This window comes from Enterobacter cloacae complex sp. SHL009 (assembly GCF_049237205.1).
In the GTDB taxonomy this organism is placed as follows: domain Bacteria; phylum Pseudomonadota; class Gammaproteobacteria; order Enterobacterales; family Enterobacteriaceae; genus Enterobacter; species Enterobacter cloacae_M.
In genome coordinates this window covers 114354-229696 of the sequence record NZ_JBMKIW010000004.1, presented here as the reverse complement: position 1 = coordinate 229696, position 115343 = coordinate 114354, and the positions used below count along the sequence as shown (strand labels likewise).

Genomic DNA, 115343 nt, shown 5'->3' with positions numbered 1-115343 from the left:
ACTGAACGGCAGAGAGTTTTCCCTGACCCGTAGTCGAAATGAGTCCATATACCGAAGGGTCGACCTGTTTCCTGCTTTTACGCCCTTTCGCGCCGTAAAGATAGAAACCGCGTTCATTTTTTCTGCCTTTGCGATCGTCCTTCAAAATCGCAGAAACAATGTTTGCAGGTGGGCTAAAACGATCGCCATATGCGGCTTCAAGCACTGGTATAATTTTAGTGCCGGTGTCTATTCCCACCTCATCCAAAAGTTGGATTGGGCCAACGGGGAAACCAAACTTTACCAGCGCCTCGTCGACGTGCTCAATCTTCTCCCCTTCCGTCAGTAACCGCATTGCTTCATTAATGTAGGGAGCCAGAATGCGGTTGACGTAGAAGCCAGCTTTGTCCGCTACCACAATCGGGGTTTTGCCCTGTTTTTTCGCCAGCTTCACCACGGTGGCAACAGTTTGCGGACTGGTAATCGCGTGCGGAATAACTTCCACCAGCGGCATTTTTTCGACCGGGCTAAAGAAGTGCAGCCCAATCACCTGCTCAGGACGCGCGGCTTTCGCCGCGATATCGCCAATCGGCAATGACGACGTATTGGAGGCAAAAATGGTGTGCGGGGCGCAATGTTGCTCAACGTCTGCCACCATCTGCTGCTTAAGCGCCAGATCTTCAAACACGGCTTCAATCACCAGATCGCGGTGCGCAAAACCGCTGTAATCCGTTGTACCGGAGATCATCGCCAGGGTTTTATCACGCTCGCTCGCCTTGATATGGCGGCGCTTGACCTTTTGATCAAGGTTCTGCCAGCTGTACTGCAGCGCGTGGTTGATCCCCTTAGGATTAATGTCTTTGATGCGTACAGGCAATTTGCCTTTGCTGGCGGTAACAAAAGAGATTCCGCCACCCATGAGCCCCCCACCCAGTACGCCAATGGCACGCAGCGGCGCAGGCTGCGCCTCGCTGCCCGGATCTTTTTTCACGTCCGTGCTGGCGAAGAAGATGCTGCGCAGCGCCTGTGACTGCGGCGTCATCGCCAGTTCGCCAAAGGCTTTGGCCTCCGCTGCATAGCCGCTGCTGCTGCCCTGCGACAGCCCGGTTTCGATCACTTCCAGGATCCGCTTTGCCGCCGGGTAATTGCCTTTGGTTTTTTGTTCGGTCTTTTTGCCCACCATGTTGAACAGGAGCGTTCTTCCCAGCGGGCCGGCCAGCACGCGCTCGCGTACCGGCAGAGGACGTTTTGCCTGACGCCCTTTCAGCGCAAGCTCAACGGCGGCCTCCAGCAAAATGGACTGCGGCACGACGTCATCGACCAGACCGGCTTTCAGCGCCTGACGGGCACGCAGCTGTTTACCGGTTAAGATCATCTCCAGCGCCGTGCTAACGCCCACCAGACGCGGCAACCGTTGCGTTCCGCCGGAGCCAGGCAGCAGGCCCAGCTGCACTTCCGGCAGGCCCAGAATCGTTTTCGCATCGTCGGTGCAAATCCGGCTGTGACAGGCCAGCGCCAGCTCAAGCCCACCGCCCAGACAAGCGCCGTGGATTGCGGCAATGACCGGGATCGGCAGGCCGCCGATCTCCGCCATCACCTGCTGGCCCTGACGCGCCAGCTCTTCGGCTTCCAGAGCGCTTTGCGCCCGGGCGATCATGTTGATATCCGCGCCGGCGATAAAGTTATCCGGCTTGGCAGAGATAAAGACCAGACCACGAATCGCTTTGTTGTCGCGGATCTGCTTTAGCATCGCGCGCACCTGAACACCAAATTCGGCCTTCAGGGTATTCATCTTTTCATCAGGCACATCAATAGTGATAACGGCCACGTTATCGAGGCGAACCGTCAGATTAAATGCAGATGGCATATCCATTATTCAGCCTCCAGAACCATTGCTGCGCCAAGGCCACCCGCCGCACAGGCGGTAACGAGGCCAAACCCTCCGCCGCGGCGACGGAGTTCATGTAATGTTTGCGTGATCATCCTCGCCCCTGTGGCGGCAAACGGATGACCGTAGGCGATAGAGCCGCCCAGCACGTTGAATTTACTCTGATCCACTTCGCCCGTGGCATGGGCGCGGCCCAGCACATCGCGCGCGAAACGCTCGCTTGCCAACAGCTGTACGTTTGCCAGGGTTTGCGCGGCAAACGCTTCGTGCATATCAATCAGGGTTAAATCGGCCAGCGTCAGCCCCGCGCGCTCCAGCGCCAGCGGCGTGGACCACGCCGGACCTAACAGCATGTCCTGCCAGACATCAATGGCGGTGAAGGCATAGCTGCGTAAGTAGCCCAGGGGAGTGATGCCCAGCTCCTTCGCGCGGGATTCGGTCATCAGGATCACGGCGGCGGCGCCATCCGTCAGCGGCGTACTGTTCGCCGCCGTCACCGTGCCGTGCTTGCGGTCAAACGCCGGGCGCAGTTTGGCGTAATCCGCCAGCGTTGAGGTGCCGCGAATATTGTTGTCCTCCGCGAGCGGTTCACGGTAAGGGGGGATATAGGCGGTCATGACCTCGTCGGTCAGCTTGCCTTCCGACCAGGCTTTTGCCGCAAGCTGGTGCGAGCGATGCGCCAGGGCATCCTGCTGCTCGCGGGTAATGCCGTACGTTTTTGCCATCTGCTCGGCGGTATCGCCCATGCGCAGGCCGGTGGAGTATTCCGCTACGGCAGGCGGCACGGGCATGAGGTCGCGCAGGCGTAAACGCGAGAAGAGCTTGAGTTTCTGACCCGTCGTGCGGGCTTTATTGACATCCACCAGGATGCGCGCCAGCTTTTTACTCACGCCAATCGGCAGCACCGAAGAGGAATCCGCTCCACCCGCGATCCCGGCGCGAATCGTACCCGCCATCAGGCTTTCAGCGACGTTAGCCACGGCCTGGAAGCTGGTCGCGCAGGCGCGACTGACGCTGTAGGCATCGGTATGGACGTTCATCCCGGTACCCAGGACGATTTCACGCGCAATGTTGGGAGCTTCAGGCATCTGCACGACCTGGCCGAAGACCAGCTGTTCGATAACCTCCGGCGGAATTTCGCTGCGAGCCAGCATCTCCCCCACTACCATTTTGCCCAGGTCAACGGCCGGTATGCCATGAAACGCCGTTGCCTGACGCGCAAACGGCGTGCGCAATCCACTGACTATGGCAATGCGATCGCCCTGACGGGTAATAAGCGGTAATGCCTGACTCATAACACTCCCCTGTAAAAAATTTTCGCCAACATAAAGTGGTCTGACCTGATAATAGTCTTAACCATTTTTTTACATTCAGCCAATCGGGGAAACGAAAAAGTGCGAGCTAAAACACAGAGAAGAAAAAGAAAATGCCGGCGTGATAAAAGCAAAACGGTAACCCTGAGGTTACCGTTTTTGATGTTTGAGCCCTCTCCCGTGGCAGAGTGTTAGGGAGAGGGATCCGACCGCAGAAATTAACGCAGGCCCAGCTGGAAAATCAGCGTTTCCGCTTCGCAGGCGAAAACAAAGTCAATATCCAGCTTCACGCCGCCTTCCACTTCGGTAAAGGTTGACTTGATTTCACACGGATCGGATTCAACGTCACGCGCACGCTTGCTCAGCGCGGTCAGGGTCTCTTCCGCTTCAGCGTGGGTAGCGAACACGCGGCTGTAAGACGCGGTGCAATCGGAGTTGTCCATGATGGTCCCAACATCCATACAGCAGCAAACCGGGGTTTCATCAGCACTGCATTTACTCATAGCTCAATTTCCTCTGTATTCGCGCAGAGCGCGAGATAAACACGATGCTGATATTTTACGCCCCGGCGCGGGCTCTCTCCAGCCGTTAATGGCGCAAAACCGGTTAAGTGACCAATATCACACTAAAAAATGATCTAAAACAAAAACCACCCTTTTGGGTGAGTCGCGATGGTCACAATTTTGCCAACCAGATCTCGTTTCACGAAACATGTTTGAAAATATTAATAAACAAACTTGCAACATTCAGGCTGGTCGGACCTATACTCTGGCCACTGGTCTGATTTGTCTGTCATACCTCAGACCCTACACTTCGCGCTCCTGTTACGGTATGTAACAATTATTGAATAAAAATAACTCAATGAGGTTATGGTCATGAGCCAGAAAACCCTGTTCAACAAGACTGCGCTGGCAGTCGCAGTGGCACTCGTCTCCACTTCCGCCTGGTCAGCGGGCTTTCAGTTAAACGAATTTTCTTCCTCTGGCCTTGGCCGCGCGTATTCAGGGGAAGGCGCCATTGCTGATGATGCGGGTAACGCGAGTCGTAACCCCGCGTTGATCATGATGTTCGATCGTCCGACCTTCTCTGCCGGAGCAATTTTTGTCGATCCAGGTGTTGATATCTCGGGCCGTTCTCCGACAGGTGCCGATCTGAAATCGGATAACATTGCCCCAACGGCATGGGTTCCAAACATGCACTTTGTGGCGCCGATTAACGACCAGTTCGGCTGGGGCGCATCCGTGACCTCTAACTACGGTTTAGCAACCGAGTTCAATAACGACTATGCAGCTGGGGCGTTTGGCGGTAAAACCGACCTCGAAACCCTGAACCTGAACCTGAGCGGTGCTTACCGTCTGGATAATCACTGGAGTTTCGGCGTTGGCTTTGACGCTGTGTATGCTAAAGCGAAGATCGAACGTTACGCGGGCGATCTGGGCAAAGTCGTCGCTGGCTCAGGCGCACTTCTACCAGCCCTGGCACAGCGTGTGGCTGGTATCCCAGCAGATACTCAGATCGCTTATCTGAAGGGCGATGAGTGGGGCTTTGGCTGGAACGCCGGTATCCTTTATGAACTCGATAAAAACAACCGTTACGGCTTAACCTACCGTTCCGAAGTAAAAATCGACTTTGATGGAGATTACAAAAGCAGCCTCCCTTCTGCTTATAACCAGATCCTCGGCAACTTCGGTCTTCCGATGGGAACCAATGGACAAACCACTGGCGGCTCTCTGAGCCTGCACTTACCAGAAATGTGGGAATTGTCAGGTTATAACAAAGTGGCGCCACAGTGGGCAGTTCACTATAGCCTGACCTACACCAGCTGGAGCCAGTTCCAGGAGCTGAAGGCGACCAATAGCAACGGCGACACGCTCTTCTATAAAGATGAGAGCTTCCGTGATGCTTACCGCATCGCGCTGGGGACAACCTACTATATGGATGACAACTGGACATTCCGCACCGGTATTGCCTTCGATGATAGTCCGGTACCAGCAGACAAACGCTCTATCTCGATTCCCGATCAGGACCGCTTCTGGCTGAGCGCTGGTGCGACCTATGCATTCAACAAGGATGCTTCTATTGATGCGGGCATATCTTATATGCACGGTCAAAAAGTTAACTTCAAGGAAGGTCCGTATGAGTTCTCTTCCGAAGGTAAAGCCTGGCTGTACGGCATGAACTTCAACTACGCGTTCTAATCGCGCTGGAATCAAAAAAGGTGAGCATTGCTCACCTTTTTTATTTACTCCGAATCGATATCTTTTAGTTCGTTTTCGATCGCTTTCGCGTTTGGATTCTCTTCCGGCTTCAGCTTGCCGCCGTTGGCAATAAAGTCATGATTCTGGAAGTACGCTTCGCGCACCATAATGTACGGATCAGAAGACTGGCGCAGCAGACCATCAGAGTCGAGCAGTTGCGCGCGAGTTTCAATCCCTTCCACCGTCCATTTACCCACCGACAGCGGCCAGGTCAGCCACGACAGGACCGGATACAGCGTATCCACCATATCGCCGCCATCATCACGGAGGGTGAAACTACCGTAGAACGGTAAATGCACGTACGGACCATACCCGACGCCATAGTGTCCCATCGTACTGCCGAAACGGTGCGGCTGTTCACGCTGCAGCTTCTGGTTAGCCATACCTGCAACATCAATAAAGCCACCCATCCCCAGAATGGAGTTCAGGAAGAAGCGAGTAAAGTGGACCATCCCCTGATACGGGTCGCCCTGCAGGAAGTAGTTCACCATGACCGCAGGCTCTTCGAGGTTGCTGGTAAAGTTACTTAACCCGTTACGCGCGGGTTGTGGAACATAATCGCGCCATGCTACTGCCACCGGACGAACCACATACGGGTCCAGTACGTTGTAGTTGAAGCTATACATTGAGCGGTTAAATCCTTCGAGAGGATCGGAGCGTCCCGTTTGCTCCCCGGAGCTGGCGCAGCCCACAAGCATCGTCGCGCCAAGCGCAAGCGCCGACAGCCGAAGTTTCATAAATATCTCCCTGTTCAGTATGGCTATCGTTGATTGCCATCCGTAACGGAGCCGTTGACGCTCCGTCTGTAAACGTGCAAGTGATTGTAACAGCACGTTTACCGATGTCTATGAGCACAATTACGGGCAGTAACCACCGTGACTCTGATCTCAGCATAGCCTGGCTTTTGGAATTCGTTTCGCTGGCAATTTTATAATGTCTTTGAAAGAGATGTATCACCTTTGTTGTCATTGCAGCCAAATTAAGAGCATCCCCACAGGCATCCCGACAAAAGCCGCTACGCTTAACAGAAAGATCAACCTCCGGGAGCAGATATGAAAGATGTAGGCGAAGAAAAAATTGGCGAGAGCACTGAGGAGCTTGAAATTGAAAGCGAGGAGAAGGCGCGCGGCGAGAAGATAGAAATTGATGAAGATCGCCTCCCCTCCCGCGCAATGGCCATCCACGAGCATATACGCCAGGATGGTGAAAAAGAGATGGAGCGCGACGCGATGGCCCTCTTCTGGTCAGCCATCGCTGCCGGGCTATCAATGGGCGCATCTCTGCTTGCGAAAGGGATATTTCATGTGCAGCTGGAAGGCGTGCCCGGTGGTTTTTTACTGGAAAACCTCGGCTATACCTTCGGCTTTATTATTGTCATCATGGCCCGCCAGCAGCTGTTTACCGAAAACACGGTGACCGCCGTTCTGCCGGTGATGCAAAACCCCACACTCGGTAATTTCGGCTTATTGATGCGGCTCTGGAGCGTGGTCCTGCTGGGTAATATTATCGGCACGGGCATCGCGGCATGGGCGTTTGAATATATGCCGATCTTTGATGAACCCACCAGGGATGCGTTTGTGAAAATCGGCATGGACGTAATGAAAAACACGCCGGTCGAGATGTTCTCAAACGCCATCATCTCTGGCTGGATTATCGCCACGATGGTCTGGATGTTTCCTTCAGCGGGAAGCGCCAAAATTGTGGTGATCATATTGATGACCTGGCTGATTGCGCTGGCGGACACCACGCATATTGTGGTCGGTACCGTTGAAATCCTCTATCTGGTCTTTAACGGTACGCTTCACTGGAGCGATTTCTTCTGGCCGTTTGCCCTTCCGACGCTGGCGGGAAACATTTGCGGCGGAACGTTTATCTTCGCGCTGTTAAGCCATGCCCAAATTCGTAACGACATGTCGAACAAACGCAAAGCTGAGCTTAAGGCACGGGAAAATGATGATAAATCGACAAAAAAATCGACCTGAATGGTGACTCTTTGAGCAGTCAGGCGGCGATGCGCTTAACGCAAAGTGTAAATAAGGCTATACTCGTGCCGCCTCGTCCCCTTAGTTAAATGGATATAACGAGCCCCTCCTAAGGGCTAGTTGCAGGTTCGATTCCTGCAGGGGACACTTTACCCCCCGCTTTTTCCAGTACATTCATTTGTCCACCGCCAGAATTCATTGAGCAGAAGAATCCTGTTTTATTTGAGCGTAACGCGTTGCCAGCTGCTTAAGACGCAACTCCAGTTGAGTCTTTTCAGCTTCAGGAAGCGCATCTCCTGCTGGGTGCTGCGACAGGCGCCTGAGTTGTTCTTCAGCCGGTATCGTATGGTTGAATGACTGTATAGTCGAAAAAACTACGGATTTAAGCTCGCTTACCGTGATGTATTTTCCTTTTTGCTCGTCCAGGCTACTCAGCCGATGACTCAGTTGCTGAAGCGTCATCATTCCCTGATACCAGCTGTTCATTGCGTCGACAGGTAACGCTGCCGCGTTAAATTTTTGCTGCCAATGCATTGTGAGCGGTTTCGCCTCCTCCGGCCATAATGTCTGGAGCTGCTTTAACAGCTGAAGGCTGTAGGAAATATTCCAGTCAGGAGGCAGTTTATCCAGGCGGGCAAGCTGCTGCTGCGTGTCTGTGATAAACGTGGACGGTAAAGTACCTCGCAGTGTTAACGCGTTTTGCTGCACAGGCGTGAGCACTTCGGGTAACGGAGCCAGAGAGGCAAAAGCCTGAGTCGCCAGGGGGTCGGGTCTGGACAAAGAAACCCATCCCCACGCCACAGCGATACAAACCACCAGCGTGGAACACATCCCGGCAAAAAAGGGCTTCCACTGTCTGACAGACACGGGGGCTGTCGTGCGATCCTCCCCATTCGGCTGATTTTCCTGATGCACAACATATACCCATTTCACCTCTTCGATCGGTTCGGCTTTCTCCAGAGGCGATTCGCTATCGGGCTTCATGTTCACATTCAAATCGGACGTCTCATTACTGCTTTCCAGCCGTTCAGCATTTGAACGTATCAACGTTCGTAACGTATCGAGCTGGCTAAGGTGTTTAAGCTCAAGGCGCTGGAGCACCGCGCTCAGGCTGGTAAGTAACGCTTCAGCACGATAAAGCTCACTAAGATGGCTGCTGTTGAATGGAAGCATACGCATGCGCTGCTGCAGGCGCTGGCTCAGGCCGCTAAGGATTTCCATACGAGCGTGTTGTGTCTTCGGCCATAAAGTTTCCCACTGGCGGCTAATCAGGGCCTCCAGAATCGCCAGCCCTTCATTCAGGCCAGCTAATCCAGACTGGTGAGTACGGGCAAGGGTGTACCAGGCTGCTGTCTGCAACTCCACACCGTTCTGTTCAAACATTGAGAGACAGAGTCTTTGGACATATTGCCAGTTCACATCAGGGCGAGCAGGATGTGTAAGCTTACTGAGTTCATCGCGGAGGGCGGCATAATCTGGCAGCGTACGCGGGTCGCCGCCGGTTTTTAACGTTATATGTTTGGTCATTCTGCAGGGCCTGCATATCCGTGTCGGTTAATATCGTCAGTTGATGTGTAAAGCAATTTTGCGTGTAGAAACGCTATGACTAATAAAGGAATGAATGTTATTGCTAGGGCAGCAGCGCTAAAATCAGACCGAAAAAAACACCTTCATCAAATAGTTGTCCTGACTGAGGTGATGTATCAGGGGGAGTAAAGATCCAGTCATATACACTCCCCACCCGCATGAACAGGCGTCCTTGAGAAATCGCGCTGTACCCGGAAAAAAAAGTCACCTCGACACAGCCTGCAACTCCCTGTCCATACAGGAATATCGGCATAAACTTAACCGCCCGGTTACCATAACGCAGGACGATACCGGAAATATCAAAAGCCCCGCCCTCCACCAGCAGGTCCGGAACATATACCGCCAGTGCCTCTGCATTCAGTCCGGTATCTGTCAGCCACGCGTCTATTTGATCCTGAAGCTGAGCCATTCGCATGCGAAACGCTGCAATATCGGCCTGACTCTTGCTAACTGCGGGAACAGGTGAAGGTTGTCGCGCCTGCAGCTTCTTCAGGAACTGTGATTTTACTGACATGGTGTTATCTGACCTTATATACGGGGTGTTGTGTCGAGATACTGCTGTTGCCTGAGATGCCGCAACAGGACCCGTCCTTCGGGCATAAACTCAGTCCCGTAGCGCACCAGGCCAATCCCTTTAAGTTCAGCGTCAATGGCATAGCGCAGCTCGCCGGGAATGTTCTGATCCAGCAGAACAACGTCTATTTTTTTCAGGCGTGGCTCATATTTGAGCAGAACGGCAGACAATGTGCCCATAAGCTCATGAGCCGTTCCGGGCATCCCCTGCAGGATTTTTGTCATATCGGGCAGCCCGTAATCAGGCAGATGCGCCAGCGTGCCGGCGCGACAGTTGAGAACGCGCTGCATGTTGTCCAGAACCGAAAGGATGACCTGGTTTTCTTCACTGACCTGATGCAGATCGAACCCACCGGTAAAATTGCCAAATAGCGTCTCGTACAGCGAGGAACGGGGCGTCTCATTCATCTTTCAGTGCCTGCATGGTCAGCTGGTTGTTCCCCGCCTCAATGACGCGTGCCTTATCCGGATCAAGGTCATCCCGACTCATTACTACACGCCAGGTATTGTTCTCCTGGTCCGGTGACATAAACATCCCGGCCACCGCCACGTACTGCGCATTTTCCTCCATTGGCATATCGACCGTGACCGCCCCGCCCGGCTGCAGGAGGATATCTTTCTCCACCAGCAGGTCTGCTTTGATGACCTGACTGTCCTCTTTAAACAGTGACGGATAGTCAGTACTGTCGAACGTTTTGCGATCCTTAAGCTGGTAGATGCGCACCACCGTCGACAGTGCCACGCCGCCAGCATTGCTGTTAACGGCCTCACGGGCTCGAATATCCAGATGCAGGGCCTTTATCTGCTTATAAAAAATCGATTTGGTCACAGCAACGGTGCCATCTGTTACTTTTTGACTCAGCCCACAGCCAGCCAGCATCAAGGTGATACCAGCGGCCAGCGCAGCCAGAGGAAATTTACCAGCGGTAATCGCCATCTTCATCGGTCTCCCTGCGGTGAATATTTTCCTGTACCCGCTCATAGCGGCCAAGATTGATGGTTATGGTTTTGGAGTGCGTGACGGTGTTCGCTGCATTCAGCGGCCGCATCACTGCGGTGCGGCCCAGTTGCACTGCGCCAGCGTTGGGTTTACTGCTCATTGTCGCGTCCGGCAGCAGGCTACGGTCGACACACAGCTGCAGGCGTACATCGAGGCGGGAGCCAAGATAGACATGCAGCAGCGTCATCAGGTCCGTGTGGAGCTCCCCGCCCGGTAACCAGCTCAGCACTTCAGTTGAGTCAGTGGTTGTCAGGCGCATCAGTACCTGGCTGTTTACGTCGGTGGCATAGTTACCCATCACCGGACGGTTTGTCAGGGTGACTGGCTGGCTGACGCTCATGATCAAAGGTTTCTTCAGAGGCACGCGGCGTTTGTCATGGTGCCAGATTTTCGCCTGCGTGTTGGGTGCCAGCAGGCGCACCAGCGAGGCCATGCCTTCTGCGGTACGCCCAGGCAGTAACATGACCGGCAGCAGTGCCAGAAAGCGCGAAGCCGGGGTCGCGATACTGTCCGTGCAGCCGTTAATCCCGAGCCCGGCCAGTCCCAGCAGGTACTGCGAGGTTTTGTCCTTCCCACCCTCTTCAAAGGTCGCCGGGTACGAGTATTTACGCCATATGCGATAGTACTGAGCAATCAACCGGTGGTTGAAAATATCGAGGAAATCCGCGGTGGCCTCATACCCTTCCCGCCGCTGGGTAATGTCATCGATATAGTGCGTCGGCAGAGGGGACTCCACGCCGTAGAGCCCCATAAAGGTGATGCGTACCGTCGGCGGCAGATGCGAATGCTCAGACGGCTCAATCCCTTTGACTTCAGATGCCGGAAAGCCCATTCCTGGGTGTGGCCGAAAACGTACCGGCTCATGGCGTACCTGCCAGGTACTGCCCGTAACCGGTTTGTCCGGCTGGCTCTGCTCCAGCAGCTGGCAGAAGCGGTAAAAGTTGATATATGGCAGCCGGTCCCCCAGTTGCGCTATCAGCCGGGAAGACGCGGACTGTGATTCTCTTTCCACCGGATGAATTTTCCTTCTGGCTGAACAATGAGGGTGAGCTGATTGAACTGGTTCATATCGGCATACAACGCAAAGAATCGGTTGAGCATTTCACCGAACAGGTGAATGTCACCCTCACCGGTGAAACCGTTGCTGTCGAGGGTTACTTCGATATCCAGCCCCCGCAGCAGGTAGCCCTGCTCAAAACGCTGCAGGCGGTGGTGCTCCACATGCTGAATCGCCTCCAGACGGCGGGTGTTCAGTTCATCTTCCTGCCAGTTATAGAGTGCCAGCGTGCCGCGCAGCACTTCGGCGGTGCTCATCATGTTCAGGAAACCGGATCCCAGGTGGCTCAGAACCCGCCAGTGAAAACGGTCTTCGGAAGGCGGATAGACTGGCAGCGTCGGTTTGCAGAGATTGCGTACTGAAAGTTGTGTACTGACCACCTGCTCACAGCGGTCAAGCAGCGTACTCTGTAGTGCACGGCGCGGCAGCTGGCCGTTGGTGCCGGTGATTTGCAGCGATACGGCTTCACGCTCAAACAGGCGGTCCTCTTCCCACTGGTGCCCCCCAAGGATAAGCCAGGTGTCATGCAACCCGGTCACGCTGCGCTTCACGCGGGTGTGGTAGTAACGAGGGGGGGCATGACGGCGCATCATCCCGCCCTTGTGCCTGAAGCTGCTGAACGGCACGTACTCTGCGTCACTGGTCCGGTTTGAGCCTGTCACCGAATCCACCGAATAAATCTCGGTGTGTCCGTCCTGCAGCCGTTTGGGGCGCAGCAGGTACTCACTCTCAAGCCCGGTAATGGTGAGCGGGTCAGCCTCCAGTGTGAACAGGTTAATCACCGGCACACAGTGCAGACGAACCGCGTCATTGGTGACCGGTAGGTCTGATGGCCACAGCGTACTGAACACGACTTCGATGTCGAAGTACTCTGCTCCCGCAGGCGGCGTAATCCCGTCCAGACCGTTGAGGTGGACAAACATAAACTTGTCGCGGAAAGTAAAATACTCCAGTAACAGCTGGTAGCCGCTGAAGGCAGTATCCCCCTTCGGCCACAGCCCGTCTTCCTCCGCAAATCCTCCCGGCGAAAAGTACCCGTCCAGGCGAATACGGTCAGTCTGCCCGGGCAGACGCATATACAAGGCGGCTTGCCGCCTGGTCAGCATCAGGTGTAGCTGGCTACTGGCTGGCGCATCTGCGCCGAGATAGAGGCTCAGGTGGCTGAGGTCCGCATGGGACCAGTCCGCCTGTGTGCTACAGGCAAAACGCATCCGCAGCAGCGAACGCCCGTCAGGCTCAGTGGTCATTGTTACCCCTGAGATATTTAGCGGATTGAGCATCACATCGCGGGTGGTGCGGTAGCGGCAGACCGTGTTCTTCGGCCCTACCGGGCGGGTGTATACTTCCAGACCCGCGGGCATGACTTCTGCCATCTTCACGGCCTGAAGCACAGGCGTGAACGCAACCACCGAGAGTGACGGAATGGTACGCAGGTAGTGAGGCCAGAGCATACTGACCAGACCTTCGGTAAGTTCCGGCAGATCGTCGTCAATCTTCTCCCGCAGCTGCCCCATCGAGAAAGCAAAGCCTTCAAAAAGGCGTTCGACATACGGATCGGGTGTGCCGGCCTTATCAAGGTCGAGCATTGCTGCGCGATCGGGATGGGTTTGAGCGAACTCTTTCGCGGCTTCACGCAGGTACCGCATTTCTGCGTCGTAATAACGCAGGGTCAAATCTTCCATTTATTTCTGTTCCTGTGGATTTAACCGCAAAGCACGGCGGCACGGGCGGGATCGACGGCGATCAGTCCGGCAAGTAACTGGTCCATTACCGGTGTAAGGCGGGCCTTTTCAGCCTCGCTGCGACCGGCTTTCAGGCGCAGGAGTTTCAGATGGCGGGCCTGCACCTCAAACATCAGCTCAGGCTCCCAGTCACTGAGGGTCACTTCTCTTGCACGTTCACCCAGTTCTGCAAACAGGTGTACCGCCAGGTCATTTTTACCGTACTGCTCAGCAATGCGCCCCATCAGCAGACGCAACAGCCACTTCTGACGATCGGTGGTCATGCCCGGCCGGGTCTGCAACCACCCCAGAGCGGCATCCGGGCCTTCACTGTCGGCCAGCGCCACGGCTTCCGGCTCCAGCGCCAGAATGTCGTCGTTACCGGCGGTGGCCGGGGCTGATGGCGTATCGTTGTCCCACCCGCCAGTGGTATCAAGCACGCTCTGCTGGATCCAGTTCAGCGTCACTTCATCCGCAAAGGGGGTACCGTCACTGAACGCAAGCGTCTCCAGCCCGGCCAGACGGGTCAGCAGCCCTTTCAGATCGGCAGCAATAATGTCAGCCAGGGTGTCCTGACCTGATTTCGTCAACGCCTGGTGGATGTACCACTGCAAATCCAGCCACAGGTGATTGGCTCCGCGGGAAAAGGTGCTGTCGGCCGTTTCCAGCATTTCAGCCCAGTTCTGCTGCAGGTAGAGGCGTTTGAGTAACGCGCGCTGATCCGCCCTTGGCGGCTCAATGCGTGTGCGCCCCTGCGCATCCGGGGCAGGAATGGCCCGCAAGGTATCGTGGCGCAGGCTTTTCATCAGATGGTGTGCTGACAGCCAGCCGTCCGGTTGTTCGCGCAGATATTCGGTGAGGGTGCGGGCCTGAGCCAGTAAATCCTGACCGGAGGTGATCCGCCCGATCGCCGGGACATCGCTTTGACTGACAACCAAAGGGGTTTCGCTGGTACTGGCGTTCTGCGGTACCACCGCATCCACGCCGCCCGCTTTCTGCAAACGGCTTTCAAGAGCACCATACAGCGTATTGAGTTCAGGACGGGTTTCATCCGGATCGTTTTCGGTAAGCCCGGCTATCAGCAGCAGCGCTCCGGTGGTACGCATCGCCTCTTCTCTGACCACTTCCGGGTACAGGGAAAGTGAGTCGGTCATGCGCGATCCTGCCAGCCATTCCAGTGCGGCCTTACGGCTGCGGTCACGCTGCGGGTGCAGCTGTGTTCCAAATCGCTCCAGCAGACCAGCCAGCAGTTCTAATCCCTCGGCCAGCCCCTGTTCACCTTCGCGGTGCAACTTCGCCCAGCAGTACCAGGTTGCCACACGGATATCTTTCGCTACGGTGGTTAAAATCTTTTCTGCATGCTGGCAAATAAGCTCGGTGTTGGCACCAGAGAGCTTATTAATTTCCTCGCGAATCTGCTGGAAATCGTCGTCATAGCCAGGGTCTTCGCCAGCGGGTGACGCCCCAGACAGCGGCTGCAGCCAGCTGTCCCACTGCGCCACACGCTCACGGGTGGCGGCAAGCAGTGGCCCCTGATCGGTCTGGCAGGCATTAAGTAAGGCATAGAGCGTGCTCATCAATATACGTCCTCTGTAGCATTTCCTGCACTGATAACCTGGTCTGATAGTGTTGCACCGGAGGTACTGAAGATGGTTTCCGGTAGACGGAAATTGCGCAGCTTCAGCAGTGCCAGCGGCCCCTCTCCGGCTTCGGTACGAAGGGTATAATTGAGTGTGCGACCATCCTGTGCTTTCCAGCTCAGGCTGTAGCTGCTGCCGACGCCCGGGTAAGCACTGACGACAGCTTTATCGAGCAGGCGGATCCAGCCCCATGCACCAGGGATATCAGCGTACTGGCGGGTGCCCGCCTGCGTGCTTATCCAGCTCAGGTTCGCACCGGGTGCTTCCGTATCCGCAGGCCACCTGAACCGTTTCCATGCCGGCATCTGGTTCACATAGGTCAGCTTCTGGCTGTCGATAATCATGTCGGTCTGCATAACCCCATCGGCGGTGCCCGGGCGCAATTCGAAGTTCATGCCGGCGTTGCCTTCGGTGAATGCCACATCCGAGATATGACTCAGGGTGTTGATGGCGTTAAGGAACTCCGGGTTAAAGGCAAGGCCCTGCGAGTTGATGCTGTCCGGTACCCAGTGGTTGCCCTCTTTGTGCAGCACGCCTTTAAGGCGGGTCTGCAGGAACCGGGCGATACGCCCGGAATCAGCATTAAGGTATTTGGCCAGCAGCGGCAGAGAAACATCGCTGCTGGCGTTATTGAACGGATAGCGTCCACCAAAGGCACTGTTCCACTCAGCCACCACCGCCTGCTGCCACTGGGCATTGAGGCTCTCGGCCGCCGGGGTCAGCACCTGCTGCCAGGCCTGCTCCATCGGATTCACAAACACCGTACGCCCAAAGCCGCTCCACTCCTGCCCCAGACCGGCGGCAATGAGACTTCCGTAGTCGCGGGTTTCGGTCAGGTCCACGGCTTTACCCTGGAATACAGTCTGGGCAATGGTCTGGGTCATCGCCTGAGGGTCTGCGGCATTAGTCACCTGCTGCAGGCGCAGACGAACTTGCGTCACGCGAGTCAGGTATGACTGCAGGCTCAGCGCCTGCGCACCGGTATTGCTTTTATCCATCAGTGCCAGTACCGGACCAAAGGTTGCATCCAGCGGACCGTGAACGCCGACATTCTGGTCAATGGCATCTTTGTTATCACCACCGAGCAGATTTTTGGCTGATTTAACCAGAGAATCCGAAATCGCCTCGCCGGTTTGCCCGGTGCGCCCCTGCACATTCAGGGTGTTCATTAGCGCCACCAGAGGTGACTGACGCACATCGGCCATCAGGGTCAGTTGGTCAATAGAGTCAGATAGCGTGGCGGCCTGGTTCCAGCGCAGACTGTTGAGAAACGCCAGCCATGCCCCGCCAAAGTCTGCAAAGTAACGCTCCGTCAGGCGTTTTTTCAGCGCTTCCGGCGAGGTCTCGTCCTGTTTATTCACCTGACGCTTGCTGTCGGTCAACACCCAGTCAAGCTCGTCCCGGCGTGCCTTCACCACCTTTTCTATAGCAGGTTGCACGGCCTGCTCCCAGGCCTGGCGGGTGAACATGCCGGGCACGACTTCCGTGGTGCTGAACAGACGGGATGCATCGGTATCCCCGGTCATGTCCTCCAGACGCATATCCACATACAGATGTGCCACCTGGGAGAGCATCTTCTGGTACAGGGTCGATTCACTGTTACGTACGCCCATCAGACGAACCAACAGGGAACGCGCCTGGCTGACCATGCTTTCATCAGCACGGAGCTTCCACTCTGGATGCGCAACCAGCTGTGCGCCATAGAACGACAGCAGTGACGGCGCCACACCCTGCCAGACACCGTCTTTCACACCATCACGTTTTGGCCAGTCGTGCAGCAGCACCGAGCTGAACCAGGCCGCATCCATATGTTCCGGACGGGTAAGCATCAGGTAGAGTTTGAGCTGGTCATAGGTAGCTTTAGCCATCTGCTCACGCAGCGGGCTGCCCGGCGGCAGCGCGTTAAACGCACTGATCTGCTTCTGCAGGTGGTCTGCGGCCGCATCCCGCAATAATGGCAGTGCACTGTCGCGGTAACGTGGCCAAAGTGCGGTCAGCAGGGCATTATTCTGACTCAGCCCGGCCTGCTCATACCATGGCACGCCGTGCTCAGCACGGTACTGCAGGCGGGCCAGCGTTTTCTGCAGTTCAGACAGCGCGTGCAGGCGCTGCTCCAGCGGCTGATTCTGTCGGGCAGCAAGTGCGGCCTGGGTATTCGCACCGGCAATCTGGCTGCGGTTGGTGACATACGCGATGCCCATCCACACAGCCCAGCCCACCATCGCCAGGGCGACAACAGAGGTCATCGCTTTACGCCACGGGATGCCCGGCTTGCGCGGACGCAGAGCCGCCGGGAGCGCCCGGACCGAGTCCGGCAGTACATCCCAGCGCTTATCCATGCCCCAGTGGTGCGGCACGGCACGTTCGGCACCGGCAGAGGGCTGACTGAACACCACACCGGCCAGCGGCAGCGGGCGGTAGGGATTGAGCATCACCGACAGCGGTGCGGTCACGCTTTCCGGCTCACGAATTAGCTGGTCAGCAAGCGTCAGCAGGAAGCTGTGTTTCACGTCATCACAGGTCTGTTGCAAACCCTGTGAGGTCAGCGCTGGCGTCAGGGCAGTCAGTTGCTCAGCCAGGCCTTCCGCAGTACATCTGTCAGGCAGCAGACACCCCGCCGCCTGTACAACCCGACCTTCCGGCTTACCGACCCGCAGATGCAGGGACCAGACGTACAGGGGAAGTTTCCAGCCGAGCGTATCCATACGGGCGCTGATGGCATGCGACAGGGAGTCCATGGTGCTGTCAGACGGCACCGGCAGCGGCGGCTTCAGTCCGGGTGCGGATAGCTGGTCAAAGGCTGATGTGACCCACACCAGCCCGTCCGCCGGACGACGGCGCAGTTTGCGCAGTGCGCTCAGCCAAGCACTGTCCGCTGGGGTGTTGAGGTCACCGCCCCACAGTAACAGCGTACCGCGGCCTTCCTGCCAGAGCTGAGTCGTGAGCCCCGAAGTCAGTTGCTCCACCTCTTCGGCAGTGCCGGTTACCAGCAGAATACGTGTTTTACGCCCCCAGCGACGACCGTAGAGGTTACGCATGGCTTCACGGATGGTGTCGACGGTGACGTAACGCGGCTCGGTCTGTTCAACGCGGCCTTCATCGGCTGGCAGAACATTCCTTCGCTTAGACTGGAAACGATGCCAGCCCTGTTTAATGGCGAGCGTAATGGTTTTGCCGTGGCGGAACAGCATCAATAAAATCAGGGCTCCGGCAATGACCAGCCCTTTAAGTAACGGGGTATGCAGCCCCATCTGATCACCATAGTGCCAGATGCCCCAGGCAATCCCGCCCGCTAAAAGCGCGGAGAACCCCAGTTTTCCCCATCCTCCGCGCCATGCTGAATCACCCGTTGTCATCGTTTCTGTTCCCTGTTTGCACGGTATTAATAAATTTCTGCTCACCATCTGTAGAGAGCATCAGACAGTCGGCTTTTTGTATATTCACGATATCGCTGGCTACTGCAGCCATTATCCATGGAGAAAAGGGGCCGCTAAGCCCGGCATATTTCTCCAGCCAGTGGAGCTGTTCAGGTTTCCAGTAACCGTCATAATCTTGTGCCGCTGCAAGTAAATCAGAAAATGCATCACCCCACTCCACGCTGTCGCCGACAATACTGGCGGTGGCACAAGCCTGAGTCTGGGTCGAGAAAAATGTATCCAATGACTTTTCTGAAATCGCCATGTCAAGTGCCATTGGACGCAAAAGACGGGCGTTAAAGGAGAGGTTGTATTTTGTGGCGACATCATCGGAGGTCAGCAATAGGGCTGCCAGCACATCACTGTACGTATCCCGCCCCTGTGTCTGGTGAATCAGGATCAAATCCACATCCAGCGTCGGTGACTTAATTCGCTCATCCAGTGAAAGGAAGGACCTTGACGTAAGAATCGTCAACGCTGGAACAGGGAGATCCAGAATGACTGTCTGCCAGGCCTGCGCAAATGCATCCTGCAATACCAGTATGTCATCGTGAGAATCTGTCAGTAGCGTGACAGCTGGTACTAAATCTAAAGGCAACTTTGCCAGTACAGGACTTAACCCGGTCAACAGAACTGAAAAATGTGTCTCATGATCTTGCAGATAAATTCGTTGGGTCAGAGATGTGCTCTGCTCCAGCGTTGGCGGGGCTGCAATAAAATTTTGCGGTGTCAGATTTGCAGGGAGCATTACACCGCTGTGTAACACTGCGATATTGCGTCCAGACCACGCCATCCACTGTTGTTGCGCATACTCTGCCTCGTTGGTTTCAAATTCGTGTCTGTCAAAAGCATTGTTATAGATCCAGCCACGCAGACACAAAAAGAAAAACCAGACAACTGCAGGGCCTGAGGTGACAGCCCAAAGATTAAATGTTTGAAGTGGCCCGGCCAGTTTATTGGCATGCAGGACAAACAGCAGTACACAACCGACCAGCGCGAAAGCCCCCAACATCATCCACAGGATGAATGAAGGTTCTTCAGGCTTAGTCGATATTGTTGATTTCTGACGCTCCCAGCTCATTACTTATCCTATTACACAATCCGGTGCACTGGAGATCACCTGACAACCGCACTCACAGTGGCAACCATCCACAACCACGGCTTTACCGTCAGAGGTCCATTCAGGCGATCCTTCAATAATTGCATTAATGCCATGCCCCACTATTGGGCAACTGACCTTATCACCCACGAGGGCAACATTTTTTCCATTTACTACCATTGTTGATGAGGCAGAAATGACCTGGCCACCATGAGTGGTTTTATCACTAATCAATACAAAACCTTTAGACATACGAATCTCCCTTTTTCATTTCCTGATATTCATTTCTTTATGCAGGTAAAACATTATTTCTCTATATTAATTTCTTTTAACTTATCGCACGCATTAGAATCACCTGCAGAACAGCTTTTTTTGGAATAGTGGGATGACCTTACTTCTATTTACAGCAATTCCTTTACCATCAAAATACATCGTACCTGAATGATACATGGCTGAAGGCTCGCCTTGATTAACTGCAAGTTCGAGAAAATTTTTGGCTTTATCATAATCCACAGCAACGCCCTTACCATTAAGGTATGCGTAACCTAAATACATCTGAGCTTTAGCGCAGTTGTTTTTCGGAGCCTTCTCATACCATAATTGGCCTTTTCGTAACTCTGAGAAGTTTCTTCACCAAAACGTTAGCAAAACCCACAAGTAATAAAACCGCAGTTATTCTGGTGACTGTTTTCATGATTTCCCTCACTGCATATTTCAGGCAACGCGCCCCCAACCGAGGTTTAAATGATTCGCGGATATTTAGCGCACTACCGTCTTTTAAAGATGATCTTTCACCATGACCCATAAGGATATTTTTTGTTTTTTATAAACCCTAAGATATCTTCATCATAACCATAACTAAAATCGCTTTTTGTTACCCCTTTACACATATCAAGGTCTTTACCTGAAACAGTCGTTATTTGTGTATCATTCAGTGAGATGTCCGAATGGCCATATTGCCTCAACCAGACCCGTACTTTTCCTTCCGGCGCCAATCCTATTAACATCGTTTGTCGATATGCATTCTTCCCAGGCTCTAATACATCAGGATAAGGAGTGATCATTTTATCACATGTATTCTGAGAGAAAAATAAAGTTGATTGATATGTTTTTCTATCAATAATCGAGTCCCAGCAAAAAATCATTATCTTAGGCAATCTATCGGATTTGTTAAACTGCGTACTCCCCGCGGAGTTCCTATCACTCCATTTTCCGACACTGATTCCACGCGGCTGATCGATAGTCCGATATGTCGATGCATATCCATCAACATCTAACAACTTCAACAGTGTAACCTGTGCTGGCAAAGCTTTTGGGATAGTAAAGGCAAAGTATCATTTGTCCCAAGGGATTTTAAGACTATTGGGTTGTTCACTAGCACAGGCACTAACAGAGCCCAAAAGAAATAAGATCGAGATAATTCTGGCATTTGATTTCATGGTTTACTTCTCTGCATATTCTAAGCAACTTAAACTGAGCAAAGGTTCATATGAATAAAGAGTATTGAACACAACTCCGTCTTTGAAATGCGATTATTCACCATGAACCATAAGGATATTTTTTACCCTTGATGAACTCTTTGGTTGTATTACTATACCCATAGGAAAAATCACTTCCCGTTACCCCTTTACACATATCAAGGTCTTTACCGGAAACTGTCGTTATTTTTGTATCATTTAATGGGATATCCGAATGGCCATATTGTCTCAACCAGACCCGTACTTTTCCTTCCGGCGCTAATCCTATTAACATCGTTTGCCGATATGCATTTTTTCCAGGTTCTAAGACATCAGGATAAGGGGTTGTCATCTTATTCCAAGTATCCTGAGTAAAGAATAAAGTGGACTGATAAACCTTTTTATCAATGATTGAGTCCCAACAAAATATCATTATCTGTGGCAATCTGTCGGCTTTATTAAACTGGGTGTTCCCCGCAGAGTTACGTTCACTCCATTTATCTACACTGATCCCTTGTGGCTGATCGATAGTCCGATATGTCGATGCATAACCATCAACATCCAACAGTTTTAACAATGTAACCTGTGCTGGTAGAGCTTTTGGTGTGGTAAAGGCAAAGTACCATTTGTCCCAAGGGGTTTTAAGACTATGGGGTTGTTCACTGGCACAGGCGTTAGCAAAACCCACAAGTAATAAAACCGAAGTTATTCTGGTTATAGTTTCCATGATTTCCCTCACTGCATATTTCAGACAACGCGCCCCCAACCGAGGCTTGAATGATTCGCGGATATTTAGCGCACTACCATCTTTTAAAGATGTTGGTTCACCATGAGCCATAAGGGTATTCTTTACCATTTATAAATTTCTTAATACCCTCGCTATATTCATAGCCATTAGGAAAGTTCGTTTCACCTTTGCACATGTCAAGGTCTTTACCTGAAACAGTCGTTATTTTTGTATCATTTAATGGGATGTCCGAATGACCATATTGTCTCAACCAGACCCGTACTATCCCTTCCGGGGCCAACCCTATCAGCATCGTCTGCCGGTATGCATCTTTCCCAGGTTCTAAAACATCAGGATAAGGGTTAATCATTTTAGCCCATGCATCATGCGTAAAAAATAAAGTTGACTGATATATTTTTTTGTCAATAATTGAATCCCAGCAGAATATCATTATTTGCGGAAGCCTTTCGGCTTTATTAAACTGTGTATTCCCTGCAGAGTTACGTTCACTCCATTTACCTACACTGATCCCTTGTGGCTGATCGATAGTCCGATATGTCGATGCATAACCATCGACATCCAACAGTTTTAACAATGTAACCTGTGCTGGTAAAGCTTTTGGCGTAGTAAAAGCGAAATACCACTTGTCCCAGGGCGATTTGAGGCTGTTAGATTTCTCACTAGCACAGGCACTAACAGAGCCCAAAAGAAATAAAATCGAAATAATTCTGGCGATTGATTTCATGATTTCCCTCCCTGCATATTCCAGACAGCTCGAAGCCAACCCGGATTTGGACGATTGATATAAAAAAACAAATCGGATGATTTCACTGCCCCGTAGATGGTTTTCACTTTATTCCCGTCCAGCCAGACATCTTTTACAACCACAGGGTTCCAGTGAGCGGAGCAGTGAATATATTTGCCAATTAACTGTAATTCTGGTGAGATAAAAGGCGTCGGCACACCACCATTTCTCACAGCCTTACCCTGGTCAATTGCTTTTTGACACAAAGCTTCAAGCTCAGGCGGTAAAGAGAAATTCTCATCCTTGGGGAGGATCTCATTAAATAAGCCTCCAGCCTCCTGAGCCGCATCCAACATCACCCGTAAACTAACTTTACTCCAGTCATTAGTCACTACCCTCTCAATAGTGACTGCCGCACCTACACGTTTTTGTGTGATGCCACCACGTTTTTTATCCTCGTTAACAAGATAGTCGTACCAGGTTTCTGTCTTTACTTCACCACTCGGAATGATCGCACTTAACGCTGGCAGGCTCTTTAAGTCAGGTATTTCAGCCGCTGAACGCCGGTAGATATCAGTCACTTCAGAAGGAATACTTTCACTGACAGTTTCGTTTTGGGGCTGAGTCAGAAAAAGATATTCCTTTTCCTTCGGATTATAGCCACCGCCGATATCGGAATGTGCTCCCGGCAGAGCCAGTTCCGGCCACGATTCCTTGATGCTGTTCAGGCTAAAGTTGTAGCGACACTCATGCATTGCCGTAATCTGAAAGACTTTCTGCGCAATATCTGGAGGCAGGGCCAGCTCAACGCCGGGGTTCACACCACTATGAACATCAAATAGATTACTTACTGTACCTACCGCGCACACGGTATCAAATAACCCCAGAAAGCGGGTTTCACCTGCAGGTTTCCCATGCTGATTTCGACCACCAAGCCCTTTCGTTATGGCCTGCTTTATGGCTTTATCGTTGTTTCTTACACGGTTAACAAAGTGGCGAGCTGCTGCCGCTCCGCGACTAAATCCAAAAACATCGAACTGAATTTTTTCGATTGCAAAATTTATCCCTTGGTTAAGAGCCAGAAATTGTGAAATCTGTTCAGCAATTAGACCAACGCCTTCATCAGATTTATCAACCACACCATAAAACCAACCGCCCGTCCCCATACTTATCGTGCTATCACTATTCCCCTTATCGGTACCGATCCCCTGTACATAGATAGCGCGTTGATAATCTAATTGCCCTTCAATTACTTCATCATTGGTAGCATAAAGTGTATTGAGCCAGTGAATATTTGAATAATAACCAATATAACTCACTGCATTATCAATTTTTTTTCCCAGTTTTTTAGCACAGGCTTCAGCGTCTTCAGGCTTCATTCCAACGTCAAGATGAGAGCAGGACTCCAGGATGCGATTCTGGGTATTAAACGCATTATTCCCTGTACCATCAAAAAACATCCCGATCGTGATGGTTATCCCCGGGACGGGTTTTCGTTTGCAGACAACTGTTTTCTCGGAAATATTAACATCAGTGAAATGCTCGCAATCACTGGCTTCCCACGCATGGTAATCACTCATACTTATTCACTCCCTGTTGTTGAATTGCCGGTTCCAAGGATCTCAACTTTTAATTTGCCGGGCATTGTGGTATAAATCGGCAGTGTTTTGCCATTATCATCTGAAATGCCATGAAACACCTGCCCGTCAGCTGTCGTCACTTTATATTCAGTCTGAGGGATGATTTTCCCTTCTTCGTCAGTCAGAGAGTAAACACCACCATAACCTTTCGGAAATTCAGGGGCTGGCATGTTCAGCGAAGCTGCTCCCATTTTCTGAGCATTGGCACATTTCAGAAGAATATTTCCAGGACAACCCAACTCAATATTCCCGCCACTTAACTTGATATAGGCCCCACCACAGTTAACGACCAGTTCCGTTGCTGCTGTAATTTCAATTTTGCCTTCGGCACTCGTTACCGTAATATCTTTCTTGGCGAAAGCGTCCAGTGCGTCATCCTGTGCCTGAATTTCGACTTTCCCCTTCGCAGCAAACAGCTTCATACCCGCCTGACGGGCCAGCATACTGATAGCTTCACCTGCCGCAACCGTGAAACGCTTCATAGCGCTGATGTCTGCATTATTTTGCGCGACGATCCCCACGCTGGCACTTCCCGAGGAAATGCGTACACCTTCCGGGCTGCTGATGCTAACGCCTTGCGGTGCATTCAATACCATCCCCGGCTGTGCCAGTTCCGTCAGTGCATCCGTCAGCATTTTCTGGCTCTGGATATCCGCCGGATACGCCTGAGCACTTTCTGCCGCATCGGAAAGGCTTCTGGCGATACTTAACGCATTTTCAAGCTGTGCCACAGCCTCTTTCATGGAAAGCATTTTGTCACTGGCGAATGGTTGTTTGTCCGCACTAATGAATACACCGGCTCCGCCACGAACGGCCACCCATTTATCGGTGCGTAACTCCGCACCTTCGCCACGAAGCTTCCTGGAAGCGTCTACATTGTGACCTAAATTGAGTTGGGTTTTGCCGCCATACTCCGTACTGAGCTTGACGTGCTCTTCGCCGCGCTTGTCCTCCATCCGAAGCTTGTTCAGGCCAGCTGTGCGGACAACATTGCGCGTACTGTTGGCCTCAGTGACATGGTCAACGTGGCGGGAGTCGTGGAGGGCATGAGCAATGTATGGACGGTCGGGGTCACCTTCATGGAACGCAATGGCAACCTCAGTTCCCTGTATCAGCGGGAAGTGAAAGCCATACTTGTCGCCGCCGTAGGGTTTAGCAAAACGCACCGGCATACTTTCCTGGCCCTGACGCTTATCATCGCGGTCAGCATCAAACTTCACCCGGTACATGCCGGATGCATCCTGCCAGGCGTAGATGTCGTTATCTTTGGCGCTGGTCACGCGCGCCATCAGGGTGCCGCTGACCACCGGGCGCTTTTTAGCGGCAGGTCGCCAGCATCGGTTCTCGTAATATGGCATCCCCTCCCACATCACTATCAGGGCATCTTTACGACTGGCTATATAGCCCGTGCGGGTAATGATAATACCGTTGTCCGTTTCTGACGGCAGTGTCGGCGGTACCACACGTTCACTGATGGTCAGCACCTGGGCCGGAGAAAGCAGGGCATAATTACTACAGCCGCTGATAGTCGTCTGCCCGGACAGGAAACGCTCATGCTCCAGGCGTGCCCAGAAGTTGCCGGTTTCTGCTGCGGGGGTGATTTTGTCGCCGCGTTCAAGATGACGTGGCAGGTAGTGATACACATCACCGTAGGTCAGACCTTCACCATCACCCCTCGTCATGTCTGCCGGTACAGAAGTCAGGATATTATGGGCTTCACGGTGGTTGTAATCACTGGCGGTGACAGAGCGCTCGACTACGTTTTGTCGGACGTGAACCCCCCATACCGAGTCCGCTGCATTATCACTCATGCCCGATGGACTGCTCAGTGGCAGCGACTTACCGAACGTCCATGCACTCTGCTTGTCTGCAAAATGCACCACCTCAGTCTGGGTGTCGGGTTGCAGGGTAAAGAAGTAGAAAATCCCCACTTCAGCCAGCAGACGCTCAATGAACGCGAGATCGTTTTCCTTGTACTGGTTAATCTGTTCACGCTTCGGATAGTCAGCTTTGAGGGTGAACTCATACTCCCAACCTTTCAGGCCATGCTCCTGCAATACTTCAGTGACGACTTCCGGTACCGACTTATTGACGAAAAAACGGTGGGTACGGAATTGCTTGCGCAGCAAAGACAGGAACGGCTCAATAATAATCTGGTACGTCGCCTGGTCACGTGAGCCACTGATACGCTTAAAATGCGTCACCACACCATGCACCACTTTCTGCCCGGTCAACCCCATCAGAGGCCCGGTTCCCATTGTCAGCGTGGCAGGTTTGGTCAACAGTTGCGCCGAACTGATATTCTGATCGCTGCTGGTAAAGATAACTTCGTAGTAGTAGAGCTCACTCATGAACTCCTTACCGTTAAACTCTTCCACGTCCAGTGAAGCTGTGCAGGACGGAATATCCAGGCGGTAGCGGTTCAGCCCGCCTTCAGTTAGCGCAGACAGGGTATTCTTCAGCGTATCTGTCAGACTCATGATATTGACTCCATGGGATAACCTGCAGTCCATGACTTTCTTGCCGACGGGCAAGTAACAGGTTTAATCAGGGGTACTCAGCGAGTACGAAAAAGAGTGATTGCAGCTCCTGCCCCAAGGGCGCAGGCAAGGGTTTTAACCAGCAATACGGTCATTTCAAAATTGTTCATGCCGTATTCACCGTCACCGCTGATGGAAATAAAGCGCTTAATAAATGTGTAAAAATACGTATCCGGAAGAAACAGAATTCCCACAATCATTAAAGTTAAAAAGATAAAAACCTTCATGACGTTATTCCGGGATACTATTCAGAAATTTCAATTGAACCATAAGGCCTTGATATTTCGCGATCGGTCAAAGGAAAGTTATATACCTGGGTTTTATTAACACCTATTCCGACAACAAAATTCCGGGGTTCATCTTTGTTACTTTCTGAATAAAGCACGAATTCAACAATATATTTATTACCATCCATGAAACAGTGGTAAGACGGAGGAATGCATAATGCACCATCAACAATCTTAAGTCCTGGCGAGGAGTTGAATTTTTTCTCTTTAGGCAGCGTTCCCCGAAGATTGATCCCCATGTCTGCAGGCTGATAATCTCGCGCATCATTAATACTCATGCAGACGTCATTACCCTGCCTGCTCACCTGCGCAGTTTCATCCAGGCTCATTCTGTCGCCAGGCCCCGGGCACCCTGTCAGGACTACCGAAGACATGCCTAATGAAACGATAAAGATAATTTTTCGAAAATGGCTCACGCTTACCATGGAAAACCTCTCAGAGAATTTTTATACCCTTCGCGTATTACTGCCTCAGACGTGTCACCATCAAGCGTAATATCGGGATATTTTTTATTTTCAAGGTGCCACCAGATTTCATAGCCAAATGTCTGTAAAACAAAATTATCGGCAATAATCTGTGCCTGCTGCTCCATCGGATAGTCACTCACCAGGCGGCCATCAAGCGTATAGCGATAGCTGACAAGCCAGCTCACAAGCCCTCTTCCAATAACATTCATTCCTTTTTCACGCTGCCAGACATGACTCATTTCGTGAATAAACATATGTTGAAGCGAATACGTCGACTGTGAAAAATCATCCCGGTACTGATTAATGAAATATATTTCACCATTTGGCGTCATTGCCGTATTGGCATCCTGTGCATTAAACGGCAGATAACTGCCATGATGAATTTTCACCTTCTCGTAATCGATCCGGTTGCCGAATACCGTTCTGGCTAAGGCGATTTCCCCGGCAGTCAGTTTTCTGACGGAATCATCGTCCTGCTTCTTGTCGTCCTTCTTTTTCTTCTTCCCGGCATCATGAATGGTCATTCCCTGCCTCCGGATTAGCGTTCAGCCGCGTCTGAAAATTCAAGCCCAATCCCTTCCTCATCGCTCCAGCCGAGCGTCAGGGAGTGTGGTTTCTGTTTCGCAGCCATGTGGGTCAGCAGCTGCTGACTCAGCACCGGCAGAATCTGCTGATTGAGAAGGCTGTCAACGTTACGCGCACCAGTATCCGGCAGCAGGCAGGCAGAAGTGAGAGCGTCATACAGGCTCTCATCTATCTGCGTGGTCAGGCCGTAGTGGCGGCTCAGGCGTTTGCTCATTTGTTCAAGCTTCATTTCCACGATGGTGCGCATCGCCGCTTCGGCTAATGGACGGTAAATCACAGTCTGGAAACGGGCCAGCAGCGCGGGCTGGAAGTGGTCGCGCAGTATCGGGCGTAGCAGCTCGTGCAGGTCGGCTTCGCTGGCCTCCGGCTGTTCGTCCAGCAACCGCATCAGGTGATCGCTGCCGAGGTTGGAGGTCATCAGGATGACGGCGTTGCGGAAGTCGATTTCACGCCCTTCGCCGTCGCGCATAAAGCCGCGGTCAAAGACCTGATAAAACAGATTCATGACGTCGCGGTGGGCTTTTTCCACCTCATCCAGCAGCACCACGCTGTACGGACGCTTGCGTACCGCTTCGGTGAGAATGCCACCCTGACCGTAACCCACGTAACCCGGAGGCGAGCCTTTCAGCTGCGACACCGTGTGCGGCTCCTGGTATTCGGACAGGTTGATGGTGATGAGGGATTTCTCACCGCCGTACAGCACGTCCGCCAGCGCCAGTGCAGTTTCGGTCTTACCGACGCCACTCGGGCCAACCAGCAGGAACACGCCCTGTGGGCCGTTCTCTGATGTCAGTCCGGTCTTCGCGGCACGCAGGCGCTGAGCGATGGCAACGAGTGCCACATCCTGCCCGACCACGCGTTTGCCGATTTCATTTTCCAGCGTCAGCAGTTCGGTCTGTTCGTCTTTCATCAGGGAAGAGAGCGGTACGCCGGTCCAGTCGGCAATCACGTTGGCAACCGTGCGGGTGTCGACATCCACCTGAACCAGCACGTCGCCCTGCTGTGCCTGTTCGAGCTGCTGCTGCAGGTCGGAAATCTCAGCCTGCTGGCTGATATCCTGGCGGCTGGCCATCAGTTGCTGTGCAATCTCTTTTTCAGCGCTGAAACGGCTTTCCTGCTGCTGCAGGGTAGCTTCCAGTGTATTGCGCTGCTGTTCAATGACGCTCAGACGATCGCCGTGTCCGGTGCAACCCGCAGCAATGTCTTCCAGCAGCGCCTGCTCTTCAAGTTCCAGTGCGGTCAGCTGTGCTTTCAGACGCACAATTTGTTCAGGCACGGTATCGAGGCTCATGCGCACGCGGGCAGCGGCGGTGTCGAGCAAATCAACCGCTTTGTCCGGCAGCTGGCGTCCTGTTAAATAACGGCGAGAAAGCGTGACAGCGGCACGGACCGCATCGTCGGTGATATGCACGTTGTGGTGTTCGGCGTATCGGGATTTCAGGCCGCGCAGCATCAGGCAGGCGGTGTCGTCGTCCGGCTCATCCACCTTCACCATCTGAAAGCGGCGCTCCAGAGCGGCATCGCGCTCGAAGTACTGTTTGTACTCGCTCCAGGTGGTTGCAGCGATAGTGCGCAGTTCGCCGCGGGCCAGTGCCGGTTTCAGCAGGTTGGCCGCATCCGCGCCCCCCGCCTGGTTGCCCGCGCCGATGATGGTGTGCGCTTCGTCGATAAACAGCAAAATCGGGATCGGTGACTGCTGTACCGCGTCGATGACGTTTTTCAGACGCTGTTCAAATTCGCCTTTCACACCGGCGCCCGCCTGCAGCAGACCAAGGTCGAGGGTGCGCAGGATGACCGGTTTGAGAGATTCGGGGACGTTGCCTTCGGCAATACGCAGTGCCAGGCCTTCGACCAGGGCCGTTTTACCGACACCCGGCTCACCGACCAGGATCGGGTTGTTCTTGCGACGACGGGAGAGAATGTCCACCATCTGGCGAATTTCCGTGTCGCGACCAAACACCGGGTCGATTTTGCCCTCTCTGGCTTTGGCGGTGACATCGAGGGTAAATTTATCCAGCGCGTTCTGCAGCGCAGGGCTCAGCTCCCCCTCTTCCATTTCCATACCAGCCGGGCGCCCGACAAACTCCACCTCACCACCGTGGCTCTGGGCCAGATCTGCTTCCTGCTGCACGTCCGGGCGTTCGTCGGACTGTGCGTCCAGCAGCGGACGCAGGCACTCCAGCTGGTTCTGACCAAGCGTCAGCAGCGGCCACAGACCATTGCAGCGCACCAGGTTCTGTTTTTCCACCAGGGCCATCAACAGGTGCTGGCTCCGGATGTGTTCTTCACCGTTTAGCGAGGCAATCAGCCAGGCTTCCTGCATCAGGATCTGAATGGCGTCAGACAGCTGTGGGCGGTGGCGTACCGAGCGCGGCTGTTTATCCAGCCAGCCCAGCAAATCCTGCCAGATAGCATCCATGTCCCATTCGTAGCGGCGCGCCAGCACCGTCAGGTCACCTTCCCCCTGCTCCAGCAGTTTCAGCAGCCAGTGCTCCGGCAGAATTTCCGCATGGGCGCGTGTCTGACACAGAGAGGCCGCCCCTTCCATCGCGCGGGCGCAGTAAGGGTTCAGACGTCGAAGAAGGATTGCCGGGTTTTCCATGTTTGCTTGCTCACTGTTGAGGACCGTTCAGGCACGCTACCGCCCCTGGCCTTTACCGAGGCCCATAAGGTCTGATTTCCGAAATGTGATGTTTTTTGGTCAACGCCCGTACAGGCAGACGTTCAGCAAAACAAAAAAAGCGGACAGAGAAACTCTGCCCGCTCGTGACTTACGCGGTGGCGCGTTCGTTCCAGGAATCGGAATGAATGATGTTGCCGTCTTTGTAGGTCCAGGTGATTTTTTCGTAACGCAGTTCGATCTGCTCAAGGTGGTTGTGCTTCTCGAAAGAAGGATCCTTGATGTCGTGCATCACCGGATTCACTTTCACCACTTTCACGTTTTCCAGTTTGGTGTTGAAGTACTCCACTTCCTGGCCCGCGTCGTTGATTTTGTACCACTTGAATTCCGCAGACTTGAGGGTCTGACCGGTGGTCACCGCCTTGTACAGGTACGGGCTGGACGAGTCGATTTCCTTGGTGAACAGGAACGGGGTGTGGATACGTGTACCGGTCAGCTTGCCGGTGTTGTTGTCGGTCGGGATGTACAGGTTATGCTCCTGCGCAACAACCTCAATGCTGCCTTCACGATCCTGAACGTCAACAGAACCCTTGATGTCCGCGCCGCCGTCGTCTTTCAGCCAAAGATAAACAGGAATTGCCATGAGAGTTACTCTCCATTTGATTGTGATACGTCATCATCCTGCGATGACGTCTGGGTGTGGCCCGGTATCTGACAGGCACTGGCCTGCGGTACCAGACTGATTTCGACACGGCGGTTAAGCGCACGCCCTTCCGGGGTGTCGTTGGTTGCGACAGGGCGGCTTTCGCCATAGCCCTGCACCGCAAAACAGCTTTCCGGCACGTCGCCGGTGTCACGCATCCAGTTGCGCACCGCTTCGGCACGTTTCAGGGACAGCGTCTGGTTCAGTTGCGGAGTACCGGTGTTATCGGTATGGCCGGACACGACAATCAGCCAGCCGGGCTTAGCTTTGATGCCAACCAGTGAATTCACCAGCATTTTGGTGGAACCCGCTTTCAGCACGAACTTGCCGGAATCGAACAGTGACATACTGTCGAGGCGAAGGGTTTTAGGACCCTGAATGATTTTCTTAATGACCGGCGGAGGCGGTGGTGGAGGCGCCCAGTCACTGACGGCGGCTTCAACGAGCGGAATCAGGCGCAGCCCCTGATACAACCCAAGGCGATAGCGCAGTGGCTCCCCGCGGCGCTGCCAGTCGTCCAGCAATGCGCCATCTGCTCTCAGTCGCTGTTGCGCACGCAGTTTCGGTGCCACAGGCTTTCCCGGCAGCTGGTGATACAACGCAAGGTGATCGCCCACATTACGGATGAGACGCTGGTTGTTCATCCAGGATGCCAGCATGGCAAGTGCCAGGAAAATCCCGCCCAGAAACCCGGCGTAACGCCAGAACACCATTCTGCGGCTAACGCCCCGTCGGCGCGGCAGCGCTGGCAGCAGCAGTTCAGGCAACAGTAGTGGTTCGTTGGTCACAACGGTATCTGGTGGCAGCGCCGTCACGGTAGTGATGTGCTGCTGCCAGAGATTGCCCTCGATACCGCTCACCGGAACTATGCACATACCCTGTACGCAGGGCTTCATCACAGGCAACTCTCCCCGCCGTACCGACAACAGGTCATTCAACGCGCTGTTCTGCCAGGCAAGCAGACTGTCCAGCCACAGGCCCTGACTCAGACGAGAAAGACGCCCTTCTGCCCCAGTATCTCGGGTCCATTCCGTCAGTGACATACTGCCCTGACCGGGCTGATACACATGAATACCGCCCCGCTGACTTACCGTGGTAAACCAGACAGGCTCTTCCTCTGCGCAGGCCACAGGGGGCGATACCCAGGTCACGGTCCACAGCGGTGGCAAAGTGCCAAATGCCGCGCGGCACTGGACGACAGCCCGCTGCCAGCCCCGCAGAGACTCGGTAAAATCATCACGGGAGGTGTGCTGTTCAGGCACCACCGCCAGCATTACGGAGATTTGCGACACCAGGGCTGGACGCATCAAACTCATGTGCTGCGCAAAGAGGGGAAGCTGTTCCGCATCTTTCACCCGCAGATACCAGCCCTGCCGGGTTTCCCGGTGATGGAAGCCGGACGCAAACAGCGGAGCGTTGTCGCCACAGGCGAGGATCACCGCCCCCTGAAAATCTTCCGGCGGCAGGTTTTCATCCACAATTTCACGAACAGCGGTTGCCCGCGCCTGAGAAGCTTGGCGTTGACGCCAGAGCATCAGCCCGGACACCACAACAACCAGCAGACTGAGTACTACACGGCTTCCCGTCGACAGTGCCCAGAATCCCAGAATGAGCCACAGCGCCAGTACGGCACCCAGGGCAGTTAACAGACTTCGGTACGCATCCCGCATCTCTTACCCCGGCCTGACGATCTGGCTTACCAGTTCGGTAAGCGAAGACGAAAGGAAGAACCAGAGCGCTGCCAGGGCGACAACAGCCACAGCCCAGGTCAGCCAGTACCAGCGACAACCGCTGCGCAGACGTGATACTCGGGCAACAATGGGGGCATCCTGGGCCAGCGAAAAAGCGGGCACCCGTTCTGCGAGAGCGCGAACAATATCTTCCCGACGCTCATCATCCTGAGCGCGATACTGGCCCACGAATCCCAGCTGCAGGGTCCGGTACATACAGGTCAGGACGGCGGCGTCAGGGGCAGTTTCTTTCAGCAGGCTTCGGATCCTTTCCCACAGTTCCTCACCGGCATTAAGGGTGCCAAAGAAGTGTGCCTGCAGCGGGTCACGGCGCCAGGTCAGGTAGCCATCATCGGTGGTTCCCCGATTCATCACGCTCTCATCGAGCAGTGCACACAGGGTATACACCATATGGTCACGGCTGATGTCGCTGTAACCTGCCTCCGTGAGTGCAGCTTTCACCTCCTGCACCAGACGGCAGGCCCTCCGGTATAGCCCTTCCCCATCACGGACTTCCTGACCGCCCCGTAGCTGGCTGGCCATCAGCCAGCCCGGGTAGAAGATACGTTCTAACTGGGTGAGATCGGATTTATTCATGTGCGCAGCACCGCAAAGAGTTCAAGTTTCACATCTCCCAATGAGCGCGGGGCGTAGAAGGTGCAGCTTCCCGCTTCCAGCATCGCCCGGGCCGCATCGGTACTCAGATCCAGAGAGAAGTACTGGTTCTCAAGGCGTAACGGGATAGCCGCCGGAACATGGGTCAGAGGTTTGATAACCATCCCGCTGAGAGCCACATTCACCACATCCGAAACATCATCAAAGCTGCCCGCCTTACACAACTGCGGGAATTTCGTCTGAAGTTCATGGTTCGGCATGGAGGCACGTACGGAAAGGTAAAAATCAGCCCCTTCACGCAGGCGAGCATCGTGCAGGGCGCCTTTCCAGATCTGGTCCTGATGCTCCAGGTAGATACTCACCACCCGCGACGGCAGACTCGCTTCCAGCAGTTTATCGAGCAGTGTCAGCAGCGGTGGGAATACCCGTTCCGGTGCATCATGCTGATAAGCAGGAATGTCCCCGGCGTCGTGCTCAAGCGAGAAGGTCAACAGGCTGCCAGCCAGACGTGTCAGTTCGCGGTACAGCAACTCCGGGTGCCGATCCGGTGTCTGCAGCAGTTCCGTCAGCACCGGCTCGGCGCTGTTCAGAGCATTGAGTAGCCAGAACAGGGAGACATCCGCGACTGCAAAGTCGGCCATCCTCTCATTGCTTTCACGGCGCATGGCCATGAGGCGACGGCGGCGGGCCTGTAAACGGATCAGCAGGTCACCCAGTTCGGTGGTCAGAAGCGGGCTTGCAGAAAGGGAAAGCATCGTCGGAATGAATGCAGGGTCCCGGCTCCATTGCCCTTGAGCATTACGCACCAGACGGGCCACCGGACAGGTCAGGTATGCCGTATTTTCCTGGCTGGACAAACGCAGGGTAAACGCATGACGCAGAATGGCCAACTCCCCGCTTTCATACCCGGCCAGTTCCTGCACTACCACACGCTCCGCTTTCCAGCGACGCGGACGCTCACTGTCCTGGCCGTTATCGAGGTTGCCACCACTGGCACTCAGCAGCGGTAGTGCGACAACCACATCAACAGATTCACTGCCGGCTGCAACAGACAAGTCACAGACCGGAGGAAGCGTATCTGCCAGGTCGGTATCCACAAGAGTTCCATCCTGAAAGCGTACCACCAGACGGATGGCATTCAGGCGAGAGAGCGCCAGCGCAGCGTCATCAAATTCAGCCACAACCACGCCCCAGGGATGTGAAATACCCATCCGGGCGACCATGTCGGCAACGTGCTCATTCCAGCGAACCTGCTGCTGGAACTGTTGCGGGGCCAGAGCGGCCCCATCCTCCCAAAGCGGGCGGTAAATTTTCATCCCTGATTTCCTCTCGCCTTACGATTTGGCTTTCGGCATTTGGGAAACCAGCGACAGATTGACGTCCATGCCTTCCACCTGGAAGTGCGGCACGGCGTAAAGCTTCACGCGGAAGAAGCCCGGATTGTCTTCGATGTCTTCCACTACCACTTTCGCGTCGCGCAGCGGGTGAGAAGCCTGCAACTCGTCGCCCGGATCGGTCATTTCGGTAACCAGACTGCGGACCCACGTGTTCAGCTCCAGTTCAAGCAGTCGGCGGTCCTTCGTGGTACCGATGTTCTCGCGCTGAATCAGCTTCAGGTAGTGGGCGATACGCGACAGCAGGAAGATGTACGGAAGACGGGCGTTGATGCGGCTGTTCGCCGTCGCATCAGCGGTGTCATACAGCGCCGGTTTCTGAGTGGAGTTGGCTGAGAAGAAACACGCGTAGTCGCGGTTTTTGTAGTAGGACAAAGGAATGAAGCCCAGATTCGCGAATTCGAATTCGCGGGTTTCGGGAATCATCACTTCGCTCGGGATTTTTACCTGATTGCCGGTACCGAGATCGTACAGATGAATAGGCAGGTCCTGAACCGCACCACCAGCCTGCGGGCCGCGGATTTGTACACACCAGCCATTATTGATAAAGCTGCGTACCATGTTTGACGCGAAGGCAAATGATGCATTAGTCCACAGGTATTTGTCGTGATCCGGACCTTTGACTTCTTCGACATAGTTGAAGCTGCGAACCGGAACGGTGTCCGGGCCATACGGTAAACGTCCCAATACGCGCGGCATGACCAGGCCGATGTAGCGGGCGTCGTCAGTATCGCGGAACGATTTCCACTTGATGTACTCTGCGCGGTCAAAATAGTTACCAATATCTTTAATCGCCGCGACGTCTTCCATTGACTCCTTAAGGAAGAATTTCGGGCCTGCAGAGCCGATAAACGGCATATGTGCAGCAGCGGATACTTTGGAGATGTTGCGAAGCAGAGCGACATCCTGCGCTGAAGCATCAAACTCGTAAGCGGAAATCAGTGCCGCAATCGGCTCGCCGCCTGGAGTATCATATTCATCAATGTAGGTGTGTTTATACAGACCACTCTGGATGATTTCCGGGCTGTCTTCAAAGTCCTGGCGCAGATCTTCTTTGGACATACTCAGAAGCTCAATTTTCACGTTCTGGCGAAAATCTGTTTTATCAACCAGCGATTTCACCCCACGCCACAGGCTTTCGACCGCCTGAAACTCATCGTGGTGCATAACCGCGTCCAGCTGGCGGCTGATCTGGTAATCGAGCTCCGCGATGTGATGATCGATCAGGCTTTTATCCAGTTTTTCGACCTTCGTGCCTGCTTTGGTCAGACATTCCAGAAAGACCTGCATACCTGCAGTCAGACGCTCATCAGCGGTCGCATCTGACATCGCCTGCGCATCTTGCCAGAGGTCTAACGCGCTCAACTCGGAGACAGGACTCAGATTGATTTTCTCAAACAGGGAGGCGTAAACCCCACCCGCAGCAGGACGTTCCAGCACCACGCTTTCACTCCCGGCAGTATTATTTTGTACAGACATGAGCATTCCTTGATAAATCCGTTAAAACAGCGTGATGGTTACGATTTTCTTGATGCCAGCGCGGATAGTTCATTTCGCAACTCAGCGCTAAGCGACGGGTCCAGAACGATTTTTTCCAGCTCCTTTCGGAAGGTCTGGTTATCCAACAAGTTAGCCTTCAGGTCGCGCAGCAAGTTGCGCATCGCCAGCATTGCTTTCAGCTGCGGTATCTGAGCAGCCACCTGCTCTGGCGTGAAATCTTTCATGCTCTGAAAAGTCAGCTGAATAGAGTCCTCACCACCATCCTCGGACAGCGTATTTTTAACGGTTAGATTAAGTTTTGGGGAATATTCAGAAAGAACGCTGTCGAAATTATTTTTCGTGATGTTAACCTTCTCACGCTCAGATATTTGAGCAGACTCCTGACCATTACTGAAATCACCCACAACCAGTAATTTCAACGGTAATTCCATTTTCTTACTTGCCGCGCCCGTATGCAGGTCAAGCTTCAGGTTTATACGTGCCTTAGGCACCTCATTTTGAAAACTGTCAGCCATTTCATCATCCCTCTGTGTTTTTGCTACGCCAACTTCACGGTATCGTTCTTGATGCGCAATATTAGAATAATGATCGACGTAAAATCAAATATACAGATCATTTACCCTCAATAAGAAATTTCTTAAGAATTTTCCACTAAGAAATTATTGCGAATTATCCTTTAGTCTTAGTAAAAGACACTGCCTTCTTCATGCAAAGCGAATATTTGTATCGTAAAAAGGATCACAAGCAGAGAGATGCTAATAAAACCATTTTGTTTTGATTTACATCACGGCATGATATCAAAAAAAGATGAATGAACAGCGACAGGTTATTGCGAGCAGATAAAAGACAGAGGTTAATGAATAAATACAAGCGACGAATTGATTTATGGCATGAATAATAGATAAGAATTTTCACAAAGAAAATTCTTATCTATTATTCGAAGGGAAAATAAAACGTATATTAAGGTCCGAAAATAAACACTGCTGCTCTTTTTTCGGCTCACTCCTGCTTACGCAAAGGCTTCAGTTCTCCCCTCAGGCATGAAAATCGCTCTCACTTCTTGAGCTTATACAGTGGAAAATCAAACACCTCCAGAATCGCCGCTTTTTTAATCAAAAACGAGTAATAGCACATATCGTATAACGGTGCTACATTACGCCGCCCACCCAAATCAGCAGTGGCCAGGCAACGCCGTAAAGTTCGGTAAAGCCTGCAACCATCACCTTGAAGAACGGTCTTATCGGCACGTCGTATCGCAAACTCTGCGCTACCTTTACAGGCTTCACATAGGTTCTACTATTTTGTCTCAATCCAAATTTCAACGTGCGTTTTTACACCCACGTTACTGGTTTACATGGTTTGGTCTTGGCGTGCTCTGGCTGCTGGTTCAACTTCCATACCCTGTCCTGCGCTTGCTGGGGTCAAAACTGGGCAGCGCTTCCCGCGTTTTTCTGAAACGTCGCGAATCGATCGCGCGTAAAAATATTGAGCTTTGTTTTCCGCAGTACAATGCCGAAGAGCGCGAGAAACTCATCGCGGAAAACTTCAAGTCTATCGGCATGGCGCTGCTTGAAACCGGAATGGCCTGGTTCTGGCCGGATGAGCGTGTCCGCAAATGGTTTGACGTGGAAGGACTGGATAACCTTAAACGCGCGCAGATGCAAAAACGCGGCGTGATGGTCGTCGGCGTTCACTTTATGTCGCTGGAGCTGGGCGGCCGGGTGATGGGGCTTTGTCAGCCAATGATGGCGACCTACAGACCGCACAACAGTGCGTTGATGGAGTGGGTGCAGACGCGAGGCCGCATGCGTTCCAATAAGGCGATGATCAGCCGTAATAACCTGCGCGGCATGGTCGGTGCCCTGAAGAAAGGTGAGGCCGTCTGGTTTGCGCCCGATCAGGATTATGGACGTAAAGGCAGCAGCTTTGCGCCTTTCTTTGCGGTGAAAGACGTTGCGACGACTAACGGCACCTTTGTCATTTCGCGTCTGTCTGGTGCCTCCATGCTGACCGTGACGATGGTGAGAAAAGCAGATAAGTCAGGCTATCGTCTGCACATCTCTCCTGAAATGGCTAACTATCCGGAAAACGAGTGCGAAGCCGCAGCGTTTATCAATAAAGTCATCGAAACTGAAATCATGCGCGCGCCAGAGCAGTATCTGTGGATGCACCGTCGTTTCAAAACCCGCCCTCTTGGCGAAACCTCGCTCTATATTTAGCCCTTCATGAAGGTTAGTTTCGCTAAGAAACTAACCTTTTCAATCACCTGTCCTTCCGCTGAGTAAGCGTCTTTTCAATGCATCGCCCAAAGTGAATTTATTGCGAAGCGAAATCAAACTGTCGCCGTTCCACGACACTCGTAAGTAACGGAAATTATTTAAAAAAATCCCTCTTGTCACCCCTCATTTTTAAGCGTACATTAGCGCCGTCTGGCAACAGGAAAGCACAGAATTCTGAGCTGGAGTTGACGGCGTAACGGGAAAATTCTCATTTCCGTTTTGACCGGATTTCAGTTCTCTATAATCAGGTGGACTCTGTTTTTAAATGCGTACCACAAGATACGCGGAGCGATGAAACGTGAAATATTTCTTTATGGGCATTTCGGTGATTGTTTTAGTCTGGGCCGGAACCTTTGCCCTGATGATCTAGTGAAGAACATGTTGTCAAAAAAACAGGAGCCATCGGCTCCTGTTTTTTATGTCATGACGACGCGGGGTGTTCAGCGACGCTCCTTGAGGTGAGAAGACCGTCGGCCCGGAACATGCTCTTAATGCCCCTCACCGCCTGACGAATACGGTCGCTGTTTTCAATCAGGGCAAAACGCACATGGGTGTCGCCATAATCACCAAAGCCAATGCCCGGTGACACACACACCTTCGCATCCTGCAGCAGCTTTTTAGCAAACTCCAGCGATCCCATCGCCGCATAGGGCTCCGGAATTTTCGCCCAGACGTACATGGACGCTTTCGGCATTTCCACCATCCAGCCCGCTTCATGCAACCCTTTTACCAGCACGTCTCGGCGGCGCTTATACTGGGCGGCAATCTCGTGAACGCACTGCTGGTCGCCTTCCAGGGCAGCGATAGCCGCGACCTGCAGCGGCGTGAAGGTACCGTAGTCGTGATAACTCTTAATGCGCGCCAGGGCACTCACCAGCGTTTTGTTACCCACCATAAAGCCAATACGCCAGCCCGCCATGTTGTAGCTTTTTGACAGGGTGAAGAACTCTACCGCCACATCACGCGCGCCCGGGACCTGCATAATCGACGGGGCTTTCCAGCCGTCATAGACGATGTCCGCATAGGCTAAATCGTGAACCACCAGCACGTCATAACGCTTGGCCAGGGCGACCACTTTCTCGAAGAAATCGAGTTCAACGCATTGGGCCGTTGGATTCGACGGGAAACCGAGGATCATCATCTTAGGTTTCGGATAGCTTTCACGAATCGCACGTTCCAGTTCGTTAAAGAAATCGACACCTTCCACCAGCGGCACAGAACGGACCTGCGCACCGGCAATCACCGCGCCGTAGATATGGATCGGGTAGCTTGGATTCGGCACCAGAACCGTATCGCCATGATCCAGCGTGGCCAGCATCAGGTGCGCCAGCCCCTCTTTCGAGCCGATGGTGACAATCGCTTCACTTTCAGGATCGATATCAACCTGATAGCGATCCTGATACCAGCGCGAGATCGCGCGACGTAACCTGGGAATGCCGCGAGAGGTTGAGTAGCCGTGCGTATCCGGGCGCTGGGCTACCGTGCAGAGCTTTTCAACGATATGCGGTGGCGTTGGGCCGTCAGGGTTACCCATGCTGAAATCGATAATATCTTCGCCGCGCCGACGCGCAGCCATTTTCAGTTCAGCAGTGATATTGAAAACATAAGGGGGGAGACGATCGATACGCGTAAAACGGCGTTCAGGACTGAATTCAGCCATAGATTCCTCAGATTAACGTTAGCGCCCGGACCGTCCGAGCGACGCTGCCACCGATGTGGCATGTTTAGAAAATAACCTGAAAAAAATCATGCTGTCGAGAGGGAAATGAAAAAAAAGCGCTCGACTAAAAACCGGAACCCGGCTGCGCCTAAAAGCGGAAGCCCCTGTTTCGGTATCGGCTGTCTGATAGCTGTTATTTAACAGGATGATATCAAACCAGTTACCTGATGATGCGCCGTTCAGAAAAAAACAGAACGCCTCGGTCATCGCCATATAATCCCCTTTGTAAATTATGGTTTTTCCTCATTTGATAAACCTGACGGATAGCTGGTCAATACGCGCCAGGTTTTTTATCATGGTTCTTTACCGTTTTCCCAGGTCTACTCGTGCACGAAATATTCACTATGCTGCTGGCGGTTTTTGATCGTGCGGCATTAATGCTGATTTGCCTGTTCTTCCTGATTCGCATTCGCCTGTTTCGCGAGCTGTTGCACAAATCGGCCCACTCGCCAAAAGAGCTGCTGGCCGTTACCGCCATCTTTTCGCTGTTCGCCCTGTTCAGCACCTGGTCAGGCGTGCCGGTAGAGGGTTCGCTGGTAAACGTGCGCATTATCGCCGTCATGTCCGGCGGAATTTTGTTTGGTCCGTGGGTCGGCGTCATCACCGGCCTGATTGCCGGGACGCACCGCTACCTGATTGATATCGGTGGCGTAACGGCGGTGCCGTGCTTTATCACCAGCATTATCGCCGGGGTGCTTTCCGGCTGGATCAGCCGCAAAATACCGAAAAAACAGCGCTGGCGCGCCGGGATCGTCGCAGGCATGGTGTGCGAAACGCTGACCATGATCCTGGTCGTCGTCTGGGCTCCCACCACCGCGCTGGGGCTGGATATCGTTTCGAAAATCGGTATTCCGATGATCCTGGGCAGCGTGTGCATCGGTTTTATCGTGCTGCTGGTGCAAAGCGTTGAAGGGGAAAAAGAGGCCAGTGCCGCCCGTCAGGCCAAGCTGGCGCTGGATATCGCCAACAAAACGCTGCCGCTCTTCCGCCACGTTAACGCGGAATCGTTGCGTCAGGTCTGCGAAATTATCCGCCACGACATCCACGCTGACGCCGTCGCCATCACCAATATTGATCACGTGCTGGCCTACGTTGGCGTCGGTGAGCACAACTATCGCGACAACGATGACACCATAAGCCCGACCACCAGACAGGCGATTAACTACGGTAAAATCATTATTAAAAACAATGATGAAGCCCACCGAACGCCGGAAATTCACTCGATGCTGGTCATCCCGCTGTGGGAGAAAGGCGTCGTGACGGGCACGCTGAAAATTTATTACTGCCACGCGCATCAGATCACCTCAACGCTGCAGGAGATGGCCATCGGCCTGTCGCAGATTATCTCCACCCAGCTTGAGGTTTCGCGGGCGGAACAGCTGCGCGAGATGGCAAATAAGGCAGAACTGCGCGCGCTGCAGAGTAAAATCAATCCCCATTTCCTGTTTAACGCGCTGAACGCTATCTCCTCGTCCATTCGCCTAAATCCGGACACCGCGCGCCAGCTGATTTTTAACCTGTCGCGCTATCTGCGCTACAACATCGAACTGAAAGATGACGAGCAGATCGACATCAAAAAAGAGCTTTATCAGATCAAGGACTACATCGCGATCGAGCAGGCCCGCTTTGGCGACAAGCTCACGGTCATTTACGATATTGATGAAGAGGTCAACTGCGTGATCCCAAGCCTGCTTATCCAGCCGCTGGTCGAAAACGCAATTGTTCACGGTATTCAGCCCTGTAAAGGCAAAGGCGTCGTCGCCATCAGCGTTACCGAAAGCGGCAACCGGGTGCGGATTGCCGTGCGCGATACCGGCCACGGGATTGATCCAAAAGTCATCGAGCGCGTGGAGTCTAACGAGATGCCGGGGAATAAAATCGGCCTGCTGAACGTACATCACCGGGTTAAGCTGCTTTACGGCGATGGACTGCATATTCAGCGTCTTGAGCCGGGCACCGAAATTGCTTTTTACGTCCCGAATGAGCGCTCGCGCGCGCATACGACGACATCACTATTGCCCCAGGTGGAGTAACCCATGAAAGTTATCATCGTAGAAGATGAATTCCTGGCTCAGCAGGAGCTCACCTGGCTTTTCAAAACCCACAGCCAGATGGAGATTGTGGGTACGTTTGATGATGGTCTGGACGTGCTGAAATTTTTGCAGCATAACCGGGTAGACGCCATTTTCCTGGATATCAATATCCCGTCGCTGGATGGCGTATTGCTGGCGCAAAACATCAATCAGTTTGCCCATAAGCCATTTATCGTTTTCGTTACCGCCTGGAAAGAGCACGCCGTAGAGGCCTTCGAGCTGGAGGCTTTTGACTATATTCTTAAGCCTTATCAGGAGTCGCGGATTGTCAGCATGCTGCAAAAGCTGGAGGCCGCCTGGCAGCAGCAAACCGCCCCCGCCAGCCCGACGGTACGCGAAAACGACACCATAAATCTGGTCAAAGACGAGCGCATCATCGTGACCCCGGTCAACGATATCTACTACGCCGAAGCGCACGAAAAGATGACGTTTGTCTATACCCGGCGGGAATCGTACGTGATGGCGATGAACATTACCGAATTCTGCAGCAAGCTCCCGGCTGCCCACTTTTTCCGCTGCCACCGGTCGTTTTGCGTAAATTTAAATAAGATCCGCGAGATCGAACCGTGGTTTAACAACACCTACATTTTACGTCTGAAAGATCTGGATTTTCAGGTGCCGGTAAGCCGCAGCAAGGTGAAAGAGTTCCGCCAGCTCATGCATCTGTAAAGAAAAAGCCCTCTCCTGCGGGAGAGGGCTTTGCGTCAAAGGATTTGACCGAGAACCTGACGCAGGTGAGCACCCGAGCCCAGCAGGCCTGGGTTATCATGCACGATCAGATAAACCGGAATGTCCTGCACGTAGCTTCTGAAGCGCCCTTTATCTTCAAACCCGCCGCGGAAGCCCGAGGCTTTAAAGAAGTCGAGGAAGCGCGGTACGATCCCGCCCGCGATATAGACCCCACCGAAGGTGCCCAGAGTCAGTGCCAGGTTGCCGCCGAAACGTCCCATGATCACGCAAAACAGCGACAGGGCACGACGACAGTCAATGCAGCTGTCCGCCAGCGCGCGTTCGGTGACGTCTTTCGGCTGCAGGTTTTCCGGCAGACGTCCGTCTGATTTCACAATCGCGCGGTACAGATTCACCAGCCCCGGACCTGAAAGAACGCGCTCGGCGGAGACGTGGCCGATCTCAGCACGTAACTCTTCGAGGATAATGCCCTCTTCTTCGCTGTTAGGCGCAAAGTCAACGTGGCCGCCTTCACCCGGCAGGCTTACCCAGCGCTGAGCAACATGCACAAGATGCGACACGCCGAGGCCGGTACCGGCTCCGTAAACCGCAATCGGCTTACCCTCGACCGGTTCAGCGCCGCCAAACTGGATCAGATGCTCTGGCTTCAGCATCGGGATCGCCATAGACACCGCGGTGAAGTCATTAATGATTTCAAGATGTGAAAAACCGAGGTTTTTTTTCATCTCGACGATGGAGAATGCCCAGGTATGGTTGGTCATTGCGACCCAGTCGCCGGTTATCGGGCAGGCTATCGCGATGCAGCCGTCTTCAACGCTCACCTGATGCTCGTCCAGGTAGACGCGGACAACGGCTTCAAGGCTTGGATAATCCAGCCCGGAATAGGTTTTCGCCCGGGAAATCTCACCGCTACTAACATCGCACAATGCGAGGCGCGCGTTGGTGCCGCCCACATCACCTACCAAAGCATACTTTGTCATTCTTCTACTGCTCCGCTAAAGTCAGAATAAATCTTTGGGACACTGTAAATTCAAGGCGTGATAACAACAACGGCCATAAGGTGAATGCCCATGGATTATCGATCTTCGTCACAGAATAACTTTACCGTTTCAGCACCTTTTGCACTATTGCCATAAAGCTTAATGTGCAAAGTAACGTAATGCCGTTTTGTACAAGGAAATCATCATGCTCCACCCGCGAGCCAGAACCATGCTGTTGCTGGCAATTCCGGCGCTAATTATTGGCGTGGCCTCAAGTCTGGTGCTCATTGTCGTGATGAAAGTCGCGTCGGTGCTGCAAGCCATGTTATGGACGGCGCTTCCGACAAAACTGGGGGTCAGCGCTGATTCTCCAGCCTGGATCGTTGTGATGCTGACGTTGACCGGTTTTGCGGTAGGCCTGGTGATCCGTTTCAGTCCTGGCCATGCCGGCCCCGATCCGGCGCAGGAACCGCTGATTGGCGCCCCGGTACCCCCTTCGGCACTGCCCGGGCTGCTCATTGCGTTGATTATCGGTCTGGCCGGCGGCGTCAGCCTGGGGCCTGAGCATCCAATTATGGCGGTAAATATTGGCCTGGCGGTTTTCCTCGGTTCACGCATTTTGCCCCGCGTCGGCGCGCTGGACTGGACCATCCTCGCCTCCGCAGGCACCATCGGGGCGCTTTTCGGCACGCCCGTGGCGGCGGCACTGATCTTTTCGCAGACGCTCAGCAGCAACAACGACGTCCCGCTGTGGGATAAGCTGTTTGCCCCGCTGATGGCCGCAGCCGCCGGGGCGCTCACGACCAGCCTGTTTTTCCATCCCCACTTCTCACTCTCCCTCCCCCACTACGGCCAAATGCAGATAGCGGATATTTTCAGCGGCGCCATCGTCGTCGCCATCGCCATTGCGCTGGGAATGGTGGCGGTATGGTGTCTTCCTCGCCTGCACAGGCTGATGCATAAGCTCAAACACCCGGTGTTGATTCTGGGGGCCGGCGGTTTAATTCTCGGTATTTTAGGGGTAATCGGCGGGCCGGTGACGCTGTTTAAAGGTCTGGACGAGATGCAGCAGCTGGCCTTCAGCCAGGTGTTTAGCGTCTCCGACTATCTGCTATTTGCCGTGATTAAGCTGGCCGCGCTGGTGGTGGCTGCAGCCTGCGGTTTCCGCGGTGGACGCATTTTCCCGGTGGTCTTTGTCGGCGTCGCGCTGGGGCTGATGCTGCACGAGCATGTCGATGCGGTCCCGGCGGCGATTACCGTCTCCTGCTCTATTCTGGGACTGGTTCTGGTGGTCACGCGCGACGCCTGGCTCAGCCTGTTTATGGCTGCGGTGGTGGTACCGGATTCAACGCTTTTCCCCCTGCTTTGTATCGTGATGTTGCCCGCCTGGCTCCTGCTGGCGGGCAAACCGATGATGATGGCCTGGCGAAACGACAAATAATCAGGCGCTATTGCGCGCTTCCAGCGCTTTGGTGATCGCCCCCAACAGCGGCGGGATATCCGCTTTCGGCAGCATCACCTCAATCAACGAGAGCCGCTCGTGGTGCGCCACTTTTTCAAGGACGTCCGCCAGCTGCTCCGCTTCACTGACCCGCCAGCACTGGGCCTGAGGATCAAGGCTCAGGGCCTGCGGGATTTGCGTCCAGTTCCATAGCGCAATATCGTTATATCGCTGTTCCGGCCCGTGGATCGCTCTTTCCACCGTGTACCCTTCGTTGTTAAGGACCAGAATGATGGGGTGTTGTTTATCCCGCAGCATCGAGCCAAGCTCCTGTATGGTGAGCTGCGCCGCGCCATCCCCCGTCAGCACAATCACGCGCCGGTTTGGGCAGGCGGTTTGCGCGCCAAACGCTGCGGCCAGGGTGTAGCCGATCGATCCCCACAGCGGCTGGACGATAAAATTCACATCAGCCGGAAGACGAAGGTCGATCGCGCCGAAGGCCGAGGTGCCCTGATCCGCAAGGATGATGTCTCCCGGGCGGATAAACGTCTGCAACGTTTTCCAGAAATTGTCCTGCGTCAGCGAGCCATCCGGCTGCGGATAGGCCATAGCGCTTTGAGACGACGGTGCCGGCGCATCGTGCACGTGCTGTTTACACAGCTCCACCAGCGTTTCGATTGCCTGAAGCATGGGGATGCCGGTAAACCAGACGTCACCAACGCGTGATGCATGAGGCTGAACTTCAATTGTTTGTGACGGGGTTAGCTGATGCGTGAAGCCGGCGGTCAGGGTATCGGTAAATCGCGTCCCGATGCACAGCACCGTGTCTGCCCCTTCAATCGCCTCTTTTACCGCCCCGGCGCTTGCCGAACCGCTATACGTGCCGTAAAACCCGGCGTGACGCTCGTCAAATATCCCTTTACCCATCAGCATAGTGGCGTGTGCCATCGGCACGTCCTTGACCCATTTCTGTAGGGCATGCTTCAGGCCATGGCGCAGGACAAGGAAATCGGCCAGCAGCGCCGTACGCTTGCTCATGGCCAGCCTGTTCTCAGCGGCATCCCGAAACGCTTTCAGGCAGGCGCTATCGGCATGCGCGTGCCTGAGAGTGAGAGCGTTTACAGGAGGCGTGGCGGCTTTTTTTGCCACATCCGCAGGCAGCATCAGATAGCCGGGACGACGCTCCCGGAGCATGGTAGTCAATACCCGGTCAATCTCGTAACAGGCGTTTTGTTCGGTCAGAATCGCCTGTGCAACGGTGATCGGTTCGCTCATATGGTAAAAATGACGAAACTCACCGTCGCCCAGCGTATGGTGCAGCAACTCTCCTCTTTGCTGTGACGCCGTACCCGGCGCGCCCACAATATGCAGCACCGGAACGTGCTCGGCGTAGCTGCCCGCAATGCCGTTCATGGCGCTTAACTCTCCTACACCAAATGTCGTCAGCAACGCGGCAAAACCCTTACATCGGGCGTATCCGTCCGTGGCATAAGAGGCGTTTAACTCGTTGGCACAGCCCACCCAACAGATATCCGGGCTGTCTATCACATGGTCGAGAAACTGCAGGTTATAGTCGCCCGGCACGCCAAACAGATGATCGGCTCCACAATCTGTAAGACGGTCCAGCAGGTAATCGGCGACGCAGTATGGGGTACGCATGAACAGGTATCCTTCTAATGTTGACCTCACCTTGAGTATTAAATAAGCGTGATGACTGTCCAGAATTGGCGATAAGAAGAGCATGGAAAGAATGCTTTACAAAAAAGGCTGCGCTATGCTGCTTTTTTTCGCGTTAATGTAAACGCATACACTGATTTTTTCTTCAGCGCCAGAGGTCATGAGAATGGGTTATCAGCCGGACAAAAATCGTTATCGGACAATGGAATATCGCCGCTGCGGGCAAAGCGGACTCAGGTTGCCCGCCATCTCGCTTGGGCTGTGGCATAACTTTGGCGACACCACGCTTATCGAAAACAGCCGTCAACTTTTACAGCGCGCGTTCGATCTGGGCATTACGCATTTCGACCTTGCCAACAACTATGGCCCGCCGCCGGGATCGGCCGAACGTAATTTCGGCCGTATTTTGCAGGAGGATTTCCTGCCCTGGCGAGACGAGCTGATCGTCTCTACGAAAGCAGGTTATACCATGTGGGATGGCCCTTACGGCGACTGGGGGTCACGCAAATATCTGCTGGCAAGCCTGGATCAGAGCCTGAAGCGCATGGGGCTGGAGTATGTGGATATCTTCTATCATCACCGTCCTGACCCACAAACGCCGCTGCTGGAAACCATGAAAGCGCTTGAACATGCGGTGCGCCAGGGAAAAGCCCTGTATGTCGGGTTATCCAACTACCCTGCAGAACTGGCCCGCAAGGCGATTGATATCCTTGACGATCTCGGTACGCCCTGCCTGATCCACCAGCCGAAATACTCTCTTTTTGAACGTGCGCCGGAAGAGGAACTGCTGAACGTGTTGCAGGAAAAAGGGGTCGGCTGCATTCCCTTCTCGCCGCTGGCCGGTGGACAATTGACAAACCGCTATCTGAACGGCATTCCGGCAGACTCACGCGCGGCAAGCGGCAGTCAGTTCCTGAACCCTGACCAGATCACCGAAGAGAAGCTGGAGAAGGTAAGAAAGCTGAACGCCATGGCGGAAGAGCGCGGTCAGAAGTTGTCCCAGATGGCTCTGGCCTGGGTATTACGCCATGAGAACGTGACGTCAGTGCTGATTGGAGCAAGTAAAACGGCTCAGGTTGATGACGCCGTGGGGATGCTGGAAAACCGCCATTTCTCTGCTGAAGAACTGGTCCGTATTGATACAATCCTGAACAGCTCAAAATAAAATCACTTTTAGCAAAAAGTGCTCTCATTCAGCAATTCGGAGTTGAGGCGATGAAACGAGGCTTTACCAACTCGTAATATTGCGTTAACAGGCCCCACAAGGGCCCCGATCGTGAAGGAGAAAGAGTATGTTCAGGTCACTGATTCTTGCAGCGGTATTACTGGCTTCAGCCCCGCTGATCGCCAATGCGGGCGAAATCACCCTGTTGCCATCAGTAAAATTACAAATTGGCGATCGTGACGACTACGGCAGATACTGGGACGGTGGCTACTGGCGCGACCGTGACTACTGGAACCGTCACTATGAGTGGCGCGGAGACCGCTGGTGGAAACATGATAACGGCAGACACCGCGGCTGGTATAAAGACAACGCGTATGAGCGCGGCTACCGCGAAGGCTGGAACGATCGTGACGACCGTCGCGGCGGCTGGGATCGCGGCGGGAAAGGACGCGGCCACGGTCATGGCCACGGTCACCATTAATGCAAAAAGGAGCCTCCCGGCTCCTTTTTCTTTTAGAGACCCAACGCGGTGCCAACCAGCAGCCACAGGTTCAGCGCCACTACCACCACCACGATGGCCCACCCGGTCCGTTTCACCAGGGTCGAGTTGACCAGTTCGCCCATCAGGTTTTTGTTGCTGGTAAAGATCAGCAGCGGCACCAGCGCCAGCGCGATACCAAAACTCAGCAGCACCTGGCTCATGACCAGAATTCGCGTAGGATCGAGCCCCATCAGGATCACGATAAATGACGGTAGCATGGTGACGGAGCGACGAACCCACAGCGGAATATGGAAGCGGACAAACCCCTGCATCACCACCTGGCCTGCCAGCGTGCCCACCACCGTAGAAGAGAGACCGGCAGCCACCAGGCTGAGACCAAATATCGTGGCGGCAGCATGGCTCAGTAAGGGCTCCAGCGTGAGATAAGCCTGGTCGAGATCGGCAATACCGGTGTGGCCGTTAAAGTGGAAAGCGGCGGCAGCGGTAGCCATCATCGCCAGATTGACAAACCCCGCGATGGTCATGGCAATCGCCACGTCCCATTTGGTGGCGGAGTAACGCTCTTTGCGCGTCCCACCGTGGAGATGCTGAGTCAGCGAGGAGTGCAGGTAAATCACATGCGGCATGATAGTCGCCCCCAATACCCCGGCAGCCAGGAACACCGCTTCCGAGGTTGGCAGGCTTGGGATTGCCATACCTTTACCGAGCTGCACCAGATTCGGCTGTGAGAAAATCAGCTCCACGATATAGGCCGCCGCGACAAACAGCAGCAGACCGCCGATAACCTTCTCCAGCGGCTTTTGACCTCGACGCTGCAGCATCAGGATCAGGAAAGTGGCAATCCCGGTCAGTACCGCCCCCTGCAACAGCGACACGCCCAGAATCAGTTTAAACCCGATCGCTGCGCCAATAAATTCAGCGAGGTCAGTGGCCATGGCTATGATTTCCGCCTGAACCCAATAGAGCCAGACGGCCGGACGCGGATAATGGTCGCGAATTTGCTCTGCCAGGTTTTTACCTGTGGCAATCCCCAGCTTTGCGGAGAGCATCTGAATCAGCATCGCCATCAGGTTTGCCCAGACGACCACCCACAGCAGCTTATAGCCGAAGCTGGCCCCGGCCTGAATATTGGTCGCAAAGTTACCTGGATCGATATAGCCAATGGCAGCGATGAACGCAGGTCCCATTAATGCGAACCGCAACTTGCGCGCGGCTCTGCCACTGCTACCCTCTACGCGACTGTTTGTCATTTCTGCCTCTGAAATATAGCCTTTGCTATGTTTAATCCTATCAAAATGAGAATGATTATCAAGATCATTTATGCTGTTTGCAGTGATTTCTCTGATAGCTTTGAACGATAGACGGGCGGGTAAGTGGGGCGATCTAACAGAAACTGAAATCGCGCGCGCTTTTGTGAAGACTAGCACACAAACTTAACTTTTCACTCATTTACCTAACATAACAAAAATGTATTGTGGATCACTATTTTTGAGACTCGTCACAGGATGTAACTATAGTGTGTCCTCGATCTCGTTTTCTTTTCGCTTGTTACATAGAATGTGCACGAAAATTAAACCTGCCTCATATTTGGAGCAAATATGGACCGCGTCCTTCATTTTGTCCTGGCACTTGTTGTCGTTACTGCACTTGCATTGCTGGTCAGCACAGACCGCAAAAAAATTCGTATCCGTTATGTTGTCCAGCTGCTGGTCATTGAAGTTTTACTTGCGTGGTTCTTCCTGAACTCCAACGTAGGCCTCGGCTTCGTGAAAGGCTTCTCCGAAATGTTTGAAAAACTGCTCGGATTCGCTAATGAAGGGACCAACTTTGTCTTCGGTAAAATGAACGACGAAGGCCTGGCGTTCTTCTTCCTGAAGGTTCTCTGCCCTATCGTCTTCATCTCCGCGCTGATCGGTATTCTGCAGCACATCCGCGTTCTGCCGTTCGTTATTCGTGGAATTGGTTTCCTGTTGTCCAAAGTGAACGGCATGGGCAAGCTGGAATCCTTCAACGCCGTCAGTTCCCTGATCCTCGGTCAGTCTGAGAACTTCATCGCGTATAAAGATATTCTCGGCAAAATGTCCCGCAACCGCATGTACACCATGGCGGCAACCGCAATGTCTACCGTTTCCATGTCTATCGTGGGCGCGTATATGACCATGCTGGAGCCAAAGTATGTTGTTGCGGCGCTGGTTCTGAACATGTTCAGCACCTTTATCGTTCTGTCGCTGATCAACCCGTACCGCGTTGATGCCAGCGAAGAGAACATCCAGATGTCTAACCTGCACGAAGGCCAGAGCTTCTTCGAAATGCTGGGTGAGTACATTCTGGCGGGCTTCAAAGTGGCGATTATCGTTGCCGCCATGCTGATCGGCTTCATTGCGCTGATTTCTGCGCTGAACGCCCTGTTCGCAGCGGTGCTGGGTATCTCCTTCCAGGGTATTCTGGGCTACATCTTCTACCCGGTTGCATGGGTGATGGGTGTGCCAGCTCACGAAGCGCTGCAGGTGGGCAGTATCATGGCAACCAAACTGGTTTCTAACGAATTCGTTGCGATGATGGATCTGCAGAAAATTGCCAGCACGCTTTCTCCGCGCGCGGAAGGCATTCTGTCCGTGTTCCTGGTCTCCTTCGCGAACTTCTCGTCCATCGGGATTATCGCGGGCGCGATTAAAGGTCTGAACGAAGAACAGGGCAACGTGGTTTCTCGCTTTGGCCTGAAGCTGGTTTACGGATCTACGCTGGTGAGCGTCCTGTCTGCTTCTATCGCGGCACTGGTGCTCTAACCTTTAGCGTTAAACAAAAACCGGGAGCCTGGCTCCCGGTTTTTTTATGCCCGCCATTCTTCCAGCGGCTTGGGTTTGCCTATCAGGTAGCCCTGCAGATAATCCACGCCGAAACGAAGCAGCATCTCCCGCTGCGCCGGTGTTTCGACGTATTCCGCTACGACGCACAGCGATTTCGTCTTCGCCAGATTACACATCGATTGCACGATCATCGCATCCATATCATCGTTACAAATGTCTTTAACAAAGCAGCCGTCAATTTTAATGATGTCCGCCTGCAGGCGCCTGAGGCGCTCGTAGTTGGCGTAGCCGGTACCAAAATCATCAATGGCAATCCGGAAACCGTAATCCCGCAGCTGCTGAATATTGTGGATGCTGCAGCCTGAATTTGAGAAGGCCTGCTCTTCGGTAATCTCAATCACGACGGACTGAGGCGCAACGCCGTAGCGTTCAAAGAGCGCGCAAATCTCGGTCGCCACCTCTTTTTGCATCAGCGTGAGCGGCATCAGATTAACGGAGAAACGGGCGCCAGCCTGCGTTGAAGGGTGATCGCGCAGCCACAGCAGTAATTTCTCCATGACGCACATATCAAACCGGTGGCTGAGGTTGAACTGGGCAATCAACGGAATAAAGCGGTCAGGAGTGAAGATCTCTCCCTCGCTCTCCATACGCGCCAGAATTTCGTAGTAGCCGCTCCCGTCCGCCTTCTGGATCGGTTGCGCGTACAAATGGAACTGGCCCGCCTCCAGGGCATGCTTAATCCGCGCAAGCATCAGGACTCGCTCTGTCGTTTGCCCTGATGCCGCCTCGAGGCTATTCGTGAGCGCAAGCACGTTGTTTGTTGTTCCGCAGGATTGCTCGGCCAGCCAGCTCAGTTGCCCCAGCGTGTGGTGCAACTTTTCGCCGTTTTCCACCATTCCCCAGGACGCGCCAAATTCAATATCCAGCCCGGTGTTGTTCCAGAAAATCTTACGGCTGTTCAGCCGATCAACCATATGCTGTAAGCGCTCAGCGGTTCCCGGGCCCAGTAATACCAGCACAAGCTCGCTTCCGGGGAGCTGGAAGAGCGTCTCATCTTTTTGCAGGAGAGGCTGCAGCGACGTGGCGATCGTGCGTTTGCAGTGGACCCGCATCAGGATCCCATAGTGGCGACTCAAAAATTCCAGGTTATCCATACGCAGAATGCTCACTTTTGCATCCGGGTGAATCTCAAGATAATCCTCCAGCGCACGAATATTGGGCAATCCGGTCAGCGGATCGGTGAGCGCCCTCCCCTGCCAGCCCCGCTTAAGCCACTCGCTGCGCTGGTAAATACGCGACATATAGAGCAGGCAGATCGCGAACGAGATAAGCACGGACAGAATAAAAGAGAGCGAATGGCCCGATTCCACCCCGTTAAGGAAGTTGTAGTTGTAGGTCAACAGCAGGAGCGCAGATACAGCCCAGAGCAGAGAAATCAACGCATAGGTCAGTCGGCTTATCGCTAAGGTAAAAAGAATAAAAATCAGCGGCATCAAATAGCCCGCAATGACGGGAGATTCAAAAGGACCACATAAAATGATGAGAATGAAACTTAAAAGCAACAGCCAGGCAAAAATATATAATGAATTCTTGTGAAAAAACACGGGCTTCACGCTTCGTCGCCAGAAACTTATTGCATAACGAGGATTAATTATCATTCTTAACGGGTAATAGAACATCATGGTAAAAATCAATGCCGCACATATCAGGCTTTGTATATCCACAACGTTATAAATTACCGTTCCTTCACCGAAAAAGGTCGAAATTGTCACCGGAAAATCAAACAAATAGCCTGCCAAATACATTGACAGCTTAATCCCTATTGGCACCATAAAACCGAGCCAGAATATCCGTAATCCGATGTGCTTGTTAGGGATGCAGTAACGCCAACGCTTACCCAGCATGATACGCAGAAGGCCGCACGCCGCGAACAACGCAAAGGTCTGACAGAACAGTAATACTAAATATTGTAGCGGTGCTAAATTTATATAGAATAAATTAGTGACAGTAAAACCTAACAAAATGGGAAGAATAGCCCTGCGCCCAAATAGCAGGATTACCGCCAGCATCACGCTTAAAGGTAACCATGCTAAATAAACGTCGTGACCATTAACAATTGCGCGGGGAGAAAGATAACGGGAGACAGGCACCGCAATCAGGCATAAAGCCAGAGCAATCATAAATATCTTTACATTATTGTAAGCTTTTCTATTCATTAACCGGGGCGTTATTTTCCGAGAGAATTATTGACCGGATGGATAATAGGTTTATTAATTGCGCGAATCAAGTTCAAGTCTATTTTTAGACTGGTTAATTGATGCCGATTGAGGTGAGGTATGGGAATACCTTCTTTTTGATAACAAAATGCGGGAGAGTGTGTTACAAACACATAAAAAAAACCCTCGTCTTTTGACGAGGGTTTACAATTTTGGTGGAGCTAAGCGGGATCGAACCGCTGACCTCTTGCATGCCATGCAAGCGCTCTCCCAGCTGAGCTATAGCCCCACATGTTACTTTACTGACCGCACTCTGTTGGGTTCAGAGTTTGGTGGAGCTAAGCGGGATCGAACCGCTGACCTCTTGCATGCCATGCAAGCGCTCTCCCAGCTGAGCTATAGCCCCATCGTAAAGCTGTCATGTTGACGGGCGGCATAATATGAATTCCGCCGCGGGGTGTCAACGGCAAAATCAATCCCAGCCATTCAATCGCCGAAAAATCATGCAAATGAATCACTTTGCGAGCCTGCTCGCAGCCAGGAGTTAAGCCTGTCACGTTTTCACGTAAAACGGTGCTATAAAATGAGCCGTTAATTAACCCTACTGATATTCAGGAAATTGCATGATCAAGGAACGAATGACGCCAGAAGAGTTAGCCCTTCTCACTGGCTATAGCCGCCAGACCATCAATAAATGGGTACGCAAAGAGGGTTGGATTACGTCACCAAAACCAGGCGTCCAGGGCGGGAAAGCGCGCCTGGTACATGTGAACGACAAAGTCCGTGACTTTATTCGCAGCGCACGTCGGGCAAGCGAAACATCCGAACTGCCTGGAGGCAGCAGTCATGATAGTTCGCTTCACACGCTGCTCCTGACGCTGGCCAATGAAATGACGCCGGAAGAGCAGAAACAGATGACATCGCTGCTACTGCGGGAAGGGATTACCGGTTTGTTGCAACGTTTAGGGATTCGCGATCGGGACTGATATGAAAAAATTACGGAGCAAAATGACCACGGAAGAGCTGGCAGAGAGTTTGGGTGTTGCCAGGCAAACGGTTAATCGCTGGATACGCCAGAAAAGGTGGAAAACCGAAGGACTCAACGGCGTGAAAGGCGGTCGCGCGAGGCTCATTCATGTTGATGCGCGCGTGAAAGAACATATTATGAGCCTCCCGGCGATCCGCAACCGTCAGGCGGTGTACCATCTCGCGGAGGCCACGTCTTCCTATACTGCCCCCTCTTCAAACCTGTGTCCGGGCATTATTGAGACGCTGGAGAGTATGACTCAGCCAGAACAGAGGCGTCTGGACGCCTTATTGAAACGCGAAGGCATACACGGTTTTCTTACGCGGCTCGGTATCGCGGAAAAAGAGGCATAAAAAAACGGCAGGTTCCCCTGCCGTTTTTTTATCTGAGACGTTATTACTGCTGATTTTCACGTTCAGCGATAAAGTCCAGCGCCTTGTTAATACGCGCCACGCTGCGTGATTTGCCGATCGCGTGAACCGTCACATCCAGCGCCGGAGACTGCCCCGCCCCGGTCACCGCAACGCGCAGTGGCATGCCGACTTTACCCATACCGACTTCCAGCTCGTCTGCCGTCGCCTGAATCGCTTGATGCACATTCTCAGCGGTCCACTCGGAAAGGGCCGCCAGCTTGTCACGCACCACTTCCAACGGCTGACGCGCAACCGGACGGAGGTGCTTCTTCGCGGCGTCCGCGTCGAACGTATCAAACTCTTCATAGAAGTAGCGGCAGCTTTCGGCAATCTCTTTCAGCGTTTTGCAGCGCTCGCCGAGGAGTTTCACCAGGTCAGCCAGCTCAGGGCCAGTGCGGGTATCAATATTTGCCTGCTCAATGTGCCACTGCAGGTAAGTCGCCACATATTCCGGCGGCATGGTGTTGATGTAGTGATGGTTCAGCCACAGGAGCTTGTCGGTATTAAATGCGCTCGCTGATTTGCTTACAGAGCTCAGAGAGAACAGTTCGATCATCTCTTCGCGGCTGAAGATCTCCTGGTCACCGTGAGCCCAGCCCAGACGCACCAGATAGTTCAGCAGCGCTTCCGGAAGATAGCCGTCATCGCGATATTGCATAACGCTTACCGCGCCGTGACGTTTAGACAGTTTTTTCCCGTCATCACCGTTGATCATGGAGACGTGCGCATAGACAGGCACAGGGGCGTTCAGCGCTTTCAGGATGTTGATCTGACGTGGCGTATTGTTGATATGGTCTTCACCACGGACAACGTGGGTAATTTCCATATCCCAGTCGTCAACCACGACGCAGAAGTTATAGGTTGGAGAACCGTCGGTACGACGGATGATCAGATCGTCCAGCTCCTGGTTGCTGAATTCAATGGGGCCACGGATCTGGTCGTCAAAGATCACCGAGCCCTCTTGCGGGTTAGCGAAACGCACCACGCAAGGCTCGTCAGCAGCATGCTCGCTATGGTCGTGGCGGCAGCGGCCGTCATAACGCGGCTTTTCACCGTTAGCCATCTGCGCTTCACGCAGTTCATCCAGACGCTCTTTAGAGCAGTAGCATTTATACGCCGTGCCCGCGACCAGCATTTCATCAATGACGGCGTTATAGCGGTCAAAGCGTTTGGTCTGGAAATAAGGGCCTTCGTCCCATTCCAGATTCAGCCAGTTCATCCCATCCATAATGGCTTCAATTGCTTCCGGCGTGGAGCGCTCAAGATCGGTGTCTTCAATACGCAGCACGAACTCACCTTTGTTGTGGCGTGCGAAAAGCCAGGAATAGAGAGCGGTACGTGCACCACCGACGTGCAGATAGCCTGTCGGGCTCGGCGCGAAGCGAGTTTTGATTTTCATGAAATGGCCTTACGTTATAAAGATGCCGGCAATCGGCAAATCCTGGGGAAAAAACGATGGGCAATATTCTATCACTGTGCGGCGATTCCTCAATGTTGATCCCTTTATCGTGACCGAGTTTGCGATTTTTGTTTAGAAATCATGCGCCACAGCCCGTTTCGCGATCGTTTTGCTTAATTTTACGACGAACGAATAAAAACTTTAGAAAATGCGTTGACTCATTTTCAACTCTCCCTATAATGCGACTCCACACAGCGGGGGTGATTAGCTCAGTTGGTAGAGCATCTCCTTTACACGGAGGGGGTCGGCGGTTCGAGCCCGTCATCACCCACCATCTACTTCGGTAGACTCGCAGTGTAGATAAGAATTGAGATTGGGCGATTAGCTCAGTTGGTAGAGCATCTCCTTTACACGGAGGGGGTCGGCGGTTCGAGCCCGTCATCGCCCACCACTCTCACCTTATCGCAGTAGTTCCGAAATGGGCGATTAGCTCAGTTGGTAGAGCATCTCCTTTACACGGAGGGGGTCGGCGGTTCGAGCCCGTCATCGCCCACCATTTCGGGTCGTTAGCTCAGTTGGTAGAGCAGTTGACTTTTAATCAATTGGTCGCAGGTTCGAATCCTGCACGACCCACCAGTGTAAAAAAGCGCCCTAAAGGCGCTTTTTTGCTATCCGCAGTTTGTCTACTTTCGACCTCCAGTAACGCATCATTAATACTGATTGCGTATCGATGTTACTCCCCGCCAGATATGGCAGTTTTGCTCAAGCTAATCCCGTTAGTGCCGATACCTCTGTTTTATAACGCGAGGAAAGACTATGACGACCATTCAGGCTTCAACCCAGATGATTCAAACCAGCAGCGGTGGGAGTGGTGCTTCTGGCAGTAACGACATCGCTTCCCAGATCAGCAGTATTATTGACAAGATCAAAAAGCTGACTCAGCAGTTAAAAGAGCTGGCGAACAGCACCGGCAGCGCTGATGAGAAGAAGAAGCAGCAGGAACTTATTCAGACCCAGATCAAAGTGCTTCAGGCGCAGCTCGCCTCACTGCAGCGCCAGCAGGCAGAAGAGGCCCAAAAGAAGCAGGATCAAAAGCTGGGCAAAGTGGAAGGTGTGAATAACCCTTCAGACAATAATCAGATTGATATCTACATCTAATCTTCTGATGCGTTAAACAGTGGGTCGCGTATGCGGGCTTCGGTTAATCGTTGTGCCTGGATACGCACCACTTCCCAGATAGCCTGCGCCGCCCCCGAGAGTGAGCGATTTTTTCGCCGCACCAGCATCAGCTTTCGCTCAACAACGGGCGCTAATCGCCTGACGGCCAGCCGGCTTCCCTGCGGCAGGGGAAGCGCCAGGGCGGGCAACACGCTGATGCCAATGCCGGCTTCCACCATGGGAAACAGCGTCGCCGGGTGACCAATCTCCTGCACGATCGTTGCTTTTACGCCCTGATTCACCAGCGCGGAATCAATCAGCGGACGACTGCCCGAGGCATAATCCTGTAAAACCAGGTTCGCGCCCGTCAGACACTGCCAGCTGACTTCCGGCAACGTGGCCAGCGGGTCGTCGTCACGGCAGAGCAGCAAGAATGGCTCGGAAAGTACGCTTTCACACGCCAGATCGCTCGCCTGGCCGGGATCGATCACAATACCAAAATCCACATCGCCCTGGCGGATGCTCTCCAGCACCCACTGCTGCGGCCTGTCATGCAGGACAAAATCAATATCCGGATAGCGGTGGCTTCCCTCGGCAATACACTGCGGGATAAGGTGCGCAGAGATTGTCTGGCTGGCCGCGACGCGCACGGTCCCCGAAAGCTGCTGCCCCAGCCTCCCCACGTCTCTGAGCGTGCTGTTTAGCTCATCCAGCAGCCGTTCGAGGCGCAGGGCCAGCTGCTGCCCCGCTTCGGTCAGCACCACTTCGCGCGTGGTGCGGTCAAGCAATTTCACCCCGGTCTGATTCTCCAGCTCTTTCACGCTGTGGCTGACCGCCGACTGGCTCAGGCCAATCTTCTCGCCTGCCCGGCTAAAGCTGCGGGCGTGGGCGACGGTGACGAAAATACGAAGCTGACGTAAGGAATAATTCATCTGTTTCATTCATGAATGGATGCAATAAATCAATTTTATTTCTCAAATAGAAAAAAGCACAATAGCGACATCTGATTTCAGGAGTCATTATGAAACTATTTCGTATTCTTGATCCGTTCACGCTTACCCTGGTGGTTACCGTTTTACTGGCCTCGTTTTTCCCCGCCCGCGGGGGCTTCGTCCCGTTTTTTGAAGGGCTGACGACGGCCGCCATCGCGCTGCTGTTCTTTATGCACGGTGCAAAACTCTCCCGCGAAGCCATTATTGCCGGCGGTAGCCACTGGCGGCTGCATCTCTGGGTGATGTGCAGCACGTTCATTCTGTTCCCAATCCTCGGAGTGCTGTTTGCCTGGTGGGCGCCGGTTAACGTCGACCCGGCGCTCTACACCGGTTTCCTGTATCTCTGTATTCTGCCGGCTACCGTGCAGTCCGCCATTGCCTTTACCTCTCTCGCGGGAGGAAACGTTGCGGCCGCGGTTTGCTCGGCATCGGCATCCAGCCTGTTAGGGATTTTCGTTTCCCCGCTGCTGGTGGGCCTGCTGATGAACATGCACGGCGCGGAAGGCAATCTCGAGCAGGTTGGAAAAATTTGCCTGCAGCTGCTGCTGCCGTTTGTCCTGGGGCATCTATCCCGTCCATGGACCGGGGCGTTCGTGGCTAAGCACAAGAAATGGATCTCAAAAACCGACCAGTCGTCGATTCTGCTGGTGGTCTATTCCGCCTTCAGCGAAGCGGTCGTTAACGGGATCTGGCATAAGGTGGGCGCAGGCTCGCTGCTGTTTATCGTGGTGGTCAGCCTCGTTCTGCTGGCGATTGTGATTGCGGTAAACGTCTTTGTGGCACGCAGGTGCGGCTTCAGCAAAGCAGATGAAATCACCATTGTCTTCTGCGGTTCCAAAAAGAGCCTGGCGAACGGTATTCCGATGGCCAATATTCTGTTCCCGACCTCGGTGATTGGGATGATGGTGCTGCCGCTGATGATTTTCCACCAGATCCAGCTGATGGTCTGCGCGGTGCTGGCGCGTCGCTACAAGCGCCAGACTGAAAAGCTGGCGCAGAAAGAGACCCGCGCCGCGAAGGCTTAAGGACGTTTCAGGGGCTGAACCAGCTGGGTCAGCCCCTCGGTTTTGATCAGTAACGTGATAGCCATCAGCTCGCCCAGTCGCCCTGTCGGGAATTCATCCTTACGGGCAAACCACAGCAGATACTCCTCCGGCAAATCAATCAGCCTGCGGCCCTTGTATTTACCGAACGGCATCTCCGTATTGGCAATCTCAACGAGCTGTTCTTTCTCCACGTTACTCTCCTAACAGACGCATCATTTCCGCTTCGTCGATAACCTCAATGCCGAGCTCCTGGGCTTTCGCCAGCTTCGAGCCCGCCGCTTCCCCGGCGATCACCAGGTCGGTTTTCTTCGACACGCTGCCCGCCACTTTGGCCCCCAGCGCCACCAGGCGCGCTTTCGCATCGTCGCGTGAAAGCTGGCTCAGGCTGCCGGTCAGGACTACCGTTTTACCGGCGAACGGGCTGTCGATCTCTTCGGCGTTAACCACTACCGGCGCGGGCCACTTAATGCCCTCTTCCAGCAGCTTGCCGATAACTTCACGGTTGCTCTCTTCGGCGAAGAAGTTAAAGACGTGCGTGGCGACCACAATGCCAACGTCAGGGACTTTCTGCAGCTCGTCGATGCTTGCCTTTTCCAGCGCCTCCAGCGTACCAAAATACGCCGCCAGGCCCGCCGCCGTTGCCTCACCCACTTCACGAATGCCCAGCGCGTACAGGAAGCGGGCAAAGGTGGTCTCTTTGGCGGCTTCGAGCGCGTTAACCACATTCTGGGCTGACTTTGGCCCCATGCGATCCAGGCCGGTCAGTTTTCCTGCCGTCAGCCTGAAGAGATCCGCTGGCGTATGGACATACTCTTTCTCAACCAGCTGATCGATAATCTTGTCGCCCATGCCGTCGACGTCCATCGCCCGACGGGAGACGAAGTGCTTCAGCGACTCTTTACGCTGCGCACCACAGATTAAGCCTCCCGTACAGCGCGCCACCGCTTCGCCTTCCACACGCTCAACGTCGGAGCCGCACACCGGGCAGTGGGTCGGGAAGACGATCTCGCGCGTATCGGCAGGACGCTCTGACTCCACGACGTTAACCACCTGCGGAATAACGTCGCCCGCGCGGCGAATCACCACTTTGTCACCAATGCGCAGGCCGAGGCGTTCGATTTCATCGGCGTTATGCAACGTGGCATTACTCACCAGCACGCCCGCGACCTGCACGGGCTCCAGACGTGCGACCGGGGTAATCGCCCCCGTACGGCCAACCTGGAACTCCACGTCGCGAACGAAGGTCATCTGCTCCTGAGCAGGGAATTTAAACGCCACCGCCCAGCGCGGCGCGCGCGCCACAAAGCCCAGCTGCTCCTGCAGCGCCAGTGAATTCACCTTGATGACGACGCCATCAATATCAAAACCGAGCGTCGGGCGGTCCTCTTCCACCTTGTGGTAGAACGCCAGCACCGCTTCCGGCGAGTCGCAGAGCTGAACGCGGTTGCTCACCGGCAGACCCCACGCTTTAAACTGCAGCAGACGTCCGAGGTGCGTATCCGGCAGCTCGCCGCCCTCCAGAATACCGACGCCGTAGCAGAAGAAAGTAAGCGGTCGCTTCGCGGTGATACGTGGATCAAGCTGGCGCAGAGAGCCTGCCGCCGCATTACGCGGGTTAGCAAACACCTTTCCGCCGGTGCGACGCGCCTCTTCGTTAATTTTCTCGAAGCCCGCCTGGGGCAGGAACACCTCGCCGCGCACTTCCAGACGTGCGGGAATGTTGTCACCCTGCAGCTTCAGCGGGATCGCGCGGATGGTACGCACGTTGGTGGTGATGTCTTCGCCCGTTGTACCGTCGCCACGCGTTGCGGCACGCACCAGCACGCCGTTTTCGTAGAGAAGGCTGACCGCCAGGCCATCCAGCTTGAGCTCGCAGCACCAGGTGAGGGAGTCGCTGCTTTTCAGGCGATCCTGCACGCGCTTGTTAAACGCGAGGAAGCTCTCTTCATCGAAGACGTTATCCAGCGACAGCATCGGCACCTCATGGCGCACCTGGCTGAAAGCGCCCAGCGGCTCAGCGCCGACGCGCTGGGTGGGGGAATCCGGCGTGATGAGCTCTGGATGCTGCGCCTCTAACTCGCGCAGCTCGCGCATCAGGCGGTCATATTCCGCATCCGGGACTTCCGGCGCGTCCATAACATGATAGAGGTATTCATGATGGCGAAGCGTGGTTCGCAGTTCAGTGAGTTGTTTTTCGATTGAGTCCATATCGCACCATCAATGAGAAAAAACCCCCGACAGGCGGGGGTTGAGGAGGAGTTGAAGTAAACGCGACGATTACGCGTTAGCTTCCTTAACTTCGCGGATGCGGTCCTGATACTCGCGCAGCTTCTGCGGGGTCATCATTCGACGCTGATCGTCAAGCACCACGCCACCGACTTCGTCAGCGATGTGCTGAGCGGACTGCAGCATCAGCTTAAAGTTTTGCAGTTCGTCGCCGTAAGAAGGTACCTGCATAAAGATAGTGACGCCCGGGGTCACGAAATCACCGGTCATTTCCGGATCAAAGGTACCAGGGTTAACCATGTTGGCCAGGCTGAAAAGCGCCGGGCCGCTACCGTCAGGGCTCAGGTGGCGATGGAAAATGTTCATATCGCCAAACTTGAATCCTGCCTGTTGAATACTGTTGAGCAGCACATCACCGTTGAGATGGCTGCCGTGATGCGCGGCCACGTTCATGATGATCACCGCTTCTTTACGCTGTGGTTTTTTAACAACCGGCTCTGGCTCTACAACGGGCTCAGGCTCAACGTGCGGGGCCGGAGCAGGCTGAGGCGCAGGCTGTACGTGAACAGGCTGCTGCGGTTGTTGTACCGGCTGAGCAGGCTGTTGCTGCACGGGCTGCTGTTGAACCGGCTGTGGCGCAGCAGGCTGCTGATAAACAGGCTGTTGCGGCGGCTGGCGCACCGGTTCTTCCACAGGCTGCGGCGCTGGCTGGCGCGGCTGTGCAGAAGCATACGGCGGTTGATACTGGTGCTGCGAAGGACGAGGCGCTTCATGCTCCCCATGGCCTGCGCCGGGCGCAGTATTGACCCGATGAACACGAACTTCACCCACGCCGTCGTCATCGCTGCCGTCGATGTCATCTTCACTGTCATCGTCGTCACGACTGGACTTCATGCGCTTCAGTGGGCGATCGCGGAACATCGAGGAACGCTCTTTACGGCTGGTCCAGAAACCATGTACCAGTAAAGCGATTATGGCGATCGCGCCAACAATGATTAATATCAGACGCAAATCCTGCATCATTATATTCTCTGTTGTTCTAACACCTTGCCACCACGGCAAACATTTACTCACTAAGAGTATTTGCCGTTTACGTCAAGTGCAAGTGTGTGCAGAGCATTCACAGCATAAAGATGAAGGAAATCGTGCTTTTTGCTGGTTTTTCGAACATTTCCGAACTGGTCATTGCTCCGTAAGTGGATAATATAGGCGGGCAATTCCACTGGTTGTGTAAAAAGGAGTACAGCCTGGCTATGGTTTCAACATCTTCTTCTCCCCCGCGCAGCGGCGTCTGGTATTTTTCTCAGGGCTGGAAACTGGTCTCCCTGCCGGGGATTCGACGCTTCGTGATTCTGCCGCTGTTGATCAACATTATTCTGATGGGCGGCGCGTTCTGGTGGCTATTCACAAAGCTGGAGAACTGGATCCCGTCGCTGATGAGTTACGTTCCGGACTGGCTGCAGTGGCTTAACTACCTGCTCTGGCCGGTGGCGGTAATTTCCGTGCTGCTGGTGTTTGGGTACTTCTTTTCGACGATTGCCAACTGGATAGCCGCACCGTTTAACGGTCTGCTGGCGGAACAGCTTGAAGCGCGGCTTACCGGCGCGACGCCGCCGGACACGGGCGTGCTGGGGATCATGAAAGACCTGCCACGCATCATGAAGCGCGAGTGGCAGAAGTTTGCCTGGTACCTGCCCCGCGCGATTGTGCTGCTTATCCTCTACTTTGTGCCAGGCATTGGCCAGACGGTGGCGCCGGTGCTGTGGTTTCTGTTCAGCGCCTGGATGCTGGCCATCCAGTACTGCGACTATCCGTTCGATAACCATAAGGTGCCGTTTAAAGAGATGCGCACTGCCCTGCGCAGTCAGAAGGTCGCCAATATGCAGTTTGGCGCGCTGACCAGCCTGTTCACCATGATTCCCTTCCTGAATCTGTTCATCATGCCCGTCGCCGTCTGCGGCGCGACGGCGATGTGGGTCGACTGCTACCGTGCTAAGCACGCGTTATGGAAATAATGCAAAAATGTGTAAAGCAGGGGTGGCTTATGCCGCCCCTTATTCCATACTGATCCCCATTATTTCCTTGCAGTATATAGATATGCGAATTCCTTACTTCCCCCTACCTGCTCAACAGGTATGCTGGGTCGGTATCCCAATTTCATACAGTTAAGGACAGGCCATGAGTAAGATTTATGAAGACAACTCGCTGACTATCGGTCATACGCCCCTGGTTCGACTGAACCGTATCGGTAATGGACGCATTCTGGCGAAGGTCGAATCACGTAACCCGAGCTTCAGCGTAAAATGCCGTATCGGTGCAAACATGATTTGGGATGCTGAAAAACGTGGCGTACTGAAGCCTGGCGTTGAGCTGGTGGAACCGACAAGCGGTAACACCGGTATCGCTCTGGCCTATGTGGCTGCCGCACGCGGCTACAAGCTGACGCTGACTATGCCAGAAACCATGAGCATCGAGCGTCGTAAGCTGCTTAAAGCGCTGGGCGCGAACCTGGTGCTGACCGAAGGCGCGAAGGGCATGAAGGGCGCCATTCAGAAAGCTGAAGAGATTGTGGCCAGCGATCCGGCGAAATATCTGCTGCTGCAGCAGTTCAGCAACCCGGCTAACCCGGAAATTCACGAGAAGACCACCGGTCCGGAAATCTGGGAAGATACCGACGGCCAGGTTGACATATTTATCTCCGGCGTGGGTACCGGCGGTACGCTGACCGGCGTGTCACGCTATATTAAAGGCACAAAGGGTAAAAAAGACCTGATCACCGTTGCCGTTGAGCCAACTGACTCACCGGTTATCACCCAGGCACTGGCGGGTGAAGAGCTTAAACCAGGCCCGCATAAAATTCAGGGTATTGGCGCAGGCTTCATTCCGGGCAACCTGGATCTGAAGCTGATCGATAAAGTGGTGACCATCACTAACGAAGAAGCCATTTCTACCGCGCGTCGCCTGATGGATGAAGAAGGCATTCTGGCGGGTATCTCTTCCGGTGCAGCCGTTGCGGCAGCACTCAAGCTTCAGGAAGATGAAGCCTTTACCAACAAGAATATTGTGGTTATCCTTCCTTCTTCAGGCGAGCGTTACCTGAGCACCGCACTGTTTGCCGATCTGTTTACCGAAAAAGAACTGCAACAGTAGTGCCAGCATGTTAATAACGCGTAAAAAAGCACCTTTTCAGGTGCTTTTTTGTGGCCTGCTTCAAACTTTTGCCCCTCCTGGCATTGCTTCACCCCGTTGGGTCTGGTATTTAAACCAGCAATTATTTTGATGCGTGAAATTAATCGGTGAATGAAATAGCCTTGCTGAATCGATTTTATGATTTGGTTCAAGTCTTGCTTTCGCTGCATAATGTTTAATGACGATCGAAACGTCAGCGCTAACAATACAGGCTAAAGTTCAGTCGCCAGGCTAGACTTTAGTTCCACAACACTAAACCTATAAGTTGGGGAAATACAATGTTCCAGCAAGAAGTTACCATTACCGCTCCGAACGGTCTGCACACCCGCCCTGCTGCTCAGTTTGTTAAAGAAGCAAAAGGCTTCACTTCTGAAATCACTGTGACTTCCAACGGCAAAAGCGCGAGCGCAAAAAGCCTGTTCAAACTGCAGACTCTGGGCCTGACTCAGGGCACCGTTGTCACCATCTCTGCAGAAGGTGAAGACGAGCAGAAAGCAGTTGAGCATCTGGTAAAACTGATGGCTGAGCTCGAGTAAGTTTCCGGGTTCTTTTAAATATCAGTCACAAGTAAGGTAGGGTTATGATTTCAGGCATTTTAGCATCCCCGGGTATCGCTTTCGGCAAAGCACTGCTGCTGAAAGAAGACGAGATCGTCATCGACCGGAAAAAAATTTCTGCCGACAAGGTTGATCAGGAAGTTGAACGTTTTCTGAGCGGTCGTGCCAAGGCATCTGCGCAACTGGAAGCAATCAAAACTAAAGCTGGCGAAACTTTCGGTGAAGAAAAAGAAGCCATCTTCGAAGGGCACATAATGCTGCTCGAAGATGAGGAGCTGGAGCAGGAAATCATAGCCCTGATTAAAGATAAAGGCATGACGGCCGACGCGGCTGCGCATGAAGTTATCGAAGGTCAGGCAACTGCCCTGGAAGAACTGGATGATGAATACCTGAAAGAGCGTGCGGCTGACGTACGTGACATCGGTAAGCGCCTGCTGCGCAACATCCTGGGTCTGGCCATCATCGACCTGAGCGCGATTCAGGATGAAGTCATCCTGGTTGCCGCTGACCTCACTCCGTCTGAAACCGCACAGCTGAACCTGAAAAAGGTCCTCGGTTTCATCACCGACGCGGGTGGCCGTACTTCCCACACCTCTATCATGGCGCGCTCTCTGGAACTGCCAGCCATCGTGGGTACCGGTAGCGTCACCTCTCAGGTGAAAAACGGCGACTATCTGATTCTGGATGCCGTAAACAATCTGGTTTACGTCAACCCAACTAATGAAGAGATCGATAAACTGCGCGCGGTTCAGGAGCAGGTTGCGACTGAAAAAGCGGAACTCGCTAAGCTGAAAGACCTGCCAGCCATCACCCTGGACGGCCATCAGGTAGAAGTGTGCGCAAACATCGGTACCGTCCGCGACGTTGATGGCGCTGAGCGCAACGGTGCGGAAGGCGTCGGTCTCTATCGTACAGAATTCCTGTTCATGGACCGCGACGCGCTGCCAACGGAAGAAGAGCAGTTTGCTGCTTATAAAGCCGTGGCTGAAGCGTGTGGCTCTCAGGCGGTTATCGTCCGTACCATGGACATCGGTGGCGACAAAGAGCTGCCGTACATGAACTTCCCGAAAGAAGAGAACCCGTTCCTGGGCTGGCGTGCAATCCGTATCGCGATGGATCGTAAAGAGATCCTGCGTGACCAGGTTCGCGCGATCCTGCGTGCGTCTGCTTTCGGTAAACTGCGCATCATGTTCCCGATGATCATCTCTGTTGAAGAAGTGCGTGCACTGAAGAAAGAGATCGAAATCTATAAACAGGAACTGCGCGACGAAGGTAAAGCGTTTGACGAGTCAATCGAGATCGGCGTGATGGTGGAAACACCTGCGGCGGCGACCATTGCGCGTCATTTAGCCAAAGAAGTTGATTTCTTTAGTATCGGCACCAATGATTTAACGCAGTACACCCTGGCAGTTGACCGTGGTAATGATATGATTTCACATCTCTACCAGCCAATGTCACCGTCCGTACTGAACTTGATCAAGCAAGTTATTGATGCTTCTCATGCAGAAGGTAAATGGACTGGCATGTGTGGTGAGCTTGCAGGCGACGAACGTGCTACACTTCTGTTGCTGGGTATGGGTCTGGACGAATTCTCTATGAGCGCCATTTCCATCCCGCGCATTAAGAAGATTATCCGTAACACGAACTTCGAAGATGCGAAGGTGTTAGCAGAGCAGGCTCTTGCTCAACCGACAACGGACGAGTTAATGACGCTGGTTAACAAGTTCATTGAAGAAAAAACAATCTGCTAATCCACGAGATGCGGCCCAAATTACTGCTTAGGAGAAGATCATGGGTTTGTTCGATAAACTGAAATCTCTGGTTTCTGATGATAAGAAAGACTCCGGAACTATTGAGATTGTTGCTCCGCTCTCCGGCGAGATCGTCAACATCGAAGACGTGCCGGATGTAGTGTTTGCTGAGAAAATCGTTGGTGATGGCATTGCTATCAAACCAACTGGCAACAAAATGGTTGCTCCAGTTGACGGCACCATCGGTAAAATTTTTGAAACCAACCATGCGTTCTCTATCGAATCTGATAGCGGTATCGAACTGTTCGTTCACTTCGGTATCGACACCGTTGAACTGAAAGGCGAAGGCTTCAAACGTATCGCGGAAGAAGGCCAGCGTGTTAAAGTTGGCGACCCGGTAATTGAATTCGATCTGCCACTGCTGGAAGAAAAAGCCAAGTCTACCCTGACGCCGGTTGTTATCTCCAACATGGACGAAATCAAAGAACTGATCAAACTGTCTGGCAGCGTCACCGTGGGTGAAACCCCGGTTATCCGCATCAAGAAGTAATTCTTGCCGCACAGAAAAATGGCGCCTTCGGGCGCCATTTTTGTTTATGCGGGGAGGATAAGCTCGTCGTAGCCTTTCGACTGGGTATAAAGCATCACGTCAGTCACCCGATCGCCGGCCATGCGAATGGCGTCGGCAACGGTTTTCCCCTCTACAATTCCGCTCACCAGCTCTGAACAGAACAGGTCGCCCGTCCCTTTCAGATCGGTTTCTACGCGCGGATGCGCGCTGACGGTCACGCCTTCATTCGTCACCAGCACTACGTGGATGTTTTCCGGGTCATCGGCCACCGGCGCGCTGGTGATCGCCACCCATTTCAGGCTGTCGGAGAGCAGTCCCTGCGCCGCAGAGATGGCGCTTTCCGGCGTACGGCACGGTTTGCCGCTTAACACTTCCAGCTCATAGACGTTTGGCGTGATCCCCTGCGCCAGTGGCAGCAGGTGCTCCCGATACGCCTGCGGGATCTCAGGCTTCACGTACATACCGCTGTCGATATCGCCGATAACCGGGTCGACCAGCACCAGCAGGTCAGGATGCTGCGCTTTGACCGCCTTCAGCCATTGAGCCAGCAGGACGATCTGGCTGGCGCTGCCCATATAGCCGGTGGTGACCGCTTTAAGCTCGCGCAGGATCTCGCGCTCTTCCAGTGCCTTAAGATAGCCGCTGAACCACTCGTCGGGGATCACCCCACCATAAAACGTGTCGTAGTGCGGCGTGTTGCTAAACAGTACCGTCGGCACGGCGGTAACGTTCAGCCTGTGGGTACGAATATTCGGTACCGCAATGCTGTTCCCCACGCTGCCGTAAACCACCTGCGACTGCACGGCGACAATGTCGGTTTGCTGCGCCCGGGTGTTATCCCGGAATAAAATCATCTCCATGACGCTTAAATCCCCGCCCCCTGCGAATAACTCTCTTCACCAAAGACGCCGGTAGACAGATAGCGATCGCCGCGATCGCAAATAATCGCCACCACTACGGCACCCGGGTTTGCCTGCGCTACCCGAATCGCACCCGCTACCGCGCCGCCCGAGCTGACGCCGCAGAAGATACCTTCGCGCACGGCCAGCTCACGCATGGTATTTTCCGCCTCGCGCTGGTGAAGATCCAGCACCTGATCCACCAGCTGCGCATTAAAGATGCCGGGCATATACTCCGCCGGCCAGCGGCGAATGCCCGGAATGCTGCTCCCCTCTTCCGGCTGGAGGCCAACGATGGTGACGGCTTTTTCCTGCTCGCGCAGAAAACGTGATACCCCGGTAATGGTGCCGGTGGTGCCCATGCTGGAGACAAAATGGGTGATACGCCCGTCGGTTTGCTGCCAGATTTCCGGGCCGGTGGTGGTGTAGTGCGCGTACGGGTTGTCCGGATTGTTGAACTGATCCAGCAGTTTACCTTCACCGCGCCCGGCCATTTCTAACGCCAGGTCGCGCGCGCCTTCCATTCCCTGCTCTTTGGTCACCAGAATCAGCTCGGCCCCGTAGGCACGCATCGCGGCGCGGCGCTCCTGGCTCATATTGTCCGGCATCAGCAGCTTCATGCGGTAGCCTTTCAGCGCCGCAATCATCGCCAGGGCGATACCGGTGTTGCCGCTGGTGGCCTCTATGAGCACGTCGCCTGGCTTAATTTCTCCGCGTTTTTCGGCCTGGACAATCATCGACAGCGCCGCTCGGTCTTTCACCGACCCCGCCGGGTTATTGCCTTCGAGTTTGACCCAGATTTCGCTGCCGTTGTCCGGCCCCATGCGCTGAAGCTTGACCAGAGGAGTGTTGCCGATGGTGTGTTCGAGTGTATTCACGATTTTTACTCAATAAAAAAGCCGGGGCGCGCGCAGCGATCCCGGCCTACAAGACGCAGTGATAACTGTAGGCCCGGTCAGCGCAGCGCCACCGGGCGATAAACATCCTAATAACCTATCAGGCTGACTCCGCCAGAGCAATATCCTCGCGCGTCTCGATGCGCTCCTTCCCGTGATAAATCCGGGCATGCTGCAGCCCGACAAACAGGCGCTCACCCCGGTGCGGCGGCACGTCGTCGCGCATGACCACGGTCAGCGGCTCGGTATACCAGCCCAGCGGCTGTACCACCAATTGGGTGTAGTGACCTTTAGGGCTAGCTTCCAGCACCTGCACCGGCAGCGGTGAATCCAGGCTGGTTCGGCGGCTCACGTCCACTTCCCACGGACGCAGGAACAGATCGACCGGCCCCTGATGCGCGGAGGTATAGCCCAGCGGCCAGCGGTGCGCGCCCACGTGGAACTGTCCACCGCGAATAGTACCCTGAAGACGGTTTACCTCGCCCATAAACTCCAGCACGAAGCGGGTCGCCGGTTCACGCCAGAGCTGCTCCGGCTCGTCAACCTGCTCAATGTTGCCCTGGCTCATGACCACCACGCGATCCGCGACTTCCATCGCCTCTTCCTGGTCGTGGGTCACGAAGACGCTGGTGAATTTCAGCTCCTCATGCAGCTGGCGCAGCCAGCGGCGCAGCTCTTTACGCACCTGCGCATCCAGCGCGCCGAAGGGTTCATCCAGCAGCAGAATTTGCGGCTCAACGGCCAGCGCGCGCGCCAGCGCCACGCGCTGTTTCTGCCCGCCGGACAGCTGGGCCGGGAAACGGTCCGCCAGGTGAGCCAGCTGCACCATCTCCAGCAGTTTGGTCACTTTGGCCTTAATGGTTACAGTATCCGGACGTTCGCGACGCGGCAGCACGGTCAGGCCAAACGCAATGTTGTCGAACACGGTCATGTGGCGGAACAGCGCGTAATGCTGGAATACAAATCCTACTTTACGATCGCGGGCGTGCAGGCGGCTCACGTCGGTGCCGTGAAAGCGGATGTGCCCGCTGGTCTGATGCTCAAGCCCGGCGATAATACGCAGCAGCGTGGTTTTGCCCGAGCCGGACGGCCCCAGCAGCGCCACCATTTGTCCGGAAGGGATATCCAGCGAGATATCATTCAGCACCTGGGTGCGACCAAAAGACTTCTTAATATTGGCAATCTCAATGCTCATGATTTCCCTCCTGATGCTGACGTTTTTCCTGATTTTCTAAACGCCACTGCACCACACTCTTCAAAAACAGGGTCAAAATGGCCATCAGCGTCAGCAACGCTGCGGCAGTAAACGAGCCGATGGTGTTGTAGTCCTGCTGCAGCAGCTCAATCTGGAGCGGCAGCGACAGGGTTTCACCCCGGATGGAGCCGGAGACGACGGACACGGCACCAAACTCACCGATCGCACGGGCGTTGGTCAGCACCACGCCGTAAAGCAGCGCCCAGCGAATGTTCGGCAGCGTCACGCGGCGGAACATTTGCCAGCCCGAAGCCCCCAGCAGCACCGCCGCTTCGTCTTCGTTGCTCCCCTGGCTTAACATCACCGGCACCAGCTCGCGCACCACAAACGGACAGGTCACGAAGATGGTGACCAGCACCATGCCCGGCCAGGCGAACATGATCTGCAGGTTATGCTCGTCCAGCCAGCCGCCCAACGGACCGTTGGAGCCGTAAAAGAGCAGGTACACCAGACCCGCCACCACCGGCGATACGGCGAAAGGAATGTCCAGCAGGGTCAGCAGCAGCTGACGTCCCGGGAAGTTAAAGCGGGTTACCAGCCAGGCCAGCAGGGTCCCGAACACGAGGTTCACCGGCACGGTGATCAGCGCAATCAGCACCGTCAGCCAGATGGCATGCAGCATATCCGGGTTCGCCAGATTTTCCAGCGCGGGCATCAGCCCTTTGCTGAACGCCTGGACGAAGATATAAACCGTCGGCACGACGAGAATGAGGGCGGAAACCAGCACGCCCGCCCCAATCAGAAACCATTTACCCCAGTTGATGCGGGGTGCATCGTATCGCTTCAATTGCGTAACTTCCGCCATCAGTGACCTACCACACGTCGACCAAAGCGACTTTGCAGAGTGTTAATCGAGTACAGCAGCAGCAGCGAGGCCGCCAGGATCACCGAGGCAATCGCGCTCGCCGCCGGATAATCAAACTCCTGCAAACGGATGAAAATCATCAGCGAGGTGACTTCAGTTTTCCAGGCGATGTTCCCGGCGATAAAAATCACCGCGCCGAACTCACCGAGGCTGCGGGTAAACGACAGCGCAACGCCCGCCATCAGCGCCGGAGAGAGTTCCGGCAGAACCACCTTGCGGAAGCTCTGCCAGCGCGTGGCACCCAGCGTTTCCGCCGCTTCTTCGTATTCCGGACCCAACTCTTCCAGCACCGGCTGCACGGTACGGACCACAAACGGGATGCTGGTAAAGGCCATCGCCACCGCGATACCGAGCCAGGTGTAGGTCACTTTGATATCAAATTTCGCCAGCCACTCGCCGTACAGCCCGTTCACCGAGAAGAGCGACGCGAGGGTTAAGCCCGCCACCGCCGTCGGCAGCGCAAACGGCAGATCCATCAGGGCGTCAAGCAGCGTGCGGCCCGGGAAGCGATAGCGGGTTAAGATCCACGCCATCAGCAGGCCAAACACGCCGTTAAAAATGGAGGCAACAAACGCCGACAGCAGCGTCACCTTGTAGGCCGCCACCACCTGCGGGTTGGTGACCACGTCCCAGTACTGCTCCCAGCTCATCTGAGCAAGCTGCATCACCAGCGCGCTGAGCGGCAACAGCAGGATCAGGCAGACGAACAGCAGGCTTGTCCCGAGGCTCAAGGTAAAGCCCGGCAGCACGCGTTTTGTCGAAACTGCAAACATTACTTATGCCCCGCCGCCAGCAGTTTGTCTAACTCACCGCCGCTGGCAAAATGCGTTTTCATCACATCAGGCCAGGAGCCGAAATGATCTTCCACGCGGAACAAATCGGTCTGCGGGAACTTATCTTTCAGCTTGTTCATTACGTCCGGGTTGTTCACGCGGTAGTAGTAATCGGTAATGATGGTCTGCACCTGCGGGCTGTACAGGTAGTTGAGATAGGCTTTTGCCGCTTTCTCGGTACCGTTTGCCTGCACGTTTTTATCCACCCACGCCACCGGGAACTCGGCCAGGATGTTGGTTTTCGGGATAACGACCTCGAAGCCCTGCGCTTCGTACTGTTTGCGGATGTTATTCACTTCCGATTCAAAGCTGATCAGCACGTCGCCGAGACCACGCTCCGCGAAGGTCGTGGTCGCCCCGCGGCCGCCGGTATCAAACACTTCGACGTTTTTCAGGAACTGGGTCATGAACTGCTCGGTTTTGGCTTTATCATTACCGTCAGCCTTGTCGGCCGCGCCCCACGCGGCTAAATAGGTGTAGCGAGCGTTACCGGAGGTTTTTGGGTTCGGGAAAATCAGCTTCACGTCGGAACGCACCAGGTCGCTCCAGTCGTGGATATTCTTCGGGTTGCCCTTACGCACCAGGAAGCCCATGGTGGAATAGAACGGGGAGCTGTTGTTCGGCAGACGACTCTGCCAGTCCGCCGGGATGAGCTTGCCTTTGTCATGCAGGATCTGCACGTCAGTCACCTGGTTGTAGGTCACCACATCCGCTTTCAGGCCCTGCAAAATCGCCAGCGCCTGCTTGGACGATCCGGCGTGGGACTGCTTGATGGTCAGCTTGTCGCCGTTATTGTCTTTCGCCCACTGCTGTTCAAACGGGGGATTAAGGGCGGCAAACAGCTCGCGGGAAACGTCATACGAACTGTTTAACAGTTCAGTCGCCTGCGCCTGTGCCACCAGCAGTAAACCTGCCAGCGCCAGAGTTCCTTTTTTCAGTACAGTAACGGCCATTACGCACCCTTATAAATGTGATGACTATCTTATAGTCATAATATTTATAACGGGGATGAAAGGAGTAACGGTTTTATATACCGTTTGGTGATTTAGAAGCAGAAAAGGGAATAAGGGTGAGGCCTGCTGCCTTCACCCCAGCCCTCTCCCGCAGGGAGAGGGAGAAAGGACATTACAGCGCCAGCAGACGCTCAACGGACGGCGCAAAGTAATAGCCGCCGGTCACCGGTTTGGTGAAGCGCAGCATGGCGTCGCGCTTGCCGTCGGTATCGCCGAACATGCTCAGCAGCTGCTGCTCGATGTTATAGAGGCGCGCGCAGTACGCGCAGAAGTAGAGGCCGTGCGTGCCGCTTGCCGTGCCGTAAGGCAGGCTCTGGCGAACAATCTTCAGCCCTTTTCCGTCTTCTTTGAGGTCAACGCGGGTCAGGTGAGAGGTGACCGGACGCGCATCGCCGTCGATCTCTTCGTTGGCTTCTTTAGTGCGGCCAATCATCATCTCCTGATCGTGCACGCTCATGCGGTTAAGCTGCTTGAGGTTGTGCTCCCAGCGCTGCACGAACACGTAGCTGCCACCCGCGTCCACGCCGTCTTTGATCACCGCCACGTCGCGACGCGTCTCTTCACCCGCCGGGTTTTCGGTGCCGTCGACGAAGCCGCTCAGATCGCGCTCTTCCACCCAGCGGAAGCCGTGAACCTCTTCCTGCACCTCAATGCTGTCGCCAAAAGCCGCTACTGCCGCCTGGGCAACGGAGAAATTCACGTCGTGACGCAGGGAGAGAATATGGATCAGCACGTCGTATTGGGTCGCCGGAGCCAGACCTTTGCCGTAAGGGATGAAGTCTTTCAGCTCTTCCGCCCCTTCGCCACCGCTCAGCTGACGCCAGACGTTATTGCCAAAGGCAACAACGGCGCCGAGGTGGGCTTCCGGGAATTTGGCCTGGAAGGTTGCCAGCCTATCAACAAACGCTTTACTGGCCGCACGCAGGGCATCCACGTCCCCTTTAACATTGGCTTCAATCCAAATCGCCGCGCGGCAATGTTCTGGCAAAATGCCACTCTGAACCTGAGACATCGCTCCTCCTGAAATAAAGATGCCACGTCAGCGTGGCATTGATGGCGGCTATTATACCCGGATTTCAGCGAGGCGGTTTGTTCAGGCGCAAATTACTGCTTCCAGAGTATTTTGCTCACTTTCCAGCTCTTGAGCGTGTCGTCAGACGGCATCAGTCCTTCCGGACCGCTCCAGGTTCCGGTGAAGACATAGCTGATGTGCTGGCTGCCTTCAGCCTTACATTCCACCGCGACTTTGTCGTCAGACGGCAGGCTGGTGCAGTTGCCAAAAGCCTGCTTATAAAGTTCGCTGAACGGCGTACCCACTTTTACACCGCTCGCCGTCGGAATATCTTCATCCATCACAGCGATACGGTTTACGGTGCCTTTGTCACCGTTGATCACCAGAGCAAGCTTGTCACCCTTCAGCGCTTCGTAATAGCGAACAATATTGCCATTCTCCGTTTTCATGCCGCTGCGCAGGCGGTAATCGCCGCTGAGCGCATCCTGAATAGCGTCCTGATCCAGCGCCGTCGCGGCGGTAATTTTCCCCACGCCCTGCTCGGTCACTTCCGTTGATGAGCCAAACCAGTTCCACGGGTACGCGGCGGACCAGTTAATGGAGGAGAGCGTCGAACAGCCGGTCAACGCCAGCGGGAGAGCGCATAAAAATAAACGCAGCGATTTCATTGAAACGTCCTTTCTTGTTAAATCAACGCTTGTTGGAGTGCGACATCGGCAAAAAGTGCCGGATTAATCATTCTGATGCGCAAAACAGGCGCGAAGACGCGGGTTGGTCAGCAGCCACAGCAGGGCCACAATATCGGCAACCACCAGCGCAACGCCGGTGCCCGTCAGCGGTTCACCGTACCACCAGAGTACCGGCTGCCAGAAGAGCAGCGCAACCTGGGCGAGGACCAGCAGCCAGCGAAGCGCGCCCCAAAAACGGGGGATCGCATGCCGTCGTCCGCTGCATAAAAAAGCGACCACCGCCGGTACGCCCGGCAGCAAGCCGAGCCAGAAGGCGTCATGATCGGGATAAAAGAGATTCAGCAGCGTGTCGCCCTGCCCGCGCGACGCGGCGGCCATCACAAACAGCACCCAGGTCCGGGCCTGGAGCAGCAGAACGCACCAGAATAAAAAGGGCAGCCTGACGCGACCCTGCGCGTCATAGTCTGCCGGGTGGATCTCAGTACTCTTCATCTTCGATCAGACGCTTTCCTAAACTCAGCACGTCGGAATGCTCGTAGCCCAGGCGCTCATACATGCCCAGCACCACGTCGTTATCTTCCCGCACCATGATCTGGATTTTCGGGCAGCCACGGGCGATCAGCTTCTTCTCGAGCCGGTTCAGCAGCGCATTGGCGATGCCGCGGCCACGGTATTCGGGGTGGACGCCCAGATAATAGGCCGAGCCGCGGTGGCCGTCATAACCGCCCATGACCGTCCCCACAACCTCGCCGTTGACTTCCGCGACCAAAAACAGACTGACGTCGTGATTCACCTTACGTTCGATATCCATTTCCGGATCGTTCCACGGACGCAGCAGATCGCAGCGCTCCCAAAGGGTGATCACCTCTTCGAAATCTTCCTGGCGAAAAACGCGTATCTCCATGGTATTAACCGCCTTTTCGGGTTTAAAAACAGTGATTATGGCGCGAAGCTCGCCTTTCGCCAATAACCGGGGAAAATCTCGCCAAAATTTGGCATAATGTCACTTTGTCACGTATTGAAATGAAAAGTAAAACAATTATCAATATGGACTGTCGTAACGGGAAACACGATACGATATAACACCAGGACCCCATTTTTTAGTATTCAGGCCGCATGAGCACATTCAAACCATTAAAAGCACTCACATCGCGTCGTCAGGTTCTCAAAGCGGGGCTGGCGGCCTTAACGTTAACGGGCATCGCAAAGCAGGCTCAGGCAAAAGACGAGAGCACGCTCAAAACCAGTAACGGACACAGCAAACCGAAAACCAAAAAGCCGGGCGCGAAGCGCCTGGTGATGCTCGACCCGGGCCACGGCGGTATTGATACCGGCGCTATAGGCAAAAACGGGTCGAAAGAAAAACACGTCGTGCTGGCAATTGCAAAAAACGTGCGCGCAATTTTACGCAGCAACGGCATTGACGCCCGTCTGACGCGCTCTGGCGACACCTTTATTCCGCTGTATGACCGCGTTGAGATCGCCCACCAGCACGGTGCGGATCTGTTTATGTCGATCCACGCCGACGGCTTTACCAACCCTTCCGCGGCCGGAGCCTCGGTGTTTGCGCTTTCCAACCGTGGCGCCAGTAGCGCCATGGCAAAATACCTCTCCGACCGCGAAAACCGCGCGGATGAAGTCGCCGGGAAGAAAGCCACTGACAAAGACCACCTGCTACAGCAGGTGCTGTTCGACCTCGTGCAGACGGATACGATCAAAAACAGCCTGACGCTCGGCTCGCATATTCTGAAGAAGATTAAGCCGGTGCATCGTCTGCACAGCAAAGGCACCGAGCAGGCGGCGTTCGTGGTCCTGAAATCGCCGTCCATCCCGTCCGTGCTGGTGGAAACGTCCTTTATTACCAACCCGGAAGAAGAGCGGCTCCTCGGCACCACGGCGTTTCGTCAGAAGATCGCCAACGCCATCGCCTCCGGCATTATCAGTTACTTCAACTGGTTCGATAACCAAAAAGCGCACTCCAGGAAACGTTGATGAAACCCGATGCTCAACTGGTCAAAACCTTCCTGCTGCAGCTGCAGGATGAAATCTGCCAGAAACTCGCCGCCGCAGACGGCGGTGAATTTCAGGAAGATACCTGGCAGCGCGAGGCCGGTGGCGGCGGGCGCAGCCGGGTGCTGCGTAACGGCGGCATCTTCGAACAGGCGGGCGTGAATTTTTCCCACGTTCACGGCGACGCCATGCCCGCGTCTGCGACGGCGCATCGTCCTGAACTCGCGGGCCGCAGCTTCGAGGCGATGGGCGTCTCGCTCGTAGTGCACCCGCACAACCCGTTCGTGCCCACCAGCCATGCCAACGTGCGCTTTTTCATTGCGGAAAAACCGGGCGCCGACCCGGTCTGGTGGTTCGGCGGCGGTTTCGATTTAACGCCCTACTACGGCTTCGAAGAGGATGCCGTGCACTGGCACACCACCGCGCGGGACCTTTGCCTGCCGTTTGGCGAAGACGTCTACCCGAAATTCAAAAAGTGGTGCGATGACTACTTTTACCTGAAGCACCGCGACGAGCAGCGCGGCATCGGCGGGCTGTTCTTTGACGATCTCAACGCGCCTGATTTTGATACCGCGTTCAGCTTTATGCGCGCGGTAGGCGAAGGCTACACCGACGCCTATCTGCCAATTGTCGAGCGTCGTAAAAATACCGATTACGGCGTGCGCGAGCGCGAGTTCCAGCTTTACCGCCGCGGGCGCTACGTGGAGTTCAACCTGGTGTGGGATCGCGGGACGCTGTTCGGCCTGCAGACCGGCGGGCGCACGGAGTCGATTCTGATGTCGATGCCGCCGCTGGTGCGCTGGGAGTACTGTTACGAACCAAAAGAAGGCAGCCCGGAGGCTGCCTTGCGTGAGTTTATTCAGGTTCGGGATTGGGTGTAGCCCTTATCCCCTCTCCCTTTGGGGGAGGGTTAGGGTGAGGGTAAAAATTACAGCGGCTGCGTCTGCGCCTCAACCACCGCCAGCGCCACCATATTCACGATACGGCGCACAGAGGCAATCGGCGTTAACACATGCACCGGTTTCGCTACGCCCATCAGTACCGGTCCTACGGTCACCCCTTCAGAGCTGGAGACGCGCAGCAGGTTATAGCTGATACGCGCCGCTTCCACGTTCGGCATAATCAGTATATTGGCCGATCCCTTCAGCGGGCTGTCCGGCATACGTTCGTTACGGATGCTTTCCACCAGCGCGGCATCGCCGTGCATTTCCCCGTCAATCATCAGCTCCGGCGCACGCTCGCGCACCAGCTCCAGCGTCTGACGCATTTTGCAGGCCGCCGCGGATTTAGACGAACCAAAGTTAGAGTGCGACAGCAGCGCCACCTTCGGCTCGATACCAAAGCGACGCACGGTCTCGGCGGCCATCACCGTGATTTCCGCCAGCTCGTCCGGGGTCGGATCGTCGTTAACGTAGGTGTCCGCAATAAAGGTGTTGCCGCTTGGCAGCAGCAGCGCGTTCATCGCCCCGGCGGTATGGACGCCGTCGCGATAGCCGAAGATCTCCTGCACCACGCTAAAGTGCTCGTGGTAGTCGCCGATGGTGCCGCAGATCAGCGCGTCCGCCTCGCCGCGATGCACCATGATCGCGCCGATCACCGTCGTGTTGCTGATCACCGCTTTCTGCGCCTGCTCCTGGGTGATCCCCCGGCGCTTCATGATCGCGTAGTATTCGCTCCAGTACTCTTTGAAGCGCGGATCGGATTCGTTGTTAACGATCTCAAAGTCGACGCCCGGCTTAATCTGCAGGCCCAGCTTCTGGATACGCATCTCAATCACGCTCGGACGACCAATCAGGATCGGCTTCGCCAGGCCTAAGGTGATCAGCTCCTGGGTGGCGTGCAGCACGCGCGCCTCTTCCCCTTCCGCCAGCACCACGCGCTTCGCGTCGGCGCGCGCCTGGGAGAAGATCGGCTTCATGAACAGGTTCGTTTTATAGACGAACTCGGTGAGCTTATCGACGTACGCGTCGAAATCGTGAATCGGACGCGTCGCCACGCCGGAGTCCATCGCCGCTTTGGCAACGGCTGGCGCAATTTTAACAATCAGACGCGGGTCGAACGGTTTTGGAATGATGTAGTCCGGGCCGAAGCTCAGATCCTGATCGCCGTAGGCAGAGGCAACCACTTCGCTCTGCTCGGCGTGCGCCAGCTCAGCGATGGCGTGAACGGCGGCGAGCTTCATCTCTTCGTTGATCGCCGTTGCGCCGACGTCCAGCGCGCCGCGGAAGATGAACGGGAAGCAGAGCACGTTGTTGACCTGGTTCGGGTAGTCCGAACGGCCGGTACAAATGATGGCGTCTTCACGCACCGCTTTCGCCAGCGGCGGCAGGATTTCCGGTTCAGGGTTCGCCAGGGCCAGGATCATTGGCGCACGCGCCATCTTCTTCACCATCTCCTGGGTCAGTACTTTCGGACCCGAGCAGCCGAGGAAGATATCCGCGCCGTCAATCACGTCGTCCAGGGTGCGTTTACCGTCGTCGTCGACCGCGTACGCCGCTTTGGTTTCCGCCATGTTCGGCTCGCGGTCTTTATAGATAACGCCTTTGGAGTCGCAGACCACAATGTTGTGTTTCTGCATACCCAGCGCCACCAGCAGGTTCATACAGGCGATGGCCGCGGCGCCTGCGCCAGAGACCACCATGCGCACGTCGGAGAGATTTTTCTCTACCACGCGCAGGCCGTTGAGAATCGCGGCGGTGCTGATAATCGCGGTGCCGTGCTGGTCATCGTGGAACACGGGAATGTTCATACGCTCGCGCAGCTTCTCCTCGATATAGAAACATTCCGGCGCTTTGATGTCTTCCAGGTTGATCCCGCCGAAGGTCGGCTCCAGCGCGGCCACCACGTTGATGAATTTGTCAGGATCGAGTTCATCCACCTCGATATCGAACACGTCGATACCGGCGAATTTCTTGAACAGTACCCCCTTCCCTTCCATCACCGGCTTACCGGCCAGCGCGCCGATGTTGCCCAGCCCCAGCACCGCCGTGCCGTTAGAGATCACGGCGACAAGATTGCCGCGCGCGGTATATTTGTAGGCCGCCAGCGGGTCTTTTTCGATTTCCAGACACGGTGCAGCCACGCCCGGCGAATAGGCCAGCGCCAGATCGCGCTGGGTTGCCAGCGGCTTGGTTGGGGAGACCTGGATTTTCCCCGGGACAGGAAACTCGTGAAAATCGAGGGCACTCTGTTTCAACTGCTCATCCATCTTATTTTTCCTTTCACGTATCGGTCAAAAGGGTGACGTAAGCGATCCTGATGCACACCCTGGTGTGCCGCCTAGTATCGCCTCAGGCCGCCTCCTAAACTTTGAAGGCAGCCAAACTCTCACCATCACACATTAAAAATTGTTATCAATTTATAACAGCCATGTTACCCGTCTCAAAAGCAATGCCTCCCCCGTCTGCTATGCTTTTTTGTTAAGTCCATCATGATTTTTCCAGAAGTGTGAACTAACGCACTCATCTAACTCTTTTATTTCCAAGGAGTAATCATTTATGAACCAGCTAGACGGCATCAAAAAATTCACCACCGTGGTTGCAGACAGCGGCGATATCGAGTCGATTCGCCACTATCAGCCGGAGGACGCGACCACCAACCCTTCGCTACTGCTCAAAGCGGCAGGGCTTGCCCATTTTAGCCATCTGATTGATGACGCCATTGCCTACGGTAAACAGCGCGGGAAAACGCAGGAGCAGCAGGTCGCCGAAGCCAGCGATAAGCTGGCGGTTAATTTTGGTGCGGAAATTCTTAAAAGCATCCCGGGCCGCGTCTCGACCGAAGTCGACGCCCGCCTCTCGTTCGATAAAGAAAAGAGCATTAATAAGGCGCGTCGCCTGGTGGAACTGTACGAGGAGCAGGGGATCGATAAATCACGCATTCTGATCAAGCTGGCCTCCACCTGGGAAGGCATCCGCGCGGCAGAGGTGCTGGAGAAAGAAGGCATCCACTGCAACCTGACGCTGCTGTTCTCGTTTGCCCAGGCGCGCGCCTGCGCTGAGGCGGGTGTGTTCCTCGTCTCGCCGTTTGTCGGGCGCATCTACGACTGGTATCAGGCGAAACAGCCGATGGATCCATACGTGGTGGATGAGGATCCGGGCGTGAAATCGGTCCGTAATATCTACGACTACTACAAACAGCACCGCTACGAAACCATCGTGATGGGGGCCAGCTTCCGCCGTACCGAGCAGATCCTCGCCCTGGCAGGCTGCGACCGTCTGACCATCTCCCCTAACCTGCTTCAGGAGCTACAGGACAAAGAAGAAACGGTGATCCGCAAGCTGGTGCCGACCTCCACCGTTCTGCCAAAACCAAAACCCATGACCGAAGCGGAGTTCCGCTGGGAGCACAATCAGGACGCCATGGCCGTGGAAAAACTGGCGGACGGCATCCGCCAGTTCGCCGTCGACCAGCGCAAACTTGAAGATCTTCTCGCCGCCAAACTTTAACCTTGCCACGGAGTGAACTATGTCCCGTAAAGAGCTAGCCAATGCCATTCGCGCCCTCAGCATGGATGCCGTGCAAAAAGCCAATTCCGGCCACCCCGGCGCGCCGATGGGCATGGCTGATATTGCCGAAGTGCTGTGGAACGACTTTCTGAAGCACAACCCCAATGACCCGACCTGGTACGATCGCGACCGCTTTATTCTCTCCAACGGTCACGCCTCAATGCTGCTCTACAGCCTGCTGCACCTTTCCGGCTACGATCTGCCGCTTGAGGAGCTGAAAAACTTCCGCCAGCTGCACTCCAAAACGCCGGGGCACCCTGAGATTGGCTATACGCCTGGGGTGGAGACCACCACCGGGCCGCTCGGTCAGGGGCTGGCCAATGCGGTTGGGCTGGCAATTGCCGAACGCACGCTGGCGGCGCAGTTTAACCAGCCGGACCACGAAATTGTCGACCACTATACCTACGTGTTTATGGGTGACGGCTGCCTGATGGAGGGGATTTCCCATGAGGTCTGCTCCCTGGCGGGCACGCTGGGGCTCGGCAAGCTGATTGGCTTCTACGATCACAACGGCATCTCCATCGACGGGGAGACCGAAGGCTGGTTTACCGACGACACGGCAAAACGCTTTGAAGCCTATCACTGGCACGTGGTGCACGAGATCGATGGCCACGACCCTGAGGCGGTGAAAAAAGCGATTCAGGAAGCGCAGAGCGTGAAGGATAAACCGTCCCTGATTATCTGCCGCACGGTCATCGGCTTCGGCTCGCCGAACAAGGCGGGCAAAGAGGAGGCGCACGGCGCGGCGCTGGGCGAGGAGGAAGTCGCGCTGACCCGGCAAAAGCTGGGCTGGAAATATCCGCCGTTTGAGATCCCGAAAGAGATCTACAGAGCCTGGGATGCCCGTGAGGCGGGTGAAAAGGCCCAGCAGTCCTGGAACGAGAAGTTTGCCGCCTACAAAAAAGCGCACCCGGATCTCGCTGCCGAGTTTTCCCGCCGCATGAGCGGCGGCCTGCCGGAGGACTGGGACGATAAAACCCAGGCGCTGATTGAAAACCTGCAGTCCAACCCGGCGAAAATCGCCACCCGCAAGGCGTCGCAAAATACCCTGAACGCAATCGGCCCTCTTCTGCCCGAACTGCTCGGCGGCTCGGCGGACCTGGCACCGAGTAACCTGACCATCTGGTCGGGTTCAAAATCGCTGAAAGAGGACATTGCCGGGAACTACATCCACTACGGCGTGCGCGAGTTCGGGATGACCGCCATTGCCAACGGCATCGCCCATCACGGCGGGTTTGTGCCGTATACCGCCACCTTCCTGATGTTCGTCGAGTATGCCCGCAACGCGGCGCGCATGGCGGCACTGATGAAGGCGCGGCAGATTATGGTCTACACCCATGACTCCATCGGGCTGGGGGAAGACGGGCCTACGCACCAGGCGGTTGAACAGCTGGCAAGCCTGCGTCTGACGCCGAACTTCAGCACCTGGCGTCCGTGCGATCAGGTCGAAGCGGCGGTGGGCTGGAAGCTGGCGGTAGAACGCCACAATGGCCCAACGGCACTGATTCTGTCACGCCAGAACCTGGCGCAGATTGAGCGAACCCCGGAGCAGGTGAAGAACATCGCCCGCGGCGGCTACATCCTGAAGGACAGCGGCGGCAAGCCGGACGTGATCCTGATTGCGACCGGCTCCGAGGTGGAAATTACGGTGAAAGCAGCGGAGAAACTGACTGCCGAAGGACACGCGGTGCGCGTGGTGTCCCTGCCCTCAACGGATATTTTTGATGCCCAGGACGAGGCGTACCGTGAATCGGTCCTGCCGTCCAGCGTCGCGGCTCGCGTAGCGGTGGAAGCCGGTATTGCCGACTACTGGTACAAGTATGTCGGGCTCAAAGGGGCGATTGTCGGCATGCGGGGTTACGGTGAATCCGCCCCTGCCGATAAGCTGTTCCCGTACTTCGGCTTTACCGTTGAGAACGTGGTGGAGAAGGCGCTGAGCGTGATCTAGCGCGGTCTGCGTTGCCGGGTGGCGGCTACGCCTTACCCGGCCTACAAAACCGCCAAACCGTAGGCCGGGTAAGCAACAGCGCCACCCGGCATAAAACTAACGCGTGATCCATAGCGTGGGCCAGGCATCTGGCCCGTTCCAGTTGTCGCAGCTGGGCTCCTCGGCGTAGCGCACCAGGCGGAAACGCTGGCCGTCAAAACGCCAGCGCGTCTGGATCCCGCAATCGCCCAAACCGCGCCCCAGCGCGAGCGTTGTCAGCTCGCGCGTCTTTTCATCGAAGCTGGCGTTCATCAACTCCATTTCGCTCCCGTCGCCTGACGGCGTAAACGGCAGACGCAGCCTGACGCTGCGTGCGGTGAACGGTTTTTTACGCGATACCAGCCACGCCAGATCGACCGTGTTATAGGCCCCCGCCTCGCAGCTAACGATCAGCAGCGCTTTGTCATCGGTTAACGCGGTGACGCGTACTTCCCGACGGTTAGGATCCAGCGAGCACTGGCTGGCGTTCATCCGCCCGGTGCCATAGTCCAGCAGGTCGTTCAGTTCGGCGTGGGAGAGCGGCGTCGGGGTCGGGTTGACGACCGCCACCTTTTTAAGGGCAGGAGCAGGCGGAACGCTTAACGGCGGATCGTCACCTTTCTTGATCCACGCGGTTTCGCTACCGACGCGCTTTTGCTGCGCATCAATGAACAGCAGCGCGGCTTTCAGACCGCTCAGTGAAATAACCTGCTTACCGTCGCTCAGGGTCAGGGCCTTCCCTTCCTGGATGTTTTTCAGAAAGGCGGTGATGGTGGCCGCATCGTCCGTTTTCAGATGCCAGGGCGTGAGCTGCCAGCGCTGTTTGTCCAGCTTCAGGGGAACGTTATCCAGCAGCAGCCGGGGGGCAATCTCTGGCTCTTTGACCGAGGGCGCATCAAGACCGCCGAGATCGATACGCAGCGTGGCGTCCGTTTTCGCCCCGGCGCTACGGGTGAGCGTCATTACCAGACCACGGTGTTCACCGGTATTGCGTGCGAGGCAAAAATTCTGGTTATTGCAGGTTACCTGCCAGTCGGAGAAGGCTTGCTGGGCAGGTGCAGCCCGCACCTGCGGCGCGAGGAGCACACAAAACAGGTAAAACAAAAAGACGCTGTAGCGCATGAATGACACAATCCCGGAACGAAAACGCTTAACTGGGCAGTATCTTCGTGTTCCCGCCGGGGCTGCTCAATCGGATTTATCAGATATACCCGAAAAACAGGCTATATCCGTTCGAAAGTGGTGTTCATCAGCCCGGTTGTCTGTAAATACTGCAGTAATATCACCGCTTTACCATCCCTGATTTCGCCTGAACGCATCATCTCCAGCGCCCGGGCAAAAGGAAGCTCCAGCACTTCGATATCTTCATCCTCCACGCCACCGCCGCGGTGAGTGCGCTGCGCGTCGCTGTATTCCGCGATGAAGAAATGCACAATTTCCGTTACGCCGCCCGGCGACATAAACAGCTCGAAGACCTTTTTGACCTCGCCCACTTCGAAGCCGGTTTCTTCCACGGCCTCTTTGCGGATACAAACTTCCGGCTCATCATCATCGAGCAGGCCCGCGCAGGTTTCAATCAGACGTCCGTCAGGGTTGCCATTAACCCATGTCGCCACCCTGAACTGACGGATCAGCACCACGCTCTGCTTTTCACGGTTATAGAGCAGAATGGTTGCCCCGTTGCCGCGGTCGTAGACCTCTCGTTTGTGGCGTATCACCTCACCGTTGTTACGCGTAAGGTCATAGGTGATGTTACGCAGGACAAAGTAGTTTTCAGAGAGAATTTTGTCTTTGATAACGTCAATTTTCAGGGTCATACGGGCTCCACAACACAATGAGTCGTCCTATACTACGCCGTGAATCCCGCTTTGTCGCCCGCCGGTTTAATGATGTTTTGGCGCGTTAACTCCAAGCCAGTCGAGTATCCCCTGCGCCGCATGACGTCCTTCCGCCATTGCGGTCACCACCAGATCCGCACCGCGTACCGCATCGCCTCCGGCGAAGATCTGTGGGTTAGTCGTCTGATAACGGTAGCGGCTCTCAACCGACGCAACGATCCGCCCCCGGTCATCCGTTTCGACACCCTGCGCCTGCAGCCACGGCATCGCGTGCGGGTTAAAACCAAACGCCATGATGACCGCATCTGCCGCCATCTCGAACTCGCTGCCCGCTACCGGAACGGGCCGACGCCGTCCCTGCGCGTCCGGTTCACCGAGCTCGGTACGCAGCATCCGGATACCGTTGACCTTACCGTTCGGATCCAGCGTCAGCTCAACCGGCTGAACGTTAAATTCAAACGCCGCGCCCTCTTCTCGGGCGTTCTTCACCTCTTTCTTCGAGCCCGGCATATTGGCCTCATCCCGACGATAGGCGCAGGTTACCTTCGCCGCGCCGTGGCGTAACGCGGTGCGGACGCAGTCCATCGCGGTATCGCCGCCGCCAAGCACCACCACGTTTAAGCCATGGGTGTCGATGAACGGTTCGCTGGCCGTCGCCTCCAGCCCCATAACGTGTCGCGTGTTACCCACCAGGAAAGGCAGCGCGTCATAGACCCCAGGCGCGTCCTCGTGCGGGATACCCGCCTTCATCGAGCGGTAGGTTCCCACGCCAATAAACAGGGCGTCGTAATCCTGCTTTAACTGCGACATCGACACGTCCTGGCCCACCTCGCAGTTCAGCTCGAAGCGGATCCCCATCGCGGTAAATATCTCTCTGCGCCGCGCGAGCAGCGATTTGTCCAGCTTGAATGCCGGGATGCCAAAGGTCAGCAATCCGCCAATTTCCGGATGCCGGTCATAGACCGTCACACTCGCTCCGCGGCGCGCCAGCACGTCGGCGCACGCCAGCCCGGCGGGCCCGGCGCCGACGATCGCGACTCGTTTACCTGACGGCGTGACGGCGGACATATCCGGTCGCCAGCCCATCGCCAGCGCGCGATCGGAGATATAGCGCTCGATGTTACCGATGGTCACGGATCCCGCCTCTTCACGTATTGTGCAGGCACCCTCGCATAATCGGTCCTGCGGACAGACGCGACCGGTAATTTCAGGTAAACAGTTGGTCTGATGAGAAAGCTCGACCGCGCCGGCGATATCCCCCGCGTTGAGGCGCTCGATCCACTGCGGGATGTGGTTATGCAGCGGGCAGGTCCATTCGCAAATGCTGTGCTCGCCGCATTTCAGGCAGCGCGACGCCTCGCGGGCGGCCTGCTCGTCCCGGAACGGCAGGTAAATTTCGTTAAAATGGCCCACACGCTCTGCGGCAGAGAGTTTATCGGGCTCGCCGCGTGGCGGGGTTGTTTGCATCTGCTGCAGTTTGGTGCGCGAAGCGTCTTCTCTGACGGCCTCCGCATGCCAGGGCTGCGCTTCCAGGCAGGCCGTGCGCTGGCGGCGCGATTTCGCCAGATTATCAAGGACAGCAGGCGTCGCGAGGGAGAGAACGTCTGCAGGGCAATTTTCGATACAGGCCGGGCCGCGTGGCCGCGTCAGACAGAGATCGCATTTATTCGCCAAAGCCTTCACGCTGCCGCTGTCGAGCGGGGTGACGATAATCTCCATCGTGCCAAACGGGCAGGCCACCGCGCAGGCCTTACAGCCGATGCATTTTTGTTGATTCACCTGTACGCTGTCATCGCATTTGCTGATGGCGCCGTTCGGGCAGCTTTGCGCGCAGGGCGCGTTTTCACAGTGATGGCAGGTGACGGGGCTACTCTTCTCGCCGGACCTCAGGACCGTAATGCGGGGGTGAAAATGGCGCTCGCTCAGGACGTGCTGCTCATCGTTGTGCGCCATCACGCAGGCCACTTCGCAGGCGCGACACCCGATGCACTGCTGGCTGTTAGCCATAATAAAACGATTCATAACCACACCTGTTTTTGGTTCAATAACCTTATTCTTTATATGAATATGGTATTTACGCATCACGGCGCGATCGGGCAATGTTCAAATGCCCGGAATGCCGAATTATTTACAGTGAACCTGTAGCAGATCAATTTTATTCAGAGAGCCGTTCTGTGACCGTCAAACGCCCCGTTTCCGGAAGCCTTGCCTGGGCTTTCTTTTCGATAATTGCCTTATCCGTGCTGACCAGCACCGTCGCGCTGCTGACGCTTGCCAGCAGCCAGCGTGACGCCGAAGCCATTAATATCGCGGGTTCGCTGCGCATGCAGAGCTATCGTCTGGGCTACGAGATGCAGCGCAACAGCCCTTCCCTTGCCGCGCATCGCGACAGCTGGCAACGGACGCTGAGCGCGCCTGCCCTGCAGAAGCTGAACCGCTGGTACGTCCCGGACGATGTAAAAGCGCGCTACCAGCAGCTGCACGTGGCGTGGCTGGAAATGGATGCGCGCATCGCCCGCGGCGACAGCGCGTGGTATCAAACCCACATTGAGGATTTTGTTGGCCGCATTGATGCCTTTGTGCTCGCCCTTCAGCACTACACCGAACATAAAATTCAGACGGTGACCCTGCTCTCGCTGGCGGGCGCTCTCGGGATCCTGCTGCTGACGCTGTTTACGCTGCGACGCATCCGTCGCCAGGTGGTGTTGCCGCTTAACAATCTGGTGGCGGCCAGCGAACGGGTTGAGCGCGGGGAATTTACAACCCCGGCGCCGGATACCGCCCTGCCGAACGAGCTGGGCCAACTCTCCCGCGCCTTCAACCACATGTCCGCCGAACTGGCTACGCTCTACCGTTCGCTCGAAGCCTCGGTCGCGGAAAAGACGCGGCATTTGCATGAAGCCCACCAGCAGCTCGACATGCTGTTCAAATGCTCTCAGGCGCTGAATACCGGCCAGATAGACAGCCACTGCTTTCGGCATATCCTGCAGATTGTCCATGACTATACGCAGATGAATTATCTCGAACTGCGCACCAGCGACGACTGGCGGCTGTCTGAAGGGACGGAGTCACATGGCATTCCTCTGCAGCACCTGCCGGTACTGATGCAGGACACCCTTTATGGCGAGCTGCGCTGGCAAAGCGAGACGGACAGCGTTCCCCTTCCGCTGATGAGAAGCGTGGCGACCATGCTCGGGCGCGGGCTGTACTTTAACCAGGCGCAAAAACATTACCAGCAGCTGCTGCTGATGGAAGAGCGCGCCACCATTGCCCGCGAGCTGCACGATTCGCTGGCGCAGGTCCTGTCGTATCTGCGCATTCAGCTTGCGCTGCTCAAACGCGCAGTGCCCGAGGAAAATATTCCGGCGCAGACCATCATCACCGACTTCTCCCGCGAGCTGAACAATGCCTGGCAGCAGCTTCGCGAGCTGCTCACCACCTTCCGCCTGACGCTGAACCACGCGAACTTACCCGCGGCGCTGCAGGAGTCTCTCGACGTCCTTCAGAGCCAGACGCAGGCGAAGCTGCATCTCGACTGCCGTCTCTCCTCGCTGGCGCTGGACGCGCAAAAGCAGGTGCATTTGCTGCAGATCGTGCGTGAGGCCGTGCTGAACGCCATTAAGCACGCGCAGGCCAGCGAGATCACCGTCAGCTGCGTGACCGCCATGGACGGTACGCACAGCGTCAGCATTCGTGACAACGGCATCGGGATTGGCGAAGCCAGCGAGCCGCCGGGACACTACGGCCTGAACATTATGCGCGAACGCGCGCAGCGGCTCGGCGGGATGCTGCACTTCTCGCAGCCGCAAAACGGCGGCACGCTGGTCAGCGTGACGTTCCCGGCGCACGCGCCGTTAACGGGTAAATAACGGTAAAGAGGGAAGCGCAGGGAAAAGCGCATGATAATTTACATTATCTCCTTTATTTCTCCACGTTTGACCTGGGCCTTACCGCTAAAGTTATGCGGGCAATAAACAATAATGACGTGCAGCAAAACGAGGTCACACTTTCATGGCGAATTTTTTTATCGATCGCCCCATTTTTGCCTGGGTGCTTGCCATCCTGTTGTGTCTGACGGGCGTCCTGGCGATTACTTCACTTCCCGTTGAGCAATACCCCGACCTGGCACCGCCGAACGTGCGCGTCACAGCAAACTACCCCGGCGCGTCGGCACAGACGCTGGAAAATACCGTCACGCAGGTTATCGAGCAGAACATGACGGGTCTGGATAACCTGATGTACATGTCCTCGCAAAGTAGCGCCACGGGACAGGCGACGGTGACCCTGAGCTTCAAGGCGGGCACCGACCCGGACGAAGCGGTGCAGCAGGTCCAAAACCAGCTGCAGTCGGCCATGCGCAAGCTGCCCCAGGCGGTGCAGAATCAGGGCGTGACCGTGCGTAAAACCGGTGATACCAACATTTTGACCATCGCGTTTGTCTCAACAGATGGCTCGATGGATAAACAGGACATCGCGGACTACGTCGCCAGTAATATTCAGGATCCCATCAGCCGGATTAACGGCGTCGGGGATATAGACGCCTACGGCTCACAGTACTCTATGCGCATCTGGCTCGATCCCAACAAGCTGAACAGCGTCCAGATGACGGCAACCGACGTGACGAATGCCATCAAGGCCCAGAACGCCCAGATTGCGGTGGGGCAGCTGGGGGGAACGCCGTCCGTCGATAAACAGGCCCTGAACGCCACCATTAATTCACAATCTCTGCTGCAGACGCCGGACCAGTTCCGCAACATTACCCTGCGCGTGAATCAGGACGGGTCGGAAGTGCGTCTCGGCGATGTCGCCACGGTGGAAATGGGGGCGGAGAAATACGACTACCTGAGCCGCTTTAACGGCAATCAGGCCTCCGGTCTGGGGATAAAGCTTGCCTCCGGCGCGAACGAAATGGCCACGGCGAAACTGGTGCTGGACCGTCTGGACGAGCTTTCACAGTATTTCCCGCACGGGCTGGAGTATAAAGTCGCCTATGAAACCACCTCCTTCGTTAAAGCGTCGATCGAGGACGTGGTGAAGACCCTGCTGGAAGCCATCGCGCTGGTGTTCCTGGTGATGTACCTGTTCCTGCAAAATTTCCGTGCGACGCTGATCCCAACCATTGCCGTCCCCGTGGTGCTGCTGGGGACTTTTGCGGTGCTTTACGCGTTCGGGTACAGCATTAACACCCTGACGATGTTTGCGATGGTGCTGGCGATTGGCCTTCTGGTGGATGATGCCATCGTGGTGGTTGAAAACGTCGAGCGCATCATGAGCGAAGAAGGACTCTCGCCGCGCCAGGCGACGCGCAAATCCATGGGGCAAATTCAGGGGGCGCTGGTCGGTATTGCGATGGTGCTGTCGGCGGTCTTTATCCCGATGGCCTTCTTTGGCGGCACAACCGGGGCGATCTACCGCCAGTTCTCGATAACCATCGTCTCGGCAATGGTGCTCTCCGTGCTGGTCGCATTGATCCTCACCCCCGCGCTCTGCGCCACAATCCTGAAGCCGCTGCACAAAGGGGAGCATCACGGCCAAAAAGGGTTCTTCGGCTGGTTTAATCGGATGTTCAACCGCAATGCCGCGCGATATGAATCTGCCGTCGGGCGAGTGCTTCACCGCAGCCTGCGCTGGATGATGATTTATGTTGTGCTGCTGGGCGGCATGGTCTGGCTGTTTATGCATCTCCCCACCTCGTTCCTGCCTATGGAAGACCGGGGCATGTTCACCACCTCGGTTCAGCTCCCGAGCGGCGCAACGCAGCAGCAGACGCTGAAAGTGGTCCAGAAAGTGGAGCAGTACTTCTTCACGAAAGAGAAGGATAACGTTGTATCGGTCTTCTCCACCGTCGGTTCCGGCCCTGGCGGAAACGGGCAGAACGTCGCCCGCATGTTTGTTCGTCTGAAGGACTGGGACGAGCGCGATACCAAAACCGGAACGTCATTCGCCATCATTGAACGTGCGACTAAAGCCTTTGCGCATATTAAAGAGGCGCGCGTCTTCGCCAGCAGCCCGCCGGCGATAAGCGGTCTGGGCAGTTCTGCCGGGTTTGATATGGAGCTGCAGGATCACGCCGGTGCGGGCCACACGGCGCTGATGGCGGCACGCGATAAGCTGTTAGCGCTGGCGGGCAACGATCCTGACCTGACCCGCGTTCGCCACAACGGTCTTGACGACAGTCCGCAGCTGCAGGTGGATATCGATCAGCGTAAGGCGCAGGCGCTGGGCGTCTCGATCAACGATATCAACGACACCCTGCAAACGGCGTGGGGCTCGAGCTATGTGAATGACTTTATGGATCGCGGCCGCGTGAAAAAAGTGTATGTCCAGTCCGCCGCGCCGTTCCGCATGCTGCCGGACGATATTAACCGCTGGTTTGTCAGGAATAGCGCTGGCGGCATGGTGCCGTTCTCTGCCTTTGCGACCTCGCACTGGGAGAGCGGTTCGCCGCGTCTGGAGCGCTATAACGGCTACTCTGCGGTTGAAATCGTCGGGGAAGCCGCGCCGGGCGTCAGTACCGGTACCGCCATGGATACCATGGAAAAACTGGTGCAGCAGCTGCCCGCCGGTTTTGGTCTGGAGTGGACGGCCATGTCCTACCAGGAGCGTCTCTCCGGAGCACAGGCTCCCGCACTTTACGCACTCTCTCTGCTGGTGGTCTTCCTCTGCCTTGCCGCACTGTATGAGAGCTGGTCAGTCCCGTTCTCCGTCATGCTGGTCGTGCCGCTTGGGGTTATCGGTGCGCTGCTGGCGACCTGGATGCGCGGCCTCGAGAACGACGTTTATTTCCAGGTGGGCCTGCTCACCGTGATTGGGCTATCGGCGAAAAACGCCATTCTGATCGTTGAATTTGCCAACGAGATGAATGCCAAAGGCCACGAGCTGATGGCCGCCACGCTGCACGCCTGCCGTCAGCGCTTACGCCCGATCCTGATGACGTCGCTGGCGTTCATCTTTGGCGTACTGCCGATGGCAACCAGTACGGGCGCAGGCTCCAGCAGCCAGCATGCCGTCGGGACGGGGGTGATGGGCGGCATGATTTCGGCAACCATTCTGGCCATTTACTTCGTGCCGTTGTTCTTTGTGCTGGTGCGTCGTCGCTTCCCGCTAAAGGAACGCGCTGAGTAAGTGATTGAAATAAAAAAAGGCGGCATTATCGGCCGCCTTTTTATTGTGTGATTAATTGACACTATGGTTATTTTACTTATTTTAGTGCTCTTGCAATTCTTACTGAATGTCATTTACGAAGCATGCCTTCGATAAAATCTTTCCAGTTCCCCAGTTCACGTTCAATCATAACAACCTCTCTTATTATTATGCGCATTCTACAAAAACGGACCATCATTGTGAAGACTATTTAACCAATTGCTGTGATTGTACCCCACGTCCTGCGGGGATTTATGATAAATATGAACGGAGAGGCCTCAATTTTTTGTGACGGCTGGCAATATTTTGAAATAACCCTCCAAACGGGTGAGTTTTATTTTACCCGCTGAGTTTATTCGAAATTTAAACTTTATGGACATCTATGCTTAAAGGGTGAAAGAATATTCAGCGTACAGATGTGAGTTGAATTAAGAAGAAGTGTAAATCCAGACGATTCCTGAATGTGTTATATTCAACTTAAGGATATATCTTCGAATTTACTGAACATTTAATCATCATTAGGTCAAAAGGATTCACCATGATTGTGATGTACGGCATTAAAAATTGCGACACCATCAAAAAAGCCCGCCGCTGGCTGGAAGCAAACGGCGTGGAGTATCGCTTCCACGATTACCGTGCCGACGGGCTTGATGCAGAATTTCTGCATAGCGCGATCGGCGAACTGGGGTGGGAAGCACTGCTGAACACGCGCGGCACCACCTGGCGTAAGCTGGACGAATCTCTGCGCGCCAGCATCAACGACGCCGACAGCGCGGCAAAACTGATGCTCGAGATGCCGGCAATTATCAAACGCCCATTGCTCTGCGCGCCAGGGCAGCCTATGCTGCTTGGTTTCAGTGAAACCCTTTATTCCGACTTTTTTCGTTGAGGTGTAGTTTATGTCATGCCCGGTCATTGAGCTGACTCAGCAGCTTATTCGCCGTCCTTCCCTTAGCCCGGACGACGCAGGTTGTCAGGCACTTATGATTGAGCGCCTGCGTGCCATCGGTTTTACCGTTGAACGCATGGATTTTGGCGATACCCAGAACTTCTGGGCGTGGCGCGGCCAGGGCGAAACGCTGGCCTTTGCCGGGCATACTGACGTCGTTCCCGCCGGTGACGCGGATCGCTGGATCAACCCGCCGTTTGAGCCGACTATCCGCGACGGCATGCTGTTTGGTCGCGGCGCGGCAGACATGAAAGGCTCGCTGGCGGCGATGGTCGTGGCGGCAGAACGCTTTGTGGCTCAGCATCCAAACCACAAAAACCGTCTGGCGTTTTTAATCACCTCCGACGAAGAAGCCAGCGCCCATAACGGTACTGTGAAGGTCGTTGAAGCGCTGATGGCGCGTAACGAGCGTCTCGACTACTGTCTGGTTGGTGAGCCGTCCAGTACCGAAGTGGTGGGCGATGTCGTCAAAAACGGGCGCCGCGGCTCGCTGACCTGTAACCTGACCATTCACGGCGTTCAGGGGCACGTTGCTTATCCGCATCTGGCCGATAACCCGGTTCATCGCGCTGCGCCTATGCTGAGCGAGCTGGTGGGCATCGAGTGGGATAAAGGCAACGAATTCTTCCCGCCGACCAGCATGCAGATCGCGAACGTCAAGGCCGGGACCGGCAGCAACAACGTGATCCCAGGTGATTACTTCGTCCAGTTTAACTTCCGCTTCAGCACCGAATTGACCGATGAGACGATCAAGGCGCGCGTCGTCGCCCTGCTGGAAAAATATCACCTGCGCTACACCGTGGAGTGGTGGCTTTCCGGCCAGCCGTTCCTGACGCAGCGTGGCAAACTGGTGGATGCGGTGGTGAACGCCATCGAGCACTATAATGAAATTAAGCCACAGCTGCTGACAACGGGTGGCACCTCAGACGGACGCTTTATCGCCCGTATGGGCGCCCAGGTTGTCGAACTGGGTCCAGTGAACGCAACCATTCATAAAATCAATGAGTGTGTCAATGCGGCAGATTTGCAACTGCTGGCCCGTATGTATCAACGTATTATGGAGCAACTCGTCGCCTGACGAACGCTCTGAGAGGAATAGCGAATGGATTGGCTTTCAAAGTACTGGTGGATTCTGGTGTTAGTTTTTCTGGTTGGCGTACTGCTGAACGTGATTAAAGATCTTAAGCGCGTTGACCATAAAAAATTTCTCGCCAACAAACCGGATCTTCCCCCGCACCGTGATTTTAACGACAAGTGGGACGATGACGACGACTGGCCGAACAAGGACAAGAAGAAGTAATCATTAAGTTTCCCCTCTCCCCGGAGAGGGGGAAACCTCACATAAACTCTACAATATCATCGTTATCCGGCTTACCGCCGCTGAGCGCTTCATCAAAGTAGTGCTTCGGTACGGTATAGCGCAAACGATCGAGCGCGAACTGCATGCTACGGTCGTCAATCGCGTGGCCCAGATCGTCCACGATATCCAGCGTCACGTCCCCACCTTCGCGAATCAGCGCTTCCTGGGCGGCAACCGCATGCGAGAGCTCAATCACCCGGTCTTCACCACCGTGGATCAGGTGGATCGTGGTCTGCGTGGTCGCGCTTGTCGGTAACGTCGCAAAGCGGCCGTTAAACGCGATGACGCGTGACGCCAGACCCGGCTTCGCTTTTACGCTTTCCAGCGACATGATTGACCCCTGCGAGAAGCCAATCAGCGCGGTCGCGTCGGCACCCACGCCGCTCTGCTGCTGCCAGTAGCGGACGATGTCGATAAAGGTGGGCATGATGGCGTCGATGCGAGCCTGACGATTCTCTTCCGTCACGCCCTGAACAGAGAACCACTGGCGTCCGTTCGGACCGCATGGCTCTACGCCACCGATGCTGACAATCAATGCCTCCGGAAAAACGGGCGCAAACCAGCTGCCAATCTGACCCATATTGACGGCATTATCGCCAACGCCATGAAACAGAAGCAGTAACTGTTTAGCCGGTTTGTCAGGGCTTTGAACAACAAAATGGTCGTGTTTCATGGTGGTCTCCTTAATAGATGACCTGGATTCTACGCCTCCCGACGTGAATGACCATGCCACTTTACTGAAGAAGTCATTGAAAAAATTGCCATTGCAAAATGTCTTCTTTCAACTGCTGGCAGCGCGGATAGTCAAGGCTTTCAATCGCTTGCGCAGTTTCACTCCGCAACGTTGCCAGCAACGCTTTTCGCCCGACGTCTTCCACTTTCCCTTCCATTTTCCCACGCAGGGCCGGAAGCGGCATGTCCACGGTTAACAACAGCCGCGTCAGCGCGGCAACCGAGGTTGAAAACGCCCGATGCGCAAAAGCAAACCCAGCCAGCTCCAGCCAGTCGTCCTTATTAAGGGTAGCTTCCCAGCCGTCTTCCACGGGGATCTTTTCACCGTTCCAGGCCGATAATACCCGCGCATCGCGCTTCAGACGCCGCTGTGCCTGCTCGCACAGCTGACGCCCGGCCTCGCTCTGCGGCCGCAACGCCATCGCGGTGTAGCATCCGCTGCTGGCTTCACGATGGCTGCCCATCCGCACCAGCACAAACCCGCATTGCTGCCAGAAACGCCAAAGCTCATCGGTATAGCCGAAGCTCACCGACAGATAATCTTCGCCGCTGGCGCTGCGAACAAGCGCCTGGCCAATCCCTTCCCGCTGACGGTGAGGATGTACGGCAATGCGGGTGACCCGTCGTCCTCTGAGCGTCGCCGCCAGCGGAGAGCCGCCGTGCGCCGCCAGAGACTGCGCCACCAGGTTACCGCGCGGACGCCGGTATCCTGCCCACACGGCGCGGCTAAGCTCAGGGGAGAGCCCGCCCTCCTCCACCAGCCAGAGCGCCCCGGCGATATCAGGGTCCGTTTCTGCAACGGCAAACTGCTGCCCGGGCGCGTCCATCATGCGGCGTAAATCGAGCGGCGAGGTGCGATAATGCGCCGCGCAGAGGAGCTCGTATACGCTCGCTGCAAGCGCCGGGCGGCGTTCCCAGGCCTCCGGGGTCAGGGAGGTTAAACGCACCTCTCCCTCCGGGCGGCGGTCGATCAGCGTATCGTCAAACAGCAGCGCGCTGGCGACAACCCGCTCAAGCGGGCAGCCCGCCGCCCAGCGTACCGGTGTAGATAAGCTGTAGCGCTGCAGCCCGGTAAATCGACCGCAGAATTTAAGCAGGAATCCCCGGCCCGTCCCTTCATAGCCCTGCACCGTGGTGGTCAACAACACGCGAGGGAAACGAACAGCCAGCTTTTCCAGCAGAGGTCCGGGGATAGCAGCGGCTTCATCAACAATCAGCCAGTCAGCCCGGCGTGAAGAGGCAAGCAGCGCGTCCGGGGCCATAAAATGAAAACGCTCTCCGGCGAAGCGGGCGATGATATCCGTCGCCCCCTTCGACGGCGCGGTAACCACGGCGCTGCCCGCAATGCGGTTCAGCAACATGCCTGCCAGGGCTGATTTTCCGCGCCCGCGCGCGGCGGTAACGGCCACGATGCCCTCCGCCATCCCCTGCAGCACATCCAGGATCTCAGCCTGCTCGCGCTGCGGTGCGCCGCTGGCAGGCTGCCAGTCTGGCGCGTCGGGTAAAGGCGGAAGGGAAAACGCGCGGCCCTGAAGCCAGACAATCGCGTCGGGATCGGCGGCAATCGTCCGGCAGAAATGGTGGACAAAATGCGGCGTGGCTATCGCTTCTGCGCCGTCGCTCCAGCGCAGTGAATCGCTGTCTGGCAACCCGGACCACGCGTCGAGCGGCGGAACCCGCAGCACCAGAAGGCTTCCGGCGCTTAGCGTTCCGCTCAGGGCGGCAAACGCGGCGACATCAAACCCGGCGCTGGCGTCAAAAACGGCATGCCGGAACTCGCGTCCCAGCAGACCGCTGATGGCTTTTGAAGGATGTTCGTCAAGCCTTACCCAGTCTCCGGGCAAGGCGTCACGCAGGGCCAGCGCCTGGGTTAACGTCCACTGCGCCTCGCCGCTGAGCACCACCAGCCGACGATGGCCGGTGCGCTCAAGCTCGCTTATCAGCTGTTCAAACTGCAGCATTACATCGCTTTGCCGAAGGTATTACACTGCGCCGGATCGCCGCTGTCGAAGCCGCGTTTAAACCAGCTATAGCGCTGCTGTGAGGTACCGTGAGTGAAGCTGTCCGGCACGACGCGCCCCTGGCTTTGCTGCTGAAGGCGGTCGTCACCGATAGCCTGAGCGGCATTTAACGCCTCTTCAAGATCGCCGGATTCCAGCACGCCCTGCTGCTGCATGCTGTGGCCCCAGACGCCCGCGAAGCAGTCCGCCTGCAGTTCCATTTTAACGGAAAGGCGGTTCACTTCAGCCTGAGACGCATTTTGCTGGAGCTGGCGCACTTTTGGCTCAATCCCCAGCAGCTTTTGCACGTGATGGCCGACTTCATGCGCGATCACGTAGCCCTGGGCAAAATCACCGTCGGCGCCAAGCTTGCGTTTCATGTCATCGTAAAAAGAGAGATCGATATAGACGGTGCCGTCTGCCGGGCAGTAGAACGGCCCCATCACAGATTGCCCGGTACCGCATCCGGTGCGGGTTGCCCCCCGGTACATCACCAGCTTCGGCTGCTGGTAGGTACGCCCCATCTTCTCAAACAGCTGACTCCAGGAGTCTTCTGTTGTGGCGAGAATAACGGAGGTAAATTTGGCCGCTTCATCTTCATTCGGGCTGATGGAGCGCTGAGAATGCTGCTGCTGTTGCAGCGGCTGACCGGTCATTAAACCGGTGAGATCGACGCCGTAGTACCCCGCGACTAAAACCATAATCAGCAGGATGATACCGCCCTTGCCGCTGGGTAACCGGAAGCCTGGCCCACCCATTGAAGGACCGCCACCGCCATCACTGCGTCTGTCTTCTACATTGTCACTTTCACGACGCCCTTGCCAGCGCATAACCACCTCGAACTATTCCATTTATAATAGCTATGATCGTAGGCGGTTAACGGCAAGATTACCATAGGAAACAAAGGTAAGACGCCAAAGGATGCAAACATCCTTTGGCAAGTGAGGAAGTTAGTCGAGCTTAACGCCTAAACGGTGAGCAACCGCTTCGTACGCTTCAATCAGACCACCCAGGCTCTGACGGAAACGGTCTTTGTCCATTTTATCCAGGGTTTCTTTATCCCACAGGCGGCTACCGTCCGGTGAGAACTCATCGCCCAGCACCACTTCGCCTTTGAACAGACCAAACTCCAGCTTGAAGTCAACGAGGATCAGACCCGCGTCATCAAACAGTTTTTTCAACACGTCGTTGGCTTTGTAGGTCAGCTCTTTCATGCGCGCCAGGTTCTTCTGGTTCACCCAGCCGAAGGTTTCGCAGTAGGATTCGTTGACCATCGGGTCGTGCATGGCATCGTTTTTCAGGAACAGGTCGAACAGCGGTGGATTCAGTTCGATACCTTCTTCAATGCCGAGACGCTTCACCAGGGAGCCCGCCGCACGGTTACGAATAACGCACTCAACCGGAACCATATCCAGTTTTTTCACCAGACATTCCGTATCGGACAGCAACGCTTCCATCTGGGTCGGGATGCCCGCTTCGGCCAGTTTGGTCATAATGAAGTGGTTAAACTTGTTGTTCACCATGCCTTTACGATCGAACTGCTCAATGCGTGCGCCATCCCCTGCTGACGTATCATTGCGGAACTCGAGCACCAACAGATCCGGGTTTTCCGTGCTGTATACGGTCTTCGCTTTGCCACGATACAACTCAGCTTGCTTCTGCATCTTCATTACTCCTGGTGTGATGATTTGTGTTCAAAACTGGGGATATTATGCCACGCACACGTTTGCGTAGCACTAAAATAAAAAGGGCTGGATTCACCAGCCCTCGTATTTATTTGCTGAATGCTGCCTGGAAGACAGCGACCAGCGCATCGTTCTGCGACTGGGTCAGCGTGTGACCTTTTGGATCGATAAACTGCAGACTGCTGCGGTTATCAAGGTCGCCTACCTGAATCTTGTAGTCACCGGAGGCAAGCTGAGGATCTTTCGCGCCCAGTTCCTGCCATGCGCTGTCGGAGAGCGGCTTATACGTTGCCGTCATGCTGCCGGTTGAACGCGTGCTGTCGGTCACTTTCATGCCCACTTTTTCCAGCGTCGCTGGCAGACGCTGCCAGGTCTGGTTAAACGGTGCACGCACCACCAGCATTGGCAGGCCGGTATCATCCGCACCGCTTTGTACATCGAAGGTCGCGCCGTTGCGGCTCTGCGCGGCGTTGGCGGCATCGGTAGCGGTCTTATCCAGACCCGCGGCAATCACGTTCAGCATTTCGGTGCTGTAACGCTGCAGGGACGCGGCATCCGCAACCGGTTTACCCGCCTGCTCCAGGTTCAACAGCTTAACGTTAACCGCCTGCTGGTAACCCTGTGGTTTAACGGAGACTTGATAGCGACCGCGGTACTGCTGGTCTTCATCCAGACGGTTCCATTCGATCCAGTCGGTGGTTAACGTCTGGCTGGCGTCATCGCGTTTATCGATGGTGTAGTTCTTCGACTGAATGACGCTGACAACCTGCGGCCACAGCGTGCTACCGCGCGCGCTCTCAACCATCAGAGACGCCGTATCACCGGTGAACTGGGTACGCGCCCCGTTGACCAGTGCCAGAGGCTGTGCTGGCGGACGAATATCAAGCGCTTTACCGACCGGGCCGCTGCCGTTGGTCACGGGAATATTATAATCGCCGTTCTGAATCGGCAGGATCATACCAGCCGGTGCGTGAAGTTCAGCAAGCGGGGTCGCATCCAGATAGGATTCATCACCGCTCACCTGGCGCTTGTAGCGCGAATCTGAACTACAGGCAGCGAGCAGCATAACAAGCGAAACACTCGCAACCTTCGCCAGGCGCGACTTCTGTACTGAATAAGCCATCAAATCTCCCTAAACTCTACAGCAAACCGGCATGCTTCAGCGCCGCCCTGACGATGTCACGACCGTGGTCGGTAATCGGTGTCATTGGCAGACGCAGCGTGTCGGATGCTACAAGTCCCAACTCCTTACATGCCCATTTCACTGGGATCGGATTGGGTTCGACAAATAATTTATTGTGCAGCGGCATCAGACGCTGATTAATGACACGCGCTTCATCAAAGTGACCGGCTGCGGCCAGTTTGCACATTTCTGCCATATCGCGCGCCGCAACGTTTGCCGTTACGGAGATCACGCCATGACCACCGAGCTGCATAAAGTCCAGCGCGGTCGCATCATCACCACTCAACAGGATAAAGTCGTCTGAAACCAGCTCTTTGATCTGATGAACGCGGCTTAAGTTCCCTGTCGCCTCTTTAATACCGATAATATTTTTTACTTCCGAGAGACGACCAACGGTTTCCGGCAGCATATCGCAACCGGTACGGGACGGCACATTATACAGAATTTGTGGCAAGTCAGTATGTTCAGCGATGGCTTTGAAGTGCTGGAACAAACCTTCCTGAGTAGGACGGTTGTAATAAGGGGTCACCGTCAGACAGCCAACGATGCCGCTGTCGTTAAAACGTTTGGTCAGGCTGATAGCTTCTGCGGTTGCATTAGCCCCTGTCCCCGCGATGACCGGAATACGTCCGTCCGCCAGTTCCAGGGTCAGCATCACCACATCGCCGTGCTCGTCGTGGCTCAGCGTTGCGGATTCACCGGTAGTCCCTACCGAAACGATCGCCGAGGTTCCGTTGGCGACATGGTAATCAATGAGCTTCTTCATGCTTGACCGGCAGACATTACCTTTTTCATCCATCGGTGTAACAAGCGCGACAATACTTCCCGTGAACATGAGCCATCCTCTGTGCGAACAAGAGCCTCAATGTTACGTTTGGAACTGTAATAAAAGCAAGCGACCTGAGGCTCTCAGGCGGTTGTATGCATGTTTTTTTTATGCTTTCCTTAGGAAGACTTAACCATGCAAAGGAAGAACAGGTTTGACAACCTCATCACAACATTACCTGGTTATCACTGCGCTGGGTGCCGACAGGCCGGGTATCGTGAACACCATCACCCGTCACGTAAGCAGCTGCGGCTGTAATATCGAAGACAGCCGTCTGGCGATGCTTGGCGAAGAGTTCACATTTATTATGTTGCTTTCCGGGACATGGAACGCCATTACGTTGATTGAATCGACCCTGCCGCTGAAAGGGGCCGAACTGGACTTGCTGATTGTCATGAAGCGCACCACCGCGCGTCCGCGTCCGGCACTGCCTTCTACCGTCTGGGTACAGGTTGAAGTGCCTGATTCTCCGCATCTGATTGAGCGTTTCACGGCGCTTTTTGACAGCCATCAGATGAATATTGCCGAACTGGTTTCCCGTACGCAGACAAGCGATGACCATGGTCTTCCGGTGCTGTTTATTCAAATTACCGCGCACAGCCCTGCCTCACAGGATGCGTCAAATATCGAGCAAGCGTTCAAAGCCCTCTGTACAGAATTAAACGCGCAGGGCAGTATAAGCGTCGTCAATTATTCGCAGCACGAACAGGATGGAGTTGAGTAATGAACCCACTGAAAGCCGGTGACATCGCACCGAAATTTAGCTTACCGGATCAAGACGGCGAGCAAGTAAATTTGACCGACTTCCAGGGACAGCGTGTTCTGGTCTATTTCTACCCGAAAGCCATGACCCCCGGCTGCACCGTACAGGCCTGCGGCTTACGCGACAACATGGACGACTTGAAAAAAGTCGGCGTGGAAGTGCTGGGTATCAGCACGGATAAACCAGAAAAGCTGTCACGATTTGCTGAAAAAGAGCTGCTGAACTTCACGCTGCTTTCTGATGAAGACCATCAGGTATGCGAGCAGTTCGGCGTCTGGGGCGAGAAGACGTTTATGGGTAAAACCTACGACGGTATTCACCGCATCAGCTTCCTGATTGACGCTGACGGTAAAGTTGAACATGTGTTTGACGACTTCAAAACCAGCAACCACCACGACGTGGTGTTGAACTGGCTGAAAGAGAACGCCTGATAAACAGCAAAACGGCAACCAGGTTGCCGTTTTTAATGTTTTCCCCCTCTCCCACAGGAGAGGGTCGGAGTGAGAGCATCGGGCCGCACAAAAACTACTTCTCTTCCACCGCCGGCATATCCGGCAACGCGTGCACCACGGCTTTAATCAGCGTCGCCAGCGGAATCGCAAAGAACACGCCCCAGAATCCCCACAGCCCGCCGAAAATCACCACGGATAAGATAATCACCAGCGGATGCAGGTTCACCGCTTCGGAGAACAGCACCGGCACCAGCAGGTTACCGTCCAGGCCCTGAATAATCAGGTACACCGCAAAGCAGCTCCAGAACTCTGTCCCCAGCCCAAACTGGAACAGCGCGACCCCAACAACCGGAATGGTCACCACAAACGCGCCGATGTACGGAATCAGGACCGACAGCCCCACCAGCACCGCCAGCAGCAGCGAGTAGTTCAGGCCAAAAATAAGGAAGCCAATCCAGGTGGCTACCCCCACGACAATCATCTCCAGCACCTTGCCGCGAATATAGTTGGTGATCTGCTGGTTCATCTCTTCCCAGACCTGCCCTGCCAGCCCGCGGTTGCGCGGCAGAATACGGCGCACGGCGTTGAGCATCTGATCTTTATCTTTCACCAGGAAGAAGACCATCAGCGGCACGAGCACAAGGTAAACCGCCAGCGTCAGCAGCCCTACCAGCGAGGCCAGAGAGTACTTCACCACCGAATCGCCCATCGTCATGATGCGGGCGCGCATATTTTCAGCCATCGCGTCGATAATCCCGGCATCCATCAGGGCCGGGTAACGGCGCGGCAGCGTGGCGGCAAAATCAGACAGCTTGTTCAGCATACCGGGCATGTCGCGGATCAGGTTAATTCCCTGCTGCCAGGCAACTGGCATCACCACAAAGGCCATCAACAGCAGGATGCCGACAAACAGCACCAGCACGATGCTGGTCGCCCAGCGCCGGGAACAGCCGATATGTTCCAGGCGCGCCGTGGGCCACTCCAGCAGGTACGCCAGCACAATCGCCACCAGCAGGGGTGCGAGCAGGCCGCTGAAGAAGAACAGAATACCGAACCCGGCAACCAGAATAACCAACAAAGCAATGGCTTCCGGGTCGCTGAACCGACGCCGGTACCACTGCATTAACATTTCGAGCATACAACCCTTCCCTGAATCGAATGGCGGGAGTGAGACGGTGAATTGTATCTAACTGTCACAAAAAAGACTTTCGCTTTTTGTATCCCGATCGCAATCCGCAAAAGCCTGATGAATGGGATTTTCTTCATGCTGTAACACGGCTACACTCGCAGAGCAGCAGAGATGAACGTTATGCCGGTTCATCGGTCAAATTAGCACATCCAACATACAGGACAGTGGTTATGTTCAGGCAGTTGAGAAAAACACTGGTTGCAACACTGATTGCCGCGGTGACGGTCGGTCAGGTGTTGCCCGCTTTTGCTGACTCGTCCGATTCATTGCCGGACATGGGCACCACAGCAGGAAGCACGCTCTCTATTGGGCAAGAGATGCAAATGGGGGATTACTATGTTCGCCAGCTGCGCGGCAGCGCCCCGCTGATTAACGACCCTTTGCTGGTACAGTACATTAACGGGCTGGGGATGCGCCTGGTTTCGCACGCTGACTCGGTAAAAACGCCCTTCCACTTCTATTTAATCAATAATGACGAAATCAACGCCTTCGCCTTCTTTGGCGGTAACGTGGTGCTGCATTCGGCGTTATTCCGTTATTCCGACAATGAAAGCCAGCTGGCCTCGGTAATGGCGCACGAAATTTCGCACGTCACCCAGCGCCACCTGGCGCGCGCCATGGAAGACCAGAAACGTAACGCCCCCCTCACCTGGGTGGGCGCACTGGGCTCTATTCTGCTGGCGATGGCCAGCCCGCAGGCCGGGATGGCGGCCCTGACCGGTACGCTGGCGGGAACGCGCCAGGGGATGATCAGCTTTACCCAGCAAAACGAACAGGAAGCGGACCGCATCGGGATTCAGGTGCTGCAGCGCTCGGGCTTTGACCCGCAGGCCATGCCGAGCTTCCTGGAAAAACTGCTCGATCAGGCGCGTTACTCTTCCCGTCCACCGGAAATTCTGTTGACCCACCCGCTGCCGGAAAGCCGCCTGTCGGACGCCCGTAACCGTGCCAACCAGATGCGTCCGGTCGTGGTCCAGTCTTCGCAGGATTTCTACATGGCGAAAGTGAGAACGCTTGGGATGTACAACTCCGGGCGTAACCAGCTCACCAGCGACCTGCTGGATACCCTGGCGAAAGGCAACGTGCGTGAGAAAAACGCGGCGCAGTATGGTCAGGCGCTCCAGGCGATGGAAGCCAGCAAATACGACGAGGCGCGTAAAGCGCTGCAACCGCTTCTGGCTGCCGACCCGAACAACCCGTGGTACCTCGATCTGTCGACGGATATCGATCTGGGCCAGAAGAAAACGGCCGATGCGATTAACCGTCTGAAGGGGGCGAAAGACGTCCGTACCAACCCGGTGCTGCAGCTTAACCTGGCGAACGCTTACTTACAGGGCGGTCAGCCTGGCGAAGCGGCGACCATTCTGAACCGCTATACCTTTAACAATAAAGACGATCAAAACGGCTGGGATCTGCTCGCTCAGGCGCAAGCCCAGCTCGGCAACCGCGATCAGGAGCTGGCGGCGCGTGCCGAAGGTTTTGCCCTGGTGGGCCGCCTCGATCAGGCGATTTCCGCGCTCAGCAGCGCCAGCTCGCAGGTCAAGCTCGGCAGCCTCCAGCAGGCCCGTTACGACGCGCGTATCGATCAGCTGCGCGGCCTGCAGCAGCGCTTTAAGCCGTACGAGAAGATGTAATAAAGGAGAATTCACGTCATGACAGACGCCGTAAAAATTTATCACAACCCTCGCTGCTCCAAGAGCCGCGATACCCTGAGCCTGCTGAAGTCTAACGGCGTGGAGCCGGAAGTGGTGCTGTACCTCGACACCCCACCTGACGCGCAAACCCTCCGCCAGCTGCTGCACATGCTGGGAATGGGCAGTGCAAGAGAGCTTATGCGCCAGAAAGAAGATCTGTATAAGTCGCTTAACCTGGATGACAGCCGCCTCACCGAGGCTGAGCTGATCCAGGCGATGGTTGAAAATCCAAAGCTGATTGAGCGCCCGATTGTGGTGGCGAACGGCCAGGCGCGCATTGGACGCCCGCCGGAAGACGTGCTCGAGATCCTCTAGTCCTTATGCCGCAGCGCTTCCAGAAAGGCCTGCGGCGTACTCTCTCCCAGCTTTTTCTGCGCTTTTCCGCGGTTGTAAAATTCGCACAGCTGGATCAACAGCTCGCCTGCCGGTTCGCTGTTCAGACGTGGAATGATTTCACATAGCGGCAGATCAACCTGAACGGCGGGATATTGCTGAGGATGCACTGTCACGGTGGTATTGCGTTTTTCAAGCTTCACCTTGAAACCAAAAGTCTCAACAGATTGAATATCTGCCGGACAGGCTTCCAGCGCGTCGTTCGCCCAGCGGGCCAGCAGCTGCGGAGAAATGCCCGCGTACAGCCGGGCGTAGCACCAGCCACTCACGGGTTCACGCGCCCAGAGCAGATACTGTTCTCCGCCATCGTCCATATGCAGCGACAGAGGCTGATAATGTAAAAGGAGTTTTTGCGGCACGATACCTGCCTTCAGCGCCTTTTTTCCCTGCAACGTCGCGCCCTTCTGCTTTATCGAAGCCGGTTTGAGGTAGCGGTTCAGGGTCGCTCGGGACACGGCGATCCCGAGTCCGCTATTGACCATCTGCAGCAGTTCGTCCAGCGGGGCGCCCGTGATATCCCGCAGGGCATTGACCAGCGCAACTTGTTCCTGTCTCAATGCTTTGTGTATCACTTTTGGCGTCGTGTGGTTATCCGAAACCTGCTCGCGGTTGCGCCAGCGCCTGACGGTAGTGACCGAAATGCCCAGCTCGGTAGCCAGTTCCCTGTCGCTTTTATCTGACTGCTGAAGATAGCGACGGATGCGCGGCGTCGTGGTGGCATTAGCATGCAGTTTAATTTCCATCGCAGGATCCTCAGAACCAATCTTATGAGATTTATACTACACCAGCGATTGCTTTGTGACCGATTTCACCTTTCGCTCGCCGCGCTTCACTGATAATCCCCAGACATAACATAAACCACCCCCCTCAATCTTGTACGGAGTTCACAATGAACAATGTTCTGGGATTTCTTGAAGCAAAACTGATGCCGCTGGCGGCCAAAACGGCCCAGCAGCGTCATCTCGGGGCCATTCGCGGCGCTTACGTGTCCTTCATGCCGTTTATCATCGTCGGCTCTATTCTGCTGGTGATTTCGTCGTTCCCGAATCAAGCCTACCAGCAGTTTATGTCTCAGGCCTTTGGTGAGAGCTGGAGCGCCATTATTGAAATCCCCTTCAACGCGGTGTTCTCCACCATGTCGCTGTTCATCAGCTTCCTGGTCGCCTTCCGCCTGGCGGAACACTACGGTGAAGACCGCATCTCCTGCGGTATCCTGGCGCTGGTCGCCTTTCTCATCCTGACGCCCTTTATCAAAGTGGCGGAAAACGGCGGTATTACCGTCATTCCGGTGGAGTGGATTGGCAGCAAAGGGCTGTTCGTGGCGATGATCGGTTCCCTGCTGTGGACGGAGCTGTTCTGCTGGCTCAAGCGCAAAAAACTGGTGATCAAAATGCCGGACGGCGTGCCTCCGGCGGTGCAGGAGTCGTTCGCCGCGCTGATCCCGGCCCTGCTGGTGATGATTCTGGTGCTGGGTATCCGCATCGTATTTGAAAACACCCACTACAACACCATCCACCAGTTTATTTACGAAGTGGTTGCCACGCCGGTGCGCCACTACGGCACCTCTTACTTTGGCGCGCTGATGACGGTATTCAGTATCACCATTCTGTGGTCAGTGGGCATTAACTCCGGCTCGATGATCAACGGCATCATTCGCCCGCTGTGGATGGAGAACCAGACCGACAACATCGCCGCGATTCAGGCAGGCACGACGCCGCCGCACATTATCACCGAACAGTTTTTTGACATGATCTGGATGGGCGGCGCGGGAGCCACGCTGTCGCTGGTGATTGCGATGCTGATTTTCGCCCGTAGCAAAAACATGCGTGAAGTGGCGCGCCTCGGCGCCGGGGCATCGGTGTTTAACATCAACGAACCGATCCTGTTTGGCCTGCCGGTGATCATGAACCCGATCATGCTTATCCCGTTCAACCTGGTGCCGCTGGTGCTGGTCACCGTGCAGTATGTAGCGATGAAGATTGGCGCGGTTGCCGTCACCACCGGGGTGTTTATTCCCTGGACGCTGCCGCCGGTTATCAGCGGCTTTATCGTTACCGGACACCTGAGCGGCAGCGTCATGCAGCTTATCAACCTGCTGATTGGCGCCATGCTGTACCTGCCTTTTATGCGTATCGTGGACAAACAGTACCGCGCGGCGGAAATGGCCACCGTTACGCAAACCGACACCACCCTTGCAAAACAGGAGTAAAGCATGTGGGGAATTATCGCGACCTGGAGAATGGCGCTTGAAGGCGTTACGGAGTCGGCGTCTGCGCTGGCTGCGGGTAAACAGGTCTCTGAGGCAGTGGTTGATGCCGTCGCCGCCGTCGAAGACTTTCCGTTTTATAAATCCGTCGGCTACGGCGGGCTGCCCACCGAAAATGGCGAGGTGGAGCTGGACGCCGCCTACATGGACGGCGATACGCTGGCGTTTGGCGCCGTGGGCAATCTGGTGGATATCGCCAACCCGGTGCGCGTGGCGTATGCGTTAAGCCGCCAGCGCTACAACAGCCTGCTTGTCGGCCAGGGCGCGCGGGAATGGGCGCTGAGCCAGGGCTTCGCCGACAAAACCATGCTCACCGAGCGCGCCATGCAGCACTACCGCAAACGCTGCCGCGAGACGCTGGATAAGGGCTTAAGCCCTTACGACGGGCATGACACCGTCGGCATTATCGGCCTCGATAAACAAGGGTCAATGAGCGTCGCCACCTCCACCAGCGGCCTGTTCATGAAAAAACGTGGTCGACTCGGCGATTCGCCCATTATTGGTTCCGGATTTTACTGCGACAGTGAAACCGGCGCCGCCACCGCCACGGGCGTCGGTGAAGATCTGATGAAAGGCTGCACCAGCTACGAAATTGTCCGCCGAATGGCGCAGGGTATGACGCCGCAGCAGGCGGCGGATTCAGTGGTGTTCGAGCTGGAAGACAAGCTGATGTCGCGCTTTGGCCGCGCGGGCGATCTTTCCGTGGTGTGCATGAACAAGAGAGGCGAGTTCGGGGCCGCCACCAACATCAAAACGTTCTCGTTTGTGGTGGCGACGGCTCGCCAGTCCCTAACCGTTTTTCGTACCGAACGCCTGCGGGAGAAAACGCATTATTACGCCGTAGACGATGAGTGGATGCAGGCCTATGCCGCGCGGATCCGCGCGCCGATTGAGGAGTCATGATGATTACGTATCAGTTTATCACCGCGCTTTCTGACGCGGCTCCGCAAAGCCATTTGATTGCGTCCGCCTCCTGTACGCATTTGCCCGAAACGGCGCTTGTCGCGGAAATGCGCGAGTCTGCCAGCATCGCTGACACCCGCTTTGGCTGCGCCCCGTTTGCCCGGATCACCCTGCTGCCGGATGCCCTCTGGCAGGATAGCCTGACCGAAGGATTGCTGACGGCGCTGCGCCCGCTGCTGGCCTCGCCCGTCAGCCCCGAGCTGATACTGGACGTTACTGCTATCGACGATGTGGTGCTGGCGCAGGTGCTGCGTTTTCTCTTTAATCAGGCGCACAGGCTGAGCGACCTGAAGCTGAAGAAAACGGATGAATCGGCGGTGCGACTTGCGAACATCACCGCCCTCTGCCTGCCGGAACAGCAGGCAAAACTGGAGGGTGTTTTCCGCCAGCAGCAGGCCATCGCCCACGGCATGGTCGCGGCGCGACGTCTGGCGGATATCCCGTCCGACCGATGCACGCCGCAGTTTGTGGTGGAAGAGGCGCAAAGGCTCTGTGCCGCCTTCCCCGCCCTGCGCTGCGAAGTGCTGAACGAAAAGGCTATTGCTGAGCAGGGTCTGGGGCTGCTGCAGGCCGTTGGCAAAGGGGCGACCTGTCCGCCGCGCCTGCTGGCTATTCATTATGACGGCGTCAACGACGGCCCGGTGCGCTGCTATGTGGGTAAAGGCATTACCTTCGATACCGGTGGCCTGTGGCTGAAGGAAGGCGCGGGCATGTACACCATGAAATACGACATGTGCGGTGCGGCCAACGTGCTGGGGCTGATGCTCACCGTCGCAGAGCTGGCGCTGCCCGTGCGCATCATGGGCGTGCTGGCGCTGGCGGAAAACGCCATCGGCCCGGACGCCATGCAGCCCGGCACGGTGGCGACGGCCTGCAACGGCATCACGGTTGAAATCAACAACACCGATGCCGAAGGCCGACTGGTGCTGGCGGACGCCATCGCCTGGGCCAGCCAGCGGCACCCACAGGCTCAATATATTATTGATATAGCAACGCTAACCGGTGCAGTGGTTAAAGCGCTGGGGTATGAATTCAGTGGTTTAATGACGCAAAATGAGTTGATGCGCGATTTTCTCATCCGAGCCGGGAAAAGAAGCGGTGACGAAGTGTGGTCTTTACCCTTGGATGCCCGCTTGAAAAAGCAGACCGAGAGTACCATCGCCGATCTGTGCAACACGCCGACCAATAATGCAGCAATCAGTGCTTCGGCGGCGTGGCTGCTGCACCACTTTTGCCCGCCGACAATCCCGTGGGCGCATCTGGACATCAGCGGTACGGCGCTATGGCGCGAAAACGGACGGAGCGTGGCGTCGGGAAGACCGATTCCACTTCTGGTTGAGCATTTACAATACGATATTTTGATAATGGAGGAGATGATCAATAAGTACGGAAAATAACGGTTTTCGTAAGCCCGGTAAGGCGTAGCCGCCACCGGGCGAACAAACTCAAAGCTTAAGAATATCTTTCACGAACGGAATGGTCAGCTTGCGCTGGGCGGTAATGGAGGCGCGATCGAGCTGATCGAGCGTGTCAAACAGCGTGCGCATTTCGCGATCCAGCCGCTTGAGCAGGAAGCGCCCCACGTCCTCCGGCAGCTCAAACCCGCGCTGCTTTGCGCGCAGCTGTAACGCCTGAAGCTTATCTTCATCCGACAGCGGCTGGAGCTTGTAGATTTGCCCCCAGTCCAGACGAGACGCCAGGTCCGGCAGCCCCAGATTGAGCTGTCTCGGCGGACGATCGCCGGTGATCAGCAGCCGGGTTTTGCCCGACTCCAGAATGCGGTTGTAGAGGTTAAAGATCGCCATTTCCCACGGCTCGTCCCCCGCCACGCATTCGATATTATCGATGCAGACCAGCGAGAGATGTTCCATTCCCTCCAGCACCTCAGGTACGAACCAGGTGCGTTTATCAAGCGGCACGTAGCCTACCGCATCTCCGCGCGCCGAAAGCTCCGCGCAGGCGGCATGCAGCAGGTGGCTGCGCCCCGCGCCTTCGCGTGACCAGATATAGATGTATCCGCTGTGATCCTGGCGCAGCACGTTTTGCAGTGCAGCCAGTAAAGAGGGGTTATCACCCGGCCAGAAACTCGCGAAAGTTTCGTCGTCAGGGAGATAGAGTGGCAGAGAGAGCTGTGCCGGTCCGTTCAGAAATACCTCAACCAGAGATCCTACGTAAAATCGGAATGGAGTTTAACACGGAACCTGCAAGGAGAGAACCGGGCGATCCCTCGCCCGGTAATACGATCAATGTGACGCTTTTTCGCTGTCGTCCGCGTCCAGAATTTCTTCTTCCGGGCGGATGACCGAGATCAGCTTGAAGATCAGGCTCAGGCCCACGCCGACGATGGTCGCCAGCGCCATGCCCTTCAACTCGGCCGCACCAATGTGCACCTTAGCACCGCTCACGCCGATGATCAGGATAACGGAGGTCAGGATCAGGTTTTGCGCCTTGCTGTAATCCACTTTGGATTCAATCAGCACGCGAATACCGGAGGCGCCGATCACGCCGTACAGCAGCAGAGAAACGCCGCCCATTACCGGCACCGGAATGATCTGAATCGCTGCCGCCAGCTTGCCGACGCAGGAGAGCAGAATGGCGATGATCGCCGCGCCGCCGATAACCCAGGTACTGTAGACGCGGGTAATCGCCATCACGCCGATGTTCTCACCGTAGGTGGTGTTTGGCGTCGAGCCGAAGAAACCGGAGATGATGGTGGAGAAACCGTTCGCAAACATGGAGCGGTGCAGACCCGGGTCGCGGATTAAATCGCGCTTAACGATGTTCGCCGTCACCACCAGGTGGCCGACGTGCTCCGCAATCACCACCAGCGCCGCAGGCAGAATGGTGAAAATAGCAAACCATTCAAAGCGTGGCGTATAGAAGGTTGGCAGCGCGAACCAGTGGGCCTGAGCGATCGGGGTGGTGTCCACCACGCCCATCGCGAAGGAGAGCGCATAGCCCGCCAGCACGCCGATCAGGATCGGGATAATCGCCATGAAGCCGCGGAACAGCACGGAGCCAAACACCGTTACGCCCAGCGTTACCAGCGAGATGATAATGGTTTTGGAATCCGGTGACTGACCGTCAGCAGGCAGCAGACCGGCCATATTCGCCGCGACGCCCGCCAGCTCAAGACCGATGACGGCAACGATTGCGCCCATCGCCGCAGGGGGGAACATCACGTCCAGCCAGCCGGTACCGGCTTTCTTCACAATGAAGGACACCACGCAGAACAGGACGCCACACATGATAAAGCCGCCCAGCGCGACTTCATAACCCAGCGGCAGCAGCAGCAACACCGGCGAGATAAAGGCGAAACTCGACCCGAGATACGCCGGGATTTTGCCTTTACAGATAAAGAGGTACAGAAGCGTACCAATGCCGTTGAACAGCAGCACGGTGGCCGGGTTAATGTGGAACAGGATTGGCACCAGCACGGTTGCGCCAAACATGGCGAACAGGTGCTGCAAACTAAGCGGGATAGTCTGTAAAAGCGGCGGTCTTTCACTCACCCCGATAGCACGGCGCGTCATAGTGTTTTCCTCTGTGTAGTATTGTTGGTGTTTTATTCAAAAAAAAGCCGACTATTAAAGTCGGCTTATTTATCGTTATTCGATTATTTCGTACCAAAGATCTTATCGCCGGCATCGCCGAGCCCCGGGATGATGTACCCGTGCTCGTTCAGCCCCTGGTCGATAGAGGCGGTATACAGCTCAACGTCCGGGTGCGCTTTTTCCAGCGCCGCGATCCCTTCCGGAGCAGCAACCAATACCAGCACCTTAATGCTGTTACAGCCCGCGTTTTTCAGCAGGTCGATGGTGGCGATCATAGAGCCACCGGTCGCGAGCATTGGGTCAACCACCAGCGCCATACGCTCGTCGATGTTAGACACCAGCTTCTGGAAGTAAGGAACAGGCTCAAGGGTTTCTTCGTTACGGTAGATACCCACCACGCTGATACGCGCGCTTGGCACGTGCTCCAGCACGCCTTCCATCATGCCGAGACCGGCACGCAGGATTGGCACCACGGTAATTTTCTTACCTTTGATCTGCTCAACCTGCACCGGGCCGTTCCAGCCTTCGATGGTGACTTTTTCGGTTTCCAGATCAGAGGTCGCTTCGTAGGTCAGCAGGCTGCCGACTTCAGATGCCAGTTCGCGAAAACGCTTCGTGCTGATGTCATGCTCACGCATCAGGCCCAACTTGTGTTTAACGAGTGGGTGTTTCACTTCCACAATCTTCATTCTCTTTCTCCTCTGAGGTGGCGTCCGCAAAAAAATCGCGGGATTATACCGCTTTTTTCAGATTAGGCCATACCCATGTTGCTTGACAGGGATCAAGCAAAGACAAAAAAGCCGGAGACTGGGCTCCGGCTTTTTTGCGGGGTTCTGCCGGGTGGCGCTTAGAGCTGCTCTCCGTTGCTGGCAATCACCTGCTTATACCAGTCGAACGATTTCTTTTTACTGCGGTTCAGCGTGCCGTTGCCTTCATTGTCTTTATCCACAAAGATAAAGCCGTAGCGTTTTTTCATTTCGCCCGTGCCGGCAGACACCAGGTCGATACAGCCCCAAGGGGTGTAGCCCATCAGATCCACGCCATCTTCCACCACCGCTTTTTTCATCTCGCGGATGTGGGCGGCCAGATAATCAATACGGTACTGGTCGTTCACCGTGCCGTCGCTCTCCTGCACGTCGATCGCGCCAAAGCCGTTCTCAACGATAAACAGCGGCAGCTGGTAGTGATCCCAGAACCAGTTCAGGGAGTAGCGCAGCCCAACCGGGTCAATCTGCCAGCCCCAGTCGGATTTCTGCACGTACGGGTTAGAGACCAGGCTCTTGCTTTCGTCGTAATCCAGCTGCGGGTTGTCCGCCGTCGCCTTGGTGGCGAAGGACATGTAGTAGCTGAAGCCGATGTAATCGACGCAGCCCTGCTTCAGCGCGGCTTTATCCTCTTCGGTTATATCCAGCGCGAAGCCGCGACGTTCGAAGTAGTTGAGCAGGTGCTGCGGGTACTTGCCGCGCACGTGTACGTCGGTGAACCAGTAGCGGCGATGCATGGCGTTCATCGCCATCATCATATCGTCCGGCGCACAGGTCAGCGGGTAGATAGGACACATGGCAATCATGCAGCCAATCTGCAGCGACGGGTTAATCTCGCGCCCCGCCTTCACCGCCAGGGCGCTGGCCACCAGCTCATAGTGCGCCGCCTGGAACATCACCGGTTCACGGTCTTCACCCGGCGCGTACTTCAGCCCGGAGTTCGTAAACGGCGCAAAGTCTTCGTGGAAGTTAGCCTGGTTGTTGATCTCGTTGAAGGTCATCCAGTACTTCACCTTATGCTGGTAGCGCTGGAACACCACTTTTGCAAAACGAACGAAGAAGTCGATCAGCTTACGGTTGCGCCAGCCGCCGTATTCGGTGACCAGATGGAAAGGCATCTCGAAGTGAGACAGGGTGATAACCGGTTCGATGCCGTACTTCAGGCATTCGTCGAACAGATCGTCATAGAATTTCAGGCCAGCCTCGTTAGGCTCAAGCTCG

The 115343-nt window shown here is 55.3% G+C and carries 104 protein-coding genes and 7 tRNA genes (2 of these 111 cut by a window edge); 40 read left to right on the top strand and 71 right to left on the bottom strand.

The features are described 5' to 3' along the window. The 3 genes from fadJ to ACOTZC_RS12090 form a co-directional block, all read right to left on the bottom strand. Positions 1 to 1852, bottom strand: partial view of a fatty acid oxidation complex subunit alpha FadJ gene (gene fadJ, locus ACOTZC_RS12100; protein WP_248193772.1) — the 5' portion only. 296 nt of this gene lie to the left of the window's left edge; 1852 of the gene's 2148 nt are visible here — the first part of the coding sequence; its start codon is at positions 1850 to 1852; its stop codon lies off the left edge, out of view. Beyond that, entirely contained in the window at positions 1852 to 3162 is a 1311-nt protein-coding gene (gene fadI, locus ACOTZC_RS12095) for an acetyl-CoA C-acyltransferase FadI (RefSeq protein ID WP_047174229.1), read from the bottom strand. The genes fadJ and fadI overlap by 1 nt, the downstream gene beginning before the upstream one ends. Positions 3163 to 3398: 236 nt before the next feature. After that, complete coding sequence (locus ACOTZC_RS12090) at positions 3399 to 3683, bottom strand: YfcZ/YiiS family protein (RefSeq protein ID WP_126303501.1); 285 nt, start codon at positions 3681 to 3683, stop codon at positions 3399 to 3401. 372 nt (positions 3684 to 4055) lie between these two features. Between ACOTZC_RS12090 and fadL the strand changes: the two genes are divergently transcribed. Then, positions 4056 to 5378, top strand: coding sequence for a long-chain fatty acid transporter FadL (gene fadL, locus ACOTZC_RS12085; RefSeq protein ID WP_421635788.1), 1323 nt, complete (start codon positions 4056 to 4058; stop codon positions 5376 to 5378). Positions 5379 to 5422: 44 nt separating this feature from the next. On the opposite strand, the gene mlaA is transcribed toward fadL, so the two are convergent. After that, a complete protein-coding gene (mlaA, locus tag ACOTZC_RS12080) occupies positions 5423 to 6175 on the bottom strand; it encodes a phospholipid-binding lipoprotein MlaA (RefSeq protein WP_023312585.1) in 753 nt (250 codons plus the stop codon). Between the two features lie 315 nt (positions 6176 to 6490). Between mlaA and ACOTZC_RS12075 the strand changes: the two genes are divergently transcribed. Then, positions 6491 to 7420: a formate/nitrite transporter family protein gene (locus ACOTZC_RS12075; protein ID WP_029740160.1), complete on the top strand. Its 930-nt coding sequence runs from the start codon at positions 6491 to 6493 to the stop codon at positions 7418 to 7420. 75 nt (positions 7421 to 7495) lie between these two features. Further along, positions 7496 to 7567: transfer RNA gene (locus ACOTZC_RS12070), tRNA-Arg, on the top strand. 48 nt (positions 7568 to 7615) lie between these two features. Here ACOTZC_RS12070 and ACOTZC_RS12065 read toward each other — a convergent pair. The 27 genes from ACOTZC_RS12065 to ACOTZC_RS11935 form a co-directional block, all read right to left on the bottom strand. Then, positions 7616 to 8947 (bottom strand): VasL domain-containing protein, encoded by a 1332-nt coding sequence (locus ACOTZC_RS12065; RefSeq protein WP_421635787.1) that lies wholly within the window; start codon positions 8945 to 8947, stop codon positions 7616 to 7618. Between the two features lie 103 nt (positions 8948 to 9050). After that, the gene (locus ACOTZC_RS12060) at positions 9051 to 9521 is read right to left on the bottom strand and encodes a hypothetical protein (protein ID WP_421635786.1); all 471 of its coding nucleotides are present in this window, start codon (positions 9519 to 9521) and stop codon (positions 9051 to 9053) included. A 14-nt stretch (positions 9522 to 9535) separates the two neighbouring features. Continuing rightward, positions 9536 to 9988: a type VI secretion system baseplate subunit TssE gene (gene tssE, locus ACOTZC_RS12055; RefSeq protein WP_023308683.1), complete on the bottom strand. Its 453-nt coding sequence runs from the start codon at positions 9986 to 9988 to the stop codon at positions 9536 to 9538. Further along, positions 9981 to 10517: a type VI secretion system lipoprotein TssJ gene (tssJ, locus tag ACOTZC_RS12050; RefSeq protein WP_023308684.1), complete on the bottom strand. Its 537-nt coding sequence runs from the start codon at positions 10515 to 10517 to the stop codon at positions 9981 to 9983. Before tssJ ends, tssE begins: the two co-directional genes overlap by 8 nt. Further along, positions 10498 to 11601: a type VI secretion system baseplate subunit TssG gene (gene tssG, locus ACOTZC_RS12045; RefSeq protein ID WP_163354114.1), complete on the bottom strand. Its 1104-nt coding sequence runs from the start codon at positions 11599 to 11601 to the stop codon at positions 10498 to 10500. Before tssG ends, tssJ begins: the two co-directional genes overlap by 20 nt. Further along, positions 11556 to 13319, bottom strand: coding sequence for a type VI secretion system baseplate subunit TssF (gene tssF, locus ACOTZC_RS12040; RefSeq protein WP_163354050.1), 1764 nt, complete (start codon positions 13317 to 13319; stop codon positions 11556 to 11558). The genes tssG and tssF overlap by 46 nt, the downstream gene beginning before the upstream one ends. Positions 13320 to 13339: 20 nt before the next feature. Further along, a complete protein-coding gene (gene tssA, locus ACOTZC_RS12035) occupies positions 13340 to 14935 on the bottom strand; it encodes a type VI secretion system protein TssA (protein WP_047174224.1) in 1596 nt (531 codons plus the stop codon). Next, complete coding sequence (locus ACOTZC_RS12030) at positions 14935 to 18354, bottom strand: ImcF-related family protein (RefSeq protein ID WP_248193770.1); 3420 nt, start codon at positions 18352 to 18354, stop codon at positions 14935 to 14937. Before ACOTZC_RS12030 ends, tssA begins: the two co-directional genes overlap by 1 nt. Beyond that, a complete protein-coding gene (locus tag ACOTZC_RS12025; protein WP_047174222.1) occupies positions 18341 to 19495 on the bottom strand; it encodes a hypothetical protein in 1155 nt (384 codons plus the stop codon). Before ACOTZC_RS12025 ends, ACOTZC_RS12030 begins: the two co-directional genes overlap by 14 nt. A gap of 3 nt (positions 19496 to 19498) precedes the next feature. Continuing rightward, positions 19499 to 19765, bottom strand: coding sequence for a PAAR domain-containing protein (locus ACOTZC_RS12020; protein WP_072044435.1), 267 nt, complete (start codon positions 19763 to 19765; stop codon positions 19499 to 19501). Between the two features lie 99 nt (positions 19766 to 19864). Then, positions 19865 to 20068, bottom strand: a complete 204-nt coding sequence (locus ACOTZC_RS12015; protein WP_052686466.1) for a tetratricopeptide repeat protein — start codon at positions 20066 to 20068, stop codon at positions 19865 to 19867. Between the two features lie 236 nt (positions 20069 to 20304). Further along, a complete protein-coding gene (locus ACOTZC_RS12010; RefSeq protein WP_421635807.1) occupies positions 20305 to 20832 on the bottom strand; it encodes a DUF2931 family protein in 528 nt (175 codons plus the stop codon). Positions 20833 to 21049: 217 nt separating this feature from the next. Continuing rightward, the gene (locus tag ACOTZC_RS12005) at positions 21050 to 21826 is read right to left on the bottom strand and encodes a DUF2931 family protein (protein ID WP_233426914.1); all 777 of its coding nucleotides are present in this window, start codon (positions 21824 to 21826) and stop codon (positions 21050 to 21052) included. Next, positions 21795 to 22442: a DUF2931 family protein gene (locus tag ACOTZC_RS12000; RefSeq protein ID WP_047174221.1), complete on the bottom strand. Its 648-nt coding sequence runs from the start codon at positions 22440 to 22442 to the stop codon at positions 21795 to 21797. Before ACOTZC_RS12000 ends, ACOTZC_RS12005 begins: the two co-directional genes overlap by 32 nt. Next, the gene (locus tag ACOTZC_RS11995) at positions 22439 to 24022 is read right to left on the bottom strand and encodes a T6SS phospholipase effector Tle1-like catalytic domain-containing protein (protein ID WP_047174220.1); all 1584 of its coding nucleotides are present in this window, start codon (positions 24020 to 24022) and stop codon (positions 22439 to 22441) included. The genes ACOTZC_RS12000 and ACOTZC_RS11995 overlap by 4 nt, the downstream gene beginning before the upstream one ends. A gap of 2 nt (positions 24023 to 24024) precedes the next feature. Then, complete coding sequence (locus tag ACOTZC_RS11990; RefSeq protein ID WP_047174219.1) at positions 24025 to 26562, bottom strand: DUF2345 domain-containing protein; 2538 nt, start codon at positions 26560 to 26562, stop codon at positions 24025 to 24027. 77 nt (positions 26563 to 26639) lie between these two features. Next, positions 26640 to 26849, bottom strand: a complete 210-nt coding sequence (locus ACOTZC_RS11985; RefSeq protein ID WP_421635785.1) for a hypothetical protein — start codon at positions 26847 to 26849, stop codon at positions 26640 to 26642. Between the two features lie 17 nt (positions 26850 to 26866). Next, complete coding sequence (locus tag ACOTZC_RS11980) at positions 26867 to 27283, bottom strand: putative T6SS immunity periplasmic lipoprotein (RefSeq protein WP_421635806.1); 417 nt, start codon at positions 27281 to 27283, stop codon at positions 26867 to 26869. Positions 27284 to 27327: 44 nt separating this feature from the next. Then, positions 27328 to 27900 (bottom strand): hypothetical protein, encoded by a 573-nt coding sequence (locus ACOTZC_RS11975; RefSeq protein ID WP_047174216.1) that lies wholly within the window; start codon positions 27898 to 27900, stop codon positions 27328 to 27330. Between the two features lie 14 nt (positions 27901 to 27914). Beyond that, on the bottom strand, positions 27915 to 30563 hold the full coding sequence (gene tssH, locus ACOTZC_RS11970; RefSeq protein WP_421635784.1) for a type VI secretion system ATPase TssH: 2649 nt from the start codon (positions 30561 to 30563) through the stop codon (positions 27915 to 27917). A gap of 169 nt (positions 30564 to 30732) precedes the next feature. Then, entirely contained in the window at positions 30733 to 31224 is a 492-nt protein-coding gene (gene hcp, locus ACOTZC_RS11965) for a type VI secretion system effector Hcp (protein ID WP_001007319.1), read from the bottom strand. 5 nt (positions 31225 to 31229) lie between these two features. After that, positions 31230 to 32954 carry an OmpA family protein gene (locus ACOTZC_RS11960; RefSeq protein WP_421635783.1) on the bottom strand — a complete coding sequence of 575 codons (1725 nt, stop codon included), beginning with the start codon at positions 32952 to 32954 and terminating at the stop codon, positions 31230 to 31232. A 3-nt stretch (positions 32955 to 32957) separates the two neighbouring features. After that, a complete protein-coding gene (gene tssL, locus ACOTZC_RS11955) occupies positions 32958 to 33611 on the bottom strand; it encodes a type VI secretion system protein TssL, short form (RefSeq protein ID WP_047174213.1) in 654 nt (217 codons plus the stop codon). Further along, a complete protein-coding gene (gene tssK / locus ACOTZC_RS11950; protein ID WP_047174212.1) occupies positions 33608 to 34945 on the bottom strand; it encodes a type VI secretion system baseplate subunit TssK in 1338 nt (445 codons plus the stop codon). Before tssK ends, tssL begins: the two co-directional genes overlap by 4 nt. A gap of 18 nt (positions 34946 to 34963) precedes the next feature. Continuing rightward, a complete protein-coding gene (gene tssC / locus ACOTZC_RS11945; protein ID WP_252040162.1) occupies positions 34964 to 36508 on the bottom strand; it encodes a type VI secretion system contractile sheath large subunit in 1545 nt (514 codons plus the stop codon). A 32-nt stretch (positions 36509 to 36540) separates the two neighbouring features. Further along, a complete protein-coding gene (gene tssB / locus ACOTZC_RS11940; protein ID WP_421635782.1) occupies positions 36541 to 37038 on the bottom strand; it encodes a type VI secretion system contractile sheath small subunit in 498 nt (165 codons plus the stop codon). Positions 37039 to 37671: 633 nt separating this feature from the next. Further along, positions 37672 to 37809 carry a hypothetical protein gene (locus ACOTZC_RS11935; RefSeq protein ID WP_162184392.1) on the bottom strand — a complete coding sequence of 46 codons (138 nt, stop codon included), beginning with the start codon at positions 37807 to 37809 and terminating at the stop codon, positions 37672 to 37674. A gap of 12 nt (positions 37810 to 37821) precedes the next feature. Between ACOTZC_RS11935 and lpxP the strand changes: the two genes are divergently transcribed. Both lpxP and ypdK read left to right on the top strand, forming a co-directional pair. Then, positions 37822 to 38742, top strand: a complete 921-nt coding sequence (lpxP, locus tag ACOTZC_RS11930; RefSeq protein WP_029741363.1) for a kdo(2)-lipid IV(A) palmitoleoyltransferase — start codon at positions 37822 to 37824, stop codon at positions 38740 to 38742. A gap of 358 nt (positions 38743 to 39100) precedes the next feature. Then, positions 39101 to 39172, top strand: a complete 72-nt coding sequence (ypdK, locus tag ACOTZC_RS11925; RefSeq protein ID WP_099458937.1) for a membrane protein YpdK — start codon at positions 39101 to 39103, stop codon at positions 39170 to 39172. Positions 39173 to 39223: 51 nt separating this feature from the next. Here ypdK and alaC read toward each other — a convergent pair whose 3' ends face one another. Next, entirely contained in the window at positions 39224 to 40462 is a 1239-nt protein-coding gene (gene alaC, locus ACOTZC_RS11920) for an alanine transaminase (protein WP_047173928.1), read from the bottom strand. An 18-nt stretch (positions 40463 to 40480) separates the two neighbouring features. After that, entirely contained in the window at positions 40481 to 40735 is a 255-nt protein-coding gene (locus tag ACOTZC_RS11915) for a hypothetical protein (protein WP_047173927.1), read from the bottom strand. 113 nt (positions 40736 to 40848) lie between these two features. Here ACOTZC_RS11915 and ACOTZC_RS11910 point away from each other — a divergent pair, with 113 nt between their 5' ends. Then, a complete protein-coding gene (locus ACOTZC_RS11910) occupies positions 40849 to 42555 on the top strand; it encodes a LytS/YhcK type 5TM receptor domain-containing protein (protein WP_252040161.1) in 1707 nt (568 codons plus the stop codon). A 3-nt stretch (positions 42556 to 42558) separates the two neighbouring features. Continuing rightward, positions 42559 to 43284 carry a LytR/AlgR family response regulator transcription factor gene (locus ACOTZC_RS11905; protein ID WP_421635781.1) on the top strand — a complete coding sequence of 242 codons (726 nt, stop codon included), beginning with the start codon at positions 42559 to 42561 and terminating at the stop codon, positions 43282 to 43284. Between the two features lie 35 nt (positions 43285 to 43319). Here ACOTZC_RS11905 and glk read toward each other — a convergent pair whose 3' ends face one another. After that, positions 43320 to 44285, bottom strand: a complete 966-nt coding sequence (glk, locus tag ACOTZC_RS11900) for a glucokinase (RefSeq protein ID WP_421635780.1) — start codon at positions 44283 to 44285, stop codon at positions 43320 to 43322. Positions 44286 to 44490: 205 nt separating this feature from the next. Between glk and ACOTZC_RS11895 the strand changes: the two genes are divergently transcribed. Then, on the top strand, positions 44491 to 45726 hold the full coding sequence (locus ACOTZC_RS11895) for an ion channel protein (protein WP_248161728.1): 1236 nt from the start codon (positions 44491 to 44493) through the stop codon (positions 45724 to 45726). On the opposite strand, the gene ipdC is transcribed toward ACOTZC_RS11895, so the two are convergent. Beyond that, positions 45727 to 47385, bottom strand: coding sequence for an indolepyruvate decarboxylase (gene ipdC, locus ACOTZC_RS11890; RefSeq protein ID WP_421635779.1), 1659 nt, complete (start codon positions 47383 to 47385; stop codon positions 45727 to 45729). It lies immediately after the preceding gene. 184 nt (positions 47386 to 47569) lie between these two features. On the opposite strand from ipdC, the gene mgrA reads away from it, so the two are divergent. Further along, positions 47570 to 48568 carry an L-glyceraldehyde 3-phosphate reductase gene (mgrA, locus tag ACOTZC_RS11885; RefSeq protein WP_045402614.1) on the top strand — a complete coding sequence of 333 codons (999 nt, stop codon included), beginning with the start codon at positions 47570 to 47572 and terminating at the stop codon, positions 48566 to 48568. Positions 48569 to 48695: 127 nt separating this feature from the next. After that, positions 48696 to 49049, top strand: coding sequence for a DUF2502 domain-containing protein (locus ACOTZC_RS11880; protein ID WP_023308717.1), 354 nt, complete (start codon positions 48696 to 48698; stop codon positions 49047 to 49049). A gap of 32 nt (positions 49050 to 49081) precedes the next feature. Here the strand turns inward: ACOTZC_RS11880 and ACOTZC_RS11875 are convergent, their stop codons facing one another. After that, entirely contained in the window at positions 49082 to 50320 is a 1239-nt protein-coding gene (locus tag ACOTZC_RS11875; protein WP_023308718.1) for an Nramp family divalent metal transporter, read from the bottom strand. Between the two features lie 348 nt (positions 50321 to 50668). Between ACOTZC_RS11875 and ACOTZC_RS11870 the strand changes: the two genes are divergently transcribed. Beyond that, positions 50669 to 51856 carry a NupC/NupG family nucleoside CNT transporter gene (locus ACOTZC_RS11870; RefSeq protein WP_008501591.1) on the top strand — a complete coding sequence of 396 codons (1188 nt, stop codon included), beginning with the start codon at positions 50669 to 50671 and terminating at the stop codon, positions 51854 to 51856. 44 nt (positions 51857 to 51900) lie between these two features. Here ACOTZC_RS11870 and ACOTZC_RS11865 read toward each other — a convergent pair whose 3' ends face one another. The 3 genes from ACOTZC_RS11865 to ACOTZC_RS11855 form a co-directional block, all read right to left on the bottom strand. Further along, complete coding sequence (locus ACOTZC_RS11865; RefSeq protein WP_248161724.1) at positions 51901 to 54093, bottom strand: sensor domain-containing phosphodiesterase; 2193 nt, start codon at positions 54091 to 54093, stop codon at positions 51901 to 51903. 213 nt (positions 54094 to 54306) lie between these two features. Beyond that, positions 54307 to 54382, bottom strand: a tRNA-Ala gene (locus ACOTZC_RS11860). Positions 54383 to 54423: 41 nt separating this feature from the next. Continuing rightward, a tRNA-Ala gene (locus tag ACOTZC_RS11855) sits at positions 54424 to 54499 on the bottom strand. Positions 54500 to 54716: 217 nt separating this feature from the next. Between ACOTZC_RS11855 and ACOTZC_RS11850 the strand changes: the two genes are divergently transcribed. After that, positions 54717 to 55079: a YfeC-like transcriptional regulator gene (locus ACOTZC_RS11850; protein WP_023308720.1), complete on the top strand. Its 363-nt coding sequence runs from the start codon at positions 54717 to 54719 to the stop codon at positions 55077 to 55079. A gap of 1 nt (position 55080) precedes the next feature. After that, positions 55081 to 55473 carry a YfeC-like transcriptional regulator gene (locus ACOTZC_RS11845; protein WP_163354057.1) on the top strand — a complete coding sequence of 131 codons (393 nt, stop codon included), beginning with the start codon at positions 55081 to 55083 and terminating at the stop codon, positions 55471 to 55473. A gap of 43 nt (positions 55474 to 55516) precedes the next feature. On the opposite strand, the gene gltX is transcribed toward ACOTZC_RS11845, so the two are convergent. Beyond that, the gene (gltX, locus tag ACOTZC_RS11840) at positions 55517 to 56932 is read right to left on the bottom strand and encodes a glutamate--tRNA ligase (RefSeq protein WP_354664702.1); all 1416 of its coding nucleotides are present in this window, start codon (positions 56930 to 56932) and stop codon (positions 55517 to 55519) included. Positions 56933 to 57190: 258 nt separating this feature from the next. On the opposite strand from gltX, the gene ACOTZC_RS11835 reads away from it, so the two are divergent. From ACOTZC_RS11835 to ACOTZC_RS11815, 5 genes are all read left to right on the top strand, one after another. After that, positions 57191 to 57266 (top strand) — tRNA-Val (locus tag ACOTZC_RS11835). A gap of 41 nt (positions 57267 to 57307) precedes the next feature. Next, positions 57308 to 57383, top strand: a tRNA-Val gene (locus tag ACOTZC_RS11830). Between the two features lie 29 nt (positions 57384 to 57412). Further along, a tRNA-Val gene (locus ACOTZC_RS11825) sits at positions 57413 to 57488 on the top strand. 4 nt (positions 57489 to 57492) lie between these two features. After that, positions 57493 to 57568: transfer RNA gene (locus ACOTZC_RS11820), tRNA-Lys, on the top strand. 180 nt (positions 57569 to 57748) lie between these two features. After that, positions 57749 to 58090 carry a FlxA-like family protein gene (locus ACOTZC_RS11815; RefSeq protein WP_045355365.1) on the top strand — a complete coding sequence of 114 codons (342 nt, stop codon included), beginning with the start codon at positions 57749 to 57751 and terminating at the stop codon, positions 58088 to 58090. Here ACOTZC_RS11815 and ACOTZC_RS11810 read toward each other — a convergent pair. Beyond that, positions 58087 to 59022, bottom strand: coding sequence for a LysR family transcriptional regulator (locus ACOTZC_RS11810; protein WP_032668258.1), 936 nt, complete (start codon positions 59020 to 59022; stop codon positions 58087 to 58089). The genes ACOTZC_RS11815 and ACOTZC_RS11810 overlap by 4 nt on opposite strands. An 89-nt stretch (positions 59023 to 59111) precedes the next feature. Here ACOTZC_RS11810 and ACOTZC_RS11805 point away from each other — a divergent pair, with 89 nt between their 5' ends. Beyond that, positions 59112 to 60107 carry a bile acid:sodium symporter family protein gene (locus tag ACOTZC_RS11805; protein WP_023308725.1) on the top strand — a complete coding sequence of 332 codons (996 nt, stop codon included), beginning with the start codon at positions 59112 to 59114 and terminating at the stop codon, positions 60105 to 60107. Here the strand turns inward: ACOTZC_RS11805 and ACOTZC_RS11800 are convergent. From ACOTZC_RS11800 to zipA, 3 genes are all read right to left on the bottom strand, one after another. After that, positions 60104 to 60319, bottom strand: a complete 216-nt coding sequence (locus ACOTZC_RS11800; RefSeq protein WP_045894690.1) for a DUF3820 family protein — start codon at positions 60317 to 60319, stop codon at positions 60104 to 60106. The genes ACOTZC_RS11805 and ACOTZC_RS11800 overlap by 4 nt on opposite strands. Position 60320: 1 nt before the next feature. Beyond that, entirely contained in the window at positions 60321 to 62336 is a 2016-nt protein-coding gene (ligA, locus tag ACOTZC_RS11795; protein ID WP_045399767.1) for an NAD-dependent DNA ligase LigA, read from the bottom strand. Between the two features lie 69 nt (positions 62337 to 62405). Continuing rightward, on the bottom strand, positions 62406 to 63377 hold the full coding sequence (gene zipA / locus ACOTZC_RS11790) for a cell division protein ZipA (RefSeq protein ID WP_421635778.1): 972 nt from the start codon (positions 63375 to 63377) through the stop codon (positions 62406 to 62408). 230 nt (positions 63378 to 63607) lie between these two features. Here zipA and cysZ point away from each other — a divergent pair, with 230 nt between their 5' ends. The 5 genes from cysZ to crr all read left to right on the top strand — a co-directional run bounded on the left by cysZ (position 63608) and on the right by crr (position 68401). Then, the gene (gene cysZ / locus ACOTZC_RS11785; RefSeq protein WP_045399761.1) at positions 63608 to 64369 is read left to right on the top strand and encodes a sulfate transporter CysZ; all 762 of its coding nucleotides are present in this window, start codon (positions 63608 to 63610) and stop codon (positions 64367 to 64369) included. A 163-nt stretch (positions 64370 to 64532) separates the two neighbouring features. Further along, entirely contained in the window at positions 64533 to 65504 is a 972-nt protein-coding gene (gene cysK / locus ACOTZC_RS11780) for a cysteine synthase A (protein WP_335264270.1), read from the top strand. 317 nt (positions 65505 to 65821) lie between these two features. Further along, positions 65822 to 66079 (top strand): phosphocarrier protein Hpr, encoded by a 258-nt coding sequence (gene ptsH / locus ACOTZC_RS11775; RefSeq protein WP_000487600.1) that lies wholly within the window; start codon positions 65822 to 65824, stop codon positions 66077 to 66079. A 44-nt stretch (positions 66080 to 66123) separates the two neighbouring features. Next, complete coding sequence (gene ptsI / locus ACOTZC_RS11770; protein ID WP_023332954.1) at positions 66124 to 67851, top strand: phosphoenolpyruvate-protein phosphotransferase PtsI; 1728 nt, start codon at positions 66124 to 66126, stop codon at positions 67849 to 67851. 40 nt (positions 67852 to 67891) lie between these two features. Continuing rightward, positions 67892 to 68401 (top strand): PTS glucose transporter subunit IIA, encoded by a 510-nt coding sequence (gene crr / locus ACOTZC_RS11765; protein ID WP_003861316.1) that lies wholly within the window; start codon positions 67892 to 67894, stop codon positions 68399 to 68401. A gap of 44 nt (positions 68402 to 68445) precedes the next feature. Here crr and pdxK read toward each other — a convergent pair whose 3' ends face one another. From pdxK to ACOTZC_RS11715, 10 genes are all read right to left on the bottom strand, one after another. Continuing rightward, the gene (pdxK, locus tag ACOTZC_RS11760) at positions 68446 to 69282 is read right to left on the bottom strand and encodes a pyridoxine/pyridoxal/pyridoxamine kinase (protein WP_039263699.1); all 837 of its coding nucleotides are present in this window, start codon (positions 69280 to 69282) and stop codon (positions 68446 to 68448) included. A 5-nt stretch (positions 69283 to 69287) separates the two neighbouring features. Continuing rightward, positions 69288 to 70199, bottom strand: a complete 912-nt coding sequence (gene cysM / locus ACOTZC_RS11755) for a cysteine synthase CysM (RefSeq protein ID WP_045355358.1) — start codon at positions 70197 to 70199, stop codon at positions 69288 to 69290. 118 nt (positions 70200 to 70317) lie between these two features. Then, entirely contained in the window at positions 70318 to 71412 is a 1095-nt protein-coding gene (cysA, locus tag ACOTZC_RS11750; RefSeq protein ID WP_045399754.1) for a sulfate/thiosulfate ABC transporter ATP-binding protein CysA, read from the bottom strand. After that, positions 71402 to 72277 carry a sulfate/thiosulfate ABC transporter permease CysW gene (gene cysW / locus ACOTZC_RS11745; RefSeq protein WP_023308733.1) on the bottom strand — a complete coding sequence of 292 codons (876 nt, stop codon included), beginning with the start codon at positions 72275 to 72277 and terminating at the stop codon, positions 71402 to 71404. The genes cysA and cysW overlap by 11 nt, the downstream gene beginning before the upstream one ends. Continuing rightward, complete coding sequence (cysT, locus tag ACOTZC_RS11740; protein WP_047173917.1) at positions 72277 to 73110, bottom strand: sulfate/thiosulfate ABC transporter permease CysT; 834 nt, start codon at positions 73108 to 73110, stop codon at positions 72277 to 72279. The genes cysW and cysT overlap by 1 nt, the downstream gene beginning before the upstream one ends. Next, entirely contained in the window at positions 73110 to 74123 is a 1014-nt protein-coding gene (locus ACOTZC_RS11735) for a sulfate ABC transporter substrate-binding protein (protein ID WP_421635777.1), read from the bottom strand. The genes cysT and ACOTZC_RS11735 overlap by 1 nt, the downstream gene beginning before the upstream one ends. 172 nt (positions 74124 to 74295) lie before the next feature. After that, complete coding sequence (locus ACOTZC_RS11730; RefSeq protein WP_252040157.1) at positions 74296 to 75195, bottom strand: Dyp-type peroxidase; 900 nt, start codon at positions 75193 to 75195, stop codon at positions 74296 to 74298. Between the two features lie 92 nt (positions 75196 to 75287). Further along, a complete protein-coding gene (locus tag ACOTZC_RS11725) occupies positions 75288 to 75863 on the bottom strand; it encodes an RpoE-regulated lipoprotein (protein ID WP_023308736.1) in 576 nt (191 codons plus the stop codon). Between the two features lie 63 nt (positions 75864 to 75926). Next, positions 75927 to 76376, bottom strand: coding sequence for a DUF2919 domain-containing protein (locus ACOTZC_RS11720; RefSeq protein ID WP_047173913.1), 450 nt, complete (start codon positions 76374 to 76376; stop codon positions 75927 to 75929). Beyond that, complete coding sequence (locus tag ACOTZC_RS11715; protein WP_023308738.1) at positions 76363 to 76788, bottom strand: GNAT family acetyltransferase; 426 nt, start codon at positions 76786 to 76788, stop codon at positions 76363 to 76365. Before ACOTZC_RS11715 ends, ACOTZC_RS11720 begins: the two co-directional genes overlap by 14 nt. A 212-nt stretch (positions 76789 to 77000) precedes the next feature. On the opposite strand from ACOTZC_RS11715, the gene amiA reads away from it, so the two are divergent. Further along, positions 77001 to 77876: an N-acetylmuramoyl-L-alanine amidase AmiA gene (gene amiA / locus ACOTZC_RS11710; protein WP_023308739.1), complete on the top strand. Its 876-nt coding sequence runs from the start codon at positions 77001 to 77003 to the stop codon at positions 77874 to 77876. Then, positions 77876 to 78775 (top strand): oxygen-dependent coproporphyrinogen oxidase, encoded by a 900-nt coding sequence (gene hemF / locus ACOTZC_RS11705; protein ID WP_023308740.1) that lies wholly within the window; start codon positions 77876 to 77878, stop codon positions 78773 to 78775. The genes amiA and hemF overlap by 1 nt, the downstream gene beginning before the upstream one ends. A gap of 47 nt (positions 78776 to 78822) precedes the next feature. On the opposite strand, the gene maeB is transcribed toward hemF, so the two are convergent. Then, a complete protein-coding gene (gene maeB / locus ACOTZC_RS11700) occupies positions 78823 to 81102 on the bottom strand; it encodes an NADP-dependent oxaloacetate-decarboxylating malate dehydrogenase (protein ID WP_421635776.1) in 2280 nt (759 codons plus the stop codon). 289 nt (positions 81103 to 81391) lie between these two features. On the opposite strand from maeB, the gene tal reads away from it, so the two are divergent. Beyond that, the gene (tal, locus tag ACOTZC_RS11695; protein WP_023308742.1) at positions 81392 to 82342 is read left to right on the top strand and encodes a transaldolase; all 951 of its coding nucleotides are present in this window, start codon (positions 81392 to 81394) and stop codon (positions 82340 to 82342) included. 19 nt (positions 82343 to 82361) lie between these two features. Further along, entirely contained in the window at positions 82362 to 84350 is a 1989-nt protein-coding gene (gene tkt, locus ACOTZC_RS11690; RefSeq protein ID WP_045399745.1) for a transketolase, read from the top strand. Positions 84351 to 84446: 96 nt separating this feature from the next. On the opposite strand, the gene ACOTZC_RS11685 is transcribed toward tkt, so the two are convergent. The 3 genes from ACOTZC_RS11685 to aegA all read right to left on the bottom strand — a co-directional run bounded on the left by ACOTZC_RS11685 (position 84447) and on the right by aegA (position 88228). Beyond that, positions 84447 to 85490 (bottom strand): DUF1176 domain-containing protein, encoded by a 1044-nt coding sequence (locus ACOTZC_RS11685; protein ID WP_045399741.1) that lies wholly within the window; start codon positions 85488 to 85490, stop codon positions 84447 to 84449. A 101-nt stretch (positions 85491 to 85591) separates the two neighbouring features. Beyond that, complete coding sequence (gene nudK, locus ACOTZC_RS11680; protein ID WP_023308745.1) at positions 85592 to 86185, bottom strand: GDP-mannose pyrophosphatase NudK; 594 nt, start codon at positions 86183 to 86185, stop codon at positions 85592 to 85594. 66 nt (positions 86186 to 86251) lie between these two features. After that, positions 86252 to 88228, bottom strand: a complete 1977-nt coding sequence (gene aegA / locus ACOTZC_RS11675) for a formate-dependent uric acid utilization protein AegA (RefSeq protein WP_248161708.1) — start codon at positions 88226 to 88228, stop codon at positions 86252 to 86254. Between the two features lie 152 nt (positions 88229 to 88380). Between aegA and narQ the strand changes: the two genes are divergently transcribed. Together narQ and acrD are read left to right on the top strand one after the other, a co-directional pair. Beyond that, positions 88381 to 90075, top strand: coding sequence for a nitrate/nitrite two-component system sensor histidine kinase NarQ (gene narQ / locus ACOTZC_RS11670; protein WP_248161706.1), 1695 nt, complete (start codon positions 88381 to 88383; stop codon positions 90073 to 90075). 142 nt (positions 90076 to 90217) lie between these two features. Then, the gene (gene acrD / locus ACOTZC_RS11665) at positions 90218 to 93331 is read left to right on the top strand and encodes a multidrug efflux RND transporter permease AcrD (RefSeq protein WP_248161693.1); all 3114 of its coding nucleotides are present in this window, start codon (positions 90218 to 90220) and stop codon (positions 93329 to 93331) included. Positions 93332 to 93440: 109 nt separating this feature from the next. Here the strand turns inward: acrD and ypfM are convergent, their stop codons facing one another. After that, positions 93441 to 93500, bottom strand: coding sequence for a protein YpfM (gene ypfM, locus ACOTZC_RS11660; RefSeq protein ID WP_015572204.1), 60 nt, complete (start codon positions 93498 to 93500; stop codon positions 93441 to 93443). A 387-nt stretch (positions 93501 to 93887) separates the two neighbouring features. Here ypfM and ACOTZC_RS11655 point away from each other — a divergent pair, with 387 nt between their 5' ends. Genes ACOTZC_RS11655 through ACOTZC_RS11645 form a run of 3 tightly spaced genes read left to right on the top strand, consistent with a single transcriptional unit; the run spans position 93888 to position 95598 of the window. Next, positions 93888 to 94238: an ArsC family reductase gene (locus ACOTZC_RS11655; protein WP_023308749.1), complete on the top strand. Its 351-nt coding sequence runs from the start codon at positions 93888 to 93890 to the stop codon at positions 94236 to 94238. A 10-nt stretch (positions 94239 to 94248) separates the two neighbouring features. Then, entirely contained in the window at positions 94249 to 95376 is a 1128-nt protein-coding gene (dapE, locus tag ACOTZC_RS11650) for a succinyl-diaminopimelate desuccinylase (protein ID WP_045355343.1), read from the top strand. A gap of 24 nt (positions 95377 to 95400) precedes the next feature. Continuing rightward, positions 95401 to 95598 (top strand): hypothetical protein, encoded by a 198-nt coding sequence (locus tag ACOTZC_RS11645; protein WP_239633041.1) that lies wholly within the window; start codon positions 95401 to 95403, stop codon positions 95596 to 95598. Positions 95599 to 95635: 37 nt separating this feature from the next. Here the strand turns inward: ACOTZC_RS11645 and ypfH are convergent, their stop codons facing one another. From ypfH to dapA, 6 genes are all read right to left on the bottom strand, one after another. Then, complete coding sequence (ypfH, locus tag ACOTZC_RS11640) at positions 95636 to 96331, bottom strand: esterase (protein ID WP_023308752.1); 696 nt, start codon at positions 96329 to 96331, stop codon at positions 95636 to 95638. Between the two features lie 73 nt (positions 96332 to 96404). Further along, positions 96405 to 98351 (bottom strand): tRNA(Met) cytidine acetyltransferase TmcA, encoded by a 1947-nt coding sequence (locus ACOTZC_RS11635; RefSeq protein ID WP_248161692.1) that lies wholly within the window; start codon positions 98349 to 98351, stop codon positions 96405 to 96407. Continuing rightward, entirely contained in the window at positions 98351 to 99220 is an 870-nt protein-coding gene (locus ACOTZC_RS11630) for a neutral zinc metallopeptidase (protein ID WP_126303517.1), read from the bottom strand. The genes ACOTZC_RS11635 and ACOTZC_RS11630 overlap by 1 nt, the downstream gene beginning before the upstream one ends. 120 nt (positions 99221 to 99340) lie before the next feature. Beyond that, positions 99341 to 100054: a phosphoribosylaminoimidazolesuccinocarboxamide synthase gene (purC, locus tag ACOTZC_RS11625; RefSeq protein ID WP_023308755.1), complete on the bottom strand. Its 714-nt coding sequence runs from the start codon at positions 100052 to 100054 to the stop codon at positions 99341 to 99343. 109 nt (positions 100055 to 100163) lie between these two features. After that, a complete protein-coding gene (gene bamC / locus ACOTZC_RS11620; RefSeq protein ID WP_023308756.1) occupies positions 100164 to 101198 on the bottom strand; it encodes an outer membrane protein assembly factor BamC in 1035 nt (344 codons plus the stop codon). 16 nt (positions 101199 to 101214) lie between these two features. Continuing rightward, positions 101215 to 102093 (bottom strand): 4-hydroxy-tetrahydrodipicolinate synthase, encoded by an 879-nt coding sequence (gene dapA, locus ACOTZC_RS11615; RefSeq protein ID WP_023308757.1) that lies wholly within the window; start codon positions 102091 to 102093, stop codon positions 101215 to 101217. Between the two features lie 145 nt (positions 102094 to 102238). Here dapA and ACOTZC_RS11610 point away from each other — a divergent pair, with 145 nt between their 5' ends. Both ACOTZC_RS11610 and bcp read left to right on the top strand, forming a co-directional pair. Next, positions 102239 to 102808 (top strand): glycine cleavage system transcriptional repressor, encoded by a 570-nt coding sequence (locus ACOTZC_RS11610; protein ID WP_023308758.1) that lies wholly within the window; start codon positions 102239 to 102241, stop codon positions 102806 to 102808. Further along, the gene (gene bcp, locus ACOTZC_RS11605) at positions 102808 to 103278 is read left to right on the top strand and encodes a thioredoxin-dependent thiol peroxidase (RefSeq protein WP_023308759.1); all 471 of its coding nucleotides are present in this window, start codon (positions 102808 to 102810) and stop codon (positions 103276 to 103278) included. The genes ACOTZC_RS11610 and bcp overlap by 1 nt, the downstream gene beginning before the upstream one ends. A 94-nt stretch (positions 103279 to 103372) precedes the next feature. Here the strand turns inward: bcp and ACOTZC_RS11600 are convergent, their stop codons facing one another. Further along, positions 103373 to 104437: an AI-2E family transporter gene (locus ACOTZC_RS11600; RefSeq protein WP_248161674.1), complete on the bottom strand. Its 1065-nt coding sequence runs from the start codon at positions 104435 to 104437 to the stop codon at positions 103373 to 103375. A gap of 221 nt (positions 104438 to 104658) precedes the next feature. Here ACOTZC_RS11600 and bepA point away from each other — a divergent pair, with 221 nt between their 5' ends. Next, entirely contained in the window at positions 104659 to 106122 is a 1464-nt protein-coding gene (gene bepA, locus ACOTZC_RS11595; protein ID WP_023308761.1) for a beta-barrel assembly-enhancing protease, read from the top strand. An 18-nt stretch (positions 106123 to 106140) separates the two neighbouring features. Further along, positions 106141 to 106497 carry an arsenate reductase (glutaredoxin) gene (gene arsC, locus ACOTZC_RS11590; RefSeq protein WP_023308762.1) on the top strand — a complete coding sequence of 119 codons (357 nt, stop codon included), beginning with the start codon at positions 106141 to 106143 and terminating at the stop codon, positions 106495 to 106497. On the opposite strand, the gene ACOTZC_RS11585 is transcribed toward arsC, so the two are convergent. After that, positions 106494 to 107318, bottom strand: coding sequence for a helix-turn-helix domain-containing protein (locus tag ACOTZC_RS11585; protein WP_213751373.1), 825 nt, complete (start codon positions 107316 to 107318; stop codon positions 106494 to 106496). The genes arsC and ACOTZC_RS11585 overlap by 4 nt on opposite strands. 146 nt (positions 107319 to 107464) lie before the next feature. Here ACOTZC_RS11585 and celB point away from each other — a divergent pair, with 146 nt between their 5' ends. The 3 genes from celB to ACOTZC_RS11570 are packed head-to-tail and all read left to right on the top strand — an operon-like array spanning position 107465 to position 111201. Further along, positions 107465 to 108784 carry a PTS cellobiose transporter subunit IIC gene (gene celB, locus ACOTZC_RS11580; protein ID WP_219940073.1) on the top strand — a complete coding sequence of 440 codons (1320 nt, stop codon included), beginning with the start codon at positions 107465 to 107467 and terminating at the stop codon, positions 108782 to 108784. A gap of 3 nt (positions 108785 to 108787) precedes the next feature. After that, positions 108788 to 109744, top strand: coding sequence for a N(4)-(beta-N-acetylglucosaminyl)-L-asparaginase (locus ACOTZC_RS11575; RefSeq protein WP_248161670.1), 957 nt, complete (start codon positions 108788 to 108790; stop codon positions 109742 to 109744). Then, positions 109744 to 111201 carry a leucyl aminopeptidase family protein gene (locus ACOTZC_RS11570; RefSeq protein WP_248162089.1) on the top strand — a complete coding sequence of 486 codons (1458 nt, stop codon included), beginning with the start codon at positions 109744 to 109746 and terminating at the stop codon, positions 111199 to 111201. The genes ACOTZC_RS11575 and ACOTZC_RS11570 overlap by 1 nt, the downstream gene beginning before the upstream one ends. 48 nt (positions 111202 to 111249) lie before the next feature. Here the strand turns inward: ACOTZC_RS11570 and ACOTZC_RS11565 are convergent, their stop codons facing one another. From ACOTZC_RS11565 to ACOTZC_RS11550, 4 genes are all read right to left on the bottom strand, one after another. Beyond that, a complete protein-coding gene (locus ACOTZC_RS11565; RefSeq protein WP_211438414.1) occupies positions 111250 to 111951 on the bottom strand; it encodes a DnaA inactivator Hda in 702 nt (233 codons plus the stop codon). A 96-nt stretch (positions 111952 to 112047) separates the two neighbouring features. Further along, entirely contained in the window at positions 112048 to 113337 is a 1290-nt protein-coding gene (gene uraA, locus ACOTZC_RS11560) for a uracil permease (protein WP_023308768.1), read from the bottom strand. An 83-nt stretch (positions 113338 to 113420) separates the two neighbouring features. Next, on the bottom strand, positions 113421 to 114047 hold the full coding sequence (gene upp, locus ACOTZC_RS11555; protein WP_023308769.1) for a uracil phosphoribosyltransferase: 627 nt from the start codon (positions 114045 to 114047) through the stop codon (positions 113421 to 113423). A 158-nt stretch (positions 114048 to 114205) separates the two neighbouring features. Further along, positions 114206 to 115343, bottom strand: the 3' portion of a protein-coding gene (locus ACOTZC_RS11550) for a 6-phospho-beta-glucosidase (RefSeq protein WP_045355332.1). The gene runs 293 nt beyond the window's last position; the window shows 1138 of its 1431 coding nt (coding positions 294-1431); the start codon falls outside the window, past its right edge; it ends in the stop codon at positions 114206 to 114208.

Bases quoted from the DNA above. Each gene is read 5' to 3' on its own strand.
- fadI (WP_047174229.1), bottom strand. From the start codon at position 3,162: ATGAGTCAGGCATTACCGCTTATTACCCGTCAGGGCGATCGCATTGCC.
- ACOTZC_RS12090 (WP_126303501.1), bottom strand. From the start codon at position 3,683: ATGAGTAAATGCAGTGCTGATGAAACCCCGGTTTGCTGCTGTATGGAT.
- fadL (WP_421635788.1), top strand. From the start codon at position 4,056: ATGAGCCAGAAAACCCTGTTCAACAAGACTGCGCTGGCAGTCGCAGTG.
- mlaA (WP_023312585.1), bottom strand. From the start codon at position 6,175: ATGAAACTTCGGCTGTCGGCGCTTGCGCTTGGCGCGACGATGCTTGTG.
- ACOTZC_RS12075 (WP_029740160.1), top strand. From the start codon at position 6,491: ATGAAAGATGTAGGCGAAGAAAAAATTGGCGAGAGCACTGAGGAGCTT.
- ACOTZC_RS12065 (WP_421635787.1), bottom strand. From the start codon at position 8,947: ATGACCAAACATATAACGTTAAAAACCGGCGGCGACCCGCGTACGCTG.
- ACOTZC_RS12060 (WP_421635786.1), bottom strand. From the start codon at position 9,521: ATGTCAGTAAAATCACAGTTCCTGAAGAAGCTGCAGGCGCGACAACCT.
- tssE (WP_023308683.1), bottom strand. From the start codon at position 9,988: ATGAATGAGACGCCCCGTTCCTCGCTGTACGAGACGCTATTTGGCAAT.
- tssJ (WP_023308684.1), bottom strand. From the start codon at position 10,517: ATGGCGATTACCGCTGGTAAATTTCCTCTGGCTGCGCTGGCCGCTGGT.
- tssF (WP_163354050.1), bottom strand. From the start codon at position 13,319: ATGGAAGATTTGACCCTGCGTTATTACGACGCAGAAATGCGGTACCTG.
- tssA (WP_047174224.1), bottom strand. From the start codon at position 14,935: ATGAGCACGCTCTATGCCTTACTTAATGCCTGCCAGACCGATCAGGGG.
- ACOTZC_RS12030 (WP_248193770.1), bottom strand. From the start codon at position 18,354: ATGACAACGGGTGATTCAGCATGGCGCGGAGGATGGGGAAAACTGGGG.
- ACOTZC_RS12025 (WP_047174222.1), bottom strand. From the start codon at position 19,495: ATGAGCTGGGAGCGTCAGAAATCAACAATATCGACTAAGCCTGAAGAA.
- ACOTZC_RS12020 (WP_072044435.1), bottom strand. From the start codon at position 19,765: ATGTCTAAAGGTTTTGTATTGATTAGTGATAAAACCACTCATGGTGGC.
- ACOTZC_RS12015 (WP_052686466.1), bottom strand. From the start codon at position 20,068: ATGTATTTAGGTTACGCATACCTTAATGGTAAGGGCGTTGCTGTGGAT.
- ACOTZC_RS12005 (WP_233426914.1), bottom strand. From the start codon at position 21,826: ATGGTAAAGAATACCCTTATGGCTCATGGTGAACCAACATCTTTAAAA.
- ACOTZC_RS12000 (WP_047174221.1), bottom strand. From the start codon at position 22,442: ATGAAATCAATCGCCAGAATTATTTCGATTTTATTTCTTTTGGGCTCT.
- ACOTZC_RS11995 (WP_047174220.1), bottom strand. From the start codon at position 24,022: ATGAGTGATTACCATGCGTGGGAAGCCAGTGATTGCGAGCATTTCACT.
- ACOTZC_RS11990 (WP_047174219.1), bottom strand. From the start codon at position 26,562: ATGAGTCTGACAGATACGCTGAAGAATACCCTGTCTGCGCTAACTGAA.
- ACOTZC_RS11985 (WP_421635785.1), bottom strand. From the start codon at position 26,849: ATGAAGGTTTTTATCTTTTTAACTTTAATGATTGTGGGAATTCTGTTT.
- ACOTZC_RS11980 (WP_421635806.1), bottom strand. From the start codon at position 27,283: ATGTCTTCGGTAGTCCTGACAGGGTGCCCGGGGCCTGGCGACAGAATG.
- ACOTZC_RS11975 (WP_047174216.1), bottom strand. From the start codon at position 27,900: ATGACCATTCATGATGCCGGGAAGAAGAAAAAGAAGGACGACAAGAAG.
- tssH (WP_421635784.1), bottom strand. From the start codon at position 30,563: ATGGAAAACCCGGCAATCCTTCTTCGACGTCTGAACCCTTACTGCGCC.
- hcp (WP_001007319.1), bottom strand. From the start codon at position 31,224: ATGGCAATTCCTGTTTATCTTTGGCTGAAAGACGACGGCGGCGCGGAC.
- ACOTZC_RS11960 (WP_421635783.1), bottom strand. From the start codon at position 32,954: ATGCGGGATGCGTACCGAAGTCTGTTAACTGCCCTGGGTGCCGTACTG.
- tssL (WP_047174213.1), bottom strand. From the start codon at position 33,611: ATGAATAAATCCGATCTCACCCAGTTAGAACGTATCTTCTACCCGGGC.
- tssK (WP_047174212.1), bottom strand. From the start codon at position 34,945: ATGAAAATTTACCGCCCGCTTTGGGAGGATGGGGCCGCTCTGGCCCCG.
- tssC (WP_252040162.1), bottom strand. From the start codon at position 36,508: ATGCTCATGTCTGTACAAAATAATACTGCCGGGAGTGAAAGCGTGGTG.
- tssB (WP_421635782.1), bottom strand. From the start codon at position 37,038: ATGGCTGACAGTTTTCAAAATGAGGTGCCTAAGGCACGTATAAACCTG.
- alaC (WP_047173928.1), bottom strand. From the start codon at position 40,462: ATGGCTGAATTCAGTCCTGAACGCCGTTTTACGCGTATCGATCGTCTC.
- ACOTZC_RS11915 (WP_047173927.1), bottom strand. From the start codon at position 40,735: ATGGCGATGACCGAGGCGTTCTGTTTTTTTCTGAACGGCGCATCATCA.
- ACOTZC_RS11905 (WP_421635781.1), top strand. From the start codon at position 42,559: ATGAAAGTTATCATCGTAGAAGATGAATTCCTGGCTCAGCAGGAGCTC.
- glk (WP_421635780.1), bottom strand. From the start codon at position 44,285: ATGACAAAGTATGCTTTGGTAGGTGATGTGGGCGGCACCAACGCGCGC.
- ACOTZC_RS11895 (WP_248161728.1), top strand. From the start codon at position 44,491: ATGCTCCACCCGCGAGCCAGAACCATGCTGTTGCTGGCAATTCCGGCG.
- ipdC (WP_421635779.1), bottom strand. From the start codon at position 47,385: ATGCGTACCCCATACTGCGTCGCCGATTACCTGCTGGACCGTCTTACA.
- mgrA (WP_045402614.1), top strand. From the start codon at position 47,570: ATGGGTTATCAGCCGGACAAAAATCGTTATCGGACAATGGAATATCGC.
- ACOTZC_RS11880 (WP_023308717.1), top strand. From the start codon at position 48,696: ATGTTCAGGTCACTGATTCTTGCAGCGGTATTACTGGCTTCAGCCCCG.
- ACOTZC_RS11875 (WP_023308718.1), bottom strand. From the start codon at position 50,320: ATGACAAACAGTCGCGTAGAGGGTAGCAGTGGCAGAGCCGCGCGCAAG.
- ACOTZC_RS11870 (WP_008501591.1), top strand. From the start codon at position 50,669: ATGGACCGCGTCCTTCATTTTGTCCTGGCACTTGTTGTCGTTACTGCA.
- ACOTZC_RS11865 (WP_248161724.1), bottom strand. From the start codon at position 54,093: ATGAATAGAAAAGCTTACAATAATGTAAAGATATTTATGATTGCTCTG.
- ACOTZC_RS11850 (WP_023308720.1), top strand. From the start codon at position 54,717: ATGATCAAGGAACGAATGACGCCAGAAGAGTTAGCCCTTCTCACTGGC.
- ACOTZC_RS11845 (WP_163354057.1), top strand. From the start codon at position 55,081: ATGAAAAAATTACGGAGCAAAATGACCACGGAAGAGCTGGCAGAGAGT.
- gltX (WP_354664702.1), bottom strand. From the start codon at position 56,932: ATGAAAATCAAAACTCGCTTCGCGCCGAGCCCGACAGGCTATCTGCAC.
- ACOTZC_RS11815 (WP_045355365.1), top strand. From the start codon at position 57,749: ATGACGACCATTCAGGCTTCAACCCAGATGATTCAAACCAGCAGCGGT.
- ACOTZC_RS11810 (WP_032668258.1), bottom strand. From the start codon at position 59,022: ATGAATTATTCCTTACGTCAGCTTCGTATTTTCGTCACCGTCGCCCAC.
- ACOTZC_RS11805 (WP_023308725.1), top strand. From the start codon at position 59,112: ATGAAACTATTTCGTATTCTTGATCCGTTCACGCTTACCCTGGTGGTT.
- ligA (WP_045399767.1), bottom strand. From the start codon at position 62,336: ATGGACTCAATCGAAAAACAACTCACTGAACTGCGAACCACGCTTCGC.
- zipA (WP_421635778.1), bottom strand. From the start codon at position 63,377: ATGATGCAGGATTTGCGTCTGATATTAATCATTGTTGGCGCGATCGCC.
- cysZ (WP_045399761.1), top strand. From the start codon at position 63,608: ATGGTTTCAACATCTTCTTCTCCCCCGCGCAGCGGCGTCTGGTATTTT.
- cysK (WP_335264270.1), top strand. From the start codon at position 64,533: ATGAGTAAGATTTATGAAGACAACTCGCTGACTATCGGTCATACGCCC.
- ptsH (WP_000487600.1), top strand. From the start codon at position 65,822: ATGTTCCAGCAAGAAGTTACCATTACCGCTCCGAACGGTCTGCACACC.
- ptsI (WP_023332954.1), top strand. From the start codon at position 66,124: ATGATTTCAGGCATTTTAGCATCCCCGGGTATCGCTTTCGGCAAAGCA.
- crr (WP_003861316.1), top strand. From the start codon at position 67,892: ATGGGTTTGTTCGATAAACTGAAATCTCTGGTTTCTGATGATAAGAAA.
- pdxK (WP_039263699.1), bottom strand. From the start codon at position 69,282: ATGGAGATGATTTTATTCCGGGATAACACCCGGGCGCAGCAAACCGAC.
- cysA (WP_045399754.1), bottom strand. From the start codon at position 71,412: ATGAGCATTGAGATTGCCAATATTAAGAAGTCTTTTGGTCGCACCCAG.
- cysW (WP_023308733.1), bottom strand. From the start codon at position 72,277: ATGGCGGAAGTTACGCAATTGAAGCGATACGATGCACCCCGCATCAAC.
- cysT (WP_047173917.1), bottom strand. From the start codon at position 73,110: ATGTTTGCAGTTTCGACAAAACGCGTGCTGCCGGGCTTTACCTTGAGC.
- ACOTZC_RS11735 (WP_421635777.1), bottom strand. From the start codon at position 74,123: ATGGCCGTTACTGTACTGAAAAAAGGAACTCTGGCGCTGGCAGGTTTA.
- ACOTZC_RS11730 (WP_252040157.1), bottom strand. From the start codon at position 75,195: ATGTCTCAGGTTCAGAGTGGCATTTTGCCAGAACATTGCCGCGCGGCG.
- ACOTZC_RS11725 (WP_023308736.1), bottom strand. From the start codon at position 75,863: ATGAAATCGCTGCGTTTATTTTTATGCGCTCTCCCGCTGGCGTTGACC.
- ACOTZC_RS11720 (WP_047173913.1), bottom strand. From the start codon at position 76,376: ATGAAGAGTACTGAGATCCACCCGGCAGACTATGACGCGCAGGGTCGC.
- ACOTZC_RS11715 (WP_023308738.1), bottom strand. From the start codon at position 76,788: ATGGAGATACGCGTTTTTCGCCAGGAAGATTTCGAAGAGGTGATCACC.
- amiA (WP_023308739.1), top strand. From the start codon at position 77,001: ATGAGCACATTCAAACCATTAAAAGCACTCACATCGCGTCGTCAGGTT.
- hemF (WP_023308740.1), top strand. From the start codon at position 77,876: ATGAAACCCGATGCTCAACTGGTCAAAACCTTCCTGCTGCAGCTGCAG.
- maeB (WP_421635776.1), bottom strand. From the start codon at position 81,102: ATGGATGAGCAGTTGAAACAGAGTGCCCTCGATTTTCACGAGTTTCCT.
- tal (WP_023308742.1), top strand. From the start codon at position 81,392: ATGAACCAGCTAGACGGCATCAAAAAATTCACCACCGTGGTTGCAGAC.
- tkt (WP_045399745.1), top strand. From the start codon at position 82,362: ATGTCCCGTAAAGAGCTAGCCAATGCCATTCGCGCCCTCAGCATGGAT.
- ACOTZC_RS11685 (WP_045399741.1), bottom strand. From the start codon at position 85,490: ATGCGCTACAGCGTCTTTTTGTTTTACCTGTTTTGTGTGCTCCTCGCG.
- nudK (WP_023308745.1), bottom strand. From the start codon at position 86,185: ATGACCCTGAAAATTGACGTTATCAAAGACAAAATTCTCTCTGAAAAC.
- aegA (WP_248161708.1), bottom strand. From the start codon at position 88,228: ATGAATCGTTTTATTATGGCTAACAGCCAGCAGTGCATCGGGTGTCGC.
- acrD (WP_248161693.1), top strand. From the start codon at position 90,218: ATGGCGAATTTTTTTATCGATCGCCCCATTTTTGCCTGGGTGCTTGCC.
- ACOTZC_RS11655 (WP_023308749.1), top strand. From the start codon at position 93,888: ATGATTGTGATGTACGGCATTAAAAATTGCGACACCATCAAAAAAGCC.
- dapE (WP_045355343.1), top strand. From the start codon at position 94,249: ATGTCATGCCCGGTCATTGAGCTGACTCAGCAGCTTATTCGCCGTCCT.
- ACOTZC_RS11645 (WP_239633041.1), top strand. From the start codon at position 95,401: ATGGATTGGCTTTCAAAGTACTGGTGGATTCTGGTGTTAGTTTTTCTG.
- ypfH (WP_023308752.1), bottom strand. From the start codon at position 96,331: ATGAAACACGACCATTTTGTTGTTCAAAGCCCTGACAAACCGGCTAAA.
- ACOTZC_RS11635 (WP_248161692.1), bottom strand. From the start codon at position 98,351: ATGCTGCAGTTTGAACAGCTGATAAGCGAGCTTGAGCGCACCGGCCAT.
- ACOTZC_RS11630 (WP_126303517.1), bottom strand. From the start codon at position 99,220: ATGCGCTGGCAAGGGCGTCGTGAAAGTGACAATGTAGAAGACAGACGC.
- purC (WP_023308755.1), bottom strand. From the start codon at position 100,054: ATGCAGAAGCAAGCTGAGTTGTATCGTGGCAAAGCGAAGACCGTATAC.
- bamC (WP_023308756.1), bottom strand. From the start codon at position 101,198: ATGGCTTATTCAGTACAGAAGTCGCGCCTGGCGAAGGTTGCGAGTGTT.
- dapA (WP_023308757.1), bottom strand. From the start codon at position 102,093: ATGTTCACGGGAAGTATTGTCGCGCTTGTTACACCGATGGATGAAAAA.
- bcp (WP_023308759.1), top strand. From the start codon at position 102,808: ATGAACCCACTGAAAGCCGGTGACATCGCACCGAAATTTAGCTTACCG.
- ACOTZC_RS11600 (WP_248161674.1), bottom strand. From the start codon at position 104,437: ATGCTCGAAATGTTAATGCAGTGGTACCGGCGTCGGTTCAGCGACCCG.
- bepA (WP_023308761.1), top strand. From the start codon at position 104,659: ATGTTCAGGCAGTTGAGAAAAACACTGGTTGCAACACTGATTGCCGCG.
- arsC (WP_023308762.1), top strand. From the start codon at position 106,141: ATGACAGACGCCGTAAAAATTTATCACAACCCTCGCTGCTCCAAGAGC.
- ACOTZC_RS11585 (WP_213751373.1), bottom strand. From the start codon at position 107,318: ATGGAAATTAAACTGCATGCTAATGCCACCACGACGCCGCGCATCCGT.
- celB (WP_219940073.1), top strand. From the start codon at position 107,465: ATGAACAATGTTCTGGGATTTCTTGAAGCAAAACTGATGCCGCTGGCG.
- ACOTZC_RS11575 (WP_248161670.1), top strand. From the start codon at position 108,788: ATGTGGGGAATTATCGCGACCTGGAGAATGGCGCTTGAAGGCGTTACG.
- ACOTZC_RS11570 (WP_248162089.1), top strand. From the start codon at position 109,744: ATGATTACGTATCAGTTTATCACCGCGCTTTCTGACGCGGCTCCGCAA.
- uraA (WP_023308768.1), bottom strand. From the start codon at position 113,337: ATGACGCGCCGTGCTATCGGGGTGAGTGAAAGACCGCCGCTTTTACAG.
- upp (WP_023308769.1), bottom strand. From the start codon at position 114,047: ATGAAGATTGTGGAAGTGAAACACCCACTCGTTAAACACAAGTTGGGC.